Annotated in this window: 108 protein-coding genes and 1 tRNA gene (2 of these 109 cut by a window edge); 50 read left to right on the top strand and 59 right to left on the bottom strand. The window is 61.1% G+C overall.

Going from position 1 to position 113,539, the window contains the following annotated elements; translation table 11 throughout:
* Both MJ639_RS04805 and MJ639_RS04810 read left to right on the top strand, forming a co-directional pair.
* Positions 1–465, top strand: partial view of an adenylate/guanylate cyclase domain-containing protein gene (locus MJ639_RS04805; RefSeq protein ID WP_243369115.1) — the 3' end only. It extends 1,224 nt beyond the left edge of the window; 465 of the gene's 1,689 nt are visible here — the last part of the coding sequence; the start codon falls outside the window, past its left edge; the stop codon is at positions 463–465.
* A gap of 72 nt (positions 466–537) precedes the next feature.
* On the top strand, positions 538–1,389 hold the full coding sequence (locus tag MJ639_RS04810; protein WP_243369117.1) for an AraC family transcriptional regulator: 852 nt from the start codon (positions 538–540) through the stop codon (positions 1,387–1,389).
* Between the two features lie 507 nt (positions 1,390–1,896).
* Here MJ639_RS04810 and pnp read toward each other — a convergent pair.
* The gene (gene pnp, locus MJ639_RS04815) at positions 1,897–4,071 is read right to left on the bottom strand and encodes a polyribonucleotide nucleotidyltransferase (protein WP_243369121.1); all 2,175 of its coding nucleotides are present in this window, start codon (positions 4,069–4,071) and stop codon (positions 1,897–1,899) included.
* Positions 4,072–4,350: 279 nt separating this feature from the next.
* Entirely contained in the window at positions 4,351–4,620 is a 270-nt protein-coding gene (gene rpsO / locus MJ639_RS04820) for a 30S ribosomal protein S15 (protein ID WP_239350800.1), read from the bottom strand.
* Between the two features lie 299 nt (positions 4,621–4,919).
* Here rpsO and MJ639_RS04825 point away from each other — a divergent pair, with 299 nt between their 5' ends.
* Positions 4,920–5,462 carry a ferritin-like domain-containing protein gene (locus tag MJ639_RS04825; protein WP_243369123.1) on the top strand — a complete coding sequence of 181 codons (543 nt, stop codon included), beginning with the start codon at positions 4,920–4,922 and terminating at the stop codon, positions 5,460–5,462.
* Positions 5,463–5,576: 114 nt separating this feature from the next.
* On the opposite strand, the gene truB is transcribed toward MJ639_RS04825, so the two are convergent.
* The 9 genes from truB to MJ639_RS04870 all read right to left on the bottom strand — a co-directional run bounded on the left by truB (position 5,577) and on the right by MJ639_RS04870 (position 16,456).
* Positions 5,577–6,509, bottom strand: a complete 933-nt coding sequence (gene truB, locus MJ639_RS04830; protein ID WP_243369125.1) for a tRNA pseudouridine(55) synthase TruB — start codon at positions 6,507–6,509, stop codon at positions 5,577–5,579.
* Entirely contained in the window at positions 6,506–7,093 is a 588-nt protein-coding gene (locus tag MJ639_RS17895) for a YcxB family protein (RefSeq protein ID WP_423790755.1), read from the bottom strand. Before MJ639_RS17895 ends, truB begins: the two co-directional genes overlap by 4 nt.
* Positions 7,094–7,104: 11 nt before the next feature.
* Positions 7,105–7,533, bottom strand: coding sequence for a 30S ribosome-binding factor RbfA (gene rbfA / locus MJ639_RS04840; RefSeq protein ID WP_243369129.1), 429 nt, complete (start codon positions 7,531–7,533; stop codon positions 7,105–7,107).
* Positions 7,526–8,113 (bottom strand): YcxB family protein, encoded by a 588-nt coding sequence (locus MJ639_RS04845; RefSeq protein WP_243369131.1) that lies wholly within the window; start codon positions 8,111–8,113, stop codon positions 7,526–7,528. Before MJ639_RS04845 ends, rbfA begins: the two co-directional genes overlap by 8 nt.
* 102 nt (positions 8,114–8,215) lie before the next feature.
* A complete protein-coding gene (gene infB / locus MJ639_RS04850) occupies positions 8,216–11,248 on the bottom strand; it encodes a translation initiation factor IF-2 (RefSeq protein WP_243369133.1) in 3,033 nt (1,010 codons plus the stop codon).
* Positions 11,245–11,916 carry an RNA-binding protein gene (locus MJ639_RS04855; RefSeq protein ID WP_243369134.1) on the bottom strand — a complete coding sequence of 224 codons (672 nt, stop codon included), beginning with the start codon at positions 11,914–11,916 and terminating at the stop codon, positions 11,245–11,247. The genes infB and MJ639_RS04855 overlap by 4 nt, the downstream gene beginning before the upstream one ends.
* A 30-nt stretch (positions 11,917–11,946) precedes the next feature.
* A complete protein-coding gene (gene nusA / locus MJ639_RS04860; RefSeq protein ID WP_243369135.1) occupies positions 11,947–13,557 on the bottom strand; it encodes a transcription termination factor NusA in 1,611 nt (536 codons plus the stop codon).
* 12 nt (positions 13,558–13,569) lie between these two features.
* Entirely contained in the window at positions 13,570–14,196 is a 627-nt protein-coding gene (rimP, locus tag MJ639_RS04865; RefSeq protein ID WP_341482622.1) for a ribosome maturation factor RimP, read from the bottom strand.
* Positions 14,197–14,398: 202 nt separating this feature from the next.
* The gene (locus MJ639_RS04870; protein ID WP_243369137.1) at positions 14,399–16,456 is read right to left on the bottom strand and encodes a M10 family metallopeptidase; all 2,058 of its coding nucleotides are present in this window, start codon (positions 16,454–16,456) and stop codon (positions 14,399–14,401) included.
* 404 nt (positions 16,457–16,860) lie between these two features.
* Here MJ639_RS04870 and MJ639_RS04875 point away from each other — a divergent pair, with 404 nt between their 5' ends.
* Genes MJ639_RS04875 through MJ639_RS04885 form a run of 3 tightly spaced genes read left to right on the top strand, consistent with a single transcriptional unit; the run spans position 16,861 to position 19,806 of the window.
* On the top strand, positions 16,861–17,859 hold the full coding sequence (locus tag MJ639_RS04875; protein WP_243369139.1) for an efflux RND transporter periplasmic adaptor subunit: 999 nt from the start codon (positions 16,861–16,863) through the stop codon (positions 17,857–17,859).
* Position 17,860: 1 nt separating this feature from the next.
* On the top strand, positions 17,861–19,108 hold the full coding sequence (locus tag MJ639_RS04880) for an ABC transporter permease (protein WP_243369141.1): 1,248 nt from the start codon (positions 17,861–17,863) through the stop codon (positions 19,106–19,108).
* A complete protein-coding gene (locus MJ639_RS04885) occupies positions 19,105–19,806 on the top strand; it encodes an ABC transporter ATP-binding protein (protein WP_243369143.1) in 702 nt (233 codons plus the stop codon). Before MJ639_RS04880 ends, MJ639_RS04885 begins: the two co-directional genes overlap by 4 nt.
* Before the next feature lie 38 nt (positions 19,807–19,844).
* Here MJ639_RS04885 and MJ639_RS04890 read toward each other — a convergent pair whose 3' ends face one another.
* The 21 genes from MJ639_RS04890 to MJ639_RS04990 all read right to left on the bottom strand — a co-directional run bounded on the left by MJ639_RS04890 (position 19,845) and on the right by MJ639_RS04990 (position 40,596).
* Positions 19,845–22,544, bottom strand: a complete 2,700-nt coding sequence (locus MJ639_RS04890) for a hypothetical protein (protein WP_243369145.1) — start codon at positions 22,542–22,544, stop codon at positions 19,845–19,847.
* A gap of 176 nt (positions 22,545–22,720) precedes the next feature.
* Entirely contained in the window at positions 22,721–23,404 is a 684-nt protein-coding gene (gene trmB / locus MJ639_RS04895; RefSeq protein WP_243369147.1) for a tRNA (guanosine(46)-N7)-methyltransferase TrmB, read from the bottom strand.
* 6 nt (positions 23,405–23,410) lie between these two features.
* Entirely contained in the window at positions 23,411–24,586 is a 1,176-nt protein-coding gene (metK, locus tag MJ639_RS04900) for a methionine adenosyltransferase (RefSeq protein WP_243369149.1), read from the bottom strand.
* Positions 24,587–24,691: 105 nt separating this feature from the next.
* Entirely contained in the window at positions 24,692–25,105 is a 414-nt protein-coding gene (locus tag MJ639_RS04905; protein ID WP_243369151.1) for a helix-turn-helix domain-containing protein, read from the bottom strand.
* Between the two features lie 50 nt (positions 25,106–25,155).
* Positions 25,156–26,763, bottom strand: coding sequence for an apolipoprotein N-acyltransferase (lnt, locus tag MJ639_RS04910; RefSeq protein ID WP_243369153.1), 1,608 nt, complete (start codon positions 26,761–26,763; stop codon positions 25,156–25,158).
* Positions 26,760–27,785 (bottom strand): hemolysin family protein, encoded by a 1,026-nt coding sequence (locus tag MJ639_RS04915; RefSeq protein ID WP_243369155.1) that lies wholly within the window; start codon positions 27,783–27,785, stop codon positions 26,760–26,762. The genes lnt and MJ639_RS04915 overlap by 4 nt, the downstream gene beginning before the upstream one ends.
* Positions 27,786–27,933: 148 nt before the next feature.
* Complete coding sequence (gene ybeY, locus MJ639_RS04920) at positions 27,934–28,392, bottom strand: rRNA maturation RNase YbeY (RefSeq protein WP_243369721.1); 459 nt, start codon at positions 28,390–28,392, stop codon at positions 27,934–27,936.
* A gap of 14 nt (positions 28,393–28,406) precedes the next feature.
* On the bottom strand, positions 28,407–29,501 hold the full coding sequence (locus MJ639_RS04925; RefSeq protein ID WP_243369157.1) for a PhoH family protein: 1,095 nt from the start codon (positions 29,499–29,501) through the stop codon (positions 28,407–28,409).
* A 63-nt stretch (positions 29,502–29,564) separates the two neighbouring features.
* Positions 29,565–30,923 carry a tRNA (N6-isopentenyl adenosine(37)-C2)-methylthiotransferase MiaB gene (miaB, locus tag MJ639_RS04930; RefSeq protein ID WP_243369160.1) on the bottom strand — a complete coding sequence of 453 codons (1,359 nt, stop codon included), beginning with the start codon at positions 30,921–30,923 and terminating at the stop codon, positions 29,565–29,567.
* A gap of 86 nt (positions 30,924–31,009) precedes the next feature.
* Entirely contained in the window at positions 31,010–31,693 is a 684-nt protein-coding gene (locus tag MJ639_RS04935; protein WP_243369162.1) for a glutathione S-transferase family protein, read from the bottom strand.
* A 76-nt stretch (positions 31,694–31,769) separates the two neighbouring features.
* Positions 31,770–32,540, bottom strand: coding sequence for a lyso-ornithine lipid O-acyltransferase (olsA, locus tag MJ639_RS04940; protein WP_243369164.1), 771 nt, complete (start codon positions 32,538–32,540; stop codon positions 31,770–31,772).
* Positions 32,537–32,911, bottom strand: coding sequence for a Fur family transcriptional regulator (locus MJ639_RS04945; protein ID WP_423790761.1), 375 nt, complete (start codon positions 32,909–32,911; stop codon positions 32,537–32,539). Before MJ639_RS04945 ends, olsA begins: the two co-directional genes overlap by 4 nt.
* 134 nt (positions 32,912–33,045) lie before the next feature.
* Positions 33,046–33,531: a GNAT family N-acetyltransferase gene (locus MJ639_RS04950; RefSeq protein WP_243369166.1), complete on the bottom strand. Its 486-nt coding sequence runs from the start codon at positions 33,529–33,531 to the stop codon at positions 33,046–33,048.
* Positions 33,528–34,211, bottom strand: a complete 684-nt coding sequence (tsaB, locus tag MJ639_RS04955; protein ID WP_243369167.1) for a tRNA (adenosine(37)-N6)-threonylcarbamoyltransferase complex dimerization subunit type 1 TsaB — start codon at positions 34,209–34,211, stop codon at positions 33,528–33,530. Before tsaB ends, MJ639_RS04950 begins: the two co-directional genes overlap by 4 nt.
* Before the next feature lie 79 nt (positions 34,212–34,290).
* Positions 34,291–34,659 (bottom strand): hypothetical protein, encoded by a 369-nt coding sequence (locus tag MJ639_RS04960; protein ID WP_243369168.1) that lies wholly within the window; start codon positions 34,657–34,659, stop codon positions 34,291–34,293.
* 36 nt (positions 34,660–34,695) lie between these two features.
* Complete coding sequence (locus MJ639_RS04965; RefSeq protein ID WP_423790756.1) at positions 34,696–35,286, bottom strand: malonic semialdehyde reductase; 591 nt, start codon at positions 35,284–35,286, stop codon at positions 34,696–34,698.
* Between the two features lie 69 nt (positions 35,287–35,355).
* Positions 35,356–35,916, bottom strand: coding sequence for a NifU family protein (locus tag MJ639_RS04970; RefSeq protein ID WP_243369170.1), 561 nt, complete (start codon positions 35,914–35,916; stop codon positions 35,356–35,358).
* 765 nt (positions 35,917–36,681) lie between these two features.
* Positions 36,682–37,179 (bottom strand): universal stress protein, encoded by a 498-nt coding sequence (locus MJ639_RS04975; RefSeq protein ID WP_243369172.1) that lies wholly within the window; start codon positions 37,177–37,179, stop codon positions 36,682–36,684.
* A gap of 70 nt (positions 37,180–37,249) precedes the next feature.
* Complete coding sequence (gene trpS / locus MJ639_RS04980) at positions 37,250–38,290, bottom strand: tryptophan--tRNA ligase (RefSeq protein WP_243369173.1); 1,041 nt, start codon at positions 38,288–38,290, stop codon at positions 37,250–37,252.
* Positions 38,291–38,390: 100 nt separating this feature from the next.
* The gene (murJ, locus tag MJ639_RS04985) at positions 38,391–39,902 is read right to left on the bottom strand and encodes a murein biosynthesis integral membrane protein MurJ (protein ID WP_243369174.1); all 1,512 of its coding nucleotides are present in this window, start codon (positions 39,900–39,902) and stop codon (positions 38,391–38,393) included.
* Between the two features lie 67 nt (positions 39,903–39,969).
* Positions 39,970–40,596: a thioredoxin domain-containing protein gene (locus tag MJ639_RS04990; protein WP_243369175.1), complete on the bottom strand. Its 627-nt coding sequence runs from the start codon at positions 40,594–40,596 to the stop codon at positions 39,970–39,972.
* Positions 40,597–40,771: 175 nt separating this feature from the next.
* Here MJ639_RS04990 and MJ639_RS04995 point away from each other — a divergent pair, with 175 nt between their 5' ends.
* Entirely contained in the window at positions 40,772–41,671 is a 900-nt protein-coding gene (locus tag MJ639_RS04995) for a protein-L-isoaspartate O-methyltransferase family protein (protein ID WP_243369176.1), read from the top strand.
* A 98-nt stretch (positions 41,672–41,769) separates the two neighbouring features.
* On the opposite strand, the gene fabI is transcribed toward MJ639_RS04995, so the two are convergent.
* The 3 genes from fabI to fabA all read right to left on the bottom strand — a co-directional run bounded on the left by fabI (position 41,770) and on the right by fabA (position 44,808).
* On the bottom strand, positions 41,770–42,600 hold the full coding sequence (gene fabI / locus MJ639_RS05000) for an enoyl-ACP reductase FabI (RefSeq protein ID WP_243369724.1): 831 nt from the start codon (positions 42,598–42,600) through the stop codon (positions 41,770–41,772).
* 247 nt (positions 42,601–42,847) lie between these two features.
* Complete coding sequence (gene fabB / locus MJ639_RS05005) at positions 42,848–44,071, bottom strand: beta-ketoacyl-ACP synthase I (RefSeq protein ID WP_243369177.1); 1,224 nt, start codon at positions 44,069–44,071, stop codon at positions 42,848–42,850.
* Between the two features lie 215 nt (positions 44,072–44,286).
* Positions 44,287–44,808 (bottom strand): 3-hydroxyacyl-[acyl-carrier-protein] dehydratase FabA, encoded by a 522-nt coding sequence (fabA, locus tag MJ639_RS05010; RefSeq protein ID WP_243369178.1) that lies wholly within the window; start codon positions 44,806–44,808, stop codon positions 44,287–44,289.
* Positions 44,809–45,055: 247 nt separating this feature from the next.
* Between fabA and irr the strand changes: the two genes are divergently transcribed.
* Together irr and MJ639_RS05020 are read left to right on the top strand one after the other, a co-directional pair.
* Positions 45,056–45,529, top strand: a complete 474-nt coding sequence (gene irr, locus MJ639_RS05015) for a Fur family transcriptional regulator Irr (RefSeq protein ID WP_243369179.1) — start codon at positions 45,056–45,058, stop codon at positions 45,527–45,529.
* Between the two features lie 49 nt (positions 45,530–45,578).
* The gene (locus MJ639_RS05020) at positions 45,579–46,457 is read left to right on the top strand and encodes an EamA family transporter (protein WP_243369180.1); all 879 of its coding nucleotides are present in this window, start codon (positions 45,579–45,581) and stop codon (positions 46,455–46,457) included.
* A 4-nt stretch (positions 46,458–46,461) separates the two neighbouring features.
* On the opposite strand, the gene MJ639_RS05025 is transcribed toward MJ639_RS05020, so the two are convergent.
* The gene (locus MJ639_RS05025) at positions 46,462–46,611 is read right to left on the bottom strand and encodes a DUF3096 domain-containing protein (RefSeq protein ID WP_243369181.1); all 150 of its coding nucleotides are present in this window, start codon (positions 46,609–46,611) and stop codon (positions 46,462–46,464) included.
* A gap of 102 nt (positions 46,612–46,713) precedes the next feature.
* Positions 46,714–47,253, bottom strand: coding sequence for an SH3 domain-containing protein (locus MJ639_RS05030; RefSeq protein WP_243369182.1), 540 nt, complete (start codon positions 47,251–47,253; stop codon positions 46,714–46,716).
* Between the two features lie 166 nt (positions 47,254–47,419).
* Between MJ639_RS05030 and MJ639_RS05035 the strand changes: the two genes are divergently transcribed.
* The 3 genes from MJ639_RS05035 (at position 47,420) to MJ639_RS05045 (ending at position 49,841) form a co-directional block, all read left to right on the top strand.
* Positions 47,420–48,412, top strand: a complete 993-nt coding sequence (locus MJ639_RS05035) for a 2-hydroxyacid dehydrogenase (RefSeq protein ID WP_243369183.1) — start codon at positions 47,420–47,422, stop codon at positions 48,410–48,412.
* 415 nt (positions 48,413–48,827) lie between these two features.
* On the top strand, positions 48,828–49,547 hold the full coding sequence (locus MJ639_RS05040; protein WP_243369184.1) for a Crp/Fnr family transcriptional regulator: 720 nt from the start codon (positions 48,828–48,830) through the stop codon (positions 49,545–49,547).
* Positions 49,548–49,841 carry a hypothetical protein gene (locus MJ639_RS05045; protein ID WP_243369185.1) on the top strand — a complete coding sequence of 98 codons (294 nt, stop codon included), beginning with the start codon at positions 49,548–49,550 and terminating at the stop codon, positions 49,839–49,841.
* Here the strand turns inward: MJ639_RS05045 and MJ639_RS05050 are convergent.
* Positions 49,833–51,092 carry a flavin monoamine oxidase family protein gene (locus tag MJ639_RS05050; RefSeq protein WP_243369186.1) on the bottom strand — a complete coding sequence of 420 codons (1,260 nt, stop codon included), beginning with the start codon at positions 51,090–51,092 and terminating at the stop codon, positions 49,833–49,835. The genes MJ639_RS05045 and MJ639_RS05050 overlap by 9 nt on opposite strands.
* A gap of 99 nt (positions 51,093–51,191) precedes the next feature.
* Here MJ639_RS05050 and MJ639_RS05055 point away from each other — a divergent pair, with 99 nt between their 5' ends.
* A complete protein-coding gene (locus tag MJ639_RS05055) occupies positions 51,192–51,929 on the top strand; it encodes a sulfate transporter family protein (RefSeq protein ID WP_243369187.1) in 738 nt (245 codons plus the stop codon).
* On the opposite strand, the gene MJ639_RS05060 is transcribed toward MJ639_RS05055, so the two are convergent.
* Entirely contained in the window at positions 51,855–52,955 is a 1,101-nt protein-coding gene (locus MJ639_RS05060) for a complex I NDUFA9 subunit family protein (RefSeq protein WP_243369188.1), read from the bottom strand. The genes MJ639_RS05055 and MJ639_RS05060 overlap by 75 nt on opposite strands.
* Positions 52,956–53,157: 202 nt before the next feature.
* Between MJ639_RS05060 and MJ639_RS05065 the strand changes: the two genes are divergently transcribed.
* Positions 53,158–53,242: transfer RNA gene (locus MJ639_RS05065), tRNA-Leu, on the top strand.
* A gap of 194 nt (positions 53,243–53,436) precedes the next feature.
* Here the strand turns inward: MJ639_RS05065 and MJ639_RS05070 are convergent.
* The 3 genes from MJ639_RS05070 to MJ639_RS05080 form a co-directional block, all read right to left on the bottom strand.
* The gene (locus MJ639_RS05070) at positions 53,437–54,744 is read right to left on the bottom strand and encodes a tyrosine-type recombinase/integrase (RefSeq protein WP_243369189.1); all 1,308 of its coding nucleotides are present in this window, start codon (positions 54,742–54,744) and stop codon (positions 53,437–53,439) included.
* The gene (locus tag MJ639_RS05075) at positions 54,744–55,004 is read right to left on the bottom strand and encodes a hypothetical protein (protein ID WP_243369190.1); all 261 of its coding nucleotides are present in this window, start codon (positions 55,002–55,004) and stop codon (positions 54,744–54,746) included. The genes MJ639_RS05070 and MJ639_RS05075 overlap by 1 nt, the downstream gene beginning before the upstream one ends.
* A 1,109-nt stretch (positions 55,005–56,113) precedes the next feature.
* Entirely contained in the window at positions 56,114–56,713 is a 600-nt protein-coding gene (locus MJ639_RS05080; protein WP_243369191.1) for a recombinase family protein, read from the bottom strand.
* A gap of 322 nt (positions 56,714–57,035) precedes the next feature.
* Here MJ639_RS05080 and MJ639_RS05085 point away from each other — a divergent pair, with 322 nt between their 5' ends.
* Positions 57,036–58,685: a hypothetical protein gene (locus MJ639_RS05085; protein ID WP_243369192.1), complete on the top strand. Its 1,650-nt coding sequence runs from the start codon at positions 57,036–57,038 to the stop codon at positions 58,683–58,685.
* A 63-nt stretch (positions 58,686–58,748) separates the two neighbouring features.
* Here MJ639_RS05085 and MJ639_RS05090 read toward each other — a convergent pair whose 3' ends face one another.
* Complete coding sequence (locus MJ639_RS05090) at positions 58,749–61,328, bottom strand: FG-GAP-like repeat-containing protein (protein WP_243369193.1); 2,580 nt, start codon at positions 61,326–61,328, stop codon at positions 58,749–58,751.
* A 121-nt stretch (positions 61,329–61,449) separates the two neighbouring features.
* Here MJ639_RS05090 and MJ639_RS05095 point away from each other — a divergent pair, with 121 nt between their 5' ends.
* Positions 61,450–61,737: a helix-turn-helix domain-containing protein gene (locus MJ639_RS05095; RefSeq protein ID WP_243369194.1), complete on the top strand. Its 288-nt coding sequence runs from the start codon at positions 61,450–61,452 to the stop codon at positions 61,735–61,737.
* 8 nt (positions 61,738–61,745) lie between these two features.
* Here MJ639_RS05095 and MJ639_RS05100 read toward each other — a convergent pair whose 3' ends face one another.
* Together MJ639_RS05100 and MJ639_RS05105 are read right to left on the bottom strand one after the other, a co-directional pair.
* Positions 61,746–62,873 (bottom strand): hypothetical protein, encoded by a 1,128-nt coding sequence (locus tag MJ639_RS05100; RefSeq protein WP_243369195.1) that lies wholly within the window; start codon positions 62,871–62,873, stop codon positions 61,746–61,748.
* Positions 62,874–63,005: 132 nt separating this feature from the next.
* Positions 63,006–64,655: a DNA recombination protein RmuC gene (locus MJ639_RS05105; RefSeq protein WP_243369196.1), complete on the bottom strand. Its 1,650-nt coding sequence runs from the start codon at positions 64,653–64,655 to the stop codon at positions 63,006–63,008.
* Between the two features lie 177 nt (positions 64,656–64,832).
* On the opposite strand from MJ639_RS05105, the gene MJ639_RS05110 reads away from it, so the two are divergent.
* The 22 genes from MJ639_RS05110 (at position 64,833) to MJ639_RS05215 (ending at position 87,250) form a co-directional block, all read left to right on the top strand.
* Positions 64,833–66,323 (top strand): type I restriction-modification system subunit M, encoded by a 1,491-nt coding sequence (locus MJ639_RS05110; RefSeq protein WP_243369197.1) that lies wholly within the window; start codon positions 64,833–64,835, stop codon positions 66,321–66,323.
* Entirely contained in the window at positions 66,313–67,521 is a 1,209-nt protein-coding gene (locus MJ639_RS05115) for a restriction endonuclease subunit S (RefSeq protein WP_243369198.1), read from the top strand. The genes MJ639_RS05110 and MJ639_RS05115 overlap by 11 nt, the downstream gene beginning before the upstream one ends.
* Positions 67,522–67,546: 25 nt before the next feature.
* Positions 67,547–70,552 carry a type I restriction endonuclease subunit R gene (locus MJ639_RS05120; protein WP_243369725.1) on the top strand — a complete coding sequence of 1,002 codons (3,006 nt, stop codon included), beginning with the start codon at positions 67,547–67,549 and terminating at the stop codon, positions 70,550–70,552.
* 2 nt (positions 70,553–70,554) lie between these two features.
* Complete coding sequence (locus MJ639_RS05125; RefSeq protein WP_243369199.1) at positions 70,555–71,295, top strand: M48 family metallopeptidase; 741 nt, start codon at positions 70,555–70,557, stop codon at positions 71,293–71,295.
* Positions 71,296–71,302: 7 nt separating this feature from the next.
* A complete protein-coding gene (locus tag MJ639_RS05130) occupies positions 71,303–71,752 on the top strand; it encodes a hypothetical protein (protein WP_243369200.1) in 450 nt (149 codons plus the stop codon).
* A gap of 492 nt (positions 71,753–72,244) precedes the next feature.
* Positions 72,245–73,219 carry an ABC transporter substrate-binding protein gene (locus tag MJ639_RS05135; RefSeq protein WP_243369201.1) on the top strand — a complete coding sequence of 325 codons (975 nt, stop codon included), beginning with the start codon at positions 72,245–72,247 and terminating at the stop codon, positions 73,217–73,219.
* An 8-nt stretch (positions 73,220–73,227) separates the two neighbouring features.
* Positions 73,228–73,989, top strand: coding sequence for an ABC transporter permease (locus tag MJ639_RS05140; protein ID WP_243369202.1), 762 nt, complete (start codon positions 73,228–73,230; stop codon positions 73,987–73,989).
* On the top strand, positions 73,986–74,633 hold the full coding sequence (locus tag MJ639_RS05145; protein WP_243369203.1) for an ABC transporter ATP-binding protein: 648 nt from the start codon (positions 73,986–73,988) through the stop codon (positions 74,631–74,633). The genes MJ639_RS05140 and MJ639_RS05145 overlap by 4 nt, the downstream gene beginning before the upstream one ends.
* Positions 74,630–75,802, top strand: coding sequence for an ABC transporter substrate-binding protein (locus tag MJ639_RS05150; RefSeq protein ID WP_243369204.1), 1,173 nt, complete (start codon positions 74,630–74,632; stop codon positions 75,800–75,802). Before MJ639_RS05145 ends, MJ639_RS05150 begins: the two co-directional genes overlap by 4 nt.
* Positions 75,790–76,749 carry a PQQ-dependent catabolism-associated beta-propeller protein gene (locus MJ639_RS05155; RefSeq protein ID WP_243369205.1) on the top strand — a complete coding sequence of 320 codons (960 nt, stop codon included), beginning with the start codon at positions 75,790–75,792 and terminating at the stop codon, positions 76,747–76,749. The genes MJ639_RS05150 and MJ639_RS05155 overlap by 13 nt, the downstream gene beginning before the upstream one ends.
* Positions 76,746–77,462, top strand: coding sequence for an ABC transporter ATP-binding protein (locus tag MJ639_RS05160; protein ID WP_243369206.1), 717 nt, complete (start codon positions 76,746–76,748; stop codon positions 77,460–77,462). The genes MJ639_RS05155 and MJ639_RS05160 overlap by 4 nt, the downstream gene beginning before the upstream one ends.
* Positions 77,459–78,262 (top strand): ABC transporter permease, encoded by an 804-nt coding sequence (locus MJ639_RS05165; protein WP_243369207.1) that lies wholly within the window; start codon positions 77,459–77,461, stop codon positions 78,260–78,262. Before MJ639_RS05160 ends, MJ639_RS05165 begins: the two co-directional genes overlap by 4 nt.
* 61 nt (positions 78,263–78,323) lie before the next feature.
* Entirely contained in the window at positions 78,324–78,467 is a 144-nt protein-coding gene (locus MJ639_RS05170; protein WP_243369208.1) for a hypothetical protein, read from the top strand.
* 128 nt (positions 78,468–78,595) lie between these two features.
* The gene (locus MJ639_RS05175; protein WP_423790757.1) at positions 78,596–80,401 is read left to right on the top strand and encodes a methanol/ethanol family PQQ-dependent dehydrogenase; all 1,806 of its coding nucleotides are present in this window, start codon (positions 78,596–78,598) and stop codon (positions 80,399–80,401) included.
* Positions 80,382–81,206: a substrate-binding domain-containing protein gene (locus tag MJ639_RS05180; protein WP_243369209.1), complete on the top strand. Its 825-nt coding sequence runs from the start codon at positions 80,382–80,384 to the stop codon at positions 81,204–81,206. Before MJ639_RS05175 ends, MJ639_RS05180 begins: the two co-directional genes overlap by 20 nt.
* Complete coding sequence (locus tag MJ639_RS05185; protein WP_243369210.1) at positions 81,203–81,763, top strand: c-type cytochrome; 561 nt, start codon at positions 81,203–81,205, stop codon at positions 81,761–81,763. Before MJ639_RS05180 ends, MJ639_RS05185 begins: the two co-directional genes overlap by 4 nt.
* 7 nt (positions 81,764–81,770) lie before the next feature.
* Positions 81,771–82,772 carry a cytochrome c oxidase subunit II gene (gene coxB / locus MJ639_RS05190; RefSeq protein WP_243369211.1) on the top strand — a complete coding sequence of 334 codons (1,002 nt, stop codon included), beginning with the start codon at positions 81,771–81,773 and terminating at the stop codon, positions 82,770–82,772.
* 137 nt (positions 82,773–82,909) lie between these two features.
* Complete coding sequence (gene ctaD, locus MJ639_RS05195; protein ID WP_243369728.1) at positions 82,910–84,781, top strand: cytochrome c oxidase subunit I; 1,872 nt, start codon at positions 82,910–82,912, stop codon at positions 84,779–84,781.
* Positions 84,778–85,422 carry a cytochrome c oxidase subunit 3 gene (locus MJ639_RS05200; protein WP_243369213.1) on the top strand — a complete coding sequence of 215 codons (645 nt, stop codon included), beginning with the start codon at positions 84,778–84,780 and terminating at the stop codon, positions 85,420–85,422. Before ctaD ends, MJ639_RS05200 begins: the two co-directional genes overlap by 4 nt.
* Positions 85,423–85,426: 4 nt before the next feature.
* Positions 85,427–85,777 carry a hypothetical protein gene (locus MJ639_RS05205; protein ID WP_243369215.1) on the top strand — a complete coding sequence of 117 codons (351 nt, stop codon included), beginning with the start codon at positions 85,427–85,429 and terminating at the stop codon, positions 85,775–85,777.
* The gene (locus MJ639_RS05210) at positions 85,774–86,688 is read left to right on the top strand and encodes a cytochrome c oxidase assembly protein (protein ID WP_243369217.1); all 915 of its coding nucleotides are present in this window, start codon (positions 85,774–85,776) and stop codon (positions 86,686–86,688) included. The genes MJ639_RS05205 and MJ639_RS05210 overlap by 4 nt, the downstream gene beginning before the upstream one ends.
* The gene (locus MJ639_RS05215) at positions 86,669–87,250 is read left to right on the top strand and encodes a c-type cytochrome (protein ID WP_243369218.1); all 582 of its coding nucleotides are present in this window, start codon (positions 86,669–86,671) and stop codon (positions 87,248–87,250) included. Before MJ639_RS05210 ends, MJ639_RS05215 begins: the two co-directional genes overlap by 20 nt.
* 193 nt (positions 87,251–87,443) lie before the next feature.
* Here the strand turns inward: MJ639_RS05215 and MJ639_RS05220 are convergent, their stop codons facing one another.
* Positions 87,444–87,890 carry a GreA/GreB family elongation factor gene (locus MJ639_RS05220; RefSeq protein WP_243369220.1) on the bottom strand — a complete coding sequence of 149 codons (447 nt, stop codon included), beginning with the start codon at positions 87,888–87,890 and terminating at the stop codon, positions 87,444–87,446.
* A gap of 708 nt (positions 87,891–88,598) precedes the next feature.
* Between MJ639_RS05220 and MJ639_RS05225 the strand changes: the two genes are divergently transcribed.
* From MJ639_RS05225 to MJ639_RS05240, 4 genes are all read left to right on the top strand, one after another.
* The gene (locus tag MJ639_RS05225) at positions 88,599–89,156 is read left to right on the top strand and encodes a GreA/GreB family elongation factor (RefSeq protein WP_243369222.1); all 558 of its coding nucleotides are present in this window, start codon (positions 88,599–88,601) and stop codon (positions 89,154–89,156) included.
* A gap of 58 nt (positions 89,157–89,214) precedes the next feature.
* The gene (rnk, locus tag MJ639_RS05230) at positions 89,215–89,637 is read left to right on the top strand and encodes a nucleoside diphosphate kinase regulator (RefSeq protein ID WP_243369224.1); all 423 of its coding nucleotides are present in this window, start codon (positions 89,215–89,217) and stop codon (positions 89,635–89,637) included.
* Positions 89,638–89,694: 57 nt separating this feature from the next.
* Positions 89,695–89,865: a hypothetical protein gene (locus MJ639_RS05235; RefSeq protein WP_243369226.1), complete on the top strand. Its 171-nt coding sequence runs from the start codon at positions 89,695–89,697 to the stop codon at positions 89,863–89,865.
* A 71-nt stretch (positions 89,866–89,936) separates the two neighbouring features.
* Positions 89,937–90,791, top strand: a complete 855-nt coding sequence (locus tag MJ639_RS05240; RefSeq protein WP_243369227.1) for a universal stress protein — start codon at positions 89,937–89,939, stop codon at positions 90,789–90,791.
* A gap of 12 nt (positions 90,792–90,803) precedes the next feature.
* Here the strand turns inward: MJ639_RS05240 and mnhG are convergent, their stop codons facing one another.
* From mnhG to MJ639_RS05300, 12 genes are all read right to left on the bottom strand, one after another.
* Positions 90,804–91,175 carry a monovalent cation/H(+) antiporter subunit G gene (mnhG, locus tag MJ639_RS05245; protein ID WP_243369229.1) on the bottom strand — a complete coding sequence of 124 codons (372 nt, stop codon included), beginning with the start codon at positions 91,173–91,175 and terminating at the stop codon, positions 90,804–90,806.
* Positions 91,172–91,456, bottom strand: a complete 285-nt coding sequence (locus tag MJ639_RS05250) for a K+/H+ antiporter subunit F (protein WP_243369230.1) — start codon at positions 91,454–91,456, stop codon at positions 91,172–91,174. Before MJ639_RS05250 ends, mnhG begins: the two co-directional genes overlap by 4 nt.
* Positions 91,453–91,941, bottom strand: coding sequence for a Na+/H+ antiporter subunit E (locus tag MJ639_RS05255; RefSeq protein ID WP_243369232.1), 489 nt, complete (start codon positions 91,939–91,941; stop codon positions 91,453–91,455). The genes MJ639_RS05250 and MJ639_RS05255 overlap by 4 nt, the downstream gene beginning before the upstream one ends.
* Complete coding sequence (locus MJ639_RS05260) at positions 91,938–93,554, bottom strand: monovalent cation/H+ antiporter subunit D (RefSeq protein WP_243369234.1); 1,617 nt, start codon at positions 93,552–93,554, stop codon at positions 91,938–91,940. Before MJ639_RS05260 ends, MJ639_RS05255 begins: the two co-directional genes overlap by 4 nt.
* A complete protein-coding gene (locus MJ639_RS05265; protein ID WP_243369730.1) occupies positions 93,551–93,895 on the bottom strand; it encodes a Na+/H+ antiporter subunit C in 345 nt (114 codons plus the stop codon). The genes MJ639_RS05260 and MJ639_RS05265 overlap by 4 nt, the downstream gene beginning before the upstream one ends.
* Positions 93,895–96,834, bottom strand: coding sequence for a monovalent cation/H+ antiporter subunit A (locus MJ639_RS05270; protein ID WP_243369236.1), 2,940 nt, complete (start codon positions 96,832–96,834; stop codon positions 93,895–93,897). Before MJ639_RS05270 ends, MJ639_RS05265 begins: the two co-directional genes overlap by 1 nt.
* A 335-nt stretch (positions 96,835–97,169) precedes the next feature.
* Positions 97,170–97,709, bottom strand: a complete 540-nt coding sequence (locus tag MJ639_RS05275) for a hypothetical protein (protein ID WP_243369238.1) — start codon at positions 97,707–97,709, stop codon at positions 97,170–97,172.
* Between the two features lie 106 nt (positions 97,710–97,815).
* On the bottom strand, positions 97,816–98,643 hold the full coding sequence (gene ppk2, locus MJ639_RS05280; protein WP_243369240.1) for a polyphosphate kinase 2: 828 nt from the start codon (positions 98,641–98,643) through the stop codon (positions 97,816–97,818).
* Positions 98,644–98,679: 36 nt separating this feature from the next.
* Complete coding sequence (locus MJ639_RS05285) at positions 98,680–99,570, bottom strand: bile acid:sodium symporter family protein (RefSeq protein WP_243369242.1); 891 nt, start codon at positions 99,568–99,570, stop codon at positions 98,680–98,682.
* Positions 99,571–99,799: 229 nt separating this feature from the next.
* On the bottom strand, positions 99,800–100,126 hold the full coding sequence (locus MJ639_RS05290; protein WP_243369244.1) for an ATPase inhibitor subunit zeta: 327 nt from the start codon (positions 100,124–100,126) through the stop codon (positions 99,800–99,802).
* Positions 100,127–100,311: 185 nt separating this feature from the next.
* The gene (locus MJ639_RS05295; RefSeq protein ID WP_243369246.1) at positions 100,312–100,740 is read right to left on the bottom strand and encodes a hypothetical protein; all 429 of its coding nucleotides are present in this window, start codon (positions 100,738–100,740) and stop codon (positions 100,312–100,314) included.
* A 132-nt stretch (positions 100,741–100,872) separates the two neighbouring features.
* Positions 100,873–101,298 (bottom strand): hypothetical protein, encoded by a 426-nt coding sequence (locus MJ639_RS05300; RefSeq protein ID WP_243369248.1) that lies wholly within the window; start codon positions 101,296–101,298, stop codon positions 100,873–100,875.
* A 542-nt stretch (positions 101,299–101,840) separates the two neighbouring features.
* On the opposite strand from MJ639_RS05300, the gene MJ639_RS05305 reads away from it, so the two are divergent.
* The 3 genes from MJ639_RS05305 to MJ639_RS05315 are packed head-to-tail and all read left to right on the top strand — an operon-like array spanning position 101,841 to position 104,429.
* On the top strand, positions 101,841–103,103 hold the full coding sequence (locus MJ639_RS05305) for an aminotransferase class V-fold PLP-dependent enzyme (protein WP_243369250.1): 1,263 nt from the start codon (positions 101,841–101,843) through the stop codon (positions 103,101–103,103).
* 23 nt (positions 103,104–103,126) lie between these two features.
* Complete coding sequence (gene adhP / locus MJ639_RS05310) at positions 103,127–104,149, top strand: alcohol dehydrogenase AdhP (protein WP_243369251.1); 1,023 nt, start codon at positions 103,127–103,129, stop codon at positions 104,147–104,149.
* A gap of 16 nt (positions 104,150–104,165) precedes the next feature.
* Positions 104,166–104,429, top strand: a complete 264-nt coding sequence (locus MJ639_RS05315) for a hypothetical protein (protein ID WP_243369252.1) — start codon at positions 104,166–104,168, stop codon at positions 104,427–104,429.
* Between the two features lie 27 nt (positions 104,430–104,456).
* On the opposite strand, the gene MJ639_RS05320 is transcribed toward MJ639_RS05315, so the two are convergent.
* Positions 104,457–105,806 (bottom strand): family 1 glycosylhydrolase, encoded by a 1,350-nt coding sequence (locus MJ639_RS05320; RefSeq protein WP_243369253.1) that lies wholly within the window; start codon positions 105,804–105,806, stop codon positions 104,457–104,459.
* Between the two features lie 505 nt (positions 105,807–106,311).
* Between MJ639_RS05320 and MJ639_RS05325 the strand changes: the two genes are divergently transcribed.
* The 5 genes from MJ639_RS05325 to MJ639_RS05345 all read left to right on the top strand — a co-directional run.
* Positions 106,312–109,080 (top strand): SH3 domain-containing protein, encoded by a 2,769-nt coding sequence (locus tag MJ639_RS05325; protein ID WP_243369254.1) that lies wholly within the window; start codon positions 106,312–106,314, stop codon positions 109,078–109,080.
* 241 nt (positions 109,081–109,321) lie between these two features.
* Positions 109,322–109,750 (top strand): VOC family protein, encoded by a 429-nt coding sequence (locus MJ639_RS05330; RefSeq protein ID WP_243369255.1) that lies wholly within the window; start codon positions 109,322–109,324, stop codon positions 109,748–109,750.
* 229 nt (positions 109,751–109,979) lie between these two features.
* On the top strand, positions 109,980–110,759 hold the full coding sequence (locus MJ639_RS05335; RefSeq protein WP_243369256.1) for a DeoR/GlpR family DNA-binding transcription regulator: 780 nt from the start codon (positions 109,980–109,982) through the stop codon (positions 110,757–110,759).
* 164 nt (positions 110,760–110,923) lie between these two features.
* On the top strand, positions 110,924–112,450 hold the full coding sequence (glpD, locus tag MJ639_RS05340) for a glycerol-3-phosphate dehydrogenase (protein WP_243369257.1): 1,527 nt from the start codon (positions 110,924–110,926) through the stop codon (positions 112,448–112,450).
* Between the two features lie 11 nt (positions 112,451–112,461).
* Positions 112,462–113,539: the 5' portion of an ABC transporter ATP-binding protein gene (locus MJ639_RS05345; RefSeq protein ID WP_243369258.1), read on the top strand. The gene runs 11 nt beyond the window's last position; the window shows 1,078 of its 1,089 coding nt (coding positions 1–1,078); it begins with the start codon at positions 112,462–112,464; its stop codon lies beyond the right edge, outside the window.

The following is a 113,539-nucleotide window of genomic DNA, read 5'->3' on the forward strand; positions in this document are numbered from 1 at the left end:
GAGTGCGTGGAGAATGCGGGCGGATACATCGACAAATTCATCGGCGACGGAGTGCTGGCGCTTTTCGGCTTGAAGGGAACGCCGCAGGAATCCGCAAGACAGGCGGTCGATGCGGCTCTGAGAATCCATGCAGGGCTTAAACTTCTCAACCGGCAATATGCGAGCGAGTTCGAAAAGCCTTTGAAGATCGCCATGAGCCTTCACGCAGGCCCTGCCATCGTCGGCGAGATGGGCTACGGACAGGCGACGGGCCTCACCGCTGTGGGCGACACCATCAATGCCGCAAGTCGCCTGGAGGGCCTGGCGAAAGAGCTCGATGCGGAACTCGTGATCTCCGACGACATCGCCACGCGAGCGGGCCTCGACCTGTCGGATTGCGAACGCAGCACCGTCTCCATCCGCGGAAGGGCGGCGCCGCTGGATAGCTGGATCATTCCGGAAGTGGAGAAGCTCGCGCGGGTTTGAGAAAAGCAGGATTTGTCAAACGCCCTTCGCCTAGATTGAGACATGTTCAGTCGAAGTGAAGGCGAGGGGCGAATGATTGAAGAGCCTGTTCCGGAATCCTACGCAAAGCGCCTCGCGCGTGTCTCGGCCTATATCCACGATCATCTGGATGAAGACCTCACCATCGACACCCTCGCCGAGGTCGCTTGCCTGTCGGCCTATCACTGGCATCGCATCTATCACGGCTATTTCGGTGAGACGTTGGCATCGACCGTCCGGCGTCTGCGGTTGCAGCGCGCCGCTGCCGATCTCGCCCATACCGAAAGATCCATTCCGGACATCGCTCTGCGCGCCGGATACGACAGCCAGGCCTCGTTCACCCGCGCCTTCAGTAGCGCCTTCGGTTTGCCGCCCGCGACATACCGCGAGGTCGGCAGCCATTCGGTCTTCAAAGCTTCAACGCCCCAGGACATCCAAGCCATGTATGACGTCGCTCTCACCCACGTTCCCGCCATGACGCTGATCGCGGTCGATCATCGCGGCTCCTACATGAGCATCGGCAAGAGCTTCGACCTTCTGTTCACGACCCTCGCCTCGCGCAACCTGATCAGGCCGGGCCTGCGCATGATCGGCGTCTATTTCGACGATCCGACGAGCGTGCCCGAGGCCGAGTTGAGGTCGCAGGCCGGCGTTGCCGTCACCGATCCGGCCCCGGTCGATGCGCCGCTTCTGACGACGCAGGTTCAAGGCGGCGATTATGCGGTTCTGAAATACAAAGGCCCCTATGGCGACATGCGCATGGCCTACGATTGGCTCTTCGGCCAATGGCTTCCCGCATCGGGCCGCGAAGCTGCCGATGCGCCGGTCTTCGAGGATTACCTCAACAGCCCGCGCGACACGCCGCCGACCGAGCTGCGGACGGATATCTATCTGCCGCTGAAGTAAAAGCCGGACTCTGCAAAGTTCAGAATTCGTGGTTACACATGGTGTAACTTGTATTCACAGGATTCGAATGAGTTGCCGGAGAGTCATGTTGACTCCACTCTAAGGCCTCCCCAATCCTATAGGCAGGATAAAAGAAGAACCGCTTAGAGCGGCAACTCTAAGCGGTTCGGATGTCCTAGCCCAAATCCCTAGTCAGGCTGGGCGGCGTTCGTATTGGACAATAGGGACTATGATTCCCTGTGATTCGCGCGTCAAGGCCTGACTTTCGTTCTTATAAAGGAAAGTCATTATGACCTTTATGTCGAAGCCCCCAATCGGAACCAAGACTAAAACTGGAGAGAAGTGCCCCGAATCTGGGGTTTGGAAAGTCGATGACTTGTACGAGTACACGACTGCTCCAATTGCCAAGGGCAATATTATGCCTCCCTACAAAGGGAAGGCTGTTACCTGGGTTCTGAAGAGCTATGCATAAATAAAAAGGGGCGGTGTAAACCGCCCCTTTTTTAATTACTCGCCGGCCTGCTTCTGCTGATCGCGCTGGGCCTTTTCGGCTTCGCGCTCGGCCTTGAGCTGCTCGGTGATGTCTTCGCCGGTTTCCTGGTTCACGACCTTCATGGAGAGACGGACCTTGCCGCGCTCGTCCATGCCGAGGAACTTCACCTTCACCTTGTCGCCTTCCTTGACGACGTCGGTGACCTTGGCGACGCGGTTCTTGGCGAGCTCCGAGATGTGCACGAGGCCGTCGCGGGAACCGAAGAAGTTCACGAAGGCGCCGAATTCCATCACCTTCACCACCGTGCCGTCATAGATCACGTTGACCTCGGGCTCGGCGACGATGGAGCGGATCCAGTTATAGGCGGCCTTGATCGACTTGCCGTCGGCGGAGGCGATCTTGATGAGGCCGTCGTCGTTGATGTCGATCTTCGCGCCGGTCTTCTCCACGATCTCGCGGATGACCTTGCCGCCCGAACCGATGACTTCGCGGATCTTGTCGACCGGGATCTGCATGGTCTCGATGCGCGGCGCATGCTCGCCGAGTTCGGCGCGCGGAGCGGTGAGGGCCTTGTTCATCTCGTCGAGGATGTAGGCGCGGCCGCCCTTGGCCTGCTCGAGAGCGACACGCATGATCTCTTCGGTGATACCGGCGATCTTGATGTCCATCTGGAGCGAGGTGATGCCCTGGTCGGTACCGGCCACCTTGAAGTCCATGTCGCCGAGGTGATCCTCGTCGCCGAGAATGTCGGACAGGACCGCATAGCGCTCACCCTCGAGGATGAGGCCCATGGCGATGCCGGCGACCGGACGGCGCAGCGGCACGCCGGCGTCCATCAGAGCGAGCGAGGCGCCGCAGACGGAGGCCATGGAGGACGAGCCGTTCGACTCGGTGATCTCCGACACGACGCGGATCGTGTAGGGGAAGTCGTGAGCGGCCGGCAGCATCGGGTGGATGGCGCGCCAGGCGAGCTTGCCGTGGCCGATTTCGCGGCGGCCGGGCGAGCCCATGCGGCCCGTCTCACCGACGGAGTAGGGCGGGAAGTTGTAGTGCAGCAGGAAGGTTTCCTTGCGGGTGCCTTCGAGCTGATCGATGTACTGCTCATCCTCGCCGGTGCCGAGGGTGGCCACCACGAGGGCCTGCGTCTCGCCGCGGGTGAACACGGCCGAGCCGTGGGTGCGGGGCAGAACGCCGACTTCGGAGACGATGGAGCGAACGGTCTTGAGATCACGGCCGTCGATGCGCGAGCCGGTATCGAGGATGTTCCAGCGCACGACCTTGGCCTGGGCTTCCTTGAACACGGCCTTGACCTTCTCGGCCTCGAACTTGGCTTCGCCTTCAGCCGGGCAGAGCGCCTCGAACACCTTCGCCTTCACGGCGTCGACGGCGTTGTAGCGGTCCTGCTTCTTGGTGAGCTTGTAGGCTTCGCGCAGGTCCTTCTCGGCGATGTCGAGAACGGCCTTCTCCACATCCGACAGGTCGGCGGGCTGGTAGTCGCGCGGCTCCTTGGCGGCCTTCTCGGCGAGGCGGATGATGGCCTCGATCACCGGCTGGAAGTGCTTGTGGCCGAACATCACGGCGCCGAGCATCACGTCTTCGGCCAGTTCCTTGGCTTCCGACTCGACCATGAGCACGGCATCAGCCGTGCCGGCGACCACGAGGTCGAGGACGGTCTCTTCCATTTCCTGGAGCGTCGGGTTCAGCTTGTACTGGCCGCCGATATAGCCGACGCGGGCAGCGCCGACCGGGCCCATGAAGGGGACGCCGGAGAGCGTGAGGGCTGCGGAAGCAGCCACCATGCCGACGATGTCGGGATCGTTTTCGAGATCGTGCGAGAGCACGGTCACGACGACCTGGGTGTCATTGCGGTAGCCCTCGACGAAGAGGGGGCGGATCGGGCGGTCGATGAGGCGGGAGACCAGGGTTTCCTTCTCGGTCGGTCGGCCTTCGCGCTTGAAGTAGCCGCCCGGGATGCGACCGGCGGCGTAGGCGCGCTCCTGGTAGTTCACCGTGAGCGGGAAGAAGTCGATGCCGGCCTTCGGCTCCTTGGCGGAGACGACGGTGGCGAGCACGGTGGTTTCACCATAGGTGGCAACCACGGCGCCATCGGCCTGGCGGGCCATGCGGCCGGTTTCGAGCGTGAGCTTGCGCCCACCCCAGATCAGTTCTTCGCGTTGTGTATCGAACATTTTCAGTCTTTCATGACAGCAGGAGCGGGGGCTCGATGCCATGAGCAAGACGGCAAGAGGCTCATGCGGCGGAACGATCCGCTCACCCAAGCCCCTTGCGATCCTGCCATGGTCATCGCGTCATCCGTCTCCTCAAAGGGACGCCGGGACTTCTCTCGTCTTAACCGGCGCCGGAGCGAACTTGCCGGATGCTCTCATCCGATCCGTTCGGGAATACCGGAGAGGATCTCCGGGAAAAACCGTCCGGAGCCATGCTCCGGACGGAAGTCGTTTAAAAGCTTAGCGGCGGATGCCGAGCTTCTCGATCAGGGTCTTGTAGCGGCTCTCGTCCTTCTTCTTCAGATAGTCGAGAAGCGAACGGCGCGACGAGACGAGCTTCAGGAGGCCACGACGGGAATGGTTGTCCTTGTTGTGGGTCTTGAAGTGACCGGTCAGGTTGTTGATCCGCTCGGTCAGAATGGCGACCTGCACCTCGGGGGAGCCCGTATCGCCAGCCTTCTGCGCGAATTCCTTCACAAGCGCGTTCTTGCGCTCAGCAGTGATCGACATCGCATATCCTTTCAGGTTTGCTTTTCGTGATGACCTTGGCGTTTGACGCCTGAAGGTCGGGTTCGTCCGGGAAAGGCCGGGCCGGGATGTCGTCCAGCGCGGTCTGGTAACCCAAGACGGCTCTTCGAGGGTCAAGCCTTCGAAGGCGGGCGCACCATACACGAATTGGGGATAAGTGCCAGCGGAATCCTTTTTGCCAAGGTAGGCCAAGAGGATGGCTGCTGCGTCATCAAGCCCGGAACAAGTCTTGGGGGCCGATGTTGGAGAACCAGATACCCTCAAGATAGGAACTCGACACCATGACCGCCAGCATCGGCACGACAGACCTCGCCTCCAACGAAACCGTGAAGAACATCTTCATCACCGGCCTTCAGAACGCCCACGCCCTCGAAAAGGAAGCCTTGCAGCTCATGCAGCGCCAGGTGGAGCGCTTCCAGAACTATCCGGAAATGTCGGACTTGCTGCGCAAGCACATCGCCGAGACCGAAGGCCAGGTGCGCCGTCTCGACGAGATGCTGCACACCTTCGGCGAGGACCGTTCGCTACTGAAGGACATGGCCACTCAGTTCATGGCCAACATGGCCGCGGCCGGCCATATGCCCATGGCCGACGAAGTTCTGAAGAACACCTTCGCCAACCACGCTTTCGAGAATTTCGAGATCGCGTCCTACAAGTCCCTGATCGCCATGGCCGAGGCCGCCGGCCACCAGCGCTTCGTCCCCGCTCTTCAGGAGACGCTGCGCGAAGAGGAAAAGGCCGCGCAGGCCATCTACGACCTGATTGAGCCGATTACCCTGAAGTATCTGTCGCGCGAAGCGCAGGGGCTGAAGGCCGATCGGTAAGTCTTAAGCGTCATCCCGGACGGCGTCAGCCGATCCGGGATCGTTCTCAGAATACAGCACAATTATCGTCACGCGATCCCGGGTTCTGCTTCGCAGTCCCGGGATGACGTTTTCTTAAGCCCCCAGATTGAACACCCGGTGCGGCACCAGCTCGCCGCGTTCGATGTCGCCGACGGCCACGAGAATGCCGTTGCAGGTGGCGTAGGCCTTGCCGGAGAGCGGCGCATCGCGACCGCGCAGGATGATCGATTGGCCGCGCATCAGGCGGTTCGCCATGTCGCGGCTCACCATGATGGACGGAATTTCACTGAGTGCCGTCTCCACGGGGCGCAAGGCTGCGGGATCGGTGGTGAGATTGTCTACCGTCACCGCATCGTGCTCCGTGAACGGGCCCACGCGCGTGCGCCGGAGAGCCGCGATATGGCCGAGGCAGCCGAGTGCGCGGCCGAGATCGCGGGCGATGGCGCGCACGTAAGTGCCCTTGCCGCAATCCGCCTCGATCACCGAGCGGTTGCCGTCATGATGCACCAGCGTGAGGCGGTCGATCTCGACCGTGCGTGCCTGCAATTCCACCACCTCGCCGTCGCGGGCGAGGTCATAGGCGCGCTCGCCCTGAATCTTGATGGCGGAGAAGCGCGGCGGCACCTGCTGAACCTGGCCGATGAAGCGCGGCAGCAGCGCCTCGATCTCGGAAGCTTCCGGCAGCTTGTCCGTCCGCTCGACGATCTCACCCTCAGTGTCGTCGGTGTTCGTCTCCGCGCCCCAGGCGACGGTGAACACGTAGGATTTGCGCCCGTCCATGATGAACGGCACGGTCTTCGTGGCCTCACCCAAAGCAATCGGCAGGATGCCGGAGGCAAGTGGATCGAGGGTGCCGGCATGGCCCGCTTTCTTGGCAGAGAAGCCGCGCTTCACCACCGCGACCGCATGGGTCGAGGTCATCCCGACGCCCTTGTCGAGAATGATCCAGCCATTGACGTCACGCTTCTTCGGGCGGTCGCCGTGGGGGCGGCGGGGAGGGCGCTCGTTCTGAGGGGCGTCGGTCATGCGGTTTTCTCTAAAACGGGTTGTTGGGTTTGATCGGCAGCCATCCGGCTCTGCATAAACGAGGCGAAAGCCTCAAATGCTTCCGGCTGGGCGAAGGCCGCTTTCGGCAAAGCGAGAATGGCATCGCGCTTCCTGTAGAAGATCAAATGGGTTTCCAACTTGGCCAATCGCTCAATGCCTGCAAACGCGATGCAAGTTTTGACATGCTCACCCTCGATGGTGAGAGCCTGTCCATCGCTGGTGACATGCAGCGTCTGTGCGTGATGAAAAAGGGATTTGCGGATGCTGCTCCGCCATCTTCTTTCGAACAGCATACGGAAAGCCATCAGCCCAATCAGACCACCCGCGATCGCGAGCGTGACGTTTTCCAGAACGCTCGCCTGGATCGCATCGACGTTCCAGAGCACGAGCCCAGCCAGAGCCGCCGCAATCGCGAAAGCGCCAATGCGCGACAGGATGGTCACGATAGCGAAACAGAGACGATCCGGAACATTCCGAACCAGGACTTTCAGATCGGCCAGGGATGGCGTGAAGCTGACATCGATGATGCCCTGCGCCGCGTTCTTTACTAGGTCAGACACCATCGTAATCCTTCTCAGGTGTCCTGCTCGTCCTCATCGATTTCAGTACCGGGCTTACCCGTATCCCGCGCCACGCGCTCGGAGCGCAGCAGGGCGTCGATGCGGGCGGCTTCATCGAAGCTCTCGTCGCGGCGGAAGCGCAGGTCGGGGGCGAATTTCAGGTTCACGCGGCGGGCGACTTCCTGGCGCAGAACCTTCTTGTTCTTCTCCAGCGCCTTGATCACCGCGTCCTCGTCCTTGCCGCCGAGCGGCATCACGTAGGCGGTCGCGAGCTTGAGATCGGGCGACATGCGCACTTCCGGAATCGTGATGACATTTTTCGTCAGCACATCGTCCTGAAGATCGCCGCGCGAGAGAACCTCGGCGAGCGCGTGGCGGATGAGTTCGGCCACACGCTGCTGGCGCTGCGAGGGGCCGGTGGTCTGTTCAAAGCGCTTAGCCATTCACGCGCTCCTTTGCATAGATTACGAAAGTGTCGAAGGCTTCATCAGATTGAAAGGCACGGCGTGGAATCACGAAGCCTTCCAACTTGCTGATGAAAAGGATGAGATGAGCCTTCGAGGGATAAACACGCTTGATAGCAGCCCAGCTGGCTTTTCCTTCAAAATCGGAAACCGAGCTTTGCAGTCCTTCTTCGCTGAAGGAGAGAGTGATTTCCTTATTGGAAATTGAGCGTCTCTTGAACGTCCAGCGCCAGTTTAGCTGCCGCCCGACAAGGTTGATCACTACGGCCAAGAGAATGACTGCAGGATAGATTCTCAAAAGATTCGATTGGAAACTGCTTCTTTTGAAGAGCTCAAGCGATTTCCAGCCATCGAGCCAGAGCCCTGTGCCTATGATAGCCAGTAAAAAAATGCCGGTCATGAAGGTGAGGTAAGCGGCCCAGAAAAGACTTCTAGGAGGCCCGTTGCGAAGCGCTGCTTTGTTAAGCGCGACAAAATCTTCAAACAGAAGAGTATAAGTTATGCTGAGTGGGAGATGATGCTGACCGGCAGGGCCGGGACGCAGATCTAGTCCGGTCATTGTTTCTTTGCTCCGGGATTGGACCGGGCCCTTCAAAGAGAGCATGGCCGGGTTTGGGCCCGGCCATGTCGATTGATGTTCTTGAGGCGGAGGCGAAGCGGCTTAGAGCGAACGCTTCACTTCCTCGACGCGGTAGCATTCGATCACGTCGCCAGCACGCATGTCCTGGTAGTTCTCGAAGGCCATACCGCATTCCTGGCCGGAGGTGACTTCCTTGGCATCGTCCTTGAAGCGCTTGAGTTGTGCCAGCTTGCCTTCGTGGATGACCACGTTGTCGCGGATGAGGCGGACATGAGCGCCGCGCTGGACCACGCCGTCGAGGACGCGGCAACCTGCGATCTTGCCGACCTTGGACACGTTGAACACCTCGAGGATCTGCGCTTCGCCGAGGCGCTCTTCGCGCAGGGTCGGAGCCAACAGACCGGACATCGCCGCCTTCACGTCATCCACGAGGTCGTAGATGATGTTGTAGTAGCGGATCTCGATGCCGGCACGCTCGGCGGATTCACGTGCTTCCTTGTGGGCGCGCACGTTGAAGCCGAGGATGATGGCGCCGGAGGCTTCCGCCAGCGTGACGTCGGATTCCGAGATCGCGCCGACACCGGCCTGGATGATCCGGGCGCCCACTTCCTCGTTGCCGATCTTCTCGAGAGCGCCGGCAATGGCTTCCGCCGAGCCCTGCACGTCGGCACGGATGACGAGCGGGAATTCCTTGCGGCCGGCACCGGCCTTCAGGTCGCGCATCATGTCCACCAGCGTACGACCGGCCGAGCCCATGCGGGCGGCGGCGCGTTCGCGCTTCTGGCGGGTGCGGTACTCGGTGACCTCGCGGGCACGGGCTTCGGATTCGACAACCGCGACGCGGTCGCCTGCTTCCGGCGTGCCGTTGAAGCCCAGCACCTCGACCGGAACCGAGGGGCCTGCTTCCTTCGTGTTGGCGCCGAGATCGTTGATCAGGGCGCGCACGCGGCCCCATTCGGCGCCGGCCACCACGATGTCGCCGGTGCGCAGCGTGCCGCGCTGGACGAGAACCGTGGCCACCGGACCGCGACCGCGATCGAGCTTGGCTTCGATGACGGTGCCTTCGGCCGAACGGTCGGGATTCGCCTTGAGGTCGAGAATTTCCGACTGGAGCGACAGGCCTTCGAGCAGGCTGTCGAGGCCCTGGCCGGTCTTGGCGGAAACCTCGAATTCGAGGGTTTCGCCGCCCATGGATTCCACGACGATCGAGTGCTGGAGCAGCTCGGTGCGCACCCGCTGCGGGTTTGCGTCGGGCTTGTCCACCTTGTTGATCGCCACGATCAGCGGCACGCCGGCCGCCTGAGCGTGAGTGATCGCCTCGATGGTCTGGGGCATGACGCCGTCATCGGCCGCCACCACGAGCACGACGATGTCCGTCACCTTGGCGCCGCGGGCGCGCATGGCGGTGAAGGCGGCGTGGCCGGGGGTGTCGATGAAGGTGATCTTGCCGCCGAGCGGCGAGGTCACCTGATAGGCGCCGATATGCTGCGTGATGCCGCCGGCTTCGCCGGAGACCACGTTGGTCTTGCGGATCGCGTCGAGCAGCGAGGTCTTGCCGTGGTCGACGTGGCCCATGATGGTGACCACGGGCGGACGGGCCGAGAGGTTCTCGTCCACGTCGGGCGTGTCGAACAGGCCTTCCTCGACGTCCGATTCCGCGACGCGCTTCACCGTGTGGCCGAGCTCTTCCGCGACGAGCTGCGCGGTATCGGCATCGATCACGTCGGTGATCTTGTGCATCTGTCCCTGCTTCATCAGGAACTTGATCACGTCCACGGCGCGCTCCGACATGCGGTTGGCGAGCTCCTGGATGGTGATCGTCTCCGGAATCGTCACCTCGCGGGCGATCTTTTCCTTCTGCTCCACATGACCTTTGCCCATCAGGCGCTGGTTGCGGCGGCGGAAGGCGGCGAGCGAGCGGGTGCGCTCGTCCTCACCGGACGTCGCGTTGGCAAGCGTCAGACGGCCACGACGGCGCTCCTCGCCGGGGGCAGCCTTCGGGGTCTTCTGGGGAAGAGCAGGCTTGGCCGGACCGCCGCCAGGACGACGGGCTGTACGCGGTGCCTCATCGTCATCGATCTCGACGGCAGGGCCACGGGACGCGACCGGCGGAGCGGTACGGGCATTCGGCTTGGCCGTGGACGGATCCGGAATAGCCGGAGCCGCAGGGCGGGCCATGTGATTCAAGCTCGGCGGACGGCCGCCGGAGGTGCCGCCAGTGGCGCGCGGGCCGCCGCCGAAGCCGCCGGGGCGGCCTTCGCGCGGACCATCGGAGCGGAAACCACCGGGACGACCTTCGCCACGGGGACCGCCTTCGGAGCGGAAACCGCCACCGGGACGGCCTTCACCGCGCGGACCACCCTCGGAGCGGAAACCGCCACCAGGACGACCCTCACGCGGGCCATCGGAGCGGAAGCCGCCGGGGCGACCTTCGCCACGCGGGCCGCCTTCCGAGCGGAAACCACCGGGGCGGCCTTCGCCACGGGGACCATCCTGGCGCGGAGCCGGGCCACGGTCGCGAGCCTGTGCGGGAGCAGCTTCCTCGCCCAGACGGCGGCGAGCCTCGTCCTCGGCGCGGCGCTTGTGCTCGGCTTCCTGACGGCGGCGCTCGTCTTCTTCCTGCTTGCGGGCTTCGGCCGCGGCACGGTCCTGGGCCTCGGCAGCCTCGCGCTCTGCGCGGCGAACTGCTTCCTCGGCCTGGCGCTTGCGGTCTTCCTCGTCACGACGGCGGGCGTCGGCAAGGGCGCTCATGCGGGCATCGCGCTCCTGATCGGAGAGCGTCTGCAGCACCACACCGGACCGGGGCGCGTTGGAGGAGGGAGCGCCACGCTGCGGGCGACCGCCCTGTGCGGGCTTTGCGGCTGGAGCCGGAGCCGGAGCAGCCGCCTTCGGCGCGGCAGCGGGAGCTGCAGCCTGCGGGGTTGCCGGCTTTTCATCCTTGGCCCCCGTGGGGCCAACGGCAGGGCGACGCTTCACGGTCTCGACCACGACCGCCTTCGAACGGCCATGGGAGAAGCTTTGCCGCACCGTGCCTTGCTCGACGGGGCGCTTCAGAGACAGCGTCTTGGACGACACATGAAGAGTCTTGTCGCCCTGGTTTTTCGTATCAGTCATTCCGCCTCAGTTCCTGCGGGTTTCAAAATCGTGGGTTCGCCGGTCTCGTTTCCGAGGCCAGATAGATCGGCATCGGTGCCGCAAAAGATGCGGTAACGGTGCCAGCGGTTCAGAAAGCCGTCGCTCCCAGCGCCCGCGACGAGGGCAGCATGTATCACATGTGACCGGCCTAATGCCAAACCCAATTCGTCATTCGACAATACTTGGATGACCGGAAAGCTAGATATTGCGCTCCCGAGGCGTTTTCGCAACGGGTTCGCCAATTTTCTTCGCCCATCTTCAGCCGCCTCTGCGGCATGAATAAGGGCAACGACGGGCTTATTCGTGATGGCCGACTCGACTTTCTCGAAGCCGGTGATGACGCAACCCGCCTTGTTGGCGAGCGCAAGGCCCTGTCTCAAGTCGTCCCGGAGCAGGTGCTCGATGTCCTGTGACAGGGTTTCAGAGGCTTTCGCCTCGGTCTTGAAGGCGCGGGAGAAGAGGCGGCGCTTCACCGCCTCGTCCACCATATCCCGCCGGGCCGTCACCCAGACGCCCCGGCCGGGAAGCTTGTGCTTGAGATCGGCCACGACCTGATGGTCGGGCCCGAGGACAAAGCGGATCAGTCCCGCGGGCGTTTTCGCCTCGCGGGTGACGATGCAGGTGCGCTCCGGTTCATGCCGCGGCACTGGTGCTGACCTCGCTTTGCCATGGCCGTGTTAGGACGGCTGAGCTTCGGTCTCGGCCTCGTCGGCCGATTCCTCGGTCTCAATCGGTGCTTCGATCCAGCCGGCCTTCACGCGGGCGGCCATGATCATGGATTCGGCTTCGGTGCGGGAGACATCGAAGCCGTCGAGGGCGCCCTTGTAGCGGGTTGCCTCGGCGCCCTTGCCTTCCGTCCAGCCGGCGAGATCGTCGGTGGCGCAGCCAGCGAGATCCTCGACATTCTTGATGTCGTTCTCGCCGAAGGCCACCAGCATGGCGGTGGTGACGCCGTCGATCTCCTTCAGGTCGTCAGAGACGCCGAGTTCCTTGCGGCGGGCCTCGTTCTCAGCCTCGATGCGGGCGATGTATTCCTGGGCGCGGTTCTGGATCTCGGCGGCGGTATCTTCGTCGAAGCCCTCGATGGAGGCGACTTCGGCGGAATCCACGTAGGCGATTTCCTCGACCGAGCGGAAACCTTCGGCAGCGAGCAGCTGGCCCACCACCTCGTCCACGTCGAGCGCGTTCATGAACAGATCGGTGCGCTCGGCGAATTCCTTCTGACGGCGCTCGGATTCCTCAGCCTCGGTGAGGATGTCGATGTCCCAGCCGGTGAGCTGCGAGGCCAGACGCACATTCTGGCCGCGGCGGCCGATGGCGAGCGAGAGCTGGTCGTCGGGCACCACCACTTCGATGCGGTCGGCTTCCTCGTCAAGCACCACCTTCACCACTTCGGCGGGCTGCAGCGCGTTGACGATGAAGGTCGCCTGATCGGGGGACCACGGAATGATGTCGATCTTCTCGCCCTGAAGCTCGCCGACCACCGCCTGAACGCGGGAGCCGCGCATGCCGACGCAGGCGCCGACCGGATCGATGGAGGAATCGCGCGAGATCACGGCGATCTTGGCGCGGGAGCCTGGGTCGCGGGCCACCGCCTGCACGGTGACGATGCCGTCATAGATTTCCGGCACTTCGGAGGCGAAGAGCTTCGCCATGAACTGCGGATGCGTGCGCGACAGGAAAATCTGCGGGCCGCGGGTCTCGCGGCGCACGTCGAAGAGATAGGCGCGGACACGGTCGCCCGGACGGAAGGTCTCGCGCGGGATCAGCTCGTCGCGGCGGATGATCGCCTCGCCACGGCCGAGATCGACGATCACGTTGCCGTACTCGACGCGCTTGACCGCGCCGTTGACGATCTCGCCGATGCGGTCCTTGTACTCCTGGTACTGACGGTCGCGCTCGGCATCGCGCACCTTCTGCACGATCACCTGCTTGGCCGACTGGGCCGCGATACGGCCGAAATCGAAAGGCGGCAGGGTGTCGGCGATCACGTCGCCGACCTGGGCCGCCGGGTTGTGGCGGGAACGGGCTTCCGTCAGCGTGATCTCGCGGGAATCGTTCTCCAGGGCGCCGTCCTCGACCACCAGGAGGTGGCGCGACAGGCGAAGCTCGCCGGTCTTCGGGTTGATCTCGGCGTGGATGTCGGTCTCGGCGCCGTAGCGCGAGCGTGCCGCCTTCGCGATGGCATCCGCCATGGCGTCCAGCACGATCTGCTTGTCGATCACCTTCTCGCGCGCGACCGCATCGGCGATCTGCAAGAGTTCAAGCCTGTTGGCGCTAACAGCCATCGAGGTCGCTCCTTAGTTCGGTTTCGTATCGGATGGGTTGCTGTCCTGTTCAGGCGCTTCCACCACATCCGTGTCTTCATCAAGATCGTCCGTGGTCGGCGCGGTTCCCCGGCGTAGCGATTCACGGATCAGGTCGTCGGTCAGAACGAGGCGCGCTTCACCCAGATCGGTCAGCGGCAGACGCGCGATGGGCTCCAGGCCCTCCTTCACGTCCGGAAGCTCGACCACGAGCTTGCCGTCCTCCACGCCCCGGATGAACCCCCGGAAGCGCTTGCGGCCCTCCAGCGGCACGGCCATTTCGATCTTGGCGTCGTGGCCGGTCCAGCGCTCGAAATCGCTGATGCGCACGAGCGGACGGTCGATGCCCGGCGAGGAAACTTCGAGATAATACGCCGTCGAGATGGGATCTTCGAGGTCCAGAACCGGCGAAATGGCGCGGCTGACGGTTTCGCAATCGCTCACCGACATGGTGCCATCCGGCCGTTCGGCCATGATCTGCACGGTGCAGCCGTTCTCGCCGGTGACTTTCACCCGCACGAGGTTGAAGCCCAGATCCTCGATCACGGGCTCGATGATCGCGGCCACACGGGCAGCGACGCCGTTTTCCGTCATCAAGCGCTTGTCGCGTTCGTTCGTCATGGCTCTCCGAAGCTCCGGCGTTGAGGCAATAAAAAAGAGCGGACCCGGCGGGGCCCACTCCTGAACGGCAGTTTACACTGCAACCAGAGCTGACAGCACGGATATACTCCGTCCAGCCCCAAGATGCAAGGGTTCTATCCCGAATGGTCGGCCCGAGATCTCAGTTGCGGCAAGGTTTCAGGCCAAGGTTTCGGCCAAGGCTTCAGACAACGAGGAAGTCTTCCGCCGTCAGCGCCAGCTTGGTTTTGAGCCAGGCGAACTGGACGGCGGCAGCGGCCTTGCCCGAGCCGTCCGCATCGTAAAACAGCGCTCCCGTCTTCGAGTTGTAGATCAGGTAGTCATTGGCATCCATGGCCTTGGACCCGATTCTGAAGAACGCGTCTTTCAGCGCTCCCGCCTTGCCGAGCTTGGTGAAGATGGCGTTCTCCAGGCAGATCGTGTCGTCTTCGATCAAGAAGTCGGCAATCGTGTCCACGTTCGAGCGGGCATCGAGCTTCGTGCTGAAGATGAAGAGGTCCTGTCCCTTGCCGCCCGCCAGGCGGTCGTTGCCGAAGCCGCCGTTGAGCCTGTCGTTGCCATCCAATCCGGAGAGCCGGTTGGCGGCGCTATTTCCGGTCATGGCATTGTTGGCGCCATTGCCGGTGAGGCTCACGGCTCCCGTGCCTGTCGCAATGAGCGTTTCGATGTGGGAGGCAAGTCTGTAGCTGACTGTGGTGTAGACTTTGTCCTTGCCGCCATTGGATGCTTCAATCACGACGTCCTTGGCATTGTCGACATAATAGGTGTCGCTTCCGATTCCGCCTTCGAGACGATCGATTCCGGCACCGCCATTCAGGGTGTCGTGACCGAGGCCGCCGCGCAGCACGTTGGCGGTCGCATTGCCGGTGAGAGCATTGTTCGATTCGTTTCCGGTCAGGGTGATCTTCGACGTGCCGGTCGCAATGAGGTTTTCGACATACTTGCTCAGGCTGTAGCTGACGCTCGTGAAAACGCGGTCCGTCCCGCTTCCCGAGAATTCGACGATCACATCGCGAGAAGTGTTGACGTAATAGGTGTCGTTGCCCGTTCCGCCCATCATGGTGTCGGCACCGCCTCCGCCATCGAGCACATCGTTGCCCCCGTAACCGGAGAGCCTGTTGGAGGCCCCATTGCCTGTCAGCACATTACTCAGGCCGTTGCCTGCCAGAGCGAGCCCTGCGAGGCCCGTTGCTGTCAGGTTCTCGATGGACGTGCCGAGCGTGTAGCTGATCGAGGAGAGAACCGTGTCGTTTCCTGAAATGTCGGAGATGCGGTCGCCGAGATCGTCGACCATGAAGGTGTCGTTGCCTGCTCCGCCCACCATCGTGTCGGCACCCAGGCCGCCGTCGAAGACGTCGTTGCCCTGCCCGCCATCCATGCTGTCATTGCCGTCCCGACCGGACAGGTGATTGTCTGCAATGTTTCCGACGATCGTGTCGTTGCCTTTGCCGCCGATGACGTTCTCGATCAGGGATCGGGTATCGTCGTTGTAAAGCAGCGCGTTAAAGACATTGCCCCGTGCGGGATGATCGGTGTTGCGGTAATCGAGCTGCGCAAGCTGACCCGTGTTGAACAGCGATGAAGCGCCGGGCCTCAGATCGACCTGCAGATCGGTTTCGTAGAGCGACAGGTCATAGGTGTCGTTGCCGCCGCCATCCCAGATCGTCAGGAAGATCTTGTTCGAGCGGGCGAGATCCTTGGTGTCGCCCGGAACGCCCTGTCCTTCGCCATCGACGAACGTTTCGCCCGTGTCCGGCTTCCAGGTGTAAGTCGTATCCGTGCTGCGGAAGGTGTAATTCGCACCATACATGCGCTGAAGCGCAGCGATGTCGCCCATCATGTAGGTCTGCGGGAAACTGTAGGGATCGGTGAGATAGCTGCCCGTCACTTCCGCGCCTAGATAGGAGCGGTAGGTCATTACCGAATACTCGATCGTATCCATGTCTGCGGGAAGGGCGACCTCGGAGCTCGTGCGCGCTTCATGACCATGCTTCAGGCCAAGCGCATGACCGAGCTCGTGCATGGTGGTGAAGGCGTAGTATTTGCCGAGCAGGGGATTGTCGAAATTGGGATATTTGGTTCCGATCCAGATATCGCCGGAACTCGGCGTGTCGTTGAGCGGATAGAAACCGGCTGCAGTCGAGACCGCGCTCGTTTTCGCGACGGCGATCAGAGGACCGTTCTCGGGCGAGACTTCCTGGAAGTCGAGATTGGTGAAACCTTCGATCGGCAGAAGGCTCATTCGGGGTCCGCCGCCAGCGCCAGGCGGAGTTCCTTCCAGCAAAGCACGGAAGGTCTGTTGCATTCCTGCAGAAACTGGTGCGAAGCCCGTCGTCGGATACGGGAGGGTGCTGCCATATTGGTCAGGCGTGCCATAGAAGGCCGACGATGTTGGAAAGCCATATGTAATCGTCGTAACGAACCAGGCTGTCCCGGATAGTATACCGTCGATTGCAGCGTTGCCGGTTTTAAAATCTACAGTTCCTGCAATAGCCATGAAGACTCCAGCCCCTTGTCGAAATGCAAACTATTGGCAACTGAGAAACGTTGCAACATGACATAAAGGAGAGGGCTGGGGCTGTTCCTAGGGATGCGATCAGAGAGAAGCAAAGCTATATTTACGGGGACGTATTCAGGAAATCCGCCGTGAAGATCTCCCGCGTGCTTCTCGTCCTCGTGCTGCTGACCGCAGCCGCAGCGGCCTATTGGCGCTTCAGCAGGTCTCGCGAGGTCGTCACAGCCGCGCCCACTCGCGGCGATGCAGCGGAGATCGTTTACGCCACCGGCGTGGTGGAGCCGCGCACCTGGGCCAAGGTGACGCCCCTTCTCAGGGAACGGATCGTCGAGCTGTGCAATTGCGAGGGCGAATCCGTGAAGAAGGGCGCCGTGCTCGCTCGTCTCGACAGCCGTCAGCCGGAGGCCACGCTGGCGGAACTGAAAGCCCGGCAGAAGCTGATCGCGGCGGATTACGACCGGATGGCCGCTCTCGTCGAACGTCGGGTAGCAAGCGAGCAGGCTCTCGACCGCGCCCGCAGCGAGCGTGGCCAGGTCGAGGCTCTCATTGCCGGCCAGGAAACGCGGCTGGAATCCTACATGCTGCGTGCCCCCATGGGCGGCGTCGTGCTGCGCCAGGACGGCGAGGTCGGCGAGGTGGCCGAGCCCGGCACGGTTCTGTTCTGGGTCGGCGAGCCCAAGCCGCTCCTCATCGAAGCGGAGGTGAACGAGGAGGACATCCCGCGTGTCAGTGTCGGCCAGCGGGCGGTTCTGAAGGCCGATGCCTTCCCGGACCGGGTCCTGGAGGCCAAAGTCGATTCCATCACGCCCAAGGGCGATCCGGTGGCCAAGACCTATCGCGTGCGCCTGGCTTTGCCCGACGATACGCCCCTGCGCATCGGCATGACGGCGGAGGTGAACGTGATCGTGCAGGTCTCATCCAACGCGCTTCTTGTGCCGACCAATGCTCTGCGCGGAGGTGCGCTGTTCGTGGCTGAGGACGGCGATGCCCGACGCCGTGACGTGAAGATGGGCATTCGCGGTGCGAGTAGCACGCAGATCCTCTCAGGGCTGAACGAAGGGGAACGGGTGATCGTGCCGTTTCCTGAGGATCTCGCGGACGGGGCGAGGGTAAGGGAGAAGAGAGGCTGACATGCGCCTCATTCTGGAGCTCGCGCTGACGCATATCGCCGGACGCGGCCGACAGACCATCGTGGCGATCCTTGGTGTGGCGCTCGGCGTGGGCTTCTCCATCGCCATGGCGGCGCTGATGCAGGGTACGGAAAAGGATTTCATCGCCCAGCTCGTCGATACCATGCCTCATGTGCAGATTTCGGATGAGCGACGCACGCCGCGCCGCCAGCCGGCGGAGGATCTTTTTCCCGCAGCGCAGTTCGAGGGCCTGAGGCCGAAGGAGGACCGGCGCGGCATTCTCAATCCCGCCGCCGCCTTCGCGTCCTTGCGCGCCTGGGTGCCGGGACGCATGGCGCAGAGCCTGCGCACGCAGGGCGTGGTGCGTTATGCGGGGCGCGATATTGGTGTCTCCATCATCGGTATCGAGCCTGAGATCGAGGCGAGCGTCTCGTCCGTGGCAGGCGACTTCGTGCAAGGCAGCTTTGACGCCCTGCAGGCCGGCGGCAACAACATCGTCGTCGGCGATACGCTCGCGCAACGCCTCGGCGCATCCATGGGCACGACGATCCAGCTCGTGTCTCCCACGGGCCAGTCGCGCGGCTTCAAGATCGTCGGGCAGTTCCACACCGGCAGCAACGCGCGCGACGAGAGCGAAACCTATGTGCTGTTGAAGAACGCACAGATCCTCTCGGAACGCCAGAACGCGATCAACGACATTCGCCTGCGGCTCGATGATCCCGAAGCCGCGCCGCGCGTTGCCCGCCAGGCGGAAGCGGAACTCGGCTACAAGGCCGTGCCGTGGCAGGAGGCGAACGAGTCGCTGCTCGAAGCGCTCGTGGTGCGCAACATCGTCATGTACACCGTGGTCGGCGCGATCCTGCTGGTGGCGGGCTTCGGTATCTACAACATCATCTCCACCATCACGCACGAAAAGGCGCGCGACATCGCGATCCTGAAATCGCTCGGCTTCACGCAAAGCAATATGCGCCGCCTATTCCTCATCGAGGGATTGGCGCTAGGGTTCGCCGGTTCCGTCGTCGGCTGGCTGATCGGATTCTTGTTGTGCTTCACGCTCTCGCAAGTGGAGTTCAAGATCTCGGGCGGAGCCGTTGGTCGCGAGATCACGCGCCTGCCGCTGTTCTGGTCACCCTGGCACTACGCCATCGCCTCGGCCTTCGCGCTCGTGTCTTCGGGCGTGGCAGGTTATCTGCCCGCGCGCCACGCGGCACAGCTCAATCCCGTCGACATTATCCGAGGCGCCGCATGAGCATCTTGATCGAAGCAGATCGCCTCACGCGCATCCTGCCGGCCATCGTGCCGGTGACGCTGGTGCGTGACGTCTCGCTGACCGTCAGTGAGAAGGAATTCATCGCGATCACCGGTCCATCGGGCTCGGGCAAGTCATCGCTGCTTTATCTATTGGGTCTTCTCGACCGCCCGACCAGCGGCGCGTTGAAGATCGGCGGCCAGGATACGTCGCAGCTGGATGACGATGCGTTGGCGCGGCTGCGGCTTGAGAGTCTCGGCTTCGTGTTCCAATTCCATTTTCTGCTGCCGGAGTTCAGCGTGCTGAAGAATGTGGAATTGCCGATGCGCAAGGCGGGGCGTCTCTCCGCCTCCGAGATGAGCGAACGTGCAGCGGGGTTGTTGGAGGATCTCGGCCTCGCAGGTCATCTCGACAAAAGGCCCGATCAGCTCTCGGGCGGGCAGCGCCAGCGTGTGGCGGTGGCGCGTGCGCTCGCAAACGATCCGCATGTGGTGCTCGCCGATGAGCCGACGGGCAGCCTTGACAGCAAGAGCTCCGAGCAGGTCTTCACCATTCTCAGGGATCTCGTGAAGAAGCGCGGCAAGACGGTGATCGCCGTCACGCACGACATGGATATCGCCGCGCGCGTGGACCGTCGCATCCATCTCGTCGACGGCAAGGTGGTGAGCGACGAGCGCGTGGCTCTTTCTCCGGCATAGATAAAAAGAAAGAGGGCCCCCGTGGGCCCTCTCACTTCTCAGACCATGACGAAATCGGCTGCGGTCATCTTAAGGCCGGCGGCGAGCTTGGCGAACTTGATCGCCCTGATCGAGCCGGTGCCGTCGGCATCGTAGGAGAGATAGCCTGTTGCCTTGTCGTAGATGATGCGGTCGCTGGCATCATGCGCTTTGGCGCCCGTCCAGAAGGCAGTGCTCGACAGTGTACCGGTTTTGGTGATCTTGCTGAAGATGCTTCGGCTGAGCCAGATCGTGTCGGAAGGCACATTGAAGTCGCGGATGGTATCCACATTGGTCGAACTGAGCTTGGTGTCGAAGACGAAGATGTCCCGCCCGGCTCCGCCCGTGAGGACGTCGTTGCCGAGCTTGCCATGAAACCTGTCGTTCCCCGAACCGCCGACGAGCACATCGCGCCCGCTGGTGCCGCTGGTGATCTCGTTCAGCACATTATTCACATCGATGGTGAAGACCTTGTCGAAGGTCTGTCCCCGCTTGTCCGTCACTTGAACCTTGATCTCGTGTGAGGCTGCCTGTTCATAATCGAGCTTGACGCCTTGCTTGACCACCACAGTGTTTCCGACAAGAGCGAAGCGACCGCCCGCATCGTTGAGCAGCTTGAAGGTGAAGCTGTCCTCCGGATTCGGATCGATCCCGCTCAGGACGCCGATCAAGGTGCCATTGGCTGCGGCCTCGTGGATCTGATTGCCGTCGAGCTCGATGCCTGTCGGGCTCTCGTTGAGTTCCTGCCGGATGGTGCTGCGCACTTCCTTGGTGTGGCCTGTATAATCCGTGAAGACCATCTTGATTTCACGATCCGTCGTGATGGTCCCGGTCGTGTCGGTATAAGTCAGGGCGCGGATGACCTCGCGGACAAGGCTTGGGGCTGATTTTTGGTTGAACAGGATCTGAAGCGTGGAGCCGCCTTCGGCGGGAGTGGCCACAAAGCCGATATTGATGCCGTTCACGTAAATTTTCGCACTGCCGCCGCCGACAGTCAGGATCTGCACCTTGCCGGTATTGGCTAGGCTCAAGATTTCCGTGGTATTGCCGTCCTCGACCGAGACCGTCAGCGAGTTGAAGGCGTAGTCATCTTCGAACACCCTCGCGTCCTGATTCTCATCGATGAAGATGGCCGTGCCTGCGATGCCGGTGCTTACGTCGCCGTCGATCGCTTCAAGTTCCGGTGCATGGTTTGTATAGGTGCCGGCATCATCGGTAACGCCAACAAATCCGCGGCGGAACAATTCGCCCTTTTCCGCATCGGTGAGCGTGCCCAAGAACCGGATCCTGGCATCCGTGACGAGTATGATATTGATGAGACGCGCCACCGCCATGTCACTGACAGTGACGGAAGCCCCATTATCCAAGAGCGTAATGGCATTGATGTTCTTGACCGTCACATTGCTCAGATCGATGTTGACGCCTGAGATTTCCATGAAGTTCGAATTGTCGCTCACCGTGCCGGTATCGAACACTTCGCCGCCGTCGATGAGGATATGACCGGACACCTGGTCGCCGGAGATCTTGATGACGTCGGCTTGGTTGGATCCGACGATCTTTTCGATGCTCTCCAGAGTTCCGATCTTCGACAGATCGAAGACTCCGCCGCCTGACAAGAGAAGCGTATCGACTCCGCCTCCGCCGTTCACCACATCTCCGGAAGTGCTGCCGAATTCGTCGACAGCGAAGATATCGTCGCCGTCGGTGCCGGACAAAGCATCCAATTCGGGAGTGAGGATGCGCACATCGGCTCCTCCCGCGAGGATGTCGGTCCGCACATAGTTGTAACGTCCTCCTTCATCCGTGAGAATTATCGTCGTGGAGATATTGCGAACCGATGACGGATCCGGATCAAGAGTCTTGAAGATCAGGGACCGCATGAGCGCTTCCACGGCTGCTGTTGTCGCGGCGTCGTTGAAGATGATGTTGATGCCGTCTTCGCGCAGTTCGTCGATCGTTCCGATTACCGTGCCCTCGAAAGAGATCCGGCCGCCGCCGATCAATCCATCCGGGAGCGTAACCAGGAGATCGTCTGCGATCAGAATTGCACCGGGAGACATCCATTCGTCTTCGAAGTAGATGTTGAGTGACTTCAGCTTGTCGTCGATTCCGTTAAGTGTCACATCGCGACCCCGGTCGAGATAAGCCTGTCCGCCGGACGTATAAACCTTGTCTCTGTTAAGATCGGTAATCCTGGGCTTTTCATTCGTATAAGTGCCGCTGGCGTCGGTGATGTTGTCGACGCCTTGACGGTGCAGCTGGGCCCGTTCTGCCTCCGTAAAGGTTCCACCGACCAGGGTCAGGTGATCGTTCTGGCTCGACTGGGCCCAGACTTTCAGGGCCAATGCCTTGTTATCGAAGGTGGCATTGAACTGCTTGTTGTCCACCTCGATGCGGGTGATGCCGCTGATCGTCTTGCCCCTGAAATCGAAGGGTGTTTCGCTCTCGAGCCTGAGAACATCACCGCTGCCGCCACCCCCATTGATCGTCTTGATCTTGGCAAGCGTCTCCCCATTCAGAATGATGGTGTCCGAACCGCCAGTACCGCGAATGGTCTCGATGCTCGTGAGCTTCGCCATGGAGACATAAAAAGGACCGCTACCCACGAGCTGGAGAGTGTCCGTTCCGGAGCGACCGTTGAAGGTGGCGTTGAAAAGGTCGCTCGCTGTGACGCGAAAAATGTCGTTGCCAGCGGTGCCGGACTTGGAGAGAGGTTCCATGCTTTAGGGTCCTTACATTTAATGACCCCGTGACGTTATTATATTTATTCCAAGGGGCTACCTGGTGTTTCGCCGCACCTCGTCAATGACATGAGGTCAAAATTCCCGCATTCCGGCCTTGAGGCCTCACACGAAACAAGCCTGGGATAGGGTGATCGCTTGGGAGGTTGAAAAAATCAGACCCGTTTGAAGGTGAGATAGCTCGGCACGCGGCCTTCGCGGATGGCTTTCGCTTCGTAGCGCGTGCCTGGCCAGCCCTCATAGGGCGTGCGCCAATCGTCGGCGCGTTTGGCCGTCCAGAGGAAATGATCCGAGCGCAAAGCGCGCGCGAGCACCCAGCCGATATAATCGTCGATGTCGCTCGCAAAGCGCAGTTCGCCGCCCGGCTTCAGAACGCGCGCCAGCTCGACGAGCATCTCGTCGGAGACGAGGCGACGCTTGCGCTGGCGGCGCTTCGGCCACGGATCGGGATAGAGGATGTAGACGCGGTCGAAGCAGGCATCGGGCAGGGTCGGCAACAGCTTGGTGACGTCGTCGTCCCACACGCGGATGTTGTCGAGTTTCTCATGATCGATGGCGGCGAGCAGTTTCGCCATGCCATTCACGAAGGGCTCGCAGCCGATGAAGTTGATGTCGCGATGGGTGTGGGCTTGGTGGGCGAGGTGCTCGCCGCCGCCGAAGCCGATCTCGAGCCAAGTCTCGCGAGCATTCGTGTTCGGAAACTGGCTGGAGGGAGCGCTGCCCAGGACCGCGCGGATCGCGGGCAGAAGATTCTGGACCAGGTCATCCTGACCTGCGCGAAGCTTCTTGCCTTTCCGGCGCCCGAAGAAGGCGCCGGCTTTTTGGGATGCTTCGCTCATGGATGATCAGAAGGCCGACTTGAGCTTGGCGGCGAGGTCGGTGCGCTCCCAGGAGAAGCCGCCATCTGCGTCCGGCTTGCGGCCGAAATGGCCGTAAGCGGAAGTACGCGCATAGATCGGCTTGTTGAGGCCGAGATGCGTGCGGATGCCGCGCGGGGTGAGGTCCATGGCTTCCATGAGCACGGCCTCGAGCTTGTCCTCGCTCACCTTGCCGGTCTCGTGCAGGTCCACGTAGATCGACAGGGGCTTCGCCACGCCGATGGCGTAGGAGAGCTGCAGGGTGCAGCGGTCGGCGAGGCCTGCGGCCACCACGTTCTTGGCAAGGTAGCGGGCAGCATAAGCGGCCGAACGGTCCACCTTGGTCGGGTCCTTGCCCGAGAACGCGCCGCCGCCATGCGGGGCCGCGCCGCCATAGGTATCCACGATGATCTTGCGGCCGGTGAGGCCGCAATCGCCGTCGGGGCCGCCGATCACGAACTTGCCGGTGGGATTCACGTGCCAGATGGTCTGGGACGAGATCCAGCCTTCCGGCAGGGTCTGGCGGATATAGGGCTCGACGATCTTGCGCACGTCGTCGGAGGACAGGCTCTCGTCAAGGTGCTGCGTGGAGAGAACGATCTGCGTCGCGGCGACCGGCTTGCCGTTCTCGTAACGAACGGTGACCTGGCTCTTGGCGTCGGGGCCGAGCTTGGCGGCGTCGCCCTGCTTGGCCTTGCGGGCTGCGGTCAGGTTCTCGAGGATCTTGTGGGCGTAGTAGATCGGCGCCGGCATCAGCTCGGGCGTCTCGTTGCAAGCGTAACCGAACATGATGCCCTGGTCGCCTGCGCCTTCGTCCTTGTTGCCGGACGCGTCAACGCCCTGGGCGATGTGCGCCGACTGAGCGTGCAGGTAAACGTCAACCTCGGCGTTCTTCCAGTGGAAGCCTTCCTGCTCGTAGCCGATGTCCTTGATGGCATCGCGGGCGAGCTGGATCACCTTGTCCTTGGTGATGGAAGCAGGGCCGCGCACCTCGCCGGCGATGACCACACGGTTGGTGGTGGCGAGCGTCTCGCAGGCAACGCGTGCTTCGGGCTCGGCGGCGAGATAGGCATCAACGACGGCATCGGAGATCCGGTCGCAAACCTTATCCGGATGGCCTTCGGACACCGACTCGCTGGTGAAGAGATAGCTTGACCGCCGCACGAGAGAATTCCTTTGAGGCAACAGAAAATCGAGGCTCGCAAGGATGCGGGCCAGCTTTTCCTGCTCATGCCTCAGGCGGATGGAAAGGTCAAGCGAACGCGTTCTTTATGACGAACGTTCCTGCTCGTCCTGGGCGGCGAGCGAAGCCACGAGCTGGACGATGCTTTTACGGACCTTGGGGTTCTTGATGCTGGTGAAGGTGCGGATGAGCTGCAGGCCTTCAGGGGTCGACATGACATCCGCGATATAGGGGGGAGATTCCTCTTCCGCGAAGCCGGACTCGGCCATGCCGCTCTTGATGCCGTTGAAGAAGAAATGGATGTCCACGCCCAGGATCTTGGCGATGTCGACGAGGCGGCCGACGCTGATCCGGTTCATCCCCTTTTCATACTTCTGGACTTGCTGGAAGGTAAGGCCAAGCATCTCACCGAGCTTTTCTTGACTCATGCCAATTGAAATGCGGCGCATGCGAACGCGCGTTCCAATTTCCTTGTCAATAGAGCTAGTCGATTTCTTCATGGCCCCACGCTTTCTTGCTAAAATTGACGTAACGTAATGGCCTTCTTTTCTTATATGAAAGAGGCTCTTTGTTTTCGACGTACAATCAAGGCCATTAAGCAGATCAGAAGCGCGGCCGTCAAAGAAAAGCTTCTTGTTTTTGAAGAAAGAATTGCCGTTTCTGCAACCGGTAACTTTGCGTCAACAACTCCCTCAACTCCAAGTGGAAGACTATCCACAATCCGGCCATAAGAGTCGACGACGGCTGAGATTCCCGTATTCGCCGCACGGACCAACGGCAGACCTTCCTCTACGGAACGTAGGCGGGCCTGCGCGAAGTGCTGGTACGGGCCGGTCGTCTGCCCGAACCAGCCGTCATTGGTCACGTTGAGGATCAGGCTCGGACGCGGACCTTCGGGCAGGATCTCGCCGGGAAAGATCGCTTCGTAGCAAATGGTTGCGGCAATGGCGGGCAATCCGGGAATGGTCAGGGGCTTCCGTTCCTCGGCGGGTTCGAAGCCGCCGGGAATATGCACGAACTGGCGCAGGCCCATGGCCCGGATCAGGGCATCCAGGAATTTCGGGACATATTCTCCGAAGGGCACCAGATGCACCTTGTCGTAGGACCCGAGAATGGTGCCGCGATCGTCGATGACCTGGATCGCGTTGTAGAACTTTCCGACAGCCTCGCCCGGCAGTGGATCGTCCATGCGGGCCGCTCCCGTGATCAGCACGGAGCCCGGCTCCAGCAGCCCGCCGATCTGCGCCAGCGAGGCAGGATCGCGATGAAGCAGGAACGGGAAGGCTGATTCCGGCCAGATGATGTGGGTGGCGTCCGCCGCCGTCAGACCGTCGCGGCCGGCGCTTGCGCTGAGAGATAAATAGCGCCGCATGATGGCGTCGCGGTTGCGGGGGTTGAACTTGGCGTCCTGGGGCAGGTTAGGCTGCATGATCCGCAGGCGCACGTTCTCGACCGTGGCCGAGGGCTGAGAGGGAACACGCCAGAAGCCGAAAGCCGCCATGGCGACGAGAGCCCCCGCAGCAAGGCCCGGCAAGGTCCATCGCTCGCGCTTCGTGCGACCCGTGAAGATCACGGCCGAGGCCGCACACATGGCGATGGCGATAAAGCAGAGGCCGTAGAGACCGACGAGCGAGGCGCTCTGCATCAGCCAGAGATTCTGGCCGAGCGCCATGCCGGGATTGTTCCAGGGAAAACCCGTGAAGAGATGACCCCGCAGCCATTCGCTGACCGAGAGGCCCAAGGCCAGCGCGAAGATGCGCGAGGCATCGGGCAGCCATAACAGGCGCGCGAGAGCAAAGCCGAAGGCGGTGAAGAAGGCCAGAAGCGCCGGAAGGCCAAGCACGCCGAAGGGCAGAGCCCAGGCGAATTCCTCGGCCTCCACCAGGAAGGCTGCACCGAGCCACCACAAGCCGGCGACGAAATAGCCGAAGCCCCAGAACCAGCCGATGAGGGCCGCCGATTTCAGGGGAGCCCAGCGGCCCGGCCCGGCTTTGTTCGTGCCATCGATGAGCCAGACTGCAGGCGTGAGCGACAGCGCCAATGCTGGGAGGAAGCCGAAAGGCGGCATGGCGAGCGCACCCAGGGCTCCTGCCATGAAGCTCAAGGCCCAACGGCGCCATCCTCTCGTGAGGATGACGCGATCGGCAAGCCTCATCATTCCGCCGCAGCGCTTTCAGGGCGCGGCGCGGATTTCTCCACCTCGACCTCGGTGGAGGGGGCGTGCTGAAGAATGCGCAGGCGCTTCACGCGGCGTGGATCGGCATCCAGCACCTCGAATTCGAGACCCTTCGGCCCTTCGATCACCTCGCTGCGCGAGGGCACGCGGCCGGCGAGCGTCACGATGAAGCCGCCGATGGTGTCGATATCCTCGGCCCCTTCCTCGTCGGAGAGGTCGACGCCGAGCGTCTCCGTCACCTCTTCGAGGCTGGCCCTGGCATCGGCGATGTAGGTGCCGTCGGCCGCCTTCGTGACGGTGACTTCTTCGTCCTCGTCATGCTCGTCCTCGATGTCGCCCACAACCATCTCCACGAGGTCCTCGATGGAGACGAGGCCGTCCGTGCCGCCATATTCGTCGATCACGAGGGCCATATGGGTGCGGGTCGCCTGCATGCGCACCAGCAGGTCGATGGCGGGCATGGAGCGCGGCACGAAGAGCACAGGGCGCAGGATGTTGGCGGAAGCCAGCGTCATGGACAGGTCGATCTGCCCGAGGCTCGGCGGAGGCGTGTCGTCGCTCGAACCGCCCTCGGAGACGCCGCTATCGGCGCGCATGGCGATGAAATCGAGGAAATCCCGGATGTGGACCATGCCCTTCGGGTCGTCGAGGGTCTCGCCATAGACCGGCAGGCGGGAATGGCCCGCCGTGCGGAAGAGGTTCAGGAGCTCGCCGAGATTGGTATCGGCCGCCACGGCCACGATGTCGGCGCGGGGCACCATCACGTCCTCCACCCGGATACGGTGGAAGGAGAGCACGTTCTTGAGCATCGCCCTTTCCTGGGGCGAGAAGTCCGTGTCCTCGACGGAGGTTTCCTCGAGGGCGTCCTCGAGATCGTGGCGGATGGAATCGCGGGGTTTCAGGCCCAACCGGATCAGCACCCGGTCGTACCAATGGTCGCGTGTGTCGTCTGTTTCGGTGAGAGTTCGAACAGAGCGGTCGTTACGACTTCGATCTTCGTTCATATCTTTTGAGTTTCAGCCTCAGCATCGGGCCCAAAAGTGGTTCCCACTTTTGGGAATCGACCCGATGCGTTTCTTCCTGTCTTAAGCGCATCGTCTAGAGCGGAAAACCGGAATCCACTTTTCCGCACGATGCGCTGCCGTTTTGCGTTCAGGCTGCCATATCGCGATAGGGATCGGCGATGCCAAGAGTGGCCAGCGCCTTCACCTCGAGAGCTTCCATGATTTCCGCCTCCGCCTCGACCTCGTGGTCGTAGCCGAGAAGATGCAGGACACCATGGACGATCAAATGGGCGAAATGATGCGCCAACTCCTTGGATTCCTCCTCGGATTCGCGCACCAGCGTCTCATAGGCTAAAGCAATATCGCCCAAATAGCGAGGCCCTGTTGCTCCGGGCTGCTCGGGAGACGGGAAGGACAGCACATTGGTGGGCTTGTCCTTGTTGCGCCAGGTGCGGTTCAGCTCCTGGATCTGGGCGTCGTCGGCCAGCATGACGCTTGCCTCGAACGCGCCCGCAGCCTCGTAGGTGACCGCGAGGGCGGCTGAAGCCGCCTTCTGGGCGAGGGCCTCCACATCCGGGATGGTTTCCCAGTCGCCCGCCTCGATCATGATATCGAGCTCGATCACGGCCTTTGGTTCCGTTCGCGGTAGGAGGGCTCCTGCGGCGGGTTGTTGCGGAAATCGGTGTCGTAGGCCGCCACGATGCGGCGCACGAGATCGTGGCGCACCACGTCCGCCTCCTTGAAGGTCACGCGGGTAATGCCCTCGACCCCGTTCAGGATGCGCACGGCTTCCACGAGGCCGGATTTCTGGCCCGGCGGCAGGTCGATCTGCGTCGGATCGCCGGTGATGATCATGCGCGAGCCTTCGCCGAGGCGGGTGAGGAACATCTTCATCTGCATGGTGGTCGTGTTCTGGGCCTCGTCCAGCAGCACGAGCGCGTTGGTGAGCGTGCGTCCGCGCATGAAGGCGAGCGGCGCGATCTCGATCATGCCCGTCTGCAGGCCGCGATCCACATGGCGCGCTTCCATGAAGTCGTAGAGCGCGTCATAGATGGGACGAAGATAGGGATCGACCTTCTCGCGCATGTCGCCGGGCAGGAAGCCCAGGCGCTCGCCGGCTTCGACGGCCGGCCGCGAGATGATGAGGCGGTCCACCTGCCCCGCTTCCAGAAGCGACACGGCATAGCCCACGGCGAGCCAGGTCTTGCCGGTACCGGCGGGGCCTTCCGCGAAGACAAGCTCGTTCTGCTTGAGGGCCTTGATGTAGTCGTTCTGGGCCGCATTGCGGGCGCGCACGGGGCCGCGCTTGCGGGTGGCGATATGGTCGAAGGCGGAAAGGCCGGGGGCAGGCGCTTCCTCGGGCGAGAACAGTGAGCCTTGCAGAGTGGCCTCCTGGATTGTGCCGTCCACGTCACCTGGGCTGAGGGCGGCACCCTGGCGGGCGCGGTCATAGAGCCCTTCCAGAACGCGCCGCGCCATTTCGGAGGATTCCGGCGTGCCTTTCACGGTCACCCGGTTACCGTTGGCGACGGCGGCCACGTTCAGGCGGCGCTCGAGATGCGCGAGGTTCTGGTCGTATTGCCCGAAAACAAGGCTGGCGAGGCGGTTGTCGTCGAAGGTGAGGATGATTTCGGCCTCTTCCTCGACGCCAGGATGTGAAGTGCTGGGGGATCTGCCCTTTTGCGCTCGTGCGGTCGCGTTGTCCGCTGGCCTCAAATGCCTCTCCTTTGTGGTCGCGGCAGGATTGCCGCGAAGGAAACTCTTCAGAGCGGAGAAGGTTTAAGCCGCGGCCTGCGAGCCGGGCTTCACCACTTCCCCGAACAAGCTGTTCGAGCCAGCCTGCGTGATCCGTACCGTCACGATATCACCAATTTGATGACGGTCAGTCTCAATCTGCACGGGTTGCAGATAAGGCGACTTGCCGGCCATCTGGCCGGGGTGACGACCCGGCTTCTCCAAGAGAACGTCCAGAGTCTGACCAACGGTTCCGTGATTGAAAGCCTGTCTTTGCGTTTCCAACAGATTTTGCAGACGCGCCAGACGCTCGGACTTCACGGCCTCGGAGACCTGGGCGCCCATCTCCGCCGCCGGCGTGCCGGGGCGGGGGCTGTATTTGAACGAGAAGGAGCTGGCAAAGCCCACATCGGCGATCAGCCGCATGGTGTCCTCGAACTCCGCATCGGTCTCGCCTGGGAAGCCCACGATGAAGTCGGATGACAGCGCGAGATTGGGCTGCGCCGCGCGGATGCGCTCGATCAGGCGGCGGTATTCGTCGCCCGTGTGCTTGCGGTTCATCTCGTCGAGGATGCGGTCGGAGCCGGACTGCACGGGCAGGTGCAGATAAGGCATCACGGCGGGCAGGTCGCGATGGGCGGCGATCAGCTCGTCGTCCATGTCGCGCGGATGGCTCGTGGTGTAGCGGAGCCGCGCGATGCCGGGGATCTCGGCCAGGCGATGGAGCAGACGGCCGAGCGTCCAGACGGAGCCGCTTTCATCCTCACCGTGATAGGCATTCACGTTCTGGCCGATGAGCGTCAGCTCGCGCACGCCCGCATCCGCCAGACGCAGCGCCTCGTCGATGATCTTGGACACGGGGCGCGAGACTTCCGCGCCGCGGGTATAGGGCACCACGCAGAAGGTGCAGAACTTGTCGCAACCTTCCTGGATCGTCAGGAACGAGGACACGCCCCGGTTCTGGATCATCGCCTTCGAGGGCTTGGGAAGATGATCGAACTTGTCCTCGATCGGGAACTCGGTATCGACCACGCGCGAGGCCTTCGCCTTCTTCAGAAGGTCCGGCAGGTTGTGATAGTTCTGCGGGCCTACCACCACGTCGACGGCAGGCGCACGGCGCAGGATCTCCTTGCCCTCGGCCTGAGCGACACAGCCCGCGACGACGACCTTCGTTTCCTGGCCCTGGCCTGCGCGCTCCTTCTTGAGCTCGCGCACGCGGCCGAGTTCCGAATAGACCTTCTCGGCGGCCTTCTCGCGGATATGGCAGGTGTTGAGAATGACGAGGTCAGCCTCCTCCATGGCCTTGGTCTCGGCATAGCCTTCCGTCGCCAGCATGTCCGTCATGCGCTCGGCATCGTAGACGTTCATCTGGCAGCCATAGGATTTGACGAAGACTTTTTTCACGAGATCGGCCTGTCTGCTTGTGTCGTAAAAGATCAGGCCGCCCTTTTAAGCCTTTTGGGCTCTCAAGAGAATAGCGGCCGTTTGGCTCAATCGCGGAAGGCGCCCTCGACCGGCGCGGACAAGGCCCGGTCCGCCTCCAGGATCTCTTCGACGACCCGTGCGAAAGCCGGGCGCTCAGAGAGCCGCGCATACCAAGCGGCGAGAGCGGGGTGCGCCTTAAGGGAGGCTCCCGCGAGACGACGTGTCCAGAACACGCTCATGAAGACCGCGATATCCGCAGCCGAGAAGGCTCCGCAGAGATAATCCTTGCCCTGAAGCTTGCCGTCGAGATCGGCGAAGTGCTCCGCGAGAGCGCCCTCGGCTTCGCGGGCTTTGGCTTCCTTCGCGTTCCAGACTTCCAGGTCGGCGGGCTTCGGCTCCGTGCGATGCATCAAGGGGCGTAGCGAGGCCAGCATAATCTCGTCGGCGAAGACATCGAGAAGGCGGCAGCGGGCCCGATCGGCGGGCGTCTGCGGAAAAAGCGGAGAGGCCGGATAGTCATCCTCCAGATATTCCAGGATCACGGTGGAATCGTAGATCGCCAGTTCCCCATCCATCAGAACCGGAACCTGACCCTTGGGATTGGCCTTCAGCACCTCCGGATCCTTCGGGCTGTAGCCCTTCGTCTGGCTGAACGGCACCAGGGTGCGCTCGAAGGAAAGACCCTTCTCGTGAAGGGCGATCTCGACCTTGCGGGAGAAGAGGCTGACCGGGCCAGAATAGAGCTTCATCGTCGATCCTTCAGGAAATTTCAGGCAGGCAGGAGATCAGAAATTTTCGGCGAAGTCAGCAGCCGGCAAGTGCTTGTCACGCTGCCTTCTTCAACGCTTGGCGTACGGAGTTTTCGGCAGCGGCCGTTGCTTCCTTGCGGTTGCCGTTGAACGGGATCGGCTCGCCCCAGGTCACCACCACGTCGATGGGATGGCCTTCGAGAAAAAGCTTCAGATGGGGTGCGAGATCCATATCGCCGTACCAGGCGATGAAAGGACGGTCGCGCCGCGTGATCGGCAGGCCGTTGCGGCGCGTGTAGGTGATCGCAAGCGGCTGCAGGAAAACCTGCTCGACGCTGTCATGCATGAGGGCTGCCTGCGCGCCGCCGACGAGAGACGAGCGGAACGGCAGGAGCCGGTTGCCGTCGCTGGTGGTGCCTTCGGCAAACAGCACGATGACTTCGCCCTTCACGAGGCGATGAGCGAGCGCGTCGTTGACTTCCGCCGTCGCCTTGCGGCGCTGCCTGTCGATGAACACCGAGCGCTGGAGTTTCGCGAACAGGCCCACCACCGGCCAGTTCTCGATTTCGGATTTCGCGATGAAGGAGAGCGGATGCGTCGAGCCGATGACGGGAATGTCGAGCCAGGACACGTGATTGGCGACGACGAGCGTCGGCGCGTCGCCGGGCGGCGTGCCCTTCTCGATCACACGTACGTTGAAGAGCGTGAGCAGGATGCGATGAAACGCAACCGGCAGATGATGGATGAGCGACCAATTAAAGCGCATGCCGATCATCTGCAGCGGAATGAGCACAAGGCTCGCCAGCGCCAGCACGAGAAGCTTCAGGACAACGACGGGATTCGTCACGCATCGTCCTTGTCGAGCGGCACCGCGTAGAGTTCGAGTCGGTGGTAGACCACCTTGTAGCCGAGACGCTTGGCGATTGCGGTTTGCAGTGCCTCGATCTCGTCCGAATGGAATTCGATCACGTCGCCGGTCTCGAGATTGATGAGATGGTCGTGATGCTCGCGGGCCGCCTGCTCGTAGCGGGAGCGCCCGTCGCGGAAATCGAGCCGCTCCAAAATTCCTTCCGTCTCGAAGAGTTTGACGGTGCGATAGACGGTCGAAAGCGAGATGCGGTCGTCCACATCCACCGCGCGCCGGTGCAGTTCCACCACGTCGGGATGGTCGGCGGCATCGTCGAGAATCTGCGCGATGATCTTCCGCTGGCCCGTCATGCGCAGACCCTTGTCGCGGCAGGCGCGCTCGATGGCGCCTGGGCGACGGGATTTTCCGGTGCTGGTGGTCCGTGCTGACAACGCTGAAAAACCTGATTTCCGCGGAAGGTTATAAGCAAGTTGGATGGAAGGGGCTATAGCCCAAGCGCCATGGTGATCGCCGCCACCCGGCTGCCGTCGGCCTTCTGGTAATAGCCTTCGCGCCGTCCGCTCTCCTTGAAACCGAAGCGCCGGTAGAGGGCGATGGCGGGCTTGTTGCCCTCCTCGACCTCCAGATGCACATGGCGGACGCCGCGCCGGGACAGCTCGTCCAGATGCCGTTCAAGCAGAGGAATCGACAGCCCCTTGCCGCGAACGTCCTGGGCGATGGCGACGGTGAGGATCTCGGCTTCGTCCAGGACGATGCGCGAGAGCACGAAGCCCGAGGGTTTCGCGGCGGTCCCGAGAAAAAGCCCGTCTCCCACGACGCCGCGCTCAGAGAGGAGGCGCTCGAAATCCAGCGTGCTCCAGGGCCGTGCGAAGGAGGCCGCGTGGATCGCGGCCAGGCGGGATGCGGCCTCGCTCCCGAGAGGATCGATCCGGGGGCCGCCCGGCTTCTTGAACAGATCGAAGAAGCTCATTGGCGGGGGATGCGCGCGCGGTCCTGAGGCTTGGCGTCGGGATCGCGCAGATAGAGCGGCTTGGGCAGGGCCTGATTCGGATCGGCGAGGGCACCGAGCCGGGCCACCCAGAGAATTTCGGGAGCGCCTGCGGTATCGGCCACATGGGCCTCGACGCCCTGCGTGCGGGCTTCCGCCGCCAGCATGGCCGCCGCCGATCCGCTGATCAGCAGGGGGCCGGAGCCGAGCACGCGGATCGCATCGCGATAGCTCATGAGGCTCGGCTGGATGATGGTGCGTCCGCCCGGCGCGACGGCCTGGATGTAGAGATGCCCGTGCTTGGCGTCGATGGCGGCGGTGAACAGGCCGCGCCGCTCCTTCACCATGAGCGGGGCGAGGAAGGCGGAGAGGGTGGCGACCCCCACCACCGGAATGCCGGCGGCGAGCCCGATGCCCCGCGCGGCGGAAATGCCGACGCGCAGGCCCGTATAGCTGCCCGGTCCCACGGTCACAGCCACCCGGTCCAGGCTCTCGAAGCCGCCCTCCACCTTGGAGGACACGCGGTCGATGAGCGGCAGCAGGGCCTCCGCGTGCCCGCGCTCCATGAAAAGGGTCTCGGCCGCCAGCGGCTCGGCATCGCCCGCCTGCCAGATGCAGGCCGAGCAGGCGCCGAGCGCCGTATCGATGGCAAGAACGCGCACATTCGTCTCCGTCGGATCGTCAGGCTTCTTTAGCGCATCGTGCGAAAATGTGGACCCGCTTTTCGCCTCGCGATGCAATTCACCCGCGCAGGACAGTGCCGCCGAGACCCACGGCCTCCGCGAAGATCGCCGCGATAACGCCGATGGCGACAAGGATCAGGCCTGCCTTGAACAGGCGGATCGCGCGATTGTAATTGGCCAGCACGAGGGAGGCGATCGACAGCATATCCGCGAGAGCTTTGATCTGGAACGCTATTCCGAGCGTGATGGCGAGGACGGCCACGATGTCGGAACTCGTCCATTCCCCAGGGAGCCCGGCCCAGCGGCTCAGGAAACCCAGCGAGAAGGCAGAGACCACGCCGATCACGGCGAGAGAGCCGTTCCTGAAGGTCGAATCGATGGTGAGCCGCTCGACAGGCTCACCCGATTCGGAGGTTGTATCGGCCATGGGAAGTGTCCGTTTGGTGGTAGACAGGAGCCGCCGTCACAGGATCTGGCAGAATTCGTCGAAGGACAAGCGCGGCTGGCGCGGATGCAGCTTCTCCGGCAGGCCGTAGCCCAGATTGATGAGGAAGTTGGACTTGGTTTTCCCATCCGGGAAGAAAGCTTTGTCCACGCCTTCCCGGTCAAAGCCGCCCATGGGGCCGCAATCGAGGCCGAGCGAACGCGCCGCCATGATGAGATAGGCGCCCTGAAGGGAGGAGCCCTGGAGGGCCGTTCGCTCGATCACCTCGGGTTGGCCTGCGAACCAGCTTCTCGCATCCTTGGAATGTGGAGCCAGGAAACCGAGCTTCTCGTAGAACTCCATGTCGTGCGCCACGATGACGGTCGCCGGTGCGCTCATGGTCTGGCGCACATTGCCCTCGTCGAGATGGGGTTTCAGCTTTTCCTTCGCCGCTTCCGACACCACGAAGACGAAGCGCGCCGGGGTGGTGTTGGCGCTGGTCGGTCCGAGCTTCGCGAGATCGGCAATAGCGCGCAGGGTTTCTTCCGGGATCTTGCGATCCTCCCACCAGCGATGGGTGCGGGCATTGCGGAAGATCTGGTCAATGGCGGCGTTGGACAGGGGCAGCAAGACAGGACTCCAACAAAAAAGCGCGGCATGAAGGCCGCGCTTATCAGTATTAGAACTTTGGCAGCTCGATCAAACAGCCTGCACTTCGCGCACATCCGGCAGGAAGTGGCGCAGCAGGTTCTGGATGCCGTGGCGCAGCGTTGCGGTCGAGGAGGGGCAGCCGGAGCAGGCGCCCTTCATGACGAGATAGACCACGCCGTCCTTGAAGCCGCGGAAGGTGATGTCGCCGCCGTCGCCTGCCACGGCAGGGCGGATGCGGGTCTCGAGCAGTTCCTTGATGGTCTCGACGGTCGAGGCATCATCCGGATCGAAGAATTCCTCGCCGTCTTCCTCATTGGCCCCGTAGCCGTTCGCGAAGAGCGGCGCGCCGGTCATGAAATGCTCCATGATCCCGCCGAGGATGGCAGGCTTCAGGTGCTGCCACTCGCCGTCAGCCTTGGTGACGGTGATGAAGTCGTAGCCGAAGAAGACGCCGGTCACGCCCGGCACGGCAAAGAGGCGCTGGGCGAGGGGCGAGAACTCGCCCTGTTCGGGGGTCTTCGCCTCGAAGGTGCCTTCCGGCATCACGACGCGGCCGGGCAGGAACTTCAGGGTGGCGGGATTGGGGGTCGCTTCAGTCTGAATGAACATGGTCTTTTTCCTCTGACGCCGGTTCAAGGCCGGCCGAGTGGGTGGTCTTAGAATCGTTCTAACAGGTTTCCGATCCAATGTGGATCGGGAGTTGGAGGATTCCAAGAGGGAATGAACGGCTGCCATTCAGGGCTGGAGAATTGGTGTTGTCAAAGAGCGTGGGGGCAGAAGCATGGGGGAATGTCCTCGCGGCTTGTGTGGCCCGAGGTTTGGGTGAGGGAGACGCGAGAGGCCGTCCGGTTCGCTTGTGAGAGGGAGAAGAACCTGACGGCCCCTCGCGCACGGTTCTTTTAGGCGGACACCGCGTCTTGCAGCGGCGGGCCTCCCGGGCCGGCTTGCGAGACCGAACCGGGACCGTTCCCGGCTCCACAAATCACGACGCCTCGCGAGCGCGCCCCTCATCGAGCCAGGACATCAACACATATAGCCAAGGTTAGGACCATTGTCAAGAACAAATGCGGAACACGATCCACACGGCGTCATCCCGGACGGCGTCAGCCGAGCCGGGATCGCAAGCCGGATGGGGTGCTGGCTCACCTCTCCCGGGCGGGAGAGGTCGACGCACGTCAGCGCAGCGGGTGAGGGATGCGCGTTATCCGGAAAGACCTGTAACCCCTCACCCGGACCTGCGGTCCGACCTCTCCCTCAGGGAGAGGTGATGATCCCGCGTCACGCGATCCCGGATCTTCGCTATGCTTCGTCCGGGATGACGCCATTCGTCCCCCGTCGCGGCCGTTCCCGAACTTGGTCCGAAATGCCCCTCGCCTAGCCCGCGAGCGCGTCGATTTCCTCGTCCGTCAGGCTGCCGGGCACGATGACGATGGGGACCGGGAAGGTGGAGGCTGCTTTGCCGGCGAGCGTGCTGACGAGGGGCCCTGGCCCCTCCTTGCCGCTGCCGGCAGCCAGCACGAGGAAGGAGACGTCCTCATCCTCGTTGATGAGCTTGATGATCTCTTCGGCCCGCACGCCCACGCGGATCACCTGTTCAGGCTCCACGCCGGCGGCGCTGCGGGCTTCGCGGGCGGCGTTTTCCAGAAGCTTCGCGGCTTCCTCGCTCGCCTCCTCGATCATGGCCTCGCCGACGCCGATCCACTCGAAATTGTCCGGCGGGTCCACCACGGCGAGCATGATCATGCTTGCTCCCGTGCGGGCGCAGCGGCGGGAAGCGAAGTGAACCGCTCTCGCGCATTCGGAGGTCTTATCGATCACCACCATGAATTTGGGCCGGTGGCCTGCCTCGTAGGATCGGCGCTGGCCGCTCACTGCATGCTCTCCTGCATCGGGCTGATGCTGCCTTGCCCTATAAGATAGGGCAAGGCGAGCCGAGGTCAGGTTAGCGTGCGCGGACGAAACCGACGATGTCCTTGACCGCATCCATGGTCTGCGCGGCAAGCACGCGGGCGCGGGCGGAACCGTCGGCGAGCACCGCATCGATATGGGCAGGATCGGCCATGAGGCGGCGCATTTCGTCGGCGATCGGGGCGAGCTTCGTCACGGACACGTCCACGAGGGCTGCCTTGAAGCCCGAGAATTGCGAACCGCCATGCTCGCGCAGCACGTCCTCCGCCGTCGAATCCGTGAGCGCGGCATAGATCGCCACAAGGTTCTCTGCCTCGGGACGACCTTTGAGCCCCTCGACCTCGGAGGGCAGGGGCTCGGGATCGGTCTTCGCCTTGCGCACCTTCGTGGCGATGGTGTCGGCATCGTCGGTGAGGTTGATGCGCGAATAGTCGGACGGGTCCGACTTCGACATCTTCTTCGAGCCGTCGCGCAGCGACATGATGCGGGTCGCCGGACCTTGGATCATGGGCTCGGTCAGCGGGAAGAAGGCATCGCCAAAGCCGTTCGCCGCGATCGACTCGGCCCAGTCGTTGTTGAACTTCTGGGCGATGTCGCGGGTCAGCTCCAGATGCTGCTTCTGGTCCTCGCCCACCGGCACATGGGTGGCGCGGTAGACCAGGATGTCGGCAGCCATCAGGTTCGGATAGGCGTAGAGGCCGACCGATGCGTTCTCGCGGTCCTTGCCGGCCTTGTCCTTGAACTGGGTCATGCGGTTCAGCCAGCCGAGGCGGGCGACGCAGTTGAACACCCAGGCGAGCTCCGCGTGCTGGGGCACCTGGGACTGGTTGAAGACGATGTGGCGCTTCGGGTCGATGCCGGCGGCGATGAAGGCTGCCGTCACTTCGCGGATCTGGCGCACCAGGTCCTTCGGGTCTTGCGGCACGGTGATCGCGTGCATGTCCACGACGCAATAGATGCAGTCGTGCGTTTCCTGCATGGTCACGAAGCGCTTGATGGCGCCGAGGTAATTTCCGAGATGGAGGTTGCCGGTGGGTTGGACGCCCGAGAAAACCAGCTCCTTGAATTGCGCCATCATAGTGCTCCTGGCAGGAACGGGTTGGACGCCGCCCTGCGTGATGATCGAAAGAAATCGAGGCGGCGGTTATGACAGGGCCGCGCCACGATGCAAGTGTTTAGCGGAGCGCGATGACGTCGTCACGGGTCACGGCGCCCGTCAGCCATGCGGCAGCAGCGTAGAGCGCGAGGCCTCCGAGGCAGAAAGCCGTAAGCGAGAGGCTGCCTGCGGGCACGAGAACGATCTGCATGCCCCATAGCCCCAGGCTCATGAGAGTGGTGGAGGCGGCAATGCGGACCAGGCGGCCGAGGAAAAGGCGATCCGGGTGCCACAATCCGATTCGCCGCAGCAGCCAGACCATGGCAGCGGCATGCGAAACGCAGCCCAGGCTGATGCCCAGGGCAATCCCGGCAGGTCCCCAGCTGAGGGCCAACAGCAGAGCACTCGAGAGCGTGACGAGAATGCCGAGCATGGCGGCGGCAAGCGTCTTGCGCAGGGCACTATTGGCAAACAGCGTCTGGCTCAGCACCTTGCCGATGGTGGCGAAGGGCAGGCCGAGGCTCAAGCAAGCGAGCACCAACGCCGTTCCGTCGGTGTCGGCTTGCTGGAATGCACCGCGCGCGAAAAGAACATCGGTGATCGGAAAGGCCAGGATCGCGAGCGCGGCACAGGCCGGAAGCGCCAGCAGCAGCGCCACTTCCAGCGCGCGATGCTGCGCGCCGACGATGGCTTTCGCATCACCCGCATGGTGATGCCGCGCGAGTTCCGGCAACAGGACGCTTGATCCCAAGGCGGCGATGAGGCCGAGCGGCAGCTGCATCACACGCTCGGCATAGTAGATCCAGGAAATGCCGGACGGCCAGAACGACGCCACCATCGTTCCCGCCAGGATGAAGAGCTGCACCGCGCCGCTGGCAATGAGCGCCGGAAAGCCTGCGAGCAGAAGGCTCTTCAGCACGGGAGACCAATGGGGCTTGCGAAAGCGCACGAGCTTTTCGCCATGACGAAGCGCCGCGAGCACGATGAGCAATTGAATGAAGCCCGCCACGCTCGATGCGCCGGCGAGCCACGCGGCTTTCGTGGCGAACGGCATCGCGAAGCCGCCCTCCAGCACCACGAGCGTCGCGATCAGGGCGGCATTGATGACGAGCGGCGCGAAGGCGGTCGCGCCATAACGTCCGCGCATGTTGAGGATCGCGGCAGCGATGGAGGAGAGCGTGACACTGAACACGATGGGAAAGGACAGGCGCGTGTAGAGCGTGACCAGCGCCCATGTTCCTTCATCGTCGTGAAGGCCCGGCGCGAGCAGAAGCGCGACGAGGCCCGCGCCGATCTCGACGAGTGCGGTGAGCGCCATGAGAGCCAGCGCGAAGATGCTGATCACGTCGCCCGCCATCGTGGCGGCATCCTTAGGCTCCAGGCGGCTCAGTTGCGGGATGAGCGCCGGGTTGAGCCCGCCCTCGCCGACGACGCGGCGCACGAGGCCAGGCAGGCGGAAGGCGGTGAGAAACGCATCCGCCACCGGCCCCGCGCCCAGGGCCTGCGCGAACAGCATGTCGCGGACGAACCCTAAGATGCGGGAGGCGATGGAACTGAGGCCGACCAGAAGGGATGAGCGGATGAGCGACATGGTTTCAGCGACACGGGTTCTGTCGCGATAAACCCTTCCAGGCGGATTGTCTAAGAAATCCGCGCCTCTAGCCCCTCGCCTGCGCAATCGCCTCGCGCTTCTGGGCGAGCGTCATGCCGCCGACATAGGATTGCGTGGCGACGAGGAAGGATGGCGTCGCGGTGAAGCCAAGGGAGTCGCCGAGCTTCAGGGTGTCCTTCATCCACTGGGTGGTGCGCTCGGAATTCGCTGCTTCCTCAAGGCGCTTGATGTCGCCGCCGAGGCGCTCGATTTCCTTCACGGCCCGCGCTCCATCGACCGTGCCTCTCAGCTTGAAGAGCGCAAGGTGCAGGGGCAGATAGGCCTCGGGTCCGTAAAGCTGAAGATAGGCAAGCGCTGCCTTCGTCGCCGTGACGGAAGGGATGCCGAGCACGGCGAAATTCACGAGCACGTAAGTGAGATCCGGCTCCGCCTTCAGAAGCGCGGGCAGATCCGCCGCCGACTTTTTGCACCAGGGGCAATTGTAGTCGAAATACTCGACCATGATCACGTCGCCATGCTGGTGTCCGAGCTTCACGGCGGACGGCAGAGCGAGCGAATCCTCGACAAGCTCGATGGGAACCAGCTGTCCCTCCGGTGCGGATTGCGCGAAGGCGGGAACGCTGGCGCCCGACAGGGCCAGGCCGGCGAGAAGGGAACGGCGGGACAGGATCATGAAAAGCAACTCTCGACAGGAACGCCTCTGGTGCCGAGCGATCGTGTCGAGAGCAAGGCCAAGCTTTGCTCTCTCATGCATTTGTGAAGAGGAGAGCAGACGTATTTCTTCGCAGCGTGGCGGTTGCGATGCTGCGCCAAGGCTGTGAAGATGGATCGAAACAGGACCTTCGTCGATGCTCGAAACCGCTTTCACGCCTCAGGAACTCGGTGCGATCCGGCGCGCCTATGCCAAGCAGATTCTTGCCGTTGTCGGCATTCAGGAGGATGCGCGGCTCGAGGCGGCTTTCGCGAGTGTCGAGCGCGAGCGTTTCCTGGGCCCGCCGCCCTGGACGATCTCGCGCGGTGGCGGATATGAGCCGCTGCATTCGCACGATCCCGCCGTGCTCTATCAGGATGTGCTTCTGGCCTTGGCCGCGCATCGCGGCGTCAACAATGGCTCTCCCTCGCTCCATGCCGGATGGCTGCATGCCCTGTCCCTGCGCGAGGGCGATCGCGTCGCGCATATCGGAGCGGGTGCTGGCTATTACAGCGCCATCATCGCGGAGATCGTCGGCCCGACGGGCCATGTGCTGGCAGTGGAGTTCGATCCTGCTCTCGCCGACATGGCCCGCGCCAATCTGAGCGATCGGTCCAACGTCACGGTCGTTGCGGGCGATGGAGCCTTGTGGCCGCAGGATGATGTGGATGCGATCTATGTGAACTTTTCCGTCGAACGGCCTGCAGAGGCCTGGATCGAACACCTCAAGCCCGAAGGTCGTTTGATCTTTCCGCTCGGCTTGCCCCGTGCGCAGCCGAGCCTCCGGGGTGGCACGCATACGATGTATGGAGCGGGGCTTCGCGTCGAGCGCCGCGCCAAGGGTCTCGCGGTACAATGGCTGGGTCATGCCTCCTTCGTCTGTGCGGAGGGCGAATTGTCGAACCCCGCTTCGGAGCGACGGGCGCTGCAGGCCGCGTTCGAGAGCAATAGCGTCGAGTTCGTGCGAAGCCTGATCTGGCGCAAGCCCGCTCCGCTGGGTCGCTGCTGGTTCACCGGCTCGGGCTGGGCCCTGTCCTACGACGAGATCACGCCGTGAGATTCAGGCGATGCGGGTGATGGGCTGAAACGAAAACATCCGCGAAAGGTGCCTTTCGCGGATGTTCGAAGCAAGTGCTTGCGGAACGATGAGGGTTTTTAAGCCTCTTCGCCCGTCACGCCGGCGGCGTCCTGGGCTTTCAGCACTTCCGGGCGCGGCATGGAGATGATGTTGTAGCCGGAATCCACGTAGTGGATCTCGCCGGTCACGCCCTTCGACAGATCGGACAGCATGTAGAGGGCAGCCCCACCCACATCCTCGATGGTGATGTTCTGGCGCAGCGGCGAATGGGCCTTCTGATAGGTGAACATCAGGCGCGCATCGGCGATGCCGGCGCCAGCCAGCGTACGCACCGGGCCTGCCGAGATCGCGTTGCATCGGATGCCCTGCGGTCCGACATCGTTGGCGATGTAGCGCACGGAAGCCTCGAGAGCGGCCTTCGCCACGCCCATCACGTTGTAGTTCGGCATCACGCGGGTGGAGCCGCCATAGGTGAGCGTCAGCAGCGAGCCGCCGTTCTTCATGCGCTTGGCGGCGCGCTGCGCGATTTCCGTGAAGGAGAAGCAGGAGATCACCATGGTGCGCGAGAAGTTCTCGCGGGTGGTGACGTCCGTGTAGGAGCCCTTGAGCTGCGACTTGTCGGAGAAGCCGATGGCGTGGACGACGAAGTCGATGGAATCCCAACGCTTGTCGAGAGCCTCGAACGCGGCGTCGACGGAGGCGAGGTCCTCCACGTCGCAGGGGATCACGAGATCCGAGCCCAGCGATTGCGCCAGCGGCGCCACGCGCTTGCCGAGCGCTTCGCCCTGATAGGTGAAGGCGAGTTCCGCGCCGTGCTCCGAAAGAGCCTTGGCGATGCCCCAGGCAATGGAGTGATCGTTCGCGACGCCCATGATGAGGCCGCGCTTTCCTTGCATCAGACCGCTCATGTGGGTCCCCCTATGCATCGGCTCGATTGTGGGATGCCGGTCGTTATCAAACCGTGCATCGTGAGCCTTGGTCTTCATGTCAATGAGCGTGTCCATGCGAAATCCCCCTTGATGGAACGGGACATCGCATGGCGTCGTCTCAGGTTTATGACGTCCTGAGAGCTGTTTCCACTGACGTGAAATCAGCCCTCATTTTCAGTTGCCGCATTTTTGACGGCGAACCGGATCCACTTCGCCGAAAAATGCTTTAACCGTTATAGCGGCTGAAGACGAGTGTGGCATTAGTGCCGCCGAAGCCGAACGAGTTCGAGAGAACCGTGTCGAGCTTGGCGTTGTCGATGCGCTTGCGGACGATATTCATATCCACGAATTCCGGATCGATCTCGTCGATATGGGCGCTCTCGCAGATGAAGCCGTTCTGCATCATCAGCAGCGAGTAGATCGCCTCCTGCACGCCGGTGGCGCCGAGCGAGTGGCCGGTGAGCGACTTGGTGGCCGAGATCGGCGGGCACTTGTCGCCCGAGCCGAACACCGTGCGGATCGCCTCGATCTCCTTCTGGTCGCCCACGGGGGTCGAGGTGGCGTGCGGGTTGATGTAATCGACCGGGTTATGCACGTCCTTGAGGGCCATGCGCATGCAGCGGATCGCGCCTTCGCCGGACGGAGCCACCATGTCGTAGCCGTCCGAGGTCATGCCGTAGCCGACGATCTCGCCGTAGATCTTGGCGCCGCGCGCCTTGGCGTGTTCCAGCTCTTCCAGAACCAGCACGCCCGCGCCGCCGGCGATCACGAAGCCGTCGCGGTTGACGTCATAAGCGCGCGAGGCGCGTGCCGGGGTGTCGTTGTACTTGGTCGACATGGCGCCCATGGCGTCGAACAGGTTCGACAGGGACCAGTCGAGATCCTCGCAGCCGCCGGCGAACATCACGTCCTGCTTGCCGTACTGGATCATCTCGTAGGCGTTGCCGACGCAATGATTGGACGTCGCGCAGGCCGAGGAGATGGAATAGTTCACGCCCTTGATCTTGAACCAGGTGGCGAGCGTCGCGGAAGCGGTCGAGGACATGGCCTTCGGCACGGCGAAGGGACCGATGCGCTTGGGGCCCTTGTCGCGGGTGATGTCGGCGGCATCGATGAGGGTGCGGGTCGACGGACCGCCCGAGCCCATGATGATGCCGGTGCGCTCGTTGGAAATGTCGCCTTCTTCCAGGCCCGCATCGCGGATCGCCTGTTCCATGGCCACATGGTTCCAGGCCGTGCCCTTGCCGTGGAAGCGCATGGCGCGGCGGTCGACGAGGGCGTCCACGTCGATCTGCGGGGTGCCGTGCACCTGGCAGCGGAAGCCGTACTTCTCGTAATCATCGGCCTTAACAATGCCGGACTTCGCTTCGCGCAAAGAGGCCAGCACCTCCTGCGTGTTGTTGCCGATGGACGATACGATGCCCATTCCGGTGACGACGACGCGCCTCATAGCCCACCTCTTTATAGGACCTTGAATGCCAACCTAACGTCTGAACACGTAAGGCTTGGCCGGCTCAATCTCAACCGCGAGCCAGCGGGGATCTGGAAAGGATCCATCAAATTCGATGGCCCCGCCGCGTGCGGCAGGGCCGGTTTTTCGAAAAGATCATGTTTTGTCAACAGGATGGATGCATCGCCGCTGACGTAAGGACAGCCGAGAAAGGCCTAGCCGCCCACCGGGGCATCGGCCTGGAACAGACCGACGCGCATGTCCTTGGTCTCGTAGATGCGGCGTCCGTCGGCCTCGAGCCAGCCATCGGCGATGCCGAGCACCAGCTTGGAGCGGAACACGCGCTTGAGGTCCACGCCGTAGACCACCTTCTTGGTTGTGGGCAGAACCTGATCGGCGAACTTCACCTCACCGACGCCAAGGGCGCGGCCGCGGCCCGGGGAGCCGCCCCAGCCGAGGAAGAAGCCGGTCAGCTGCCAGAGAGCGTCGAGGCCCAGGCAGCCCGGCATCACCGGGTCGCCGGCGAAATGGCAGGGGAAGAACCAGAGGTCCGGGCGGATATCGAGCTCGGCGCGCACATGCCCCTTGCCGTATTCGCCGCCGTCCTCGCCGATGGAGGTGATGCGGTCGAACATCAGCATGGGAGGCAGCGGCAGCTGGGCGTTGCCGGGGCCGAACAATTCTCCGCGCCCGCAGGCAAGGAGCTCTTCGTAGTTAAAGCTGGACTGGCGGGCCATGCCGGGTGCCGATCCTTTCATCGCGTCTCAAAAAGCGGCCTCAAGCTGTCCCCGAGGCCTTCAATGCGGGCTCTGGTAGCACAGGCTTGGCCATCCATCAAAGGGACCCCGGGCGCTCAGAGGCAATTCTTTTACCTCTTTAAGGATCACTCCTTAAGCGCGACCGCGGATCACCTTGCGGTGACCCCCTCGCTTTCCTATGATTGTAGTGTTAGAGAAGCGCCCGTTCCTCCAAACAGTTCCGACGATGACCGATCCTTTGTCCGCCTATATCGAGTCCACGACGGCTCCGGCCCACCGGAGGGGTTGCCCCCTGTCCGAGCTGCGCGACAAGCTGCGCCGCGTCGGCCTGCGCCCCACCCGTCAGCGCGTCTCGCTCGGCTGGCTCCTGTTCGGCAAGGGCGACCGCCACATCACGGCCGAGATGCTGTTTGACGAGGCAAGCCGCGCCCGCGTGCCGGTGTCGCTGGCCACCGTCTACAATACCCTGCACCAGTTCACGGAAGCGGGCCTCCTGCGCCAGCTCGCCGTCGACGGCTCCAAGGCCTATTTCGACACCAACCCCACCGAGCACCACCACTTCTTCCTGGAAGGCGAGGGCGAGCTCGTGGACATGCCCCACACCGCCGCCGTGAGCGTGGCCGATTTGCCCGAGCCTCCCGAAGGCATGGAAGTGGCCGGTGTCGAGGTGATCGTCCGTCTTCGCCGCAAATCGGCTTAACAAATCAGCCTGACAGGTTTTTAAACAGCGGCAGCCGGGATTTCATCGCATGCCGCTCACCCACAGCCTTGTCGCCGTTTTCGTCACCATCATCTGGGGCCTGAGCTTCGTCGTCATCAAGCTCGGGGTCGGCACCATGCCGCCGCTGCTGCTGGCAGCCCTGCGCTTTTTCTTCGCCGCCTTCCCTGCAATTCTCTTCATCCGACGCCCCCAGACCTCCTGGGGCAACCTGCTGGCCTATGGCTTCTTCCTTGGGGTGGCGCAGTTCGGTCTGCTCTTCGCCGCGCTCGCCTTCGGCATGCCGGCGAGCCTCGCCTCCCTCGTCATGCAGGCGCAGGTGTTCTTCACGATCCTGTTCGCGGCTTTTCTCATGGGCGAGCGGCCCGGTCCGCATCAGATCCTCGGCGCTCTCATGGGTTTCGCCGGTCTCGCCATCATCGCCGCGCCGCGCCTGACCGGCAGCGGGGCCGGGCCATTCCTCATGACGGTGGCGGCCGCCGCCTCCTGGGGCGTGGCCAATATCGTCTCCAAGCGCGCGGGCCGGGTGGACATGCTGGGCTACATCGTCTGGGCAAGCCTCGTCGCGCCGCTGCCGCTGCTCGCTTTGTCCCTGCTCATCGATGGGCCGGCACAAGTCATCACGGCGCTCACGACCATGAGCGCGGGCACGTGGTGGGCCGTGGCCTATCTCGCCTATCCCACCACCATCTTCGCCTTCGGAATCTGGGCTTATCTTTTGTCCCGCCATCCGGCGGCGACGGTCACGCCCTTTGCCCTGCTGGTGCCGGTAGCCGGCATCCTCGGCTCGGCGCTGATCCTGGGCGAGGAAATGCACCCCGTCGAAATCGTCGGCGGGGCGGTAATCGTGGTGGGACTGGCCCTGAACGTGTTCGGGGCCCGCGTCGTGAGCCGCCGGAAAGCCGCTTGAGGCTTCAGGCGCGGATCAGGCCGAACCCGACCAGCGCATAGGCGATCAGGAAGATCGCCACGAAGATGTTGAGGAAGCGCGGCGCCACGATGGAGGCGATGCCGAGGATCAGGGCGAGGATGGGAAGGAGCTTGAAGCTCAGATTGATGGACATGGGGTCGAATCCAGAAATCACGAATGATACCTCGTTACTAACCGAGCATTCCTTGCCAAATCGGAAAGACTTGGCCAAATCGGAAAGACCTGTCTCTCCGCCTTATTCGATCTGTTCGTTGGGATAGACGCCCCAGAGCTTTTCCTGCTGCACATAGCCGTCGAGATCGCGGGCATTGTCCATGCTGATCATGACGCGGCACCATTTGCCGTCGCAGGCCCTCACATTGGTGATCACGCCCGGCTGCATCTGGGCGATGACACCCGCCTTCGCGTCGGCGCGGTCGAGCAGGCTGATCGGCGGCTCGCCGGGCTTGGCCCAGGGCATCACGAGGGCGGTGCGTCTCCCTGAGAGCAGGGAGTGCAGCACCCAGCCTTCCGTGCCTTCCGAATCGCGGATGCGCCGCCAGGTCTCGTATTCGGCGATGATCTCGACCGGCAGGCCCGCGCGCTGGAACACCCAGGCGGTGCGGTGGTCCTTGGAGGGGCCTTCGCGCAGGTTCACGCGGTCGGTCTTGAGGCTCACATAGCGGGGAACCGGCAGGCCGGTGCCGAGGCGCCCGCCCGGAGGCTGCTGCTGCTGCGCGAGGGCCGGCATTGCGCCTAAAAGCAAAGCGGCAATGGCGACGACGATCTTGCGCATGGAACCCCTCTCGGCGACTTTGTGTCTGCTCAAAGCCTCTGATACAGAAGCTTGGCAGGTGCCGCCACGCGGCGGCTCGTCGCCATTACTTGCCGAAACAGGGTTAAAGGAGCGTGAAAACTCCGCAAATCCAGCAGTTTTCATGCGGGGAGGTCGCTGAAAGCCGATGAAAAAGAGACCTGTCGTCGTCGTCACCCGCCGCCTGCCCGATGCCATTGAGACGCGCCTGCGCGAATTGTTCGACACGCGCCTGAACCTCGAGGACAAGGCCCTCTCCCGCGAGGAACTGACCGAGGCCGTCCGCAATGCGGACGTGCTCGTGCCCACCATCACGGACGAGATCGACGCCGCGCTCCTGGAACAGGCAGGCCCGAACCTCAAGCTCATCGCCAATTTCGGCAACGGCGTCGACAACATCGACGTGGCGGCGGCGGTGGCCAAGGGCATCACCGTCACCAACACGCCAGGCGTGCTCACCGAGGATACGGCGGACATGACCATGGCGTTGATCCTCGCCGTCGCGCGCCGCATTACGGAAGGCGCCAAGGTGATCCCGGACGGGGATTGGGCCGGCTGGTCGCCCACCTGGATGCTGGGGCGGCGCATTACCGGCAAACGGCTCGGCATCGTGGGCATGGGCCGCATCGGCCAGGCGCTCGCCCGCCGCGCGCGGGCTTTCGGCCTGTCGATCCATTACCATAACCGCCGCCACGTTCCGCCGAAGGTGGAGGCGGAACTCGAGGCGACCTATTGGGAATCCCTCGACCAGATGCTGGCGCGCATGGACGTCGTGTCCGTCAATTGCCCGCACACGCCCGCCACCTACCATCTGCTCTCGGCGCGGCGGCTGAAGCTCATGAAGCCCGACGCCATTCTCGTGAACACGGCGCGCGGCGAGATCATCGATGAGGGCGCGCTCACCAAGCTCATCGAGTCCGGCGCCATCGCGGGCGCGGGCCTCGACGTGTTCGAGGAGGAGCCCGCCGTCAATCCGCGCCTTGTAAGGCTCGCGAAGCAAGGCAAGGTGGTTCTGCTGCCGCATATGGGCTCGGCCACGCATGAGGGCCGCGTTGCCATGGGCGAGAAGGTGATCGTCAACATCAAGACCTTCATCGACGGCCACAAGCCGCCGGATCGCGTGCTGCCGAGCATGCTGTGATGGTTGATCTAGTTCATGAGATCTGGGTTGGCCCAGACGAAGATGGGCAACAGCTATCGGGGCTTTGTCTTGCTGGTCCTGATGGAGACGGTTTTAGATCGCTCTGCAGTCCCGACTGGCATCTTGTCCATACCTTCAAAGCCGGAAGCCATTTCGAGGCAATGACCAAGTACTACGAGTGGGAAAAGCGACCTTATCCCTACACGACAGATCAAGCCTGGGATTTCGAGCCGTACCCTGAAGAGCGGTCTCAGAGGCAATCGTCGAGATATTGATATATCTCAGCGTAATACGCAGCAGGGCCCATCTCGCCGAGGCCAAAAGGGGACAATGCCCTTCCATATAACATATGTGAGTGCAGGCTAAGGCTTGGAACAGCCAGAAGGGTTTTTCGTTTCTTCTCTGAAAAGCCTTCATGCCGAATCCCTTGGTTCTCAAACTCGAACAACGCGACCGCCTCTCGGACGACGAGAAGCGTGTGCTCGAAAGCGCAATTTCGCGCGTTCGCGTCGTCGAAGCGGACGAGGACATCGTGCATGAGGGAGAGCATCCCTCCGAGAGCAGCCTGCTGCTTGATGGATATGCCGCGCGCTACAAGATCTTCTCCAACGGGCGCCGGCAGATCACGGCGATTCATGTGCCCGGCGACTTCGTCGATCTTCACAGCTTCCTCTTGAAAGTCATGGATCACGGCGTGCTGGCATTGACGCCCTGCCGCGTCGCCGTGGTGCCGCATGTGGCGCTCGAGCGGATCACCGACGAGCATCCGCATCTCACGCGCCTGTTGTGGCTCAGCACGCTTGTCGACGGCGCGATCCATCGCGAATGGCTCACCACCATGGGCCGTCTCTCGGCGACGGCTCAGATGGCGCATTTCATCTGCGAGCTGTTCCTGCGGTTGAAAGCCGTCGGGCGCACGGACGGCGACACGATTCAGCTGCCGCTGACGCAGGCGGAACTCGGCGACACGCTCGGGCTTTCTACCGTGCATGTGAACCGCGTGCTGCAGGAGCTGCGGAAAGAGGGGCTCATTCGCTGGCAAGGCGATGCGCTCACCATTCTCGATTGGGAACGTTTGGAAAAAGTGGGCGAGTTCACCCCGACCTATCTCAACCTCCAGCATGAGCACCGCTGAATGACTGAGACAGCCGATCCGAACATCACTCTTCAGCCCATCTCCGTTCTGAGCGACGGCGGCAGCCACGAGGGGCGGCTGGTCTTTTCCGGCAACGATCTCGTCGCTGTTCTCACCAGGGTCTCCGCCGAGGAAACCGCCGGCGGCCACAACGGCAATGGCGGCTGGTTTTTGGAGGCAGGCTTCGGCCCCTGCAGCATTCTCATGACGCCGAGCCAGCCGGTTTTCCCGACGCTCGAAAAGGCCGTGGAATGGGTGCGAGAGCGGCTCGCATCTGACCTTCCTTCAGCGTGAAGCTCTGAGCGTCTCCGCAATCTCGCCCGCCGCGCGCTCGCCTTCCTCCCAGGCCCCTCCGGCCGTGCCCCATTGCGCACGTGACAAGGCCTCGCCCGCAAACCAGATCCGCTCGCCCACGGGTGCTTTCAGGCTGTCGCGGATCGCGGCAAGGCCCGGCGGGATCACCGCCCAGGAGGCGCGCGACCACGGATCGTGACGCCATGTGGTGGCGTGCATGACGCTCACATTCCGCAAGGCCCGATGCCCGAAATGCTCCGCCAGCACCTCGCGCGCGAAACGTGCCGGAGCATGCGGATCGCGCTTGTCGAACCGTGCCGCATGCGGTTGATCGATCTCGAAGAAATGGAACGGCGTGCCGTCGATGCGCGTGAGCAGGCCGGGCGGCGAGCGATGCGTGCCGATCAGCGTCGCAAGCCGGTCGGAACCTTTGAAAGGCGCATCCGGCCAATGCAGGATCACGTGCTCGTAGACGCCCTGCGTGAAGCCGTGGATCGCCTGCTGCACTTCGTTCGGCAAGGCGGGCGCGAAGCGGATCGCATCCGCCTGCAGCACCGCCATCGGCGTGGTCACGATGGCGGCTTTCGCGCGCAAAGTACCGATGGAACTCTCGATCGTCACGCCCTGTCCCGACCAGTCGATGCTGTGAACCGCCGCCCCGAGACGGATCGGAAGGTTCCTGCCGAGTCGTGCTACGTAGCCGCCGAGCCCACCTGCGATGAACAGGTTGTCGGCATATTCCATGCTCGGAAAATCGTGCAGGCTCACCTCGTCGAGCGGCCGTCCCGAGACGAGCCCGTGAATGTCCGCCACGCGGTGGCCCAGCATTCCCATGCCGGCCGGCAGGGCTTTCGACGCAGACTGGTCCTCGCGCGCTTTCGCGGCCTGCGTCATGGCCCGGTCGGCCATGGCGAAGGCCCGGTCGAGAGAAGCCCTCTGGGCCAGGTTTCCGGGCTTCCCGCGCAGATAGAAATGCCCATCCGTCGGCGCACGGCGTAAGGGCTCGCGCCTTTCGAAACCGAGCTTCACGAGCGGATTGATGGGTCCCGCATGAAGCCAATGGGCTCCCAGATCCAGCGGATGCCCGCGAAACGGGCGCGTCACCGTGCGTCCGCCGATCCGGTTCCGCGCTTCCAGCAAAGTCACCGTGAGTCCTTGCGCGAGAAGCCGCCGCGCCGCCGCGATGCCGGCGCTTCCCGCGCCGACGATCACTACATCCGGTTCTCCGGTGGACGAGCTTTCAGGCGTCATGGAACAGGCCCCCCTCTCGCGGTCTCGACGATTCGATCATAAGTAAAGGCCACGTTGGCCCCTGACGAGCGGGCTAAAAGCAGAAAGACGGTTCGAGACATGCTGATCCAGACGGTCATTGCCGCCGCCCGCGATGTTTTCTCTCCTGCGCTCAGGCGCATCCTGTGGAAGTCGGTCGGACTGACGGTGGCGCTCCTGGTGCTGGTCTGGGCCGGCCTCACGAAGTTTCTCGACCTCTTCCTCAACGATCATCACTTGAGCGAGAGCTATCCGCTTATCGATACGCTGGCGATTTTTCTGGCAGGGTTCGGCCTGTTCATCGGGCTTGTCTATCTGCTGCCCGCGATCTCGGCCATCGTGGCGGGCTATTTCCTCGACGACGTCGCCGAAGTGGTGGAGCGCGACAGCTATCCCGCCGACGCGCCGGGCCGGGCGCTGCCCTTCGGCAAGGCCATTTTCTACGGCCTGCGCTTTGCGGCATTGTCGCTGGGCGTGAATCTCGTCGCGCTGATGCTGCTCTTCGTGCCGGGCATCAATATCGGCGTGTTCTTCGCAGCCAACGCCTATCTTCTGAGCCGGGAATATTTCGAGTTGGCGGCGGGCCGCTTCTGGTCGCCGGAAGAGGTCAAGCAATTGCGCATCGAGCACCGGGGCACGGTGCTCGCCGCGGGCGCGGTTCTGGCGGGTCTTGTTCTGGTGCCTGTCGTGAACCTCATCACCCCGGTCTTTGGCGCGGCGATGATGGTTCACCTGCACAAGCGCTTAATGGCTCGACGTCTGGCCGACGGCCGGGCCGGAAGCCCGCTCCGGGTGGAAGTCGGACGCCGCGCCTCCTGAGGTCGGAGCAAGCAGGTCCGGCGTCGTGGTGGTGGCGTTGCGCTTGAGATCGAACTGGCCGGTCTTGCGGAAGCGCACGAGATAGGAAGGCACGATAGCCTCGATGGTGGTGGGCGTGATGCCCAGGCCCTGCAGGGTGCGGCCCTCCGTGATGGCGGCGTCCGACACCACGTTGTCCGTCTCGAGCAGGATCGCCTGGTCGTGGGTGGTGACGATCTCGTTCGGCAGAAGGCCCAGGGTGAGCTTGTCGAGAGCGCCCATGACCGTGCCCTGGAAGCGGGCGACGGCATTCGGCACGGGCACGATCACGCGCCTGCGCTCCGTGACCTCGCAGACGAATTCCATCATCTCACGCATGGTGCGGATTTCCGGGCCGCCGAGTTCGTAGGTGCCCGGCTTCACCGCGCCGTCCACCGCGCACACGATGGCCTCGGCCACGTCGCCCGCATAGACCGGCTGAAAGCGGGTGTCGCAGCCCGGCAGCGGCAGCACGGGCAGCATGCGGGCGAGAGACGCGAAGCGGTTGAAGGAATTGTCACCCGGTCCGAAGAGAAGGGAGGGGCGCAGGATCACCGCATCCGGGCGCACCTTCAGGAGAGCTTCCTCGCCGGCGGCCTTCGAGCGGGCATAGGCCGATTCGGAATTGGGATTAGCGCCGATGGCCGAGACCTGAATGAAGGACACGGCCTTCTGGGCCGCTTCCGCGATCAGGCGCGGGGCCTCGGCATGGACCGCATCGAAAGTCTGGCGGCCGCTCTCCTGCAGGATGCCCGTGAGGTTGATCACGTGGTCGGCCCGCATGACGGCGTGCTTGATGGAATCCGGATAGCGGATATTGGCCTGGATCGCGTGCACCTGGCCGACCTTGCCCATGGGCAGGAAGCTCGTCCGGTTCGGCTGGCGGGTGGCAACCAGCACCCGGTAGCCGCGCTTGGCGAGGCAGCTCACCACAAAGCGGCCGAGGAAGCCCGATCCGCCGAAGACCGTGACGATTTGCTGCTCAGGCGTGCGAAGCGCACCGATCATGAAAAGCCTCCTGTCCGCCAAAGGCTTGCAAAGGACTTGCAAAGGGACTTGCAAGGTGAGCCTGGGGGTGAATTTGGAATGTCTCTAGTCAAACGCCGTTCCCCTGTGAAGGGGCCTGCGGCGAAGAAAGCGCAGGAACCGCATTTTCAGTGATTGACGGAAAGCCCCAAGCACCGTAAACGAACCCTCGCCGAACAGGCATGCCCAGGTGGCGGAATTGGTAGACGCACTGCTTTCAGGTAGCAGCGGGTAACACCGTGGAGGTTCGAGTCCTCTCCTGGGCACCATCTTTCCTAGATGGTATAGAGTTATCAAGCACTTAGCTTGACCACGATCTCAAAAATGCAGGGTGCTTAAGGACAGGTGCTTAAAAAGCGTCTCCTTATGTTCTTGGTTTGCTAGACCTTCGGTTCGAGGATCGTTCTCCCGGAAGTATAAAAAAAGGCCACCCGAAGGCGGCCTTTGTTCAAGCGCTGACGGATTAAGCTGCATCCGCCATTCCAAGTGTCGCTGCGGTTTTGGCTGCCGCTTTGCTCCACTTATCATAGACTTCGACCTTCTTCTTTTGACGGAAGTAGGCTTTGGCATATCGGTCAATTTCTTTCAGGGTTTGGTGACCTGTAACGGCCATTACCTCATGAGGATTGCAGCCCCGCTCAATAAGCCTACAAACACAAAGCTTCCGCAGTCCGTGCAAGCTATATCCCTTTGGGATGCCAGCATCATCAAGCCACCTCCGAACCCTGTTACCAAAACTCTCCTTTGTGTAGGGAATGTCCTTTCGGTCCTGCTTGATTAAGAATCTGGAACCAAGGATACCAGCCGCTCTCGCCGCTTCGATACTCTCGTGAAGTTCGCCCACGACAGGAATGTGAGCTACACTTGGATTCCAGCTTCTTCCCTTTTCCTGCGTTACTTCGAAGGAGCCATGAGGAAGTCCTTTTTCAGGTGACTTCAATTGATCCCATCCGAGGAGATAAACGTCACCACGACGCTGGGCGGTATAACCTGCGAGATCAAACGTAAGACGTTCTTTCGTCCCCAGAGGATATCGAGCGGTCATGCGGTTCCACATCTCGTCGGTCCACATCTTGTATCCGCCGCTCCTGATCTGCTCCTTCTCGACAAAATGCGCATAGTTGATTTTCACCAGCTTGCGCTTGATGCCGAGCTTAAGGACGGCCTTGATCCACTTGATGAGGTTGTTTTTCTGTGACCCGCCAATAGTTTTCGGAATCAACTTCTGTTCCCCAGACCGATCAACCATCTCGCTTTCGATAACCTTGATCTTCCGATCCACGAGGGTCTGGATTGCCTCGGTATCGAAACGCTCTACGGGCATATCTCCATAACGGCGGCCATCGGGATCAGAAGCCTTTACAGGTTGGCTCCAAGTCCACCGCAACTGCCCCTCGATTGCACGGCGGTTTTTGAGCGTCTTAAACTTATCCGTCGCCATGTAATCGATGCACAGTTTGCCCCATGAGCCTTCGGCAAACCGAGTGAGCGATCTTTCCTGCGTCAGGCCCTTCTGAGCAACACCAGTGGCGTGGGGCTTAGCCTTCTCATTTGCCTCGTCGCCCGGATATGGATGTTGACCTGCGAGGAAGCGAGCATACGCAGCTTGGAATTCTTGACCGTGGATGATGTCGCCTTTCACCCGGTACTGGCGATCTCCTTTTTTACCGAACCAAAAATACCAGCGGGTGCGGCCATGTCGGTTGGGAAGATTGTAGACATACTCCCATCCGCTCTGTGTATTTTTTGGCCCCTTTTTGGACTTCGCCATCAATCCACGCTCCACTCATCAGCGTTGGAATCGTCATCTTCCCACATTGGAAGTTGATGGAATTTTTCCTCAGCTTCAATCCGTGAGTAAACCTTGCGATTGTTCAAGCGCCTTGGCTTAGGAAACAGGTGGGGGCTTTCGCGCCGAAGCTTTGCGAACAGGTTGGGGGAGATGCCCCAGTTTCTAGCGACTTGCTCTTCAGACAAACCAATAGCCTGAACGCCATGGGGAAGTTGAATGTCCTTTTTGCTCTTAGACATTGTAAACACATTGGAGTGTACCGGGCCTGCACTCCGTAGTCTTGATATCCGGTACCCACCTCAAAGGGCGGCGTGTTTGAGAGCAGAAGTATCCTGCTGCGTACAAAATAAGAAAGAGATGTCTTAATCTCCTAAATTAAAATGAGCCCATATGAGATCATAATTCGGCAGAAACTAACTTTCTGAGGTTTGTCTTTCCCGAAGGAACTGTCAGTTTTTATCGACTTTTCCCGCTCTAATCTGCGATACTAAATAGGCTCGATGGGTTTCCCCATCGGTAGGCTCAGGAGTTAAAGGGGCGACTCCACCCCACACCGTAATCCGGGACAATATACGAGGCGAGCCCAGGTGAAGCTGGACGCCGCAGACCGGCAAACATGAGGCAGAGCCGCCGACCGAGACGGACATCATCGCAAAATTGCGGATGAGTAACGGCTGCTCGGCAAGGGACTGAAAAGTCGCTTTGCAAGAAGGCACTTCAAAAAGAGGACAGTTGTGTCTTGGTCATTTGACCGCTGTCCGCATGCACCGATTCCCCAACTGTGTGGTGCATGTGCTTCGATTTCCAATCGATAACCGTTAGACTTACAAGAACTACCCGAGGCGGCACGGCCCGGCGAATGAAAAAGGGCGTTAGGCCACATTCAGCCGATCAGTCGAACCCTTCATCCACTAGGTGAGTTCTGTCGAGATAGGGCTGCTATAAGCAGGTTTGCGGGTAACCGCCTGCTGCCGATAAAACTCGGCTACGTGGCTTGTTGGGCACTTATAGCGATGGAAGTGAATACCTCTCCTTGTTCTGGACCACCTCAATCCTTCATTTCGTCCAGAACAGGGGGAGAAAGCACATTCGCTCCGAAAGTGAATGAACCAAGAATGCCTTGAGAACTCTGGGCAGGCAAAGAGATGGAAAACGCTGATGGCCTGGAATGCGATCAATCACGAGGGAAGCGAGTGATTGAGAGAGATGAAGGGCATCAGCAGGGCTGGAGGCATTAGCCTCCGGCTCTCAAAAACTTAGTTTCTGGGTACCCAACCACGGATTTGCACTGGCTCTTGGAGAATCCCGAACTGCCCAAACTAACTTTGGAAAGTTAGTTTGGGTCCCATTATGCGGCCTCTGCCGACCTCATAGCTTCGCGTTGCCCAGCCCGAAGAGCCGTATAATAGCTTGATTTGCTGATCCCCAGGACACGGCAAGTCTCCGGAATCGTGGTGTTCGGATCATCATGGGCAAGCAGCACCTGCCGGATCAGAGACGGGGTGATCTTAGGAGTCCTACCAAATTTAACTCCCCGTTCGCGAGCGAGAGCTACCCCAGCCTTGGTTCTCTCGATGATCAGTTCTCGCTCCATGGCAGCAAGGCTGCCCAGCACCCCTACAAAAAACCGACCCATTGGAGAGGAGGTGTCGATATTCTCGCGCAAGGAAACTAACTTTCCACCCTTAGCCTCGATCTCCTCGACAATTTGAAGCAAATGAAGCTGAGAGCGGGCAAGTCGGTCGAGTGCATACACGTAGAGCCGATCATTCTCCCGAATCAAATCGAGTACCTTACGCAGTTCGGTACGATCCCTCTTCACGCCCGAGGCGGTCTCTCGGAAGATGTCTCGGTCGTCGACTCCTACCTTGGTCAATGCATCAAGCTGGATGTCCCAGTCTTGAGATGAAGTTGAGCAACGCGAATAGCCGTATGACCTTCCTGCCATCGTGCGAAAACCCCCGTCTGAATCATTGGAATTCTCGCACGGACTTTTTTTACGTCAAACACTTTGGATTCCCGTCACTTGATCAACAGTCCAGAATCTGAAGAGTTGTTAGACTAATAGAAAAGAGGGTCTAACGCACATGGCCTTCAACTGGACGCCCCGCATCTACCAAGTCCGAAAGGCTCTTATGTAGGGCTACAAGAGCTTCAAGCTGAAATTCTGTTGAATGAGATGCAACTGAACCTTGACCTTAGATAGGTAGCGAACGGAGCATTGCATGCCAAGAGTTGCGGTGTCCACTTGGGATATGAGTGATTAAGTCATGGATGAAGAATACGAGCGCCGTCTTCGCCACCGTCTTGGCCTACTTAAGGAGCATCTGGCCGCAGGGCAGCTGTATTTGCCTCACGATGACGAGCTTGAAGCCAGCTTGCTGGCAATTCGGGCAGGTGCAGACGGCAAAGTTGATTTATCGACTGTAGACGGAAGGGTTCGAGCACTTGCACTCGCAATTGAAGCCTCAGAGCATGTAAACGCACTGAAGAGCAGTATTTCTCTGAGAGAGATTCAAGACGTTTATTTTCAATTCGTAGAGAGGAATTTCGGGCCGCTTTACAGAGGGATGCTAAAGGAGAAGGCAACTCCTGCGGAAATGGCAGCGGCTATATCCCGTGATCCAGAAGCTGTCGTTCGGTTTGTAAAAGGCATCCCTGGCTTTATGAGCGACATCGTAGAATTATGGTCCAGTACCTACGAAATTGCTCATTTCCACGCTACGGACCTTCAGGGTCTAAAAACGGTTTTTGGAGGTGAGATATTTCCTGAAGGGACCAAGAATGTAGCCTCTTCGTGTGGCGTTTATGTGGACACTATTGTACTGCCTGAGCCCTTCATTCGCTCTCGGATGTTTATCGAATCGGGGCCTGACGATCAGCGGGTTTATTGGCTTATCAAGCACGCTCTGAGCGTTCTTCAGTATAAGGACCTTGCTCTCACCGATCTTGAAACTCCTATTGCCGTCATTATCCCAGACACAATTTGGTTTGACGAGCGCGACCTCGACTACGTTCAGGTACAGGCTGAAAGAGATTTAAACAGTCATCTCCAGCTTCTATTTGGCCGGTCTTTTCATGATGCCGATGAAGTCACATCGTTCTTAAAAAGATTTCATGCTCCGGATGATGTGATTGCTGCCCTTAAGGATAAGTCACGCCTGCTCTTCGAGGTAGGTGCACCTGAGCCGCTGGCTATACAGCTACGCGATTATATCAACGAGTGGACGAGGGACAGGGGTATAAAACATGCCGGTCAAGCCGTGCTGACAGCCATTCATGGTCGAATGATGCAGGCAAATGACCTGTTAGTGAGGAGCCAGCGAATAGGCGGCCCCCCTCTGATTGAAGCACCTACGTCATGGCGATACCTAAATTGGAAACTCGAATATACTGCGCGTGAGTTCAGCCCAGATGAATCCCTAAACCTTCATCTCATAAGAGGGCTCCAATCTGCCGCAGCAGCGGAAATGGCATGGCTCGGCAATGTACCAGTAAAAACCCTCATAGAAATGCGTCAGACGGGTGCTTTAGCTGAGCTTCGCGGGGTGCTGTCCAAAGGGGTCGCTGAGATGGTAGAGGCTCGACCCGACAATTTTTTTAGGACTGGCGATAAGATTGTCGACAACATTCAAAGTGCCTTTGACGAGCATAAAAACAAACTTACTCAATTGACAGGGAAGAAATGGCGATTTGCAGGCGTCGAACTGGCAAGCTGTGTTGTACATGGCGCAATTGAGATCGCATCTGCGTGCGGAGTTCCTTTGGTTAGCCTTGTGAACTCTGCAATGGATCAGGTGATCGATGTTCCTAAGTTTCGCGATATTCCCGGCAAGTTCAAAAGTCTCAAAGACGAAGGCCGAGCCTTGGCACGCTCACCAGTTGGACTCCTTTTTCAGGAATCGAACCGCAAAAAGTGAGAGACTTTAGGCGTTCTCAAGGGTCGCAGGCTTCACTGGTGAAGAAATCTTAGAGACTATTAGCTAAATCACAAAAAAATCCTTGGAAGTCATCTGGAGACCCTTGGCGAGTTGCACAAACTTGGTTTGTGCGGCCCTGCCAAACCCATCCGGATCGTAATAGAGTGCCCCGCTCTTGCTGTCGTATATAATCCGGTCACTGGAGTCGTGGGCCTTTGTGCCGATCCAGAAGCAACCAGACTTCAGGGCTCCATTCTTACCAACTTTGGTGAAGATGGCATTCTCAAGGTAGACCGTATCGTACTTCACGCTGAAGTCGGTGATCGTATCCACGTTCGTCCGTTTGTTCAGCGCTGTGCTGAACACGAACTTGTCAGAGCCCGATCCACCGGTCAGACGGTCGTTACCAAGGCCACCGTTGATTGTGTCGTTACCGGAGCCAGCGTTGATCCTGTTATTCCCTGTATTGCCAGTGATTGTGTTGCTGAGGCTGTTGCCGTTGAGCGTGATCGCACCGGCTCCGGAGCCGTAGAGACGCTCGACGTAAGATGCCAAGGTCAGGCCGACACTGCTGTAAACGGTATCAGCAGTACCTCCTGCCTTGGTCTCGACCACGCGATCTCCGGCATTGTCCACGTAGTACGTGTCATTGCCGATCCCGCCGTCCATCCGGTCAGCGCCTGCGCCGCCATTAAGAGTATCGTTCCCGGCCTGACTATAAAGGGTATTGGCAGCAGCATTCCCGGTGACGGTGTTGTTCAGATCATTGCCGATGAGGCTGATCGTAGCGGACCCCTGCGCAAAGAGCCGCTCAACATAAGCCCCCAAAGTGTAGCTGATAGTCGTGTACACAGTATCGGCGTTTCCAATGGTCGCGGTCTCAACCACCTGATCCCCGGCGCTATCGACATAATAGATGTCATCGCCGAGGCCACCTTCGAGATAGTCGTTCCCTGCACCCCCATTCAGGATGTTCTTTCCGCCGTCTCCAACAAGAACATCAGCAAACGAGCTACCAAGCAAGTTCTCAATGCTGATGTACTGATCGCCAGCCGCATCCCCAGTGTTGGCAGCCGAGTTGGACAGGTTGGCCGTCACGCCCGCAGCGGCCCTAGCATAAGAGGCTGTGTCGCTTCCAGAGCCACCATTGAGGGTATCGGCCCCGGCAAGGCCCAAAAGGGTGTCGTTTCCCGCCCATCCGGTGAGGCGGTCGCCTCCAGCCGTGCCGGTCGCGGTAATAGCAGTCGTAAAGTCGTTATGGAAATTAATGTTCGTGCTCAAAGTACCATGGATGCTTGACCGCGTTCCGTCCGATAGGAAGACGTTGTCGCGCAGGACCTGGAAGTTCACTGTCCCGTTCGCGGTCAAGTACGGGATGAAACGCGGGATGTTACCAAGCCAAACATCTTTTGCGGCGTTCTGGAAGGTGTTCGCCCATGTCAGGTACTCATCTCGAATAGCAAGATGTAGGCGTCCCGATCCATCATTGAGGAAGATCGCATTGCCGTGGCCGGTGCTAGACCCTTCTGCGGCAATAGCGAGGTCAATCGTACCATTACCGTCGAAATCCCGGACCTGAAGGCTGTAGTCGGCAGCCCAGGTGGTCTGGTACTCGGGCAGCCAATTTTCTGTCATATCGGTAAAGTTGAAGCTGCCTTGGTTCTTGTAGATGCGGATGGATGAAGCATTCTCGCCAAGCGAATAGTTGGTGCTTAGGGTTAGAATATCGTTCAGGCCATCGCCGTCGAAATCCGCAATCATGGTGCGGACATCATGGCTATACGTCTCTTGAAACTTGCTTCCATCCCCGAAGTCGATTGGCGATAGACCGTCATGGTGAGTCTCGAAATATGGGGTGATCTTGGCAACCTTTGTGCCGTTGACCATTCCAGTTCCATTGCCCTTCATCACGAGGATGTCGGCACGCTGGAAATATCCATGCTCGTCAAAGAGAGGAACAGAGGTGTCGATAGCGTCACCGATTACGAAGTCCACATAGCCATCGTTGTCGAGGTCACCTGCCGCTACCGCCGATCCTCCGGGCGAGCGATTGACCGGGTTGGCATCAGGAGTGTTCCAGACAGCAATAGGATTTGCGCCATTCTGGCCAAGAAAATACTGGTCTGACGTGCGGGGCGCTCCGGTTGCCAAGTCAATCGCGCTGTATGTTGCCGTTACGACATCCATCAGGCCATCACCGTTGATGTCGGCGAGGTTCGCGCCATGGGCGGCGATGCGGTCCTCATAGTCCACCCGCGTATATCCGGACGCGCCGGACATGAGAAAGGTTGAACGAACCGGCGTAACTGGGAAGTCGGTGAATCCAGCAATGCCGATATCGCCCCTGCCATCCCCGTTGAAATCAGCGATCAGCGGCTGCCACGTCCCGGCAATCACAGTGCCTGAAAGGCCGCTAAACTCCGTGAAACCACCTGATGCATCCTGCTTCAGCACCAGAAGCCGGGTGGCGGCGTTGTCCGGACCAGTCGGGTCGCTGCCATAAGCCCATCCGCCGATCACCATGTCTAGCCGACCATCTCCATCGAGATCGCCAAAGTGATAGCCCGAGTTGATCTGATCGCCCGCAAATGTGGTGAACCGGAAGAGGCCGACCGAGGTTACGCTAGGAGACTTCGTGATCATTGCCCCTCCAGAAATGTCGCCCTTTTATTCTGCTAGGGCTCGGCTAGGTGCTTTATATAGCACCTTATAACGTGCAATATATAGCGTCGCAATAAAGCGCACGAGCCCGTCACATCCGGACATGGATGTACGGCGAAAACTCGGTGAAAACGTTAGGCTACTGCGCCTGCAAGCTAACCTGACCCAGCAAGAGGTCGCGGATCGGATCGGTGTAGACCGGGCTCACGTCAGTGCCCTCGAAGCGGGAACCCGGAATCCAACGCTCCTCACCCTCTGGCATCTAGCCCTGGCCCTTGGCGTTGAGATTACAGACCTTCTTCGGGACTTTCCTTCCCAAGCCAATGGCACCACGATTAGGAAGCGCGCCAGCAAGCGCAGGGGACCAAGAGGGACGCAGGCTGGCGAATAAGGGAATGCTTACGCTGCGTAGGACGCATCGAAAGCAAGTTTGTCGGCCAACTCATCGTCCTCATCGATCACCCCAAAATCATCACGGCTGAAGTCGTAAATTGAAGCCAATCGTGCAACACGATTGTAGTGAGCCGCTCGAAAGTGACGGGCTGGGATGCGAATTCCCGCCGAATGCAATTTCTTGAGCACCTGCCGCGTGATTGAAGGGCTGACTGGAAGGTTGGACTTCCCATGGATTGCATGGAAAACCCAACCAGAGTCGAGGCTCTCAAGCTCAATGATGCAGGGATGAGGGCGATACTCCACAAACAGGGTGCGTCCGAGGGCTACAAAAGCAACTTTTGTCTCCAAGCAATTCTCGAAACGGCGACCCGCGTCCCGCATTGCATCAGCATTGGCAAGCAAAGTGAATTCAGCGCTGTTCAATGAAGGTGGCTCGACCCATAAATGCGACGCGCGCTCAAGCCAACGCTGAACCCAGCTTCCAAGATTGCTCCCGGCTTCCATGCTTTCAAGTGAAGCGATGAGCACACCATCGCTGGCCGTCGGTACAACGCGCTTAATCAACTCAATAGAGCACAGAAAGTCTTTGGCCTGATGGACTGAAGCAAGCTGCTTCACCAGCTTCATCGAAACATACGGAGGCTCAAGGGCCATCAGGATGGCAAATGCCCGAGCAGGAACTCGCGGCATATATCGCAAAGCGGAAAGGCGAGCGCGATGCTGTGGCTTCGTGTGGAGTTCAATCATGAGACGGTAATTCTCTTCAGAAAGAGGTTCGTCTCCGATCTTTGAAAGGATTCCGACGAGTCCTTCGGATGTCGGATAGAGGTGCCGGACAATATCCCGAACCCGGCGGTGCAGAATTGTGTAAGCGATAGGAGCAAGGGGGTTAGTGAATGCCAATCCCGTCAGGCTGCTCAGGGAATGAAGGCGTGATGCGAGAAGGTCCGGGCGAGCCAAATCAAGTTCGCACAGTACGAGGGCGATGAGTTGCGCACGAAGGGGCGAAGCTGTGATGTAACGCCGGAGGGTGCTTGGAAACGCCTCGTCGCAGGCAATGAGCTTACTCAGAATCCACCCTTCTACGGGACGTTGTCGAAGGAGGGGATTATGCGACAGCAGTCGAACCAAGAGCGTCTCCGATGCAATTGCACACCAGACGACGATCTCACGGAACCGGAATCTGTCAAATAATATTTGAGCTGAGGACTGATTCCCCACCCCTGGCTCAAAGGTCTAACATTCTTCAAGAAGGTCTTATGTTTAGGGAACGATGATAGGCTCGCCGCCTCCATCAAACTTTGCAACAGGCGTCTCTCCAGGAAGAGAGCCAATATCTTCTCCATCAAACCCAAGTAGCTTGTTGGCTGCCGCGCCATCAGGCAGCTTCTCAACATCCCTAAGTTTCCGGTTCATGGCTCTCGTGCGCGTACCAAGGTTTTCAACGGATTTCGCAGCGGTATTAAGCTGTGAAGCCAGCCTCTCCACCACGCCGTTGTACTTCTCAAACTCACCTTGAACGGCACCGAGGATTTTCCAAACCTCACTGGATCGCTTCTCGATGGCCAATGATCGGAAGCCCATCTGGAAGGCGTTCAGAATGGCCGACAGCGTGGTCGGGCCTGCCAACGTCACCTTGAAATCGCGCTGTATGCCCTCAAACACGCCGACCTGCCTGAGAACCTCTGCATAGAGCCCTTCAGTAGGGAGGAACAGGATTGCGAAATCAGTGGTCACAGTCGGATTGATGTACTTAGTACAAATCTCTTTGGCACATGCACGCACTTGAGACTCAAGCTGCTTTCGGCAGGCTTTTACCGCATCCTCATCACCTGCCTCAGAGGCTTCGAGCAGGCGGTCGTATACCTCTCGGGGAAACTTGGCATCGATAGGGAGGAGAACCTCAGACCCATCTTCCTTCCCCGGCAAGCGGATAGCAAACTCAACTCTTTCAGAGGAATTTTCCCTGACACGGGCATCTTTGACAAACTGCTCACGCGTAAGGAATTGCTCCAGGATCATTTCGAGCTGAACCTCGCCGAAGGTGCCCCGTACCTTCACATTTGTCAGGACATTCTTGAGGTCGCCGACATTGGAGGCAAGGCTCTTCATTTCGCCGAGGCCCTCATGCACTCGGTTGAGTTGCTCGACGACCCGGTTGAATGACTCGCCCAGGCGCGTCTCCAGGGTCGATTGGAGCTTTTCATCCACGGTCTGCCGCATTTCATCGAGCTTCGCGGAGTTTTCCTGACGGAGAGCATCGAGGCGAGCTTCCACGGCCTGTTTCAGTGCCTCACTTGAGCGTTCGTTCTTCTCGGTCAGGATGTTTAGAGACTGCGTCGTCTTTTCAAGCCGCTCCTTCTGCCGCTCGCCCATTTCAGTAAGCGTCTGACTCATATTGCCGCCCAAGCGCTGAAAGTTTTGGCTTAGTTCCTCGCGAAGGTGCTTAGCCTCTTCCGTCTGCTTGGCGGCAGCACCATCCAGCCTCGCCTCAATCAGCACGCGGAGGTTTTCCCGATTGCGTTCCGCGCTCTCGCCCATCTGGGCAATGTCTGCATCGAGCTTCTCGCCGATCACCTGTGTCCTAAGCTCGATTGCCTTGATGCCCGTATCGAGCCTCTCTCCGAAGGAACGGATTTGCGTGTTCACCCCCTCGAAGAGGGTCGAAAAGGTCCTCGTGGTATTCTCCTGAAAGTCCCGGACCCGCTCGGCCAGTTCGTCGCGGATGCCTCTAGCCTGCTCATCGCCAGAGCGCCTGATGGCCTCGGATTCCGCACGCAGAAGCTGTCCAAGTACGTCGCGGTTCAAGGGCTCAAAGCCTGTGATGCGACTAAGTTTGGTCAGGATAAACAGACCTAACAACAGCGTGATAGCAACAAGCGCGGTTAAGATCGCAAGCAGCACGTCAACCATTCTGCCCCCCGGCATCAGACGTAAGTCCTACAACTCTAAGGGGTGTTCATTAAAGCCCGCAATCCGAACAAATCATGAACTTTAAGGAAGCTTTCTAGTATATCAACTTGAGGTATTGTTCAGGTTCAGCAGTTTGGTACTTTCGCCGTTTTAGTGCCTCTTGTTGGACCGCGTACCATGTCAGCCTTGACCCTCGATAAGCTCGAAAGCCATCTCTGGAAGGCTGCCGATATCCTTCGGGGTGCCATCGATGCCGCCGATTACAAGCACTACATTTTCGGCCTGCTCTTCTTCAAACGCCTCTGTGACGTATGGGAAGAAGAGTATGAGGAACGCCTGAAAAAGTATGGCGATGCCGAGCTTGCCGCTGATCCGGACGAACACCGCTTCAACATTCCTAAAGGGCACTTCTGGGCGGATGTCCGTAAGCACACCACCAATATCGGTGAGTACCTGAACGACGCCTTCCGGGCGGTTGAAGACGCGAACCTGCGGCTTCGGGGCGTTTTCCAGGACGTGGACTTCAACAACAAGGCTCGCTTTCCGGACGCCACCCTCGAAAAGCTGCTTCAGCATTTCGAGACCTACCGGCTCCGGAACGCGGATGTGGAGCCAGATGTTCTTGGGCAGGCTTACGAGTATCTGATCGCCCAGTTTGCGGATGATGCGGGCAAAAGAGGCGGCGAGTTCTATACGCCAAAGATGGTCGTGCGGCTGATCGTGGAATGCCTGCGGCCTGAAGAAGGCATATCGATCTACGACCCGACCTGCGGTTCGGGCGGCATGCTGCTGGAGGCGGTGCATCACCTGGAGCGGCAGGGCAAGAATCCCAAGAGCCTGTCGCTGTTCGGCCAGGAGCGGAACCTCAACACCTGGGCGATCTGCCAGATGAACCTGTTCCTCCACGACATCGACGATGCCTCTATTGCTCGTGGGGACACCCTGCTCGATCCGAAGCACTTGACTGGGGACGGCACTAAGGCCATCCGCACCTTCGACCGGGTTCTCGCCAATCCGCCTTTCTCGTTAAAGGAATGGGGCCACGACACCTGGAGCAAGGGCGATCCCTTCGGGCGCGACCGGTTCGGCTGCCCGCCCAAGTCCTATGGCGATTTGGCTTTCGTCCAACACATGATCGCAAGCCTCAAGTCTGATGGCATGCTGGGCGTGGTTCTCCCGCATGGCGTTCTGTTCCGGGGTGGGGCCGAGGGACGCATCCGTGAAGGCTTGCTGAAGGAAGACCTGATCGAGGCGGTGATCGGCCTTGCCACGAACCTGTTCTATGGCGCGGGCATTCCGGCCTGCATCCTCATCGTCCGCAAGAACAAGCCCGCTGTGCGGAAGGGCAAGGTGCTGTTCATCAACGGCGTCGAGCACTTCGTTGAGGGGAAGGCTCAGAACCATCTCTCGGATGAGAATGTCGCCGCCTTGGCGAAAGTGTTCCATGACTATACGGATGTGGCGCGTCTGGCACGCGTGGTGCCGATTTCCGAGATCGCCGCGAACGACCACAATCTCAATATCAGCCGGTACGTCCATGTCGGCGAGGAGGCAGAAGACCTCGACGTGGCCGAAGAGGTCGAGAAGCTGATTGAACTCCAGGCGCAGCGTGATGCTGCTGCGGCGAAGATGATGAGCTTCCTGAAGGAACTTGGCTATGTCGGGTGAGAAGCCTGACGGTTGGCGGGTAGGTAGCCTGGGCGATTTGATCTTGCTTGAATACGGGAAGTCCCTTCCTGAAGCAAAGCGAGTTCCTGGACCATTTCCTGTATATGGATCAAGCGGCATTGTAGGCTTCAATGAGCGTGCGCTGGTTAGTGCGCCTGGAATCATCATCGGTCGAAAAGGGACTGTTGGTTCAGTCATCTTTGCCGATAGCGATTTCTGGCCGATAGACACGACCTATTTTGTTTCACGGCGAGGAGATTTTGATCTCCGCTGGATTTACTACCTGTTGCAGCACGTCGATCTTGCACAACTGAACGAGGCAACTGGCGTCCCTGGTCTCAATCGCGACAAAGCTGCCAAGGTCTCTGTCGTCATTCCCCCATTATCCGAGCAGCGCCGCATCGCGGAAGTCCTCTCCAGCGTAGACGAGGCCATTCAGGCGGCGCAGGCGGTCATTGAGCAGACTCGCAAGGTCAAGCAGGGCGTCCTGACACGCCTTTTAACCAAAGGCGTTGGTCACACTCGGTTCAAGCAAACAGAAATCGGGGAAATACCCGAGGAGTGGGAGGCGTTATCTCTCGAACACTGCGGCGTGAGCATTATCGATGGAGATCGAGGCAAAGAGTATCCGAAAGCAGCCGATTACTCGGATACCGGACATTGTCTGTTCTTGAGCGCTCAGAACGTTACCAAGAGAGGATTTTCGTTCGACACCGCTCAATTCATTTCGCGTGAAAGGCATGAAAAACTCCGGAAAGGAGTGGTTGAACGTGGTGATGTTGTAATTACAACGCGCGGCACTGTTGGAAATCTTGCCTATTATGATCAGAGCATTCCGCATGACCTAATGCGTATAAATTCCGGCATGGCGATTTTGCGCACCGATGGACGCAAGGTTTATCCTCGCTACCTGTATGCGGCCCTGACTTCTCCCGTTGTCGAAAAACAGATTGAGAAACTTACATTTGGCAGTGCTCAACCGCAGCTAACAATCAAGATCATCAAGGGATTGGTAATTCCAGTGCCGAGCGGCGAGGAACAAGAGCTTGTTGCTCGGCGATGCGCCGAGTTGGCTCAAGCCGTCCAAGAGGGTGAGCAGCATCTTGCAGCGCTCCATTCCTTCAAGTCCGCTCTCATGGCCGACCTCCTCACAGGCCGGAAGCGGGTCTTCACCGACCTTCCCATGGCCGCAGAGTAAAGAATAGGGGCACGACGTGGCAGGCATGGAATGGCATATGGTCGAGAAGCCGACCCTCGAATGCCTGAAGGGCATGGGCTATGCCTTTGTGCCGCCTGCCGATCACCCGTCCTTACGCGACGGTGACAATCAGGTTCTATTCCGATCCCATCTCGTCGCCGCGATCCAACGGGTCAACGGCGTCTCCGAAGCCGACGCCCAGGCGGCTTATGCGGAACTCGCATCCGTCTCCGATGACGAGGCATGGCTTTCGATCCTGCGCGGCAATTTCAGCCGCGTAGTGCAGGGCGAGGCCACGCACCGGACCCTGCGGGTCATCGATTTCCTGAAACCCGAGAACAACCTCTTCAGCGTCACCCATCAATTCCGGGTCAAGGCCGAGAAGACCCGGATCGCCGACGTGGTGATCCATGTGAACGGCATTCCCCTGGTGGTGATCGAGTGCAAGAGCCCGATCAATGCCAAGGACAAAACCGGCGAAGCCTTTGAGCAGATCAAACAATACGAACAGGAGATTCCTCGCCTGTTCCTTTCGAACTGCTTCAACATCGTCACGGACGGCACCAACTGCCTCTATGGCTCTACCGGCAGCCCCTCGAAGTTCTGGGCCGAATGGCGCGATCCATGGCCCAGGTCAGAAACTGAGTTTTCGGATAAGCTTTCGAAGGGGTTGTGGAGTCTTCTGGAGCCCTCCCGGCTTCTCGACCTGATCGCCCATTTCATCGTCTTCGAGAAAACCGAAGATGGCACGATCAAGAAGATGTGCCGCTATCAGCAGTTCCGGGCGGTCAACAAGCTCGTTAGCCGAGTGATCGAGAACGAGCATCGGCGTGGCCTGATCTGGCATACACAAGGCTCGGGCAAGTCGCTCACCATGGTGTTCGCGGCCCTGAAGTTGAAGACGCACCTAACCGTATCCTCGCCAGAACTGTCCAATCCCAACATCATGGTGTTGACGGATCGCGTGGACCTGCACGACCAGATCAGCGGCACCTTTACCGCCTGCGGCCTGCCGAACCCGGTTGCGGTGAACAGCATTTCCGAGCTTCGCACCCTCATCAGCAAGGGCACGGACGGCCTGACGGTCCTCTCCACGATTTTCAAATTCCAGGGCTCGCAGGAGCCGATCCCGAATTCGAAGAACTGGATCGTCATGGTGGACGAATGCCACCGCACCCAAGAAAAAGACCTCGGGGCCTATCTGCGAAAGACCCTGCCGGACGCCAGGTTCTTCGGTTTCACGGGCACTCCGATCAAGAAGAACGACAAGGACACCTATGCCAATTTCGGCGTGGTGGGCGAAGGCTATCTCGACAAATACGGGATCGACGACGCCGTGGCCGATGGGGCGACAGTGCCGATCTACTACACAGGCCGCAAGACCGACTGGCACGTTGACGACGCCAAGATCGATATCCTCTTCGACCAATGGTTCGCCTATCTGCCGGATGAGAAATCGGACGAGGTCAAGAAGCGGAGCGTCAATGTCGCCGATCTGCTGAAGCATCCCAAGCGGATCGAACTGATCGCCTACGACATCTGGACCCATTTTAAGGAATATGCCCGGCCCGATGGCTTCAAGGCTCAGATCGTCGCCATCGACCGCGAGGCGGTCATTCTCTACAAGCGGGCGCTCGACCGTGTCATCGCCGACGAACTGATAGCGCAGGGAATTTCCGCCGAGGACGCCATGGCTCAGGCCACCGTCCTATCCGCCTGCGTGTATTCCTCGACCCAGGAGGACGGAAAGCCGAGCGAGGATGAGCACATCCAGAGCATCCGCAATGACCTCAAAGCCCACTACCTCGACCAGGATGCCGAGACCACGATCAAGAAGGCTTTCAGCGCCAAGGGGAAGAACCCGGAATTCTTGATTGTCTGCGACAAGCTCCTGACCGGGTTCGATGCGCCCATCGAATCCGTGATGTACCTGGACAAACCGCTGAAAGAGCATGGACTCCTCCAGGCCATTGCTCGCACCAACCGCGTCTCCAACGCCCAAAAGAAGAACGGCCTGATCGTCGATTACATCGGCGTCTCGGTGAAGCTGGAGGAAGCGCTTTCCTCCTATCGGGCGGACGATGTCAAAAACGCGATGCGGAACCTCGACGACCTGAGAAACCAACTTCGGGCTGCTCATGCCCTCGTCATGGCAATGATGAAGTGGCTGAAGCGGCAGGAGGGGCTCTCGAAGAATGGCCTGAAGGCTGAGTTCGACCAGTTCGTGAACCTGCTCAAGACTGAGGACAAGTGGTTCGAGTTCCGGAACAAGGCGCGGGAGTTCATCGGCCTGTATGAGGCCGTGAGCCCCGATCCAAGTATTCTGGAGTTCACCGCCAATCTCAAATGGATCGCGACCTTCCTGCCCTATGGCACCCAGGTTTTCGAGAAGCGGGAAGCCTTCGATCAGCAGACCTATAGCCGCAAGATTAGGGACATGCTGGCTCAGCATCTCGATGCCACGGGCCTGAGCGTCACGGTCAAACTGCGCCACATTACTGACCCTGACTTCTGGGAAGATTTCGAGATCGAGGGAAAGACCGAGAGCGACCTGAAAACGGCGGCGATCCGCAAGACCACCGAACTGCGTAAAGTGGTGAGCGAGCGGCTGGCCCAGAATCATCACCAATACGCCAAGTTCTCAGATCGCCTGCGCGAGTTGCTCGGAAAGCTCGACGGAGCCCAACTCTCCTGGGCCGACAAGCTGAAGATCGCCGAGGAGCTTGCCAAGGACCTGGATGCCGAGGCGAAAGCCCATGAGGGCACGGGCCTGTCGGCGGGAGCCTATGGTATCCTCCAAGTGCTGAAGGCATTCGGAGCAGATGGGGAAGCCGAGGATTTGGCAATCCGGATCGAAGGGCTCTACACCGATGACGCGACCGCACCTCCGAGATGGCAGGAGAAGGACGGCCTGCGGAGAACATTGCGCCAAGAGGTCCGTGGCATGGCCCACGAATTTGGTTTGAAGGACCTCAAAGCCATCCCCGAGCACGTGGAAGAGTTTGCCATCAAGCACTTCGCCAAGGTGTGACCATGCCAGTTCTGATGGTTGGCGAGACGCAGGTTTCCTACACACTCAAGCGCTCGGGCAAGACGAAGAGCGCCCGCATCACCGTGACTCCAGAGACGGTGGAAGTGGTTGTGCCAGCAGCGGCCTCGGACGAGGAGATTGCTGGCGTTCTCCATCGCCGCCGTGAATGGCTGGTCGAGCAGACCCGCCACATGGCAGGTCGCGTGGCAGCGGCTCCGAAGGTCGCCAACTTCGTCAGTGGGGCGAAAATTCCTTACCGGGGCAGGCTCATACGGCTCAAAGTCGAGCCATCAGATGGAACATTGGTTGAGGTGTCCTTCCGAAACGGCTTTGTCGTCCATTACCCACGCACCCTCTCAGAAGCCTCAAGAGACATCCTGATCGAGGATGCCCTGCGCCTTTGGCTGCGCAAGCGTTTAAGAGAGGACGTAAACGCCTTCATCCGCCAGCACGGCGAGCCCAATGGGCTGAAACCCAGGCGCGTCGAGATCAAGGATCAGAAGCACCTCTGGGGAAGCTGCGGCCAGGATCGGGTGGTGAACCTCAACTGGCATCTGATCTTCGCCCCTAAGACTGTGCTCGAATACGCCGTGGTCCATGAACTCTGCCATCTCCGGCACCGGACCCATGATCGCGAGTTCTGGGGATTGGTCGGCAGCATTCTGCCCGATTGGGAGGCGCGGAAGGAATGGCTAGACCGGAACGAGCATTTCCTGAACCTTCAGAAAATCAGCACAAGCTGAACAAGGTATGCTTATCTCACAAATGATAGATTTAAATACAACGACACTAATAGCTTTTTGGGGGGCGGGCATCTCCACAGCACTGGCAATTATTAAGCTGGTGGAGTTCAAGCGTACCTTTACGCGAGTTGAAGCAAGCTGGGTTCTTCGAGGGCATGAGGAAATTGGGCATGATGTGCTCATCCTCAACAACTCGGCACAGCCAATCTTCATCACGAGTTTCGACGTAGTTCGAGCTAAAAGAAAATGGCTCAAGCGAACTATTACAAAGGTAGAGTTCTCGCTGGAATACCAGCATGCAGCATACCGGATAGAGTCTTTTGGGGCCAAAGAACTCAATTTTTCTGAGGGGGATTATTTCCCAACTACCTCGAAACGGACAGAGAAGTTTGGGCCGCTTTATCTTCGGATTTGGCTAGGTGGTAGCAAAAAACCGGTTTGGTTGGGACTAGGATAGAAAGGCCGGTCTGCTCCACATGTATGGGAAGGTGCTAAATTGGAGGGGCATTATCCTGGGGTTAGGTGGGGTTTAAAGCCATTAAGCACGCAAGCTATGTGACTGTAATATAAGCGTTATGTTACCTCTCTCCTGGGCACCATCAACCCTTTAAGTGGTTGATCCGCAAACGAATCCAGATCAAGACATCAGACCATCCGGGTCGTCTAAGCTGATCGGTCGTAATCCTCAAAAGCCTTATTCGCCTTTGTGTTAAAGCCAGAGCGATCATGCTGAACTGGGCGATACCCTTTTTGGATTCGATACTCCAGTCGTTCAAAAGCCAACGCTTGTCGAGACTTCGAAACTGACATTGCTTCATTTGCTGATAGTAAACAGCGCTTTGGGCACTGAAGGCGGGTTGGCGCAATCTGGCCTCTCGGCCAAAGGTTAAAGCACGGAACCAAATCAAAGCTTGACGGTTAACGGGGGCCATTACCGCCAGGGCCGACCATGCTGTTTAGAATTGCCTGGTTCATTTTTGCGCTGGTCATCTCTGGGCCAATTTTTGCGCAAGAGAGCCACCTCATCAGAGTTGGTGTGCTCAGGTTCGGTACCGTCGCCTGGGAAATCGACACGCTCCGTCACGAAGGTCTCGACCGTAAGCATGGGATCGCCCTTGCGCCGGTAGAACTCGCCTCGAATGAAGCTGCCAAGGTCGCGTTGCAGGCCGGCGCAGTGGATATGATCGTCACCGATTGGCCTTGGGTGGCCCGCCAAAGAAGTGAAGGAGCCTCGTTCAGCTTCATTCCCTACTCGAAAGCGGTCGGCGTGCTGATGGTCCCTCGGGATTCGCGTATCAAGAGTGTTGAGGATCTCAAGGGTTCGCGAATTGGAGTTGCTGGCGGAGCCCTCGACAAAAGTTGGCTTCTTCTCAGAGCCTACGCACAGAAAGAGTTTGGTATCGACCCGGCGCAAGCAATGGAGCCCGTTTTCGGTGCCCCTCCGTTGTTGAACGAGGAATTGGCACGTGGGCGCATCGGTGCCGTTCTGACCTATTGGCACTATGCCGCTCGGCTTGAGGCCGAGGGCGCGCGTCCGCTGCTCACGGTAGCAGATATGATCCGCCATCTCGGCATCGACAGCGATGTACCGATGCTCGGCTATGCGTTTCGTGACGATTGGGCAGAGCGTGAACAAGCTGCGCTGAAAGGCTTCGTCGCGGCATCGCGGGAGACCAAGATGCTGCTTGCGACTTCAGGGGAAGCATGGACACGTCTGGCGCCTCAGATCGGAACTGATGACCCAGCTGTCCTGGCATCTCTGAGAGCAAACTTTCGCGCCGGAATCCCGGAGCATTGGGGGGATGCCGAGCGAAAGGCATGTGCCGATCTTTATGCTATCTTGGCCAGTATTGGAGGGGAGAAGTTGGTCGGAAAGGCCAAGGTCCTGGATCCGAAGACCTTTTGGCTTTCCGTATCCTATTGAGGCTGCCGATGCGCGCTGCTGACATCCGGAGCGGAGGAAGCTGGCAGGCAATTGCCTCCGTTCTGCTGTTCATCGGGTTGTGGCAGATCGGGGCTGTTTTCGCCGACAGCCGTCTCTTGCCAGGGCCTGCTGCCGTTCTGGCAAGCCTCATCGGCGAGGCGCGAAATGGCGCTCTGTTCCATCACCTCGGCATCACGCTTGCGCGCGTGGGTGTCAGCTTCACCGTCGCCATGGTGATCGGGGCCGCGCTCGGCATCGCGCTCGGCCTTTGGCGCCCGCTCGACCGCTGGCTCAATCCATGGCTCGTGATCCTGCTCAACGTGCCGGCGCTCGTCGTCATCATCCTCACTTACATCTGGCTCGGTCTGGTGGAGACGGCCTTGCTCGTGGCGGTGGCGCTCAACAAGATCCCCAATGTGGCGGTGACTCTTCGCGAAGGCGCGCGGGCGCTCGACCGGGATTACGCGGAGGTAGCGCAGGTCTATAGGCTCAGTCCCTGGATGACATTGCGGAACGTCATTGTTCCGCAGCTGGCGCCATATCTCCTGGGCGCCGCGCGCAACGGGCTCGCCCTCATCTGGAAGATCGTGCTCGTGGTGGAGCTTCTGGGACGATCCAACGGTGTCGGCTTTCAGCTGCAGAGCTATTTCCAGCTTTTCGACGTGCCCCGCGTGATAGCCTATGCGGCAGCGTTTATCGCCTGCGTCTTGCTGATCGAGCTTCTGCTCTTCGCGCCGCTCGACCGCCGCATGGAGGCGTGGCGGCGATGACCATGCGCATTCTCATTCAACGAAAGGTTTTTCCTGCGCGCGCGCAAGCTCCTGCTCACATTGTCTTCGAGCGTTTTTCGCTCGATCTCGCGGAAGGGGAAATCTGCGCCATCGTCGGCCCGTCCGGCATCGGAAAGACGAGCCTTCTCCACATCGTCGCCGGTCTCGACAATGATTTTTCCGGTTCCGTCGAAGGGCGGCCGCGCGGGATCGGCTATGTATTCCAGCAGCCGCGCCTTCTGCCATGGCGAACCGCCCGGCAGAATCTGCAACTCGTGATTCCCGATTGCCCCGAGCGGGCAGGCGACTGGCTTGCGCAGGTCGGGCTTGCAGGCTCCGAGAATGTCTATCCGCAGCGCCTGTCTCTCGGCATGGCGCGGCGCGTATCGCTGGCGCGGGCCTTGGCCGTCGAGCCGAAACTGCTGCTGCTCGATGAGCCCTTCTCCGCTCTCGACGAGGCTACCGCGAAGAGCATGCAGGATCTCGTATCGGCACAGCTGAAGAGATTGCGTCCGACCACTCTTCTGGTAACGCATCATTGGCACGAGGCGGCAGCCCTTGCCGATCGGGTGATCACGCTCGACGGTTCTCCCGCGCGGATCGTGGACGACAGGTCGATCCGGCCCGCGAGGGCTGCGGAATGAAGCTGCTTCTCGCCTTTATCGCATTGTTTCTGGCGAGCCCTGTTCTTGGTCAGGAAAAAACCATCGCCATCGGCGTTGTCACGCAAACGCGTGATCCCGTGCAGCCTGTCTCTCCTCTCGACCAGGAGATCAGAGACGAGGGCCTTGCAGGTGCGCGCCTCGGCATTGCCGACAATGCCACCACCGGCCGTTTCACCAAGCAGCGTTTCACGCTCGTGGAACAAACGCTAGCGAAGGATGCCAAGCCGGCAGATGCCATCCGCGATCTGGCAAAGGAGGGCATCAGGTTCGTGGTGACCGATCTCGACGCGCCCCTTCTCACGGCGGCAGCCTCCGCTCCGGAGGCGCGTGAGATGCTTTTTCTCAACGCGCGCGCGCCTGACGATGCGCTGCGTAACGAATCCTGCCGCGCCAATATGCTTCATACCATCCCGAGCCGTGCCATGCTGGCCGATGCCCTGGCACAGTATCTGATGACGAAACACTGGCGGCGCTGGTTTCTCGTGACCGGCAGCGCTCCCGGCGACAAGCTGCAGGCGCAAGCCTTTCGCCGCGCAGCGATGCGATTTGGTGCCGAGATCGTTGGCGAAAAAGAATGGACCTTCAAGCCGGGGCATGCGCGTACCGATACCGGCCACGTGACCCTGCAAAGCGAGATCCCGGCTTTGACGCAAGTGACTGACCATGACGTCCTCGTCGTTGCGGATGAAACGAACGAATTCGGGGATTACCTCTCCTACCGCACGGCAAGGCCCCGTCCCGTCGCGGGCACCCATGGGCTCGTCACCACGGGCTGGAGCGAGGTGTCCGAACAATGGGGCGCAACGCAGCTTCAAGCCCGGTTCGAGACCTTATCGGGCCGCAAAATGACTGCCGTCGATTACGCTGCCTGGGCCGCGATCCGCGCCGTTGGTGAGGCCGCCACCCGCTCGCGCAGCAATGACCCTGCCGCCATCATGGCCTATCTGCGCGGATCCGATTTCATCCTCTCCGGCTTCAAGGGCCAGGGGCAGAGCTTCCGCGTCTGGGACGGGCAGATGCGCCAGCCGATCCTGATCGCAGGGCCTCGGCTCCTCGTTTCCGTCTCACCGCAGGCAGGCTATCTGCATCGGGGCTCCGAACTCGACACGCTGGGATTCGACCAGGGAGAGAGCCGATGCCGGTTCTGATAGCCTTTTTCTTGCTCGCACTGACCCTGCAGGCTGCATCTGCTGAAACGATCTATGTGTCGAACGAGCAGGACAACACGATCTCCGTAATCGACGGGCAATCCCTGAGCCTTGCAGCCACGATCCCGGTAGGACGGCGCCCGCGCGGGATCGGCCTGAGCGCGGACAGGCAGAAGCTCTATGTGGCAGCAGGCGACGACAATCGCATTGATGTGGTCGATCTGAAAACCCAGAAGGTGGAAGGCTCGCTTCCCTCCGGCGAAGACCCGGAATTGTTCGTGCTGCATCCGGACGGGCGCCGTCTGTTCGTGGCGAACGAGAACGACAATCTCGTGTCCGTTCTCGATATCCCTGAAAAACGCATCGTCAGTGAAGTCGAGGTCGGCGTGGAGCCGGAGGGCATGGGAGCAAGCCCCGATGGCCGTATCGTGGTGAACACGTCCGAGACCACGAGCATGCTCCATGTCATCGATGCCGCGAGCCTCGAACTGATCGACAATATCCTGGTGGATACTCGCCCTCGTGTCGCACAGATCTCTGCCGACAGCAGGCAGATCTGGGTCTCGTCCGAGTTACGTGGAACGGTGGAGGTGTTCGACGCCGACACGCGAGAATCCTTGGCGAAGATCGTTTTCGAAGTACCCGGCGTTCCACGCGAACTCGTGCAGGCGGTCGGCATCCAACTGACAGCCGATGGATCGCGGGCTTATGTCGCCCTGGGTCCCGCCAATCGCGTCGCCGAGATCGATGCGAAGAGCTTCAAGGTGCTGCGCACTTATCTGGTGGGGCAGCGTGTCTGGCACATTGCGCTCTCGCCGGACGATAAACGGCTTTATACGGCCAACGGCAATTCGAGCGATGTGTCCGTCATCGATCTCGCGGGCCAGGAGGTGGCGAAGACCATTGGCGTCGGCCGTTCGCCATGGGGAATCATGGTCGCGCCATGACGGCTCTTGTCATCGAGAACCTCAGTCATGGGTTCGGGCGACGCAAGGCTCTTTCCGATGTGAGCCTCACCATCGATCCGGGCGCCTTCATGGTGTTGCTCGGCCCCAACGGGGCGGGGAAGACCACGCTCGTCTCGCTCGCCACCGGTTTATACAATGCACAACAGGGCGATATCCGCATCTTCGGACATTCGATCAGCCGCGATCCGCTGCCGGCACTCGCCGATCTCGGCGTCGTCTTCCAGATGCCGACCCTCGACCTCGACCTGACCGTTATGGACAACCTCGCTTATCACGCAGCTTTGCGTGGGCTTTCCCGCGCAAAGGGTCTGGAACGGGCTTCCGTCGAGCTGGAACGGCTCGGCATTGCCGAGCGAGCCCACGACAAGGTACGCGCCCTGTCGGGAGGATTGCGGCGGCGCGTCGAGATCGCCCGCGCCCTCCTGCACGATCCCCGTCTTCTGATCGTCGACGAGGCGACCGCCGGTCTCGATGTGGCGGGGCGGCACATGTTGCTCACGCATGTGCGCTCCTTATGCGGGGAGGGAATCAGCGTGCTGTGGGCCACACACATGCTGGACGAGATCGAGCCCGCAGACAGGCTTGCGGTGCTGCATCGGGGATCGCTGCGATGGACGGGGGCGGCGAGCGAACTCGCATCTCCGGAAAATCTTGAAGCTGCATTCCTGCAGCTTATGGGAGAAGCGGCATGAGCATGCGTCATGCCGCTTTGGCCTTCTCAGGCATCATGCGCCGGGAAATGCTGCGCTTCATCGGCCAGCATGGGCGCTTCGCGGCAGCAATCGTGCGGCCTCTCGTATGGCTCGGCATCTTCGCAGCGGGCTTTCGCTCCGTGCTGGGGCTTTCCATCATCCCACCTTACCAGACCTACATTCTCTATGAGGTCTATATCGTACCAGGACTTGCCGGGATGATGCTGCTCTTCCACGGCATGCAGAATTCCCTCTCCATGGTCTACGATCGCGAAATGGGCTCGATGCGCGTTCTCCTGACCGCACCCCTGCCGCGATGGTGGCTTTTGGGCGCGCGGCTACTTGCCAGCACGATTACGGTTCTGCCGGTCGTATACGGCTTCCTGCTGCTGGCCCGCTTCTGGGAGGTGCGCCCGCCGGCTTTCGGCTATGCGGCGGCCTTGCCTGCTTTGGTTCTGGCGGGCCTCATGCTCGGTGCTTTCGGCCTGGCTCTTTCCTCCCTCATCCGCCAGCTTGAGAATTTCGCGGGCGTGATGAACTTCGTCATCTTCCCGGCCTTCTTTGCTTCGACCGCGCTCTATCCCCTCTGGCGGCTGGAAGAAGTCAGTCCCGTTCTGGCGGCTTTTGCCTGGGCCAATCCTTTCTCGCATGCGGTCGAGCTGATCCGTTTCGCGCTTTATGGACAGCTGGAGCCTTTCTCCCTCCTTGTCTGTAGTGTCTCTCTCATCGTCTTCTTCAGCCTTGCCGTCTGGGGTTACGATCCGGGACGAGGTTTCTGGGCCCGCCGAGCCGTCGAATGAAAGGGAACAGGTCAATTCGCTTCATCGTTGCTGTTGCATGGCAAAGCCGCAGAACAGTTCCTTGAAGAAAGACCTCCGGGTTTTCGGCGACCCAGGTTTTCTGGTGGCCTTGCTGATCATTGGAATTCTATGCGCCATAGGCGCAGGCATCTTGTTCTACGCCACGGATAAGTATGGCATCTCCGTTCGCGAGTACTGGCGCTGATCGGTTCCCGGACGCTGCGTAACAATATTGAAAATCGTGATCACGATTTCGGGAACATAGCCAAAGCTGAACAGTTGGAGTCGAGCCGCCGATGATGCGGCGCGTCCTCGCGTTCCGGAGAACACATCGTGGGTCTCACGCGCCTCGTTTGTGCCTTGGCTGCTTTTTTGCTGGTTTGGCCGTCCTCCCTGATTCTTGGTCAAACTCAGCCGCAGCCGTCGGCTCCGTCCTTTGCCGCCACCCCTGAAGACGGACAATGGGCGATTCCGCAAAAGAATTACGCCAATACCCGCTACAGCGATCTGGCCGAGATCAACACGGGTAATGTGAAGAATCTCCAGGTCGCCTTCACCTTCTCGACAGGTGTGAACAAGGGCCAGGAATCAGCCCCGCTCGTCGTCGGCACGATGATGTATGTGCTCTCGCCTTATCCGAACATTCTCTACGCGCTCGACCTGACGCAAGCAGGCGCGCCGATGAAATGGCAGTACAACCCGAAACCCGCCGCCGCGGCGCAGGGTGTTGCCTGCTGCGATGTGGTCAATCGCGGCCCCACTTTCTCCAATGGCAAAGTCTTCTTCACGACGCTCGATGCGCATGTGGTGGCAGTAAACGCGGAAACGGGCGAGGAGGTCTGGAAGACCAAGCTCGGTGACATCAACAGGGGCGAGACCATGACGATGGCCCCGCTCGTGGCGAAGGACAAGGTGTTCGTCGGAATTTCGGGCGGTGAATACGGCGTGCGCGGCTGGATCCAGGCGCTTGATATCAACTCGGGGCAAAGCGTCTGGAAGGCCTATAATACCGGGCCCGATCAGGACGTGAAGATCGGCCCGAACTTCAAGCCTTTTTACGACAGTGACAAGGGCAAGGATCTCGGCACCACCACCTGGCCTGCGGATGCCTGGCAGCAGGGCGGCGGCACGGTGTGGGGCTGGCTGTCCTACGATCCCGATCTGAACCTGCTCTATCACGGCACCGGCAATCCAGGCCCGTGGAATCCCAATCAACGTCCTGGCGATAACAAGTGGACGGCGGGAATCTTTGCGCGCGATCCTGACACGGGCGAGGCACGTTGGTTCTACCAGACCGCACCGCATGACATTCACGATTGGGACACCATCAACGAGATGATCCTGCTCGACATGGAGTGGGAGGGAAAGCCCCGGAAAGTGTTGGTCCATCCAGGGCGCACCGGCTACCTCTATGTCATCGATCGGACCACCGGCGAGGTGCTTTCCGCAAAGCCATTTCACGCACTTACCGCCTCGACTGGCTTTGACCTGAAGACGGGACGGATGCAGGTGAACGCCGAAAAGGAGCCGGTGAACAACCGCGTGGTGCGCGACATCTGCCCGACCGCACCGGGCGCGAAGGATTGGAACCCAAGCGCCTTCTCGCACAAGACCGGCCTTCTCTACATCCCGCACATGAACATGTGCATGGATTGGGAAAGCGTGGAGCCGAACTACATCGCCGGAACGCCTTATGTGGGCGCCGAGGTGCGCATGTATCCCGGTCCTGGCGGGCATATGGGCGAATTCACCGCCTGGGATATTCGCGAAGGCAAGGAACTCTGGACCATCAACGAGCGCTTCCCGCTCTGGAGCGGCGCGCTCGCGACGGCGGGTGACGTGGTCTTCTACGGAACCATGGATGGATGGTTCAAGGCCGTGCACGCCCGGTCCGGCGAGGTGCTGTGGCAGTTCAAGCTCGATTCCGGAATCATCGGCCAGCCCACCACCTATCGCGGGCCTGATGGCAAGCAATATGTGGCCATTCTCTCCGGCGTCGGCGGTTGGGCGGGCTCCATCGTGTCTAATGATCTCGACCCACGCGACGGCACGAGCGCAAAGGGTTTCGTGAACGCCATGCGCGAATTGAAGAACGTCACCACGAAGGGAGGCACACTCTATGTGTTCAAGCTTCCTTAAAGGGGGAGTTCTTGCAGCGTTTCTCGTGCTGGCAGGTGGCGTGCAGGCGCGCGAGCTTCGTGTCTGCGCCGATCCCAACAACATGCCTTTGTCCAACGAAGCGGGCGAAGGTTTCGAGAACAAGATCGTCGAGTTGATCGCGCAGGATCTCGGGGCGGAAGTTCGCTACACCTGGTGGGCGCAAAGGCGCGGCTTCCTGCGCAACACGTTGAAGGCCGGAACCTGCGATCTCGTCCCCGGCCTTCCCGCCAATCTCGAAGGCGTTCGCACGACCGCGCCCTATTATCGCTCGGCCTATGTGTTCGTGACACGCGCCAGCGGGCCCGAGGTATCGTCCTTCAACGATCCTGTCCTTCGCCAAGCGAAGGTGGGTGTACACCTGATCGGCGATGACGGTTCCAATACGCCGCCGGCTCATGCCCTGGCCCGCAGAGGCATTGTCGAGAATGTACGCGGCTACATGATCTATGGCGATTACAGCCAGCCGAACCCGCCCGCGCGCATTCTCCACGATCTTGCCGAAGGTGAGATCGATATCGCAATCGTCTGGGGCGCTTTAGGCAGTTATTTCGCACAGCATGAGAAGATTCCGCTGAAAGTCACGCCCGTGAGACCAGCCTTCGATGGACCACAGCTTCCCATGGTGTTCGATATTTCCATGGCCGTGCGCAAGGAGGACGAGGCGCTGCGCCAGGAAATCGACGCAGCGCTCTCCCGCCGTCGCGCCGATATCGATGCCATCTTGTCGGCTTACAATGTTCCGCGTCTCGATGGTGGCCTGAAGCAGGCGGAGCACAGGCCATGAGAACGCTTCTGATCCTGCCGCTCTTAGCCTTCACACTCGCCGCCTGCGAACGCGAGGATCGGGAATATCGATCCAATCCCGTAACAGCTGAGTCTCAGGAAAAGATTGCGCTCGTGCCTCTCTCAGCGGGCCCCGGCGGTCCGACGGAGCAGCGCTCCGGTCTCGGCAAGGAATACGAGGAGAACGCCTTTCACATCTCGCAGGGCCAGCGATTCTATGTCTGGTTCAACTGCAATGGCTGCCACGCCAATGGCGGCGGCGATTCAGGCCCCGCATTGATGGACGACCGCTGGATCTATGGCGGGCAGATCGAGAATATCGTGCAGACGATCCGTGAGGGCCGCCCAAACGGCATGCCGTCTTTTCGCGGGAAGATCCCCGACGATCAGATCTGGCAGATCGCAGCCTATATCCGCTCCATGGGCCGCAACGTGCCGAAGCCCGCTGCACCCGGGCGCAAGGATGACATGAGCCCAGGCCCGGCCGAGCAGCGCCGTCCGCCAGGCGAGGTCATCGATGGCGGCCAGGTGCCTCCGTCCGCGCAGATGCCGCAATGAGGCGATCATGAAGAGGGCTTTTTCTATCCTTCTTCTGAGCCTGCCCCTCGCAGGATGCCAGGGCTGGCAATCGGCGCTCGATGCGCAGGGGCCCTCGGCGCAGGCGCTTGCGGAGATGTTCTGGATCTTCGTGGCGGTGCTGGGCATCGTCTGGGTATTGACCATGACGGCGCTTCTCCTGGCTTTGCGCAGAAGGCGGCCTGCCGATGCGGACCCGCTTTCGACGGATCCCGGCACGGAGCGGCGCATGACGATCACGGTGTCTGTTGCCGTTGCTCTGACGCTCGTCACCGTGATCGCCCTCACAGGCTTGAGCTATGCCGCTCAGAAGGTGCTCTTCTCGCATAAGGATGGCGCGCTGACCCTGTTGGTGACGGGTCAGCAATGGTGGTGGAAGATCACTTACGAGAATGAGCAGCCGAACCTTGTCTTCACCACCGCGAACGAGATCCATATTCCCGTCGGCAAGCCGGTTCTGATCAAGCTCGAATCGGCAGACGTGATCCATTCCTTCTGGGTTCCCAACCTCACAGGCAAGATGGACGCGATTCCCGGGCGTCAGAACCAGCTTCAGATCCAGGCGGATCGGCCGGGAATTTATCGCGCGCAATGCGCGGAGTTCTGCGGCCTTCAGCATGCGCATATGGGCATGCTCGTCGTTGCTGAACCGAAGGAGGATTTCGAACGCTGGCGCAACCACCAGGTCTCGTCCGCCATTCCGCCGAACGATCCCGAGCGCCAGCGCGGCATGGAGGTCTTTCTCTCGAAGCCCTGCATCATGTGCCATCAGGTGCGCGGCACGGATGCGGGCGGCAAGGTTGCCCCGGATCTCACCCATGTGGGAAGCCGCCGCTATATCGGCGCCGGGACGCTCGAGACCACACGCGGCAATATCGCGGCCTGGATCATCGATCCGCATGGCATCAAGCCGGGCGTGAACATGCCGACGATCCAGCTCGAACCTGACGAGGTGCAACCGCTTGCAAGCTATCTGGAGGGGTTGAAGTGACGAAAGCCATCACTCCTCACGAGCTCGATGCGGTCCCTGAAGTCACGCGTCTCGCCACGGGCGAACGTGGTGGCGTTTCCGGAGCAAGGAGCGAGGCGGATTATTCGCCGGATCCGAAGGAGCTTCGTGACGATCAGGTGGATGGCCCCGAGCTCACGGCGCGGCTCGCCAAGACCTGGGGCACGCAGAAAGGCTTGATCGGCGCGCTTTCCACAGTCGACCACAAGGTCATCGGCCGCCGGTACATCATCACTGCTCTTTTCTTCCTCTTTTTGGGCGGGTTGTCGGCGGTCGCCATGCGCCTGCAGCTGGCAAGGCCCGAGAGCAGCCTGATCGGGCCTGATCTCTACAATCAACTCTTCACCATGCACGGCACGACGATGATGTTTCTCTTCGGCGTGCCCATCGGCGAGGCTTTCGCGGTCTATCTGGTGCCGCTCATGGTCGGCACGCGCAACATCGCCTTTCCCCGCCTGAACGCCTTTTCCTATTACGTCTATCTGTTCGGCGGCCTCATGATCTGGCTGGCCTTCATGCTGAATATCGGGCCGGATGTGGGCTGGTTCGCCTATGTACCGTTGTCGGGGCCTGAATTCTCGCCGGGCAAGCGGGCGGATATCTGGGCGCAGATGATCACGTTCACGGAGGTCGCGGGCATCTCTGTCGCGATCTCGGTCATCGTGACGGTCTTCAAGCTGCGTGCGCCTGGCATGACGCTCGACCGGATCCCGCTTTTCGTCTGGGCCGAGCTGATCAATTCCTTCGTGATCATCTTCGCGATGCCCGCCGTGGTCACAGCCTCCGCCCTGCTGCTCATGGACCGGCTCGTGGGTACCCACATCTTCAATCCGGCGGAAGGCGGCGACGCGCTGCTGTACCAGCATCTGTTCTGGTTCTTCGGCCACCCGGAGGTCTACATCATCTTCCTTCCGGCAACGGGCTGGGTGTCGGCCATCGTCGTCACCTTCGCGCGCCGACAGGCCTTCGGCTATATCGCGCTCGTTCTTTCGCTCATCGCCACAGGCTTCTTGTCGTTCGGGCTCTGGGTGCACCACATGTTCACCACGGGTTTGCCGCAGCTTGGCGCCAGCTTCTTCACGGCATCGAGCATGCTCATCGCCATTCCCAACGGCATTCAGATCTTCTGCTGGATCGCAACGCTCTGGGATGGGCGGCCCGTGTTCCGCACGCCGCTCCTCTTCGTCATCGGCTTCTTCTTCATCTTCGTGGCGGGCGGGCTTTCCGGCATCATGCTGGCCTCCGTGCCGCTCGATGCCCAAGTGCACGACACGTTCTTCGTGGTGGCGCATTTCCACTATGTGCTCATCGGCGGCAACGTCTTTCCGCTGATCGGCGCGATCTATTACTGGTTCCCGAAATTCACCGGTCGGATGATGAACGAGCGCCTCGGAAAATGGCATTTCGGGCTCGCCTTCATAGGCTTCAACGTGGCCTTCTTCCCCATGCACATCACAGGCCTCATGGGCATGCCGCGGCGCGTCTATACCTATCTGCCGGAGATGGGCTGGGGGAACCTGAACATGATCTCCACCATCGGCGCGGCTGTCTTCTTCGGGAGCTTCCTGCTCTTCCTCTACAACATCGTCACGAGCGCACGCCGCGGCCCCTTGGCTGGCCCCAATCCCTGGAATGCCGGCACCCTCGAATGGGCTTCCGCCTCGCCGCCGATGCCGCAGAATTTTGACCGCATTCCCATCGTGACCAATCGCGAGCCACTCTGGGCCCATCGCGATAGCCTGCCGGTGGCAGCGGGCTTGAGCGTGGAGAACCGGGAGCAGATCGTTTCCACCGTCACCGCCGGTCGCGCGGATCTGCGCGAGAGCACGCCCGAGCCTTCGATCTGGCCCTTCCTGTCGGCGGTGGCGATCACGATCCTGTTCGTCGGTTCGATGTTCACGCCCTGGGCTCTGGTGTGGGGCACGCCGCCCCTGGCTCTCGCTTTGATCGGCTGGTTCTGGCCGAAGGCCGGCACAGAGGACGAGCGATGACGAAAGCCTCTTTTCAGCCGCAGGACAGCGAAGAGCTGTTGCCTCATCGGATCGTCCTCAACGTGCGATCGATGCCGAGCTACGCTTACGGCCATCGCAGCCCGATCTGGTGGGGAACAGTGGCTTTCGCCGCTGCCGAAGGCATGGGCTTTGCCATGGCCATCGGAGTCTATTTCTACCTCGTCTTCATCAACGGAAACTGGCCCCTCAGCGCGCCGCCGCCGGATCTCTTCTGGCCGAGCCTCTTCACCGTTGTTCTGCTCGTCAGCGCATGGCCGAATGCCCGGGCCAAGCGAGATGGCGAGCAGGAGAACCTTTCCGCGACGCGCCGCAATCTCGTGATCATGAGCCTTGCCGGAATCGTTCTCCTGGTGATCCGCATCATGGAATTCAACGGACTCCATGTGCGCTGGGATCAGAACGCCTACGGATCGGCCGTGTGGCTGCTGCTCGGCCTTCACACCCTGCATCTTCTGACCGATCTTGGTGACACTGTCGTTCTCACGGTGCTCATGTTCACGCGCCACGGTCACGGCAAGCGCTTTTCTGATGTGGGCGACAATGCCTTCTATTGGTATTTCGTCGTCGCCTCATGGTTGCCGATCTATCTGATCCTCTACTGGTTCCCGAGATGGTGGTGAGCCCATGGCAGGATGGTTCTCACGAGGTCTTCCATCCGCCGGCATTTATGCCGGCCCTGCGGCATGGCTCGTCGACACACAGTTCAATTATGCGGCCGTGCCGTGGGTCTGCGCTCATCAGGTTCCGCTCGTTCCGATCTTCGCGCTCGTCATGGTAGTGTGCAGTCTCTTCGGAGGGTTTCTCTCCTGGCGCGGCTATGTCACAGCAGCACCGACGCCCTTGCCCGACTCGACGGGAGCCGGACGGCCGCATCGTTTCGTGGCCCTGATGGGCATGGCGATCGCAGCGCTTTTCACCGTCGTCATCCTGCTTCACGGCGCAGCTGGCCTCGTCTTCCATGGGTGCGAGCGATGAAGGCGCTGATTGTCCTCATCACACTTTTTGCCGCCGGTGAGGCCCAGGCTCATGCGGGCCATGTGCACTGGCTCGAAGGCGGCACGACCTGGACGTGGGATCCGCAGGTCACGTTGCCGCTCGCATTGTCGGGCGGGCTTTATCTCATCGGCACATTGCGCCTATGGCGCCGGGCAGGGATGGGGCGCGGCGTGCGTATCTGGCAGGCATCCTGCTTCATGCTCGGATGGGGACTTCTCGTTTTTGCTCTCGTCACGCCGCTTCATTGGCTCGGTGAACGGCTGTTCTTCGCGCATATGATCGAGCATGAGATTCTCATGGCGTTGGCCGCGCCGCTTCTCGTCGTGGGAAATCCGGTCGCCATGCTGTGGGCTGTGCCGGCGGGCTTGCGCCGTCGGATCGGCGGGATCGGACAAGTTCCGCTTGTCGCGCGCTCATGGGCGTGGCTCACCCATCCTCTTGTCGCCACGCTGATTCATGGAGGCGCTGTTTGGTTGTGGCACGCTCCGCCCCTCTATGAGGCGGCCCTGTCCGATCCTTGGATTCACTGGCTGCAGCATCTCAGCTTTTTCATCACCGCTCTTCTGTTCTGGCGTGCCCTGCTGCAGGGGCCGGAGCGAGAGCGTGGTTACGGCGTGGCCGTGTTCTATCTCTTCGTCACCTCCCTCCACACAGGCTTCCTCGGCATCCTGCTCTCCCTCATGCGGCGCAGCATCTATCCGACGCAGACATCGGGGGCCGCCGAATGGGGACTGACGCCTCTGGAGGATCAGCAGCTCGCTGGCCTGTTCATGTGGATTCCGGCGGGCCTCATTTACGCGGGTGCTGCGTTGATCCTCGCAGGATTCTGGATCGTCCGCTCAGGATCAACCCGCTCCAGGGGAGGGCACCATGCCCATGCGGCGCGCTAGAAGTTGGACTCCCATCGCGGTGACATTGCTCGCCGGTGTGGCCGGAGCACTCCTCGGTTTCGGAAAGGGCGCACATGCAGGCAGAAGCGGGAAGGCACCGCGTCCCGCCTTCGATCCGCAAGCGCATCTGACCGGGATCCACATTCCCACGCCGGTCCGCTTGCAGCGGCAATCCGTTGTCATCGGGTTCATTCTCGTGTTGCTGGCAGGGGCCGGTATCTATGCCGGATACGCGATCAAGTTTACGCAGGACGCGCGCCAGCGCGCCATTGCCCTCACGGGAGGCGATCCTGATCTCGGACGCGATCTCACGAAGCGCTATGGCTGCGCGGGGTGCCACACAATTCCCGGCGTTCCGGGCGCTCAGGGAAAGGTGGGGCCGACCCTCGAAGGCTTCGCCGCCCGCGTCTATATCGGTGGCGTGGCCGCCAATTCGCCCGACACCCTGATTCAATGGATCGAAGACCCTAAATCCATTGATCCCAAAACCGCAATGCCAGTGACGGGGATCTCGCGACGCGAGGCCAGACATGTGGCAGCCTATCTCTATTCGCTGCGATAAATAAGGAATGAAAGCAGCTTCGTAGGCTCGACGGTGGTCCAAATACTTCCAGATCAATCAAGGCTGAGAGGCCGCCCGAGTGGTCCACGCAAGCGGGACACATGGCCCTTTCGATGCCTCGTCCCTGGAAACATCCCGAGACCGGAATTTATTGGCCGCAGGCGCGGTCATCGAGCACTTGTAGCCACTCGCTTCAAGTCCAGGTGATGCTGCCGGGTGTCCGCGTAACCGTCGTACCGTCGTCCAGGAAACGGAGGCCGATGCCTTCAACGGCTACCTCGTGCAGCGTACCATCGTCCACGAACGGCATGCGGTCGCCGACACGTAGACCGAGAAGCGCCGTTCCCAAAGGTGTCGTCACGGAGATTTCTGCGCCGGGCCACAGCATGTCTTCAGGATGGACGAGCAAGTGCGCTCGCGACTTCGGTTCATCATCGATGCGGAAGATCACGCGGCAGTTCGTCGATACGACATCCTCCGGCAATTCCGACGGACGGCAAATTCTTGCGCGGCGCAACTCATCGAGCAGGAATTCGTATGCGTTGGAATTGTCTTTCTGCCGGATTCTCGCGGTGAGCAGCAGGCGGTTGTAGTCATTCTCCGAGAGGGTGATCGGGGGAAGTTCGTGTTGCGCGTTCATGAAAGCCTCCTCAAGGCGGTCACTGCAGGACGCGCAGCTGCGCGTTCTCGTGAGACAGACGGATGTGGCGTGCCGACACGCGCCTGAAGGGCGCATGCGACGGCTCAATGCTGCTGTGAGAGAGACTGGATGCCCCGGAGCGTCGGCGACCATATCGGGTCACGCCGACTTCTGGGGCTTACTTGCCTGCTTTGAGGCAACCCGCATGAACAAAGAGGCGAAGGTTTTTCATGAGCGTGATCATGACACTCATAAGGTAGCTCAGTTGCCTGCAAATGCAAGCTTTCAGGCGATGTCGGCACTCGTTCAAAAGCGGTATGAGTCAGTTGGAGTTGCCGGATCATGCGCAAGATGAAGCCCTTGGCCAACAAGGCTGGAAAGTCGCTTCCTGCATGACTTCAAACGTATTATCGCCAGTTGAGTGTAAGGCCTCAGGCCCCTTTGCGGTTTGTCGCAGTTGAAACTCAACTTTTAATGCTTACGTTTGTATTGTCATGATTACCTCGCACCATATCCTTATTCTCCGCGGAGGCCGCCTCCTGGCAGGTCGCTGATCCCCGAACCAGGCAGGCGCATTGCGCCGCCATTGTTCGGGGACATGACACATCTTGCAAAGTCGAATTCAGCAAGCCCGATCCTGGGCCTGTGAACGCTTGCCTCAAGGCAATGCATCCGCAGGCCTGAATCGGCACCGCAAAGGAGGATTCCATGAACGGAACCATGCGCCTGCCGCCGGTCACCGTTGCAACGCACGATTACAACCGCCTCATGTCCGTCGCGGCCTTGGAAAACTATCGGCGTCGTCCGCATCGCGAATTCCTGCTGTCGGAATTGCGTCGGGCATCGCTGTGCCATCCCGATGCATTGCCCGAGGACGTGGTCTCGACCAGCGCGAAGGTCACATACCGCCTTGACGGTGAAGGACATTCGCGAGCACACATCCTGGTCTATCCGGAGGATCTGCACTGGCCGGGCGCGGAACTGTCCGTGCTGACACCCTTGGGGATCGCCCTGCTGGGGCTTCGTGTTGGCGATCGCATGCCGTTCCGAACGAATCCGAACGGGCCAGTGCATGAGGTCGTGGTGGAAGATGTCCGGTTCAGGCTCTTGCCGGATGAAGCCGAACCTGCCCGCGATGCACCTGATCGATTGAATCACGAGCACGTCAATTCGCGGGACATTCTCGAGCGTCGGCTTGACGAAGCCTTGATGGAAACATTCCCGGCCAGCGATCCGATTTCGATCATCGTCTGCGGACGGTCCTGATCGCGGCCATTATGATGCCTGCTGCCTTCCCATGCGCAGCGACACATTGGAGACGACAATGAAACAGGAAACTCTTCCACCCATCACGATCACCACGGTCGATTACGCGCGGCTGGCCTGGATCGCGAATGCCGGCATCAACGGCCAATCCTACACTGTCGCCGAGATGCTGGCTGATGAACTCGATCGCGCGATGGTCGCAGCGCCCGGCACCATCCGCCCCGACATCGTGACGATGTATTCGGACGTCGAGTACCGGGACGAGGTCACGGGCGACGTGCGTCGCGCCACGCTCGTGTATCCGGGCGAAGAGGATCTGGACGCTAAGCGGATCTCGGTTCTGACGCCGGTCGGTGCGGCCCTGATCGGCCTCTCGGAGGGACAAACGATGGAATGGCTGGGACCGACGGGCGGACGGCGCAAGATAACGGTGCAACGGGTGCGTTTCCAGCCTCAGCGCATGGCTGGGCTCGACGCCTGACACTGCAAACACAACAGGCCGCAGGGAGATGCTTCCGAGCAGCCAAGGAGAAGAAACATGAAAGTCACAGACAAGATTACCGCTAAGAGCAAAGTTGCGGTCCCCAAGCAGCCGCACGAGTCTCGGCCACCGAATGCAAAGGTGGTCATGCTCTCGGAATGGGCTCCGCAGCCCAGCACGCTGACCCGCGAGGAAATCCGTAAGATCGTGATCGACCAGATCGGGTAGCGGCGGCCCCTGCCGCTACCCTGCCACGGACATGTACCAACCTCCGATTCCGAAACACGGGAGATGAATCCATGCACATCCTGGCAGCGACGGACTTCTCGACCCGCTCGCAGCGGGCCGTACGGCGGGCTGGCTTGTTGGCGCGGAGCAAGGGCGCCGAAATCACGCTCGTGCATGTAGTGGACGATGACCAGCCGCCGGAGCTGATCGCACTCGAGACGCGCGAGGCTGAGCGTATCCTCGGCGAGCAGATCGATGCGGTGGCCGAATTGCGCGGAATCCCGTCGCGGGCGCTCGTCGTCGCGGGCGATCCGTTCGACGGCATCCTGCGCGCCGCAGCATCGATGGGCGCGGATCTTATCGTCATGGGAGCGCCGCGTAAGCAGCTCCTGCGCGATATCCTCGTCGGGACGACCGTCGAGCGCGTGATCCGCACGGGCTCGGTTCCGGTGCTGATGGTGAACGGAGAGGTGGAGCGGTCCTACCAGACGGCCCTGGTTCCCGTCGACCTGTCCGAACCCTCCATGAAAGCCATCAGATCAGGCATGAGCCTGGGGCTTCCCGTCGGTGCGCGGCTTTCGATCGTTCATGCCTTCGTGCCGCTGGCGAAAGGCCAGATGTTCTATTCCGGCCTGAGCCAGGAGACCATTGACGGATACGTGGCCGAGGAGCGCATTCGGGCCACCAAGGAGCTGATCGCGTTTCTGAAGGAAAACGGACTCGCCGATCATGGGCAGCCCGTGCGCGTGGAGGAAGGCACTCCGTTCGAGGTGATCTCCAACGCCGTGGAGCAATCGAGCCCGGACGTTTTGATCATGGGGACGCATGGGCGCTCGGGCATCGCCAAGGCACTTCTGGGAAGCGTGACTGAGGAGGTTCTGCGGTCTCTCGACGTCGACATCCTCGCCGTCCCGCCAACCCGCTAAGCCTGTCCGATCTTAATCCTGAGGGATTGAGTGTTCCGCTGCATCTGCGGCGGGAACTTCCTTACTGCCCTCGATGCGGTCGCGATACAAAGCGGCCCGGACGAGCAGCATCAGGGTTACCGGCGTGGTCAATCCAACGAACACGGCGATCAGAATCTCGTGCACGACCGGGCGCGCCTCGAGCATGCTGAAGAACAGGGCTGATCCGGCCAGAATGCTGGCCATGCCCAGTGTCGTGCCAAGCGTGGGCGCATGTACACGGGCATAGAAGGTGCCGAGCCGCAGCAGCCCGAGCGAACCGATCAAGGTGGCAGCCGCACCGACCAGCACGAGAAGAGCGGTCAGCAGCGCAGCCCAAGTTGGAAGATTTCCTGCTGCGTTCATTCGATGACCTCGCCGCGCATGAGAAATTTGGCGAGCGCCAAGGTCGAGACGAAGCCGAGGAGGCCGATCACCAGCGCGGCCTCGAAGAACAGCGTACTACCGATGCGGATTCCGAACGTGACCAACAGGAGCATCGCGTTCACGTAGAGGGTGTCCAGACCAAGAATGCGATCCTGCGCTCGCGGCCCCGCAACGAGGCGGTAGACGGCGCAGCACATCGCCAGGGCGAGCATGATTTGAGCGCCGATGATGGCCCACGAGAGAATGGCGAGAGCATTCATTCGAAGATCTCCATCAGCAAACGTTCGTAGCGATGCTTGATCGTCTGGATCCAGATCGTCTCGTCGACGAGGTCGAGAACGTGCAGCAGCAATGTGCCCTTGGCAGCATCGTAGTTCACCCAGATCGTGCCGGGCGTCGAGGTGATGATGATGGAAAGGACGGCAAGTCCATGGCGGTCCCGCAGGTCGAGCGGGATGGTCAGGAAGCCCGCATTCACGCCCGGCTGCCTGGAGCGCACGATGATGCGTCCGACCGCGAGGTTGGAACGGAGGATATCGATCAGCACCATGCCGGCGAGACGCAAGGCCGCGCCGGGACGACGGATGCGCGGCTTCTCGGGCCGCAGGGCCGCCATGGCCCAGGAGGCCAGCACGGCAAGCACGCTTCCAAGGATGATGTGACCAGCCGAGACCGATTGATTAAGCAGTAGCCACAGAATCAGCAGGGCCAGCGAAAGGAGGGGATAGGGCAGGATACCGCTCATGGGCGTGATCTCCCTTCAGCGGCTTCTGCAGACAACACGCCTGTGATGTAGCCCCGTGGAGTCTGGAGAGCCTGCGTGGTCGCCTCCATGTAGCGCATCGCCGGGCCGCCAGCGATGGTCAGGCCCAGGGCGAGCAGCAGAAGGGCGAGCACCGGGGTCATCTCGATGATCCGCACTCGTGGAATGCTGTCGTCCATGCGGGCCCAGAAAGAGCTGATGCCGCTGCGTGTCATGGCGATGAGGGTCGCCAATCCCGACACGATCAGGAGCCCGATCAGCATCCAGGTCGAGGCCTGGACCGCAGTGCCGTCCGTCTTCAGCATCGCCGCCATCATGGCGAATTTGGCGATGAAGCCCGAGAAGGGCGGCAACCCTGCGAGGAGCAGGGTACAGGCGACGAAGCTGCCGCCGAGGGTCGCGATCGTCGCCGGAATGGCGATGCCGATCTCGTCCGCCAAGCCGTCCTCGTCATCACCTTCGCCATAGGCCTCCATGGTGACGGCGAGCACATCGGCTCCGGGATCGCGAATGCGCTCGACCAACTCGACGAGCAGGAAGAGGGCAGCAATCCCGAGGGTGGAGCTGACAAGGTAGAACAACGTGGCGCCGATGACTTCGCCGCCACCAGTGCCGAGGGCGGCAATGAGAGTTCCTGACGAAATGAGCACGCTGCACCCGGCAAGTCGCGACAGGGTCTGAGAGGCCAGGACGCCAATCGTGCCGAACAAGATCGTCAGCATGCCGCCAAGGAGCAGCCAGTCGCTGCCAAATTCGGCCAGCGGACCCGCCTGTGGGCCGAACACCAGCGTCCACAAGCGCAGGATGACGTAGATGCCGAGCTTGCTCATGATCGCGAACATGGCCGCAGCCGGCGCCGAGGCGGCCGCATAGGTCGTCGGGAGCCAGAAATTGAGCGGCCAAGTTCCGGCTTTCATCAGGAAGGCCGTGCCGAGGATCGCAGCTGCAGCGGCGAACAAGGCTGCATCTCCCGCCGAGAGAGTGGGAACGCGGGCGGCGAGATCCGCCATGTTGAGGGTGCCGGTGACGCCGTAGGCCAGGCTGGCGCCGATGAGAAACAGAAACGAGCCCGTCAGGTTGATAGCGATGTAGGAAAGACCCGCCCTGACCCGGACGATACCGTCACCGTGAAGCACAAGGCCGTAGGATGCCGCCAGCAGCACCTCGAAAAACACGAAGAGGTTGAACAGATCTCCGGTCAGGAAGGCGCCGTTGAGGCCCATGAGCTGCAGCTGGAAGATCGTGTGAAAGCGCGGTCCCGCGCGATGCCACCGTGCAAGCGAATACAGCAATGACGCGATGCCGAGCACGCTCGTCAGCACCAGCATGAGGGCTGAGAGCCGATCCAGCACGAGCACGATCCCGAAGGGAGCCGGCCAGTTGCCGAGTTGGTACGTCGTCACGCCCGATCCCGGAGGCGTCATGTCCGCCTGTCGCATCAGGATGATGGCGACGATCAGCAACGCAAAGGTGCTCGCGATCCCGATCGCACCCTTGAGAACGCGGCGGCGCTCCGCGAGGAGCAGCATCACGGCGCCCGAGATGAGCGGGAGCAGGATCGGCACGATGACCAGATGGTTGAGCATACCCGTCATTGCGCGTCCTCACGGCCGTCGACATGATCGGTGCCCGTCAAGCCGCGCGAGGCGAGCAGGACGACGAGGAACAGAGCCGTCATCGCGAAGCTGATGACGATGGCGGTGAGAACCAGCGCCTGCGGCAGCGGATCGGCGTAGAGCGCCGGGTCGATGGATTCGGTGTTTTCGAGAACAGGCGGCGCGCCAATTCGAAGGCGGCCCATGCCGAAGATGAACAGGTTCACCGCATAGGACAGCAGGGACAGGCCGATGATGACCTGGAATGTGCGGGGCCGCAGCAGGAGCCACACGCCGGAAGCGGTCAGGATGCCGATCGCGAGCGCGAAAATCAGTTCCATCATGCGTTCTCCTTTGCCACCACAGGCGGTTCGGTGAGTGTCGTTGGAGAACGCGTCGAACGAGGTGCGCGAACGGATTGGTGCGCCAAGGCGATCAGGATGAGTACGGTGGCGCCCACTACGACGGCGAAGACGCCCAGGTCGAACAGCAGCGCGGTGGCGGCCGGCACCTTGCCGATCAGAGGAAGATCCAGATAGCGGAAATGCGACGTCAGGAACGGATAACCGAAGAGCCAGGCGCCCATTCCGGTGAAGGCCGCGCAAAGCAGCCCAAGGCCCGTCCAGCTCATGGGCCGGATGCGCACCCGCGCCTCGATCCAGCGCGTTCCGCCCGCCATGTATTGCAGAATGAGCGCAATCGACATCGTGACCCCGGCTGCGAAGCCGCCGCCCGGCAGATCGTGCCCGCGCAGGAACAGGAAGATCGCGACCACGATGATCACGGGGAACAGCCATTGCATGATCAGCGCGGGGATCGTGATGTAATCGGACAGGGTGTCGCCTATCGCGCGGTCGGGCTTGGCCTCATCATAGGCATCCTGCACCCGCTGCTGCTCCGGAGCTCCGACACTTTCCTGCGCAGGGCGGAAGCGCCGCAGCAGGGAGAACACGGTGATCGCGACGATGGCGAGCACCACGATCTCGCCGAATGTGTCAAAGCCGCGGAAGTCGACCAGGATGACGTTGACGATGTTGCGGCCGCCCGCCTCCGAGTACGCGTTCTCGACGAAGTAGCGCGAGATGGTGTCGGGAAGCGGGCGCGTGAGCATGGCATAGACGATCAGCGTCATGCCTGTTCCTGCTGCGACGGCCAGCATCAGGTCTCGTGCGCGCCGCATCCTGTCATGAACTCCCATAGAGAGGCCGTCACCCACGGTCGCGATCCGCTTCGGCAGCCAGCGCAGGCCAAGCAGGATCAGCACCGACGTGACGATCTCGACCAGAAGCTGGGTGATGGCGAGATCAGGGGCCGAGAACCAGACGAAGGTGATGCAGGTGACGAGCCCCGCCCCGCCCATCAGCACCATGGCCGCCAACCGGTGATACTTCGCCTGATAGGCCGCACCGACGGCGCACAAACCGCCGACGATCCAGAGCAGGAGGAATACGGGGTCGAAGTTCGAGGCTGGCTGGAAGCCTGCCTCGAGCCCATGCCGATAGAGCGGCCAGAGCGTTGCGAGGACCGCGAAGGACACCAGAAGTCGCAATTGCGGCTGAAGCCGTTGCGTACCGAATATACGCTCCGCGGAACGTGCCCATTTCCATGACAGGGTGACGAGCACGCGCTCGAAGATGCGTTGGCCCTTGAGACGACGCATGATCGGAGGGCCATCGATTCCCTTCGCAAGGTATCCCTGCAACAGCCAGTACAGAAGCACGCCGCCACTCAGGGCGATCAGGCTCATGACCAGAACCTCGTTGAAGCCGTGCCACACGGCGAGGCTGTAATAGGGGGTGTCGGGACCGAGGACCGCGCGCACCGCCGTGGCGAGGAGTGGCTTGATCGTCATCGCCGGGAGAATGCCGACGAGCAGGCAGGCCAGAACCAGGAACTCGACGGGAAACCGCATCCAGTGCGGCGGTTCATGCGGCGTGCGCGGCAGACCGGTTGCGGGCGGCCCGAAGAACACGCCGTGGATGAACCGCAGAGAGTAGGCGACGCTGAAGGCGCTTGCCAGCATTGCGAAGTAGGGCAGGGAGTGGTCGAGAATCGAGTCGACGTGGAACGCCGCCGCCTCGGCGAAGAACATCTCCTTGGAGAGAAATCCGTTGAGCAGGGGCACGCCGGCCATGGCTGCGGCCGCGACCATGGCAAGCGTGGCGGTGATCGGCATATATCGGAACAGCCCGCTCAGGCGCCGGATGTCGCGGGTGCCGGATTCGTGATCGATGATACCGGCGGCCATGAACAGCGATGCCTTGAAGGTCGCATGGTTCATCGTATGGAAAATCGCCGCGACGGTGGCGAGCGGGCTGCCAAGGCCGAGCAGGAGCGTGATCAGGCCGAGGTGGCTGATGGTGGAATAGGCCAGCAAGCCCTTGAGGTCCTGCTGAAAGATCGCCGCATAGGCCCCAATGACCAGGGTGCAGAGGCCCGCCGACACCACGATGTAGAACCAAGCCTCCGTTCCGGACAGCACGGGCCAGAGCAGGATGAGCAGGAACACGCCGGCCTTCACCATCGTGGCCGAGTGGAGATAGGCCGACACAGGGGTCGGCGCTGCCATGGCATGGGGCAGCCAGAAATGGAACGGGAACTGCGCGCTCTTGGTCAAGGCACCGAGCAGCACCAGGATCAGCGCAGGCAGGTAAAGGCCGCTGGTACGGACTTTGTCGCCCGATGCCAGCACTTGGTCGAGGTCGTAGCTGCCGACGATGTGGCCGATCAGCAGGATGCCGGCGAACAGGCACAATCCGCCTGCGGCCGTGACCGTAAGCGCCATGCGCGCGCCATCGCGGGCGCTGGCATTGTGATGCCAGTAGCCGATGAGGAGGAAGGAGAACAGGCTGGTCAGCTCCCAGAAGAAGACCAGCTGGATAAGGTTGCCCGAAAGTACGATGCCGAGCATTGCGCCCATGAAGGCGAGCAGGAACGAGAAGAAGCGCGGCACCGGATCGGCCGGCGACATGTAGTAGCGGGCGTAGAGCGTGACCAGGAAGCCAATGCCGGCGACCAGCATGGAAAACAGCCAGGTGAAACCATCCATGCGCAAAGTGAAGTCGAGGCCGAGGGTCGGCAGCCACTCGATGCCGATGCGCAATACACCCCCCTGGTGGACCGCCGGAAATTGAAACGCGGTTAGGACGGTGGCGCAGAGGGCGATGGTTCCGGCCAGGACGGCGGCGCCATTCCTGGCATCCTGACGTAGAACGGCAGCAACGAGGCTTCCAAGGAAAGGAAGGATGACGATGGCCAGGAGGGACATGCCACTGGACATGGTTTCAGTAATCTCCTTCCGGGTGGGGAGCGCGGATGAAACTCCAATTGGGGGCTATGCCGTTCAATATGGTTGACGGGCCCGCGCGACGCAACGGCAGATCGGGTAAAACGTCGCTTGAAGCCTTGAGCGCCTGTACCGGGTGATGTGTCTGGCAACTTCCCTCAATGGAGGGAGCCGGGAACCTGCTGGTCGATTCCAATGTGAACACGGCATCGCGCGTGATGGATGCCCTGTGAGGCCAACCCCAGCTCGTCTTCTTTATCCTGCTTCACGAAGTCCGGCCGAAACGGGTGATAGAAGACAAGGATTATCCACGCACCTCGCCAGCCATCTTACTGAGGCGCGCGACGCAGATTGCGAAGCAGGGTCAGGTCCGTTGTGGCTTTGGCGGGACCGTTCGTCCCGATGCGGTCCGTGACCACAATTCGAAAGCGATCCTGGTCGAGGCTTGCAACCTTCATCTGCGCCGTCGTATCGCCGTAAAGAGGTTTCGGCCATTCGATCGTCAGGTCGAAATCCGCTCCTGTCTGTCGCCCGGTGAGACGGGCGGTTCCGACCCGCGAACCGGTATAGGTGCCGGTGACCTGGCCGGATCCGGGATCCCAAGCGAGATTGGCGCTGATGGAGCGTGAGATGATCAGATAGGCCCGGCACGTTCCCTGAAGGGACAGGCTGGTTGCGCCCCGCTCCAGGATGGTGAAGCGGCAGCGGACCTGATGGGATGTCGCATCGGGTCCTTCCAGGATGGTGCCGGAGCCCGAGAAGGAGCCGACATAGCGCTCGAGCGCAGTGGTTGCGGCGCCCGCAGTTCCAGCCAGGAGGCCGAGCAGGGGAATGACACTCCAAGGCAGCCGGCGGGAACGGTAATCCATCAATTCACCCGTTTGCATGTCGACCCGGCTGGGCCGTCTTCGATTATGCCCTCACTCTGTCGGCCGAAGGCCGTCCTGCGTCATAGCCTTCGGCCCGAGCAGGACTTCAATACCGCGCCGGTACGACGTGTCCCGCGTGCAAGCCTTCCTTGACGCCCTTGGGTCTGGGCTCCGCCTTCGGCACCTTCGGCAGGTCGACCTTGACCTTGCCGTAAGGGATTTGGCTGAGCATGTGCGAGATCAGGTTGAGCCGCGCCCGGCGCTTGTCGTCGGACGGGACGATGTGCCAGGGGCAAGCCCGCGTATCGGTGGCCTGCAGCATGTCCTGATAGGCGAGCGTGTAGTCCCACCAACGACGCACCGACTCGGTATCCATTGGGCTGAGCTTCCAATGCTTCATCGGATCCTCGATCCGGTCGGCGAAGCGTCGGCGCTGTTCGTCCTGGCTGACGTCGAGAAAGTACTTGAGCAGGATGATTCCGTTGTCGACGATTTCCTGCTCGAACGAGGGCACGAGGCGCATGAAACGTTCGTACTCGTCGTCGGTGCAGAAACCCATCACGCGTTCCACCCCGGCGCGGTTGTACCAGGAGCGGTCGAACAACGCGATTTCTCCGGCGGCTGGGAAATGCGCGATGTAACGTTGGATGTAGAGCTGGCTTTTCTCGCGCTCGGTCGGCGCCGGAAGGGCGATGTGTCTGAACACGCGCGGGCTCACGCGCTGAGTGATGCGGCTGATCACACCGCCCTTGCCGGCTGTGTCGCGGCCTTCGAATACCACGATGATCCGGGCGCCCGTTGCTTTGACCCAGGTTTGCAGGCGGACGAGTTCGACCTGGAGCTTTCTCAGCTCGCTTTCGAATTCCTTGCGCTTCATCGGCTCGGCAGCTTCGGCCTCCGCTCGCTTGGCTGTCATGGTGTCTTGTCTGCTCATTGCAGGCTCCTCTCAAATTTTGCGGCCTCGGCCGCATCACTGTGTCTTCGTTTGGCCATCCGCTTGGACTCTCGCTATCAATGGGCCGCGTCGCCACCACAGCGCCAGCAGGAACGATCCGAGCAGCTGCACGAGCCCATAGACGAGGACCGCAGCAGTGGCCGGTGTGCCGGGGAAGGCATCGGTCGTGATCACCAGGCCCAAGCCGACATTGCGGTTCGCGGTCGTGAGCGCCATTGCCTTGTGGTCTGCGCTGCTTTGCCCGCCCGCTATCCAGCCGGCTCCGATGCTGATGCTGAGCAGGACGAGCATGGCCAGGATTCCGCCGGGCCGCATGATCGCCATGATGTCTGAAAACTGGGATGTGATGATGAGCGCCAGCGCTGCCGCGTTGAGGACCTTGCCGAGCGCAACCGCAGGGCTGAGCCACCGCGCCGCCAGATCAGGCCGTCGATGGTGGATGGCGAGTCCGCAGCAGAGCGGCAGGAGCTGGATCACGACGATGGCCGTCAGCATCCCGAGCGGGTCGACCTGCAGGTCTGCTCCTCCGGTCATGAGAGGCAGGAGCAGGAAGAGGAGCAGCGGCGCCAGCATCACCGATGAACCGGCCAGGATCACCATCAGCCCGACCGATTTCGCCGTGGCTCCGCGGGCGAGGGCTGTCAGGGGGGGACCGTACGGAGCGCCCGGACAGATGGCGAGGATCAGGATTCCGGCCGCGACCAGCGGCTTCTCGCCCACGAGAAGAATGAGCGCCACGGCCGCCGCCGGGACGACCACGTAATTGGCGAGGCCCGCGCCAAGGAGCAACTGCCTGTCGGTCGCAGCATCGATCACGTCCGCCAGCCGGACGCTAAGTCCCGTGGCGAAGCTCATCTCGATCAGTGTGACGGCAACGAGAAGGCTGATCACCTGGTCCAAGTTCATGCAAGATCCCTCCATCATGCCGGGAGGAAACTCATCATTGCGCCGATTGCATCGCTTGGCTTGACGGTTCAGGACAGGTGCTTGACTGGATTGGACAGCGAGAGCGGATGGACCGCCGCACTTCAGCGAGAAGATATTCGACGATCATGCGCATGGCCGAGCGATCAGGCGCGCCCGTGGAAGCGGGCATGATGTTTTTTTGTCTCTTACGAACAAGCAGCTGCTGGCCTCATTGCGACATGAGTTTGCGCGCCAGCGCCAGCGCCGCGGCATCGGTGGAATCCCCCCGCGCCGTCGGCATCAGCTTTCCGGCTTTGATCGTGAGCTCGGTCATGACGGTGAGGATGCGCGTGTCCGACTCGACCACGCCCGCATCGGCGAAGTCCTTGCGAATCTTGCTGAGCACATCGCTGCGCGCCGGATCGACCGCATCCCTGGCGAGAGTGTCAGAATAGACGTCCGCATCGCGGCCGGTGAGCCCCAGCTTCTCGGCGGCCCACCGTCCGAGCAGCTTGTTGCGGAGGATCGTCTTCTGCACATCGTCGGAGCTGGACATTGGAAAGCCTCCGATTGCCGGTGTTTGAGCGCGTCTTTTGTCAATGGCTCAATAGCTGACGCGAGTTACGCCTCTGACGAAGTGGTCGATTGTGAGGCCATCTCTCGCCTGCACCATAGATTCCCGGTTTTCGACACGGCCTCCCGACGCCGATATCCGGCATAGTCAGGCGGCCATGGACTTTCTCAATAGCGCCGGCGGTAGGCTACGCGAGGAGCAGCATAGCGCGCGCCGTAATAGCGAGGCCCGTAATAGACGCGCCGCGGATAATAGCGAGGCCCGTAATAGACCGGACGCGCGTAATAGTAGCTGGGAGCATAATAGCCCGGCGAACCGTAATATCCGTAACCATAGGCCGGATAGCCATAACCGTAACCATAGCCGTATCCCGGATATCCGTAGCCATACCCATAGGCGGGGGCCGTTGCGGCGGCGGTGAGCAATCCGCCGAGGAGCGCCCCGCCAATGAATCCGGCAGCAACCGCGCCGCCGTTCCAGCCACCGTGCCGGTAGTAGCCGCCGTAATGGCCGCCACGCCAGTATTGTGCGTTTGCCGACCCGACGCTGCCGGTTACGATCAACGCGGCTGCGGCAAGTGTTGCGAGTTTCTTCATGACAGCCTCCAATGACAGGGTCCAAATCCCTGCTGCTTTCGGAGCGCCCCTATCTTCACGTTGTGTGGCTCATCGACATCTTACGATACCTGTCGCCGTCTGTCGTCTGACCATTCAACGTCGACATCGCGGCTACCGTTTCAACCGCGATTTCTGCGCCGAGCCGGATTTGTCGCTGTCTGCGGGAATGGTGTTGAGGCAAAGCCTGACCTGGTTTTCCTCGGTGTCGTGCATGGTCAGGCAGACCTCCGCTTCCTCCAGGCAATCGGCTGGATTGCCATAGCGCAGGCAAAGCTCCTCGCTTTGGGCGCGGATGGTGTCGATGATTCCGTAGACGAAGTTGCCGGCTCCGTCGGGCTTACGCGCCGGTTCCTGCGCCTGGGGCTTCGCGGGAGCTGGTCGCTTGGATGGCGCTCCGGTCGCCTTCGAGCCGTTCCCTTGCACCCGCTCGAGCGTGGCCTCGTTTGCCAAAGCCGCATTTGCCGAAAAAGAAAGGCCCAACCAAGCCACGGCTAAGAGGACCTGCGGGTTTCCAAACGCTCCCAGAAATGTCGCCATCGCTCTCCCCTGCGATTGTCCGGGAGATGGTTCGTGCGAGCAGGCCTCTCCCGGCTGAGAGACGGACCAATGCTGCAAACGCGATCGCAATCACATCGTGTTTTCGCAGGATTTCCGTCGCCCGATCCGAGCCAATGTACTTCGCTCGGGCCGTCGTGCTTGATCGGATGGGACACGGCGTTGACAGTTTTGGCTATGGGCTTGCCGCTGCAGGGATTCAAAGCCAATCATGCGCTGGCGCCAGTGCTCACGCAGGGTCTAGTTGCTGGCGACAAACACGGCGACGTACCGAGCCCCAAAGTGTCAAAGGATTGTCTCTATCGGTCAAGCATAGGATCGCGGCACGGCTAGAAAGAGTCTCGCAGGGCGGAGGAGGCCATGATGCTCGTCCTGGCGTGAGCCTCATCTGGCGTGTGTCGCCCGGCAGGGTTTGAAACGCCGCGTACTCAAAGAGACGGCTCGCCCGACTCGGGAAAGAGCAATTCATCTAAGCTCGGGGTCGTGATCGCCCGGGCTGGGGGCTCAGCGATAAGGAGCCGGCCATGCCATTTTCACTGACACGCAGGTCCATTCTCCAACAGGTTGGCGCAGCCGCGGCTTTCGCGGCCGGCAGCGGCGCCCTCCAAAACATCGCACGTGCGCAAACAACGGGCGGGGAGGATTATTGGGAGCTCGTCCGTCGCCAGTTCATCTTTCCAGAGAGCGCCGTTCCGATGAACTGCGCCAACCTGTGCCCGTCCTTCCAGTCCGTTACGGACAAGGTCGAGACGCTGACCCGGGTCGAGGATTATGACGTGTCCTTCAACAACCGGGCGCAATTCAACGACACTCTGAAGGCATCGCGAGCGAAGGTGGCAGCCCAGATCGGCGTAGAGCCGGAAGAGATTGCGCTCACCCGCAACACGTCTGAAGGCAACAGCATCATTACCAACGGCCTCAACTTCAAACCCGGCGACGAGATCGTGATCTGGGATCAGAACCACGTCACCAACAACGAGGCCTGGGACATCCGCGCCAGGCGCTTCGGCTTGAAGATCGTCCGGGTCTCGCTCCCGCGACTACCGGAGAGCGACGAACAGATCGTGGACCTGTTCGCCAAGGCCTGCACGAATCGCACGACGGTGCTCACGTTCACCGAGGTTTCCAACGTCAGCGGGCTGAAGCTGCCGGCGAAGAAGCTCGCCGCGATGGCGCGCGAACGAGGCATCTATTGCCACGTGGATGGTGCGCAGAGTTGGGGGGTGTTGGCTCTCGATCTTCATGACAAGGGCTGCGACTCACTCGCCGCCAGCGCCCATAAATGGTTCATGGGCCCGAAAGAGATCGGTATCCTCTACGTCCGCAATGGCCGAGCTCCGGACATCTGGCCCAACACCATCGGCTATACCGGCGACATCAAGGTCGAGCTTGACCTCAAGAACGCGCTGAAATTCGAAACGTTGGGTCAACGGGACGATGCCGCCGTCGCTGCCCTTGGCGAAACAGCCGACCTGCACGCACAGATCCGTCCCGAGCGGATTCAGGCGCGTATCACTGAACTGGCAAGTCTGTTGAAAGCGGGGTTGAAGGATGCGGGCGCAACGCTGGTCACGCCGGAATCTCCGGTAATGAGCGGCGGCGTCGTGGTCATCGAGGTCCCGAAGGACAACCAGAAAACCGTTGCCGATACCCTGTACACGAAGTTTGGCATCGCCGCTTCGACCAGCGGTGGATTGCGGCTGTGCCCACACATCTACAACACCCGCGCGCATATCCAGCGAGCCATCGACGGCGTCGCTTCGATGCGGGACCTGATCAAGGTTTAAGGCGAGAGATACGGGAGGAAGCAATGGCCAGAACCATGAAGGCAGCCGTGGTCCGTGAGTTCAAGAAGCCCTTGGTGATCGACGAAATTCCGGTCCCGGAGGTCGGTCCTGGCCAGATCCTCGTCAAGATCGAAGCATGCGGTGTGTGCCATACGGACCTGCATGCCGCAGACGGCGACTGGCCCGTGAAGCCGAGCCCGCCTTTCATCCCAGGCCATGAAGGCGTCGGCAGCGTTGTCGCCCTGGGTGCCGGCGTGACGGCGGTGAAGGAAGGGGATCGTGTCGGCGTGCCATGGCTGCATACGGCCTGTGGCCATTGCCGCCATTGCCTCGGCAGCTGGGAAACCCTGTGCGATGGACAGCAGAACACCGGCTACTCGGTCAATGGCGGCTTCGCCGAGTATGTTCTCGCCGACCCGAACTATGTCGGTCATCTGCCCGACCGTCTCGACTGGAACATGGCGGCGCCGATCCTTTGTGCGGGGGTCACGGTCTACAAGGGATTAAAGGAGACCGACACCAAGCCCGGCGACACGGTCGTGATCTCCGGCATCGGCGGCCTCGGCCATGTTGCCGTGCAATACGCGAAGGCGATGGGCCGCAACGTGATCGCCGTCGACATTTCCGACGAGAAGATGGCGCTTGCCCGCGAGATGGGTGCGGATGTCACGATCAACGCGAAGACGACGGACCCGGTCGCCGAGGTCAAGAAACTCTGCGGCGGCGCGCAGGGCGTACTCGTGACGGCCGTATCGCCTCAAGCCTTCAGCCAGGGGCTCGGCATGCTCGCGAAGGGAGGCACGATGTCTCTTGTCGGGCTTCCGCCCGGTTCGTTCGCGCTCGACATCTTCGAGACGGTCCTCATGCGTAAGACCATCCGTGGATCGATCGTCGGCACCCGGTTGGATCTCGCCGAATGCCTGCAATTCGCGGGCGAGGGCAAGGTGAAGGTTCATTACTCACTCGAGCCTCTGGAAGCGATCAACGACATCTTCGGCCGGATGCGTGAGAACAAAATCGACGGTCGTGTCGTGATGAAGATCTAGCTCTAGAGGACCGTCAATGTGGATTTTGATTTACATCTTCTCCTACTCGGTGAGCCCTGCCGCGACGAATGACAAGGCCGAATGGAGATTGCTGCCAACGGTCGAGTTTCAGGAGTTCACCAGCGAGGATCGATGCATAGCCGCAAAGGCAAAGATTGAGGATACGCTGAAGGAAGCAGGAACCAAGCTTAGAGGCGGCCTAGAAGACCTGAAACGGGCAGGCGCGGCGGACCCGGCGCAAATCATCATTGCCTATAACGTCGAGTGCCTGCCCAAATGATGAAACCGCAAGTGCGAAGGTGCGGTACTAGCTCCTGAGTTCGGGCTTGGTCTTCAATTCATGGCGCAAATAGCGGCGCCATCCCTCGCGGCGACGGGCCGCCACGGGCTCGTCGTACTCGCTCGGCAGCATGACTGGCACGAACAGGCAGACGCTCTGGGTCGGCAGGACCTCGCGCCATTGGGAGAGAAGCGTCTTGAAGGCTTTCCCCACGGGCCGGATGTTGCGGTCGAGATCGTAGAGCCCGCGCGGATTCACCTTTCCCCGCTGCTCACGGAGTGCGATGTCCCAATCGATCTGGTCGGTGAGCGAATACCAGGTGAAGCCCACGATGGGCACGCGGTTGTTGCGCACCCGCAGCACGTTGGCCCATTGCTTCCAGAGCCAATCGACGGCCTCGTCTCCCCCGTGGCCTTGGTCGAAATTGGTCTCGGTGTGCATGACGGGTAGACCGTATCGGTCGTGATACTGGCGCGTGATCTCGTCATATCCGAAAACCTCGCCGGCCGTCCGGATCTCGCCGCCTGCGCCCACCCGGTGCTCGTTGGAGTGATAGAAGTCGTTGCCCATGATGCAGTGGTGGCGCAGGGTGTTGTCGAGGAAGAAATGGTATTCCTCGCGCGTCATGCCGTTATCCAAAAGATACTCGTGCATATGCGAGTTGACCGGATATCCGTAGTTCAAGTCGAGTGAGAGGAACCGGCGGGCGTTGTAAAACTCCGCGGACTTGATCGCACTGGGGTTATCGGCATGGAAGTACTCGGTCGACTCGCTCTGAATGAAGATCGCGTCGGGGCGTTCTTCCAGAATGGCGTACATCGCCAGCACGTTCGCCTTGGCCATATGCTTGAGCGCGGTAACGAAGGCCCGGTCGCTCTTCAGCTGCTCGTTCCACCAGCCGAATGCTGCCGAGAACTGGGCGCAGATGAACATCTCGTTGACGGGCGTATAGAACTGGACCCACGGGTAGCGGTGCGCGAAGGCCCTGGCATATTCGGCAAAGAGCGCCGGGAAGTCCGGATTCTGGAAATCGCCGATCCAGTCCGGCACGCCGAAATGACACAGATCGACGATGGGAATCACATCGTGTTCCCTTAGCCACGCGAATGTCAGGTCCGAGAATTCCCAGTCGTAGCGGCCTGGGCCGAGGAAGGTCTTGTGTATCGGGGGGCCGTACCGCAGGAAGCGGATGTTCAGATCCTCCAGCAGTTCGAAGTCGCGCTGCCATTGCTGATAATGGCCGCATTCCTCCATCTGATCCCGGCGCACGCGGCCGTTCTGGATCGTGGGATAGCTGTTCTCGATGCCCGTCGCGAACAGGAAGAGGGTGACCCGGGCCGGTTGGCGGTCGCCGTCGTTGCGCGAATGATCTCTCATGATGTCGCTCGTCCATTTCTCTGCCAGGGCTTGCGGGATTCTTGATCCGGGCCGTGGGGCGGCAGTGACGTGATCGATGGGATGCCGGGTAAGTCCGGCAGTCGACTGGCATCCTTCGTCCGTCGCGAGTCTCGCATCGCGTGCGCAGTTTGCTTGACCGAATAGGTCACTCGCTTGGCAGGTTGGGACAAGGGCCTTTCAGGGCAGCGGATATATTTCGCAAAACGGGCGCCTCATCCTCTGCAAGTCACGGGCAGCTGAGCCGGTGGGCATGTTGGCGATTCCATGGCCACAAATGCCAAGCGCTTGTCCCAAACAATCAAGCATGATCGTGCGACGTGATCACAATCCATCCGGCCTGACGCAGATTGCGCGGTTCGAAGCAGCATGTCGGGCATGAAGAGGGAGGATCCTGCAGCGGCGGGCCTACACGGCACCGTGCAGTGACCCCGTCGCGCCGGTGGCGGAAATTTTCCGATGCCGGATTTTGCAGGAGTGACTTCTGATGCGCCACGTCATCGCGCTTGCTCTCATCCCGGTCATTGTCACATCGCCGCTGCTCGCCGCTCCGGGCGTGACGACGAGCAGCGTCAATTTCCGCTCGGGGCCCGGTACGAATTATTCGACTATTCGAACCTTACCGGCCGGCACTGCCGTCGACATGGGCGAGTGCGAGGATTCCGGAAGCTGGTGCGCGGTCACCGTCAATGGGAAAAACGGCTTCGTCAGCGGACGCTATCTCGAAGAAAGTCAGGAGAAAGAAGGCTGGCCGCGCAGCTACGATGTCGGCCAGGGCCGCATGGTTCTTTTCCAGCCGCAATTCACCGAATGGACCGACTTCAAAACCATCGAGGCCCTGGTGGCGGCCCAATACCTGAAAACGCCTGACAGCAATCCGGTCTTCGGCGTGATCGGACTCAAGGGCGCGACCTCATACGATGACGAAGCCGATGAGATTGTCATCAGCGATATCACCGTCACCGACCTGAACTTCTCCAGTCTCGGCCGCGACGATCTGAAGGCACTTGCGGTTGAGACCGGCAAGATCCTGCCGACGGGGCCGATCACCGTGGCAGAAACGCGCGTGACCGCAAGCCTCGCCGAGCAGAAGCGCATGACCGACGTGACGGGGCTCAAGGCCGATCCGCCGCAGATTGTAGTGTCGAAGACGCCCGCGATCCTGGTGCAGACCGATGGCGAGGCCGCCTTTGCTCCCGTGAAGGGCAAGCAGGGTCTGAGCTTCCTGGTCAACACCAACTGGGATCTTTTCAAGGTGGATGAGGGCGGCGCTCTCTATCTGCGCGACGACACGCATTGGCTGACCGCGAGCGCGATCGGCGGTCCGTGGACGCCCGTCACCGAACTGCCGGCGCTATTGAAGGAACTGCCCGACGACGACAACTGGGCCGATGCCCGCGCCGCCATGCCGCCCGAAGCCTATGAGGGTGGCGTGGTTCCGAAGGTGATCACCACGGACAATCCTGCGGAGATGCTGCTGTTCAACGGCGAGCCCAAGCTCGAGGATGTTCCCAAGACCTCGCTTCAATGGGCTTCCAACACCGAGGCCGATGTGTTCTTCGACAAGGCCGGGAAGCAATGGTACGTGCTTCTGGCGGGACGCTGGTTCCGCGCAGCCTCGCTCGAAGGCCCGTGGACATTCGCCACGCCCGATCTGCCCGACGATTTCCGAAACATTCCCGAAGACGCGCCGTACTATGCCGTGCGCTCCTCAGTGCCTGGCACGTCGGAGGCCGCCGAGGCGCGGCTCAAGGCCAGCATTCCGACGACTGCGCGCGTCAAGGAGGGTTCCATCACGCCTGTGGTGGCCTATGCGGGCGATGCTCAATTCGCGCCCATCGAGACGACCGATTTGTCTTACGCGACGAACACGAGCGCCACCGTCATCAAGGTCGGGGCGCAATACTTCCTGCTTCAGGATGGCGTCTGGTTCGTGTCCGACAATCCGAACGGACCCTGGCAGCTCGCCCGCGCGGTGCCTGATGCCATCTATGCGATCCCGCCATCCTCGCCGCTGTACAACGTCACCTACGTTCGTGTGTACGACACCGAGCCCGACGCGGTCTGGTACGGCTACACCCCGGGTTACCTGTACGGGTTCCTGGCCTGGGGCACCTATGTCTACGGCACCGGCTGGCGTTATCCGCCCTACTGGTACAGCTGGCCCGGCTACGGCTATCCGATCTATTACCCGCGGCCGCTGACCTGGGGTCTCGCGGCCTATTACAACCCGCTCCGGGGCGCATATGGCCGCTACGGCTACGCCTACGGGCCCTATCGCGGCATCGCGGGGGTGCGGGCCTGGAATCCGGTGACCGGCGCCTATGGCCGGGCAGGCGCGGCCTGGGGACCGCGCGGATCGGCGGGCTTCGTCGGAGCCTATAATCCTCGCACGGACGGGGCAGGATACATTGCCGGCGGGCGCAACGTGTATGGCGCGTGGAAATCGGCTGGCGTCAGCCGCGGATCCGAATGGGCGCGGGTGACGGCCCGATCGACGGCGGCCGGCGGCGACGCGCTTCGCTGGAACACCTCGAACGGACAGGGCTTCATCCGCGAAGGCCGCCGCGGCGACGTCTATGCGGGGCGGGACGGCAATGTCTATCGCAACACCGGCGATGGGTGGCAGCGCTGGAATGGCGGCTGGCAGGATGTGTCCCGGCCGGAATCACGAGACCTTCTCCAAGGCGGCGAGGGACGCGAGCGGCTGCAGGAGCGTGCCGGTGGTGGCGAGGGACTTCGAGGGCTTGCGGGAGCAGGCGCGGCCGGTGCGGCCGGAGCCGCACTCGGCCAGCGGCTGTCGGGTGGAAACAACCGGACGCCCGCGCGGGATCGCGTCGAAGGCGGGGCCAATCGGGGTGAGAGGGCACAGCAGCGTCCATCTGCCCAGCAGCGTCCATCGGCATCGACGCGTCCGGCCGGTCAGGAACGGGCAAGGGCCGAACAGCGGCCTGCCTCGCAGCAACGTCCGGCGACAAGGGACCGCCAAACCGCGCAGCAGCGCCCGGCGGCGAAGCCCCGCCCCGCCGCGCAAAGGCCTGCCCAGCGCCCGGCATCTGCGCAGTCTCTGCCGTCGAACCTGGGACGTGACTACCAGGCGCGCAACCTCGGAAACCAGCGTCACATCGCCAACCGGCAGGCTTACCGGCCACCGCCGCAATTCTCCCGCTCGTCGGGATCCTTCTCGCCCCAACGCAGCTTCGCGCCGCGAGGTGGTGGTGGCGGATTCAGGGGTGGCGGCGGACGGCGTCGTTAGAGCATTGGTTTGAGAAATAGTCAGCGGGTCTGCAGAGGCTGGCATTTCCATCCGACCCGAAGATGCTGGAATCCTCGGCATCTTCGGGTTTTGTTTTCAAGATCGTCACGCAATGATCGATCCTGATGCGAGCGCATAACAACAACCCGCTTTGCCTCTCGCGCCGGCTCCCATGGTCAACAGCGATGCTCGTCCTAGAATCCGCAAGCTGTGGCAGTCGTCATTGAATTGGAGGAGAGCGATGGAAACTGATGAATTGCATCGTGGCCGGTTGATCGATCATATCCAACTCGTCGTCCGCGATCTGTCGGCCAGCCGCCGATTCTACGAGGCGGTGTTTCAGGTGCTCGGTATTCCTCTAGGCGGCAGCGCCGACGATTACTTCTGGGCCGACGAGCTCTTCATCTCCACAGCCGATAGCGATGCCGCCGAGGGTAAGCTGACCGGACGCCATCATCTCGCCTTCCAGGCGCGCGACCGCGCGATGGTCGACGCGTTCTATCGCGCAGCTCTCGACAATGGCGGCACGGATAATGGCGGACCCGGCGAGCGTTCTTATCATCCCGGCTATTATGCCGCCTTCGTGCTCGATCCCGACGGCAACAACATCGAGGCTGTCTATCACGGTCCGTCCGAGCGAAGCGCGCCCTCGGTCCGCATCACGTTTTAGAAAACGTTACTCCATCGGATTGCAGCGTTCTTGCTGATGCACGTGGTGCGTCGCAGATGTCGCAGTTCGTGATCGCCGAGATGGCAACCGCGTCATGAAAGGGCGCGTCTATCGTAGCTCCGGCAGAAAGTTGCCCTATCCCGTTTAGTTCTTGACGATCGAAGCACCCGTATGGTTCGCTTCAGCTTCGTTTAGCCTCGAAACTGTCTCAAAAGCGAAAGTTCGGGCCATGGATCAGATGCTTTCCCCGCGGCAGCAGGAGATCATCGGGATCGCGCGCCTCCAGGGACGCGTCAACGTGGACGAGCTGGCTTCCCGGCTCGATGTGACCCAGCAGACCATCCGCAAGGATCTGAACGATCTCTGCGAACAGCGCCTGATGACCCGCGTTCATGGCGGAGCCGTCATCGCCTCGGGCGTTGAGAACGTGGCTTACGAGGCACGGCGCCTTATCGCTCAGGCCGAGAAGCAGGCCATCGGCGCGGCGACTGCCAAGCTCATTCCCAACAACAGCTCACTCTTCATCAATATCGGCACGACCACGGAGGAAGTGGCGCGCGCGCTCCAAGATCACGAGGGGCTGCTCGTCATCACCAACAACCTCAATGTGGCGACCATTCTTTACCGCCATCCCAGGATCGAAGTCATCATGACCGGCGGGCCGGTGCGGCGCGCGGACGGAGCCGTGATCGGTGGCGCGGCTGTCGATTTCGTGCGCCAGTTCAAGGTGGATTACGCAGTGATCGGCACCTCGGCCATCGACGAGGACGGCTCGCTGCTCGACTTCGACGTGCGCGAGGTTCGCGTGTCACGGGCGATTATCGACAATGCCCGGAAAGTCGTTCTCGTGGCCGATCATCTCAAGGCGGAGCGTTCCGCGCCCGTGCGCATCGGACATCTGAGGGAGATCGACATCTTCGTCACCGACACGCTCGCATCGGCACAATTGCGGGATATCTGCGAGACGTCGCAGATCCAGGTCGTCGAGGTGGGGAGCTTTGGCGAATAGGCTGTCGTTTGTCGGAATGTCGACGTAAGAAAGATTATAATATTATACTTTCGCCCTAGAGCAATGAATCCCCCTTTTGCAACTCTTGCTTTCGTTTTGGGGACTGAGTAGCCTCAAACGAAAGTAAAAAAGAAAAAATAGAATCCGGGGCCGGAGGGACGCCGATGAACGCGCTTGATGAAGCGACGTTCGACGTTGCGATCGTCGGTGGTGGCGTGAACGGGTGCGGAATCGCCCGTGACGCGGCCGGGCGAGGCGGTTCGGTGATCCTCTTTGAGCAGAACGATCTGGCCAGCGGCACGTCATCCGCTTCGACCAAGCTCATCCATGGCGGTTTGCGCTATCTGGAACATTACGAATTCCGTCTTGTGCGGGAGGCGCTCATGGAGCGCGAGGTCTTGTGGCGCATGGCGCCGCATATCGTCTGGCCTCTGCGTTTCGTGCTGCCCTACAGCAAGGGCCTGCGCCCGCGCTGGCTGCTGCGTTTAGGTCTGGCGCTCTATGACAATATCGGCGGCCGCAAGCTCCTGCCGCCGACCCGCACGCTCGATTTGAAAAGCGATCCGGCCGGCGCGCCTCTCAGATCCGATCTGTCGTCAGGCTTCGAATATTCCGATTGCTGGGTGGAGGATTCCCGTCTCGTCGTTCTCAATGCGCGCGATGCGGCGGAGCGCGGGGCGCAGATCCGCACCCGTACCCGCGTCGTCGGCGCTGAGCGCTCCGGCGATCACTGGGTCGTCACCTCGGAAGATCTGCGCACGGGCTTGCAGGAGCGCATTCGGGCCAAGGTGCTGGTCAACGCGGCAGGGCCTTGGGTGGAGAAGGTTCTCAACGGTGTCGCCCGCTCCAACAGCAACGCATCGGTTCGTCTGGTCCAGGGCAGCCACATCGTCGTGAACAAGCTCTTCGCGCATGACCGCGCCTATATCTTCCAGAACGCCGACAACCGCATCATCTTCGCGATCCCCTACCAGAACGATTTCACGCTGATCGGCACCACGGATCGCGACTACAAGGGTGACCCGGTGGAGGTGAAGGCGAGCGAGGAGGAGATCGCCTATCTCTGCGCTGCGGCGAGCGAGTATTTCAAGGAGCCCATTCACCGCGAGGATGTGGTCTGGACCTATTCAGGCGTGCGGCCGCTTTACAATGACGGCGCATCGAAAGCGCAGGAAGCCACCCGCGATTATGTGCTGATGCTCGATGCGCCTGAGGGGCAGCCGCCCATGCTGTCGATCTTCGGCGGCAAGATCACCACCTATCGCCGTCTTGCTGAGGCAGCGTTGGACAAGCTCAAAGGTCATCTTCCCGCCGCGCGCAAGCCCGCCTGGACCGGCGGCGCGTCCCTGCCGGGCGGTGATTTTCCGCAGACGGGATACGAGGCTTTGGTCGCCGCGTTGAGCGAGGCCTATCCGTTCCTGGACAAGCCGCTCGTCGCGCGCCTCGTGCGGGCCTACGGCACCCGGACGCGGGACCTTCTGGGCAACGCCCGTTCCATGAACGATCTCGGCCAGAATTTCGGGGCGGATCTCACGGAACGCGAGGTGCTCTATCTCATCAGTCAGGAATGGGCGCTGTCCGCCGCCGATGTGCTCTGGCGCCGCAGCAAGCTCGGGTTGCGGTTGTCACCGGCCCAGGTGGAGGCGCTCGACATGTTCATGCGCGATGCCGTGACATCGAACGCGGCGTAAAAGGAGAAGCGATGACCCTTGTTCTCGAAAGCGTATCGAAGAAAGTGGGGGCATCGGTTCACATCGGTGATGTTTCCCTGACGCTGGAACGAGGCTCCCTCAACGTGCTGCTCGGTGCGACGCTCGCCGGCAAGACCTCCCTCATGCGCCTCATGGCGGGGCTCGATGTTCCGACAAGCGGACGCGTTCTCGTCGACGACAAGGACGTGACTGGTTGGCCCGTGCAGAAGCGCAGCGTCGCCATGGTCTATCAGCAGTTCATCAATTACCCGTCCCTCAGCGTCTACGAAAACATCGCCTCCCCCCTGCGCGTGGCGGGTCTGGCCTCGTCCGAGATCGAGACGCGGGTGCGTGACGCTGCCAAACTCCTGAAGCTCGAGTCCTATCTCGACCGCAAGCCCCTGAACCTCTCGGGCGGCCAGCAGCAGCGCACCGCCATCGCCCGTGCCTTGGTGAAGCGGGCCGACCTCGTGCTGCTCGACGAGCCGCTGGCTAATCTCGATTACAAGCTGCGCGAGGAACTGCGCGAGGAGCTGCCGCGCGTCTTCGCGGCCTCTGGCGCGATCTTCGTCTACGCCACCACGGAGCCCTCTGAAGCACTGCTGCTCGGTGGCAACACGGCAACCCTGTTCGAGGGCCGGATCACGCAGTTCGGCCCGACGCCGCAAGTCTATCGCAAACCGCAGAATCTCGTGACGGCGCGCGTGTTCTCCGACCCGCCGCTCAACACGCTGACGATCCGCAAATCCGGTGGCATGGCGACTTTGAGCACGGGAGGGCAGGCGCGCGCAACGGATGTGCTCGCGAGCGTTCCCGATGGGGATTACACCATGGGCTTTCGCGCGCATCACTTAGGCCTTGAGCCGATAGGCAGCGATGAGATCGCCATTCCGGCTACCGTCTCCGTGGCGGAGATCACGGGCTCGGAAAGCTATGTGCATCTCGATGCCGGAGGGCACCGCTTCGTGTCCCTTGTTCCGGGCGTGAGGCGGCTGGAGCCGGGGACGTCCATCACCGCCTATCTCGATCCGCGTCATCTCTTCCTGTTCGATCAGGATGGCCGCCTCGCCGCGGCCAGCACGACGCAGA

Source organism: Microvirga solisilvae (assembly GCF_022808595.1).
GTDB lineage: Bacteria > Pseudomonadota > Alphaproteobacteria > Rhizobiales > Beijerinckiaceae > Microvirga > Microvirga solisilvae.

Bases quoted from the DNA above. Each gene is read 5' to 3' on its own strand.
- rimP (WP_341482622.1), bottom strand. From the start codon at position 14,196: ATGACGAACGAACGCGACAAGCGCTTGATGACGGAAAACGGCGTCGCT.
- trpS (WP_243369173.1), bottom strand. From the start codon at position 38,290: ATGGCGCAATTCAAGGAGCTGGTTTTCTCGGGCGTCCAACCCACCGGC.
- MJ639_RS04945 (WP_423790761.1), bottom strand. From the start codon at position 32,911: ATGACGGGCCAGCGGAAGATCATCGCGCAGATTCTCGACGATGCCGCC.
- MJ639_RS05320 (WP_243369253.1), bottom strand. From the start codon at position 105,806: ATGAGAGATCATTCGCGCAACGACGGCGACCGCCAACCGGCCCGGGTC.
- rpsO (WP_239350800.1), bottom strand. From the start codon at position 4,620: ATGTCGATCACTGCTGAGCGCAAGAACGCGCTTGTGAAGGAATTCGCG.
- truB (WP_243369125.1), bottom strand. From the start codon at position 6,509: ATGACCGACGCCCCTCAGAACGAGCGCCCTCCCCGCCGCCCCCACGGC.
- MJ639_RS05110 (WP_243369197.1), top strand. From the start codon at position 64,833: ATGTCAGCCTTGACCCTCGATAAGCTCGAAAGCCATCTCTGGAAGGCT.
- MJ639_RS05030 (WP_243369182.1), bottom strand. From the start codon at position 47,253: ATGCGCAAGATCGTCGTCGCCATTGCCGCTTTGCTTTTAGGCGCAATG.
- MJ639_RS04960 (WP_243369168.1), bottom strand. From the start codon at position 34,659: ATGGCCGATACAACCTCCGAATCGGGTGAGCCTGTCGAGCGGCTCACC.
- MJ639_RS04870 (WP_243369137.1), bottom strand. From the start codon at position 16,456: ATGAGCCTTCTGCCGATCGAAGGTTTCACCAATCTCGACTTCCAGGAA.
- MJ639_RS05120 (WP_243369725.1), top strand. From the start codon at position 67,547: ATGGAATGGCATATGGTCGAGAAGCCGACCCTCGAATGCCTGAAGGGC.
- adhP (WP_243369251.1), top strand. From the start codon at position 103,127: ATGGCCAGAACCATGAAGGCAGCCGTGGTCCGTGAGTTCAAGAAGCCC.
- coxB (WP_243369211.1), top strand. From the start codon at position 81,771: ATGAAGAGGGCTTTTTCTATCCTTCTTCTGAGCCTGCCCCTCGCAGGA.
- fabI (WP_243369724.1), bottom strand. From the start codon at position 42,600: ATGAGCGGTCTGATGCAAGGAAAGCGCGGCCTCATCATGGGCGTCGCG.
- MJ639_RS05090 (WP_243369193.1), bottom strand. From the start codon at position 61,328: ATGATCACGAAGTCTCCTAGCGTAACCTCGGTCGGCCTCTTCCGGTTC.
- MJ639_RS04905 (WP_243369151.1), bottom strand. From the start codon at position 25,105: ATGAAGAAATCGACTAGCTCTATTGACAAGGAAATTGGAACGCGCGTT.
- MJ639_RS05020 (WP_243369180.1), top strand. From the start codon at position 45,579: ATGCCGCTCACCCACAGCCTTGTCGCCGTTTTCGTCACCATCATCTGG.
- MJ639_RS04990 (WP_243369175.1), bottom strand. From the start codon at position 40,596: ATGATCCTGTCCCGCCGTTCCCTTCTCGCCGGCCTGGCCCTGTCGGGC.
- MJ639_RS05295 (WP_243369246.1), bottom strand. From the start codon at position 100,740: ATGAAGAAACTCGCAACACTTGCCGCAGCCGCGTTGATCGTAACCGGC.
- MJ639_RS04970 (WP_243369170.1), bottom strand. From the start codon at position 35,916: ATGTTCATTCAGACTGAAGCGACCCCCAATCCCGCCACCCTGAAGTTC.
- MJ639_RS05225 (WP_243369222.1), top strand. From the start codon at position 88,599: ATGAACGGAACCATGCGCCTGCCGCCGGTCACCGTTGCAACGCACGAT.
- MJ639_RS05040 (WP_243369184.1), top strand. From the start codon at position 48,828: ATGCCGAATCCCTTGGTTCTCAAACTCGAACAACGCGACCGCCTCTCG.
- lnt (WP_243369153.1), bottom strand. From the start codon at position 26,763: ATGATGAGGCTTGCCGATCGCGTCATCCTCACGAGAGGATGGCGCCGT.
- nusA (WP_243369135.1), bottom strand. From the start codon at position 13,557: ATGGCTGTTAGCGCCAACAGGCTTGAACTCTTGCAGATCGCCGATGCG.
- MJ639_RS05240 (WP_243369227.1), top strand. From the start codon at position 89,937: ATGCACATCCTGGCAGCGACGGACTTCTCGACCCGCTCGCAGCGGGCC.
- ybeY (WP_243369721.1), bottom strand. From the start codon at position 28,392: ATGATCGAGGCGGGCGACTGGGAAACCATCCCGGATGTGGAGGCCCTC.
- MJ639_RS04810 (WP_243369117.1), top strand. From the start codon at position 538: ATGATTGAAGAGCCTGTTCCGGAATCCTACGCAAAGCGCCTCGCGCGT.
- pnp (WP_243369121.1), bottom strand. From the start codon at position 4,071: ATGTTCGATACACAACGCGAAGAACTGATCTGGGGTGGGCGCAAGCTC.
- MJ639_RS05300 (WP_243369248.1), bottom strand. From the start codon at position 101,298: ATGGCGACATTTCTGGGAGCGTTTGGAAACCCGCAGGTCCTCTTAGCC.
- MJ639_RS05270 (WP_243369236.1), bottom strand. From the start codon at position 96,834: ATGTCCAGTGGCATGTCCCTCCTGGCCATCGTCATCCTTCCTTTCCTT.
- MJ639_RS05285 (WP_243369242.1), bottom strand. From the start codon at position 99,570: ATGAACTTGGACCAGGTGATCAGCCTTCTCGTTGCCGTCACACTGATC.
- MJ639_RS04890 (WP_243369145.1), bottom strand. From the start codon at position 22,544: ATGGAACCTCTCTCCAAGTCCGGCACCGCTGGCAACGACATTTTTCGC.
- MJ639_RS05150 (WP_243369204.1), top strand. From the start codon at position 74,630: ATGAAGCTGCTTCTCGCCTTTATCGCATTGTTTCTGGCGAGCCCTGTT.
- MJ639_RS04845 (WP_243369131.1), bottom strand. From the start codon at position 8,113: ATGACCGGACTAGATCTGCGTCCCGGCCCTGCCGGTCAGCATCATCTC.
- MJ639_RS05140 (WP_243369202.1), top strand. From the start codon at position 73,228: ATGCGCGCTGCTGACATCCGGAGCGGAGGAAGCTGGCAGGCAATTGCC.
- fabB (WP_243369177.1), bottom strand. From the start codon at position 44,071: ATGAGGCGCGTCGTCGTCACCGGAATGGGCATCGTATCGTCCATCGGC.
- MJ639_RS04880 (WP_243369141.1), top strand. From the start codon at position 17,861: ATGCGCCTCATTCTGGAGCTCGCGCTGACGCATATCGCCGGACGCGGC.
- MJ639_RS05265 (WP_243369730.1), bottom strand. From the start codon at position 93,895: ATGGAACTGATTTTCGCGCTCGCGATCGGCATCCTGACCGCTTCCGGC.
- MJ639_RS05330 (WP_243369255.1), top strand. From the start codon at position 109,322: ATGGAAACTGATGAATTGCATCGTGGCCGGTTGATCGATCATATCCAA.
- MJ639_RS05235 (WP_243369226.1), top strand. From the start codon at position 89,695: ATGAAAGTCACAGACAAGATTACCGCTAAGAGCAAAGTTGCGGTCCCC.
- MJ639_RS05085 (WP_243369192.1), top strand. From the start codon at position 57,036: ATGGATGAAGAATACGAGCGCCGTCTTCGCCACCGTCTTGGCCTACTT.
- MJ639_RS05155 (WP_243369205.1), top strand. From the start codon at position 75,790: ATGCCGGTTCTGATAGCCTTTTTCTTGCTCGCACTGACCCTGCAGGCT.
- MJ639_RS05070 (WP_243369189.1), bottom strand. From the start codon at position 54,744: ATGGCGAAGTCCAAAAAGGGGCCAAAAAATACACAGAGCGGATGGGAG.
- MJ639_RS05130 (WP_243369200.1), top strand. From the start codon at position 71,303: ATGCTTATCTCACAAATGATAGATTTAAATACAACGACACTAATAGCT.
- MJ639_RS05125 (WP_243369199.1), top strand. From the start codon at position 70,555: ATGCCAGTTCTGATGGTTGGCGAGACGCAGGTTTCCTACACACTCAAG.
- MJ639_RS04825 (WP_243369123.1), top strand. From the start codon at position 4,920: ATGACCGCCAGCATCGGCACGACAGACCTCGCCTCCAACGAAACCGTG.
- MJ639_RS04885 (WP_243369143.1), top strand. From the start codon at position 19,105: ATGAGCATCTTGATCGAAGCAGATCGCCTCACGCGCATCCTGCCGGCC.
- MJ639_RS05325 (WP_243369254.1), top strand. From the start codon at position 106,312: ATGCGCCACGTCATCGCGCTTGCTCTCATCCCGGTCATTGTCACATCG.
- ppk2 (WP_243369240.1), bottom strand. From the start codon at position 98,643: ATGAGCAGACAAGACACCATGACAGCCAAGCGAGCGGAGGCCGAAGCT.
- rnk (WP_243369224.1), top strand. From the start codon at position 89,215: ATGAAACAGGAAACTCTTCCACCCATCACGATCACCACGGTCGATTAC.
- MJ639_RS05145 (WP_243369203.1), top strand. From the start codon at position 73,986: ATGACCATGCGCATTCTCATTCAACGAAAGGTTTTTCCTGCGCGCGCG.
- MJ639_RS05215 (WP_243369218.1), top strand. From the start codon at position 86,669: ATGCCCATGCGGCGCGCTAGAAGTTGGACTCCCATCGCGGTGACATTG.
- MJ639_RS05255 (WP_243369232.1), bottom strand. From the start codon at position 91,941: ATGAGCGGTATCCTGCCCTATCCCCTCCTTTCGCTGGCCCTGCTGATT.
- MJ639_RS05180 (WP_243369209.1), top strand. From the start codon at position 80,382: ATGTGTTCAAGCTTCCTTAAAGGGGGAGTTCTTGCAGCGTTTCTCGTG.
- MJ639_RS05220 (WP_243369220.1), bottom strand. From the start codon at position 87,890: ATGAACGCGCAACACGAACTTCCCCCGATCACCCTCTCGGAGAATGAC.
- MJ639_RS05200 (WP_243369213.1), top strand. From the start codon at position 84,778: ATGACGAAAGCCTCTTTTCAGCCGCAGGACAGCGAAGAGCTGTTGCCT.
- MJ639_RS05165 (WP_243369207.1), top strand. From the start codon at position 77,459: ATGAGCATGCGTCATGCCGCTTTGGCCTTCTCAGGCATCATGCGCCGG.
- MJ639_RS04915 (WP_243369155.1), bottom strand. From the start codon at position 27,785: ATGAACGAAGATCGAAGTCGTAACGACCGCTCTGTTCGAACTCTCACC.
- MJ639_RS05260 (WP_243369234.1), bottom strand. From the start codon at position 93,554: ATGACGGGTATGCTCAACCATCTGGTCATCGTGCCGATCCTGCTCCCG.
- MJ639_RS05315 (WP_243369252.1), top strand. From the start codon at position 104,166: ATGTGGATTTTGATTTACATCTTCTCCTACTCGGTGAGCCCTGCCGCG.
- murJ (WP_243369174.1), bottom strand. From the start codon at position 39,902: ATGTCGCTCATCCGCTCATCCCTTCTGGTCGGCCTCAGTTCCATCGCC.
- MJ639_RS05075 (WP_243369190.1), bottom strand. From the start codon at position 55,004: ATGTCTAAGAGCAAAAAGGACATTCAACTTCCCCATGGCGTTCAGGCT.
- MJ639_RS05210 (WP_243369217.1), top strand. From the start codon at position 85,774: ATGAAGGCGCTGATTGTCCTCATCACACTTTTTGCCGCCGGTGAGGCC.
- infB (WP_243369133.1), bottom strand. From the start codon at position 11,248: ATGACTGATACGAAAAACCAGGGCGACAAGACTCTTCATGTGTCGTCC.
- MJ639_RS05335 (WP_243369256.1), top strand. From the start codon at position 109,980: ATGGATCAGATGCTTTCCCCGCGGCAGCAGGAGATCATCGGGATCGCG.
- trmB (WP_243369147.1), bottom strand. From the start codon at position 23,404: ATGAGCGAAGCATCCCAAAAAGCCGGCGCCTTCTTCGGGCGCCGGAAA.
- irr (WP_243369179.1), top strand. From the start codon at position 45,056: ATGACCGATCCTTTGTCCGCCTATATCGAGTCCACGACGGCTCCGGCC.
- MJ639_RS05205 (WP_243369215.1), top strand. From the start codon at position 85,427: ATGGCAGGATGGTTCTCACGAGGTCTTCCATCCGCCGGCATTTATGCC.
- MJ639_RS05045 (WP_243369185.1), top strand. From the start codon at position 49,548: ATGACTGAGACAGCCGATCCGAACATCACTCTTCAGCCCATCTCCGTT.
- MJ639_RS05115 (WP_243369198.1), top strand. From the start codon at position 66,313: ATGTCGGGTGAGAAGCCTGACGGTTGGCGGGTAGGTAGCCTGGGCGAT.
- mnhG (WP_243369229.1), bottom strand. From the start codon at position 91,175: ATGAACGCAGCAGGAAATCTTCCAACTTGGGCTGCGCTGCTGACCGCT.
- MJ639_RS05305 (WP_243369250.1), top strand. From the start codon at position 101,841: ATGCCATTTTCACTGACACGCAGGTCCATTCTCCAACAGGTTGGCGCA.
- MJ639_RS05290 (WP_243369244.1), bottom strand. From the start codon at position 100,126: ATGTCCAGCTCCGACGATGTGCAGAAGACGATCCTCCGCAACAAGCTG.
- MJ639_RS05135 (WP_243369201.1), top strand. From the start codon at position 72,245: ATGCTGTTTAGAATTGCCTGGTTCATTTTTGCGCTGGTCATCTCTGGG.
- fabA (WP_243369178.1), bottom strand. From the start codon at position 44,808: ATGGCCCGCCAGTCCAGCTTTAACTACGAAGAGCTCCTTGCCTGCGGG.
- MJ639_RS05080 (WP_243369191.1), bottom strand. From the start codon at position 56,713: ATGGCAGGAAGGTCATACGGCTATTCGCGTTGCTCAACTTCATCTCAA.
- rbfA (WP_243369129.1), bottom strand. From the start codon at position 7,533: ATGGCTAAGCGCTTTGAACAGACCACCGGCCCCTCGCAGCGCCAGCAG.
- MJ639_RS05055 (WP_243369187.1), top strand. From the start codon at position 51,192: ATGCTGATCCAGACGGTCATTGCCGCCGCCCGCGATGTTTTCTCTCCT.
- MJ639_RS05060 (WP_243369188.1), bottom strand. From the start codon at position 52,955: ATGATCGGTGCGCTTCGCACGCCTGAGCAGCAAATCGTCACGGTCTTC.
- MJ639_RS04995 (WP_243369176.1), top strand. From the start codon at position 40,772: ATGCTCGAAACCGCTTTCACGCCTCAGGAACTCGGTGCGATCCGGCGC.
- glpD (WP_243369257.1), top strand. From the start codon at position 110,924: ATGAACGCGCTTGATGAAGCGACGTTCGACGTTGCGATCGTCGGTGGT.
- MJ639_RS05050 (WP_243369186.1), bottom strand. From the start codon at position 51,092: ATGACGCCTGAAAGCTCGTCCACCGGAGAACCGGATGTAGTGATCGTC.
- MJ639_RS05025 (WP_243369181.1), bottom strand. From the start codon at position 46,611: ATGTCCATCAATCTGAGCTTCAAGCTCCTTCCCATCCTCGCCCTGATC.
- MJ639_RS05095 (WP_243369194.1), top strand. From the start codon at position 61,450: ATGGATGTACGGCGAAAACTCGGTGAAAACGTTAGGCTACTGCGCCTG.
- MJ639_RS04935 (WP_243369162.1), bottom strand. From the start codon at position 31,693: ATGAAGCTCTATTCTGGCCCGGTCAGCCTCTTCTCCCGCAAGGTCGAG.
- MJ639_RS05250 (WP_243369230.1), bottom strand. From the start codon at position 91,456: ATGAATGCTCTCGCCATTCTCTCGTGGGCCATCATCGGCGCTCAAATC.
- MJ639_RS05105 (WP_243369196.1), bottom strand. From the start codon at position 64,655: ATGGTTGACGTGCTGCTTGCGATCTTAACCGCGCTTGTTGCTATCACG.
- MJ639_RS05160 (WP_243369206.1), top strand. From the start codon at position 76,746: ATGACGGCTCTTGTCATCGAGAACCTCAGTCATGGGTTCGGGCGACGC.
- MJ639_RS05275 (WP_243369238.1), bottom strand. From the start codon at position 97,709: ATGGATTACCGTTCCCGCCGGCTGCCTTGGAGTGTCATTCCCCTGCTC.
- MJ639_RS05185 (WP_243369210.1), top strand. From the start codon at position 81,203: ATGAGAACGCTTCTGATCCTGCCGCTCTTAGCCTTCACACTCGCCGCC.
- MJ639_RS05035 (WP_243369183.1), top strand. From the start codon at position 47,420: ATGAAAAAGAGACCTGTCGTCGTCGTCACCCGCCGCCTGCCCGATGCC.
- MJ639_RS04950 (WP_243369166.1), bottom strand. From the start codon at position 33,531: ATGAGCTTCTTCGATCTGTTCAAGAAGCCGGGCGGCCCCCGGATCGAT.
- MJ639_RS17895 (WP_423790755.1), bottom strand. From the start codon at position 7,093: ATGGTGTCTGACCTAGTAAAGAACGCGGCGCAGGGCATCATCGATGTC.